Consider the following 110,187-nt stretch of genomic DNA (forward strand, 5'->3'; position numbering starts at 1 on the left):
GTCCGAGGACGGAATCGGATTGGTCATCCAGGGTGGTGGCTTCTTGGAGGAACTGGTCGTACTGCGAATCTGCCATGGTTGGCTCATTTCCGCTGGGTGCGTTTTTGTGCCGCCGAGGGCTACAGCAGCTGATACTCGAACGCCATGCACGGGGCGTCAAGCGGGGTCCCGGATGCTGCAGCACTGCCGCTCCGGGGATGAACTGTTGAGGGGCTTGGATCCTGACGCGCCGCCGTTGCCGGGGCCCTGCCACGATCCGGAAGTCGCGCCGCTACTAAATCCGGGGCGCTTTTCGGGAGTTTTTCGGGGTGTGGGCGGTGTGGGCCGTCATGGGGATCTCCTGGGCTTAGCGTGAGGGGCCGGAAGGGCCGTGTGCACCAGGGTCCCGCTTCTGAAACTGGTGATAACAACGTCTCTACAATGTAGACTCTAGGCGTAGACTACAAAATAAGCAAGCCTGCTTACCGACTCCCTGATAACGGCCTCTCCGGTGGGACTGACCGACACCGCGGCCGGAACGGAACCCATGTCCCCCGCAGAAAAGACCGCCCCTGCCTCGGGCCCCGCCAAGAAGAAGCGACTCAGCCGGGAGATTGTGCTGTCCGCGGCCCTGGCCCTGGTAGACGCCGAAGGACTCGACGCCCTCACCATGCGCCGGCTCGGGCAGGAACTCGGCCGGGATCCCATGGGCCTCTACCGCTACGCCGAAAACCGCGCGCCACTGCTGGACGGCGTTTCTGAGCTCGTGCTGAACGAACTGGTCATCCTGCCCAGTGACCCGGACTGGCAGGCCCAGCTCCGGCGCATCGCCCACGATCTGCGCGACCTTGCGCTCCGGCACCCCAACGTCGTACCCCTGCTCGTGACCCGCCCCCTGTCAACACCCCTGGGCCTTCGCCCACTGGGCACGCTGCGGCCGCTGGAGCAAATCCTGTCCCTGCTGATCGACGCCGGGTTCGCCCCGGCCGATGCCCTCCATGTCTACCGCGCCTACTACGGATACCTGTACGGGCATATCCTCAACGAACTGCAGGAATTCATCGTGGACCCGGAGGAAAACGAAGCCCTCCTCCGCCTGGGCCTGCGCCGGCTGCCGGCCAAGGACTTCCCCCGCCTCCGCGCCCTCGCCCCGGTCCTCGCCGACTACGACGGAATGGCCGAACTCGACGAAGGCATCACCATCCTGCTCACCGGCCTCGCCACCCGGCTCTCCCCCACGGCGTGATCAGCACCCTTTTCGAAAGGAGTCACCGATGATTCTCCTCTTCGGCCTCAACACGGTCCTGAAAGACCTGCCCGGACGGACCGCAACCTGCCAATACTGCGGCCAGCTGGTCCACCACCACCTGCAGGAACGCGCCACCAAGTTCACGCTCTTCTTCATCCCCGTCTTGACCACGTCCAGGACCTACCGGATCGCCTGCTCGCACTGCGGCCAGAGCACGGCCATCCAGTCCCGTCAGAGAAAGGCCCTGGCCTGGTAAAGCAGACGGACGCCCACCCGACCATGTGCCGGTAAACCCACACCCGGGCGCGCGGCACCGTGCCCTGGCCGCTCTCCCCTGCGGCCTAGTCGCGGCCCAACTGCGTGCTTGACGCACCAGCGCAGCCGGACCCCCCGTTCCGCCCGTGCGGTCAACTTACAATCAGCCGGCCCCGGGCATCCGGGGGCGCCGCCCCGATGTTCGCATGCACCGACCCGGCGGAACTCCAGCCCGCGCACGAAGACCACAGCCCCTCTGTGCCGCAAGACGCGGCTGGGCGTGCACGGCGACAACTTTCGATACGGGGTGCGGTATGCAGGATGTCCTCCGGCGCAGAGGGGAGGCAGTCCTCGACGCCCCTCGCCCCCGGCCCACGTCCCGGACGACTGTCTGCTTCTGGTCACAGCGGGCCGCCTGGTTCAGCGCAGCCTTGGCGATGCACCCTCACCGCTGCGCCTCAGCCGGGCCGCAGTCATAGCCCTCAAGCCCTGTTAACGCGCCCCCCAAACCTGGAACAACTCGAGAGTAGTGATCCACGTTCAAAGCCAGACCCTCGACCGGGCCCCGGCCCCGCTGGATCAGGAGGCCTGGCCGCGAGGAACCGAAACGCCCGTGACCGCCGCCTGCTCAACGTTAAGTAACCGACGCGGGGAAGCGAAGTAACCGACGCGGGAAGCGGCTGTCGATCCGGTTGAGGTGAGGGCCTCTTACAGTGACGGCATCCTGGAAATCCGTGTCCCATCGTCCGGACCTGGACGCGTCCGGGCCTAGACGCGGACCCCTCGTCCGCGGCGGCCTGCACCGCCGTTCGTTCCCGCAGTCCCTGGGCTGGCGGCACTGGCCGAAGTGCTCTTCGCCCGGTGCTCCCGCGCCCGGGCCGCTGCGAGTTCGCTTTCGAGGCGCCTGTTGGCCGCTTCAAGTTCAAGGACGAGGCGGATGCCGGCCAGGTTCAGGCCGTCATCGAGCAGGGCGCCGATCCTGCGCAGGATCGCCAGGTCCTGCTCGCTGTACCGGCGTGTTCCGCCGACCGTCCGGCCCGGTTCCAGCAGGCCCCGGCGCTCATACAGCCGCAGGTTCTGCTGCCCGGTCCCGACCAGCTCCGCCGCCACGGAAATGGCATAAACCGCCGCGCTTCTCCCCGGGTTCCGCTCCATCCCGGCCTCCTCAAAAAACCCAAAAAACGTCTTGCACCAGTTTCGCACCGGTGCTATAAAAAATCTATACCAGCCACGACACATAAGTGGCTGGGTGGAATGAGAAGAAAATCGACTGCAAGGAGTGAGAAGACCATGCTGATGCGTACCGACCCGTTCCGCGAGCTTGACCGGCTCGCCCAGCAGGTCCTCGGCACCACGGCGCGGCCCGCGGCCATGCCCATGGACGCATGGCAGGAGGGCGAAGATTTCGTCGTCGCTTTCGACCTGCCCGGAGTCGCCGCGGACTCGGTGGACATCGACGTCGAACGCAACGTCCTCACGGTCAGGGCCGAGCGCAAGGACCCGAAAGGTGAAGACACCGAGTTGATCGCCGCCGAACGTCCCCGGGGTGTCTTCAGCCGCCAGCTCATCCTCGGCGACGCCCTGGACACCGACGCGGTGAAGGCCAGCTACGACGCCGGGGTCCTGACGCTGCGGATCCCCGTAGCCGAGAAGGCCAAGCCGCGCCGCATCGAGATCACCTCCCAGAAGAACGAGCCACAGGCAATCAACGCCGCCTGATCCACCCCTGGGAAGGACAGGCCCGCAGGACCGGGAGCAGCGGGACCGGCCACCAGTAAGTAAAGGGCGATGCAGAGCAGCCACGCCACCGCGCCAGTTGCGCAGCGAAAAGCGGCCCCCGACGGTGCCTCCCGCATGGTGGTCCCCTGTCTCCGGGCCGAGGACCACCCGCACACCCCCGCCCCCGCGACCCGCCGGGGCGCCGGGGCGCCGGGGTGGACCGGAACAAGCCGAGCAGACGGGAGTCGGACCATGAAGGGACGCAGCCCCGATCCCTACGAGGTTCTCCATCTGGGCCGTGCGGCGACGGCCCGCGAGGTTGGCCGCGCGTACCGGGCCTTGGTGCGGGCCCGTCATCCCGACACCCGTCCCGCGGGCGCCGTTCCCGCCGGCCCTGACTCCACAGCACAAGAGCGGCAGGAGCTGCAGGAGATCATGGATGCCTACGCCGTCCTCGGCGACCCGGCTAAGCGGGCGGCCTACGACCGGCACCGGCCGACGACGCCGCAGCCGGCGCTGCGGGATCCCGCGCCGCCGGCACGGGAGCCGGGACTGTCCGGCCCTGAGCTGATCATCGGTCCGCTGCGGTGGGAATGCCCCATTACACCGGGCACTCCGGCCCCGGGACGGCAGGTCCTGTGGTGGATCCGGTTCTGACCAGGACCCGGACGCCGCTGACTACACGAATGGAGAAGGAAAGCGCCATGAGTGCCTGGCACCCGTACGATGCCCAGCTGATGCCGGCGTTCTATGAACGCTTCGAACAACGCTGGGGCAAGGGCACGGCCCCGTTCCTGGACCCCGAAGTCCACGAACAGCCTTTGCCCCGGGCCCAATGGATCAATCCGGACACCGGCGCCGCGGTCGCCGTCGTCCCTATCTGGGCCGAAGACTCCCGGCACCGCTCCTTCGGGGTCTTCTACCTCCCGCCCGCCGGGGACATCTGGGTGCTCCACCCCGGCCTCACCGCCTACATCGAACCGGGCACCACAGACACGGACGAACAGATCACCCTGCGCAACGATGCGTTCAGAAAGGCCGTCAGCCACGCAAAGGAATTCATCTACGGATCCCGGCCCTAGACCCACGAACCGCGGCACCCACAGGCACTCGCGTGGGGACGAAGGCCATCAAGTGGCTGTTCTTCCCTCCGCGGGCCGCCGAAGGTCGGCGACTGATGGGGCATCCACGCACGACCGCCCCAGGGGCGCCGGGTCCTTGCATACTACTAAGCATGCTGATTAAATCTTGATGTCGGTCGCATCCCCGGCCGGTCTACCGAAAGGAAGTGCAGTCATGGGGATTCTCGGATTTCTCCTTCTTGGGCTTATCGCAGGAGCCATCGCCAAGGCGGTCCTGCCCGGCCGGCAGGGCGGCGGCTGGGTGATCACACTCGTCCTGGGCGTCGTAGGCGCGATCCTCGGCGGCTGGATCGGCTCGTTGATCTTCGGCGGAGGCCTCGGTGACTTCTTCGATCTGCGGACCTGGCTCCTCTCCATCCTCGGCGCCGTCATAGTGCTCCTGATCTACGGCGCCGTCGCCGGCCGCAGGAGCAGGGTTTAGGCAGCCATCGGCCACGTACGGGATTCCCGGCGGCCGCCCGAATTCCGGCCGGCGGGGCCTTCCGTGAGTGTACGAAACGACGTTGCCACGAATCCGCACCGATAGGCGCCCCTAGGAGGGAATTGAACACCATGACCGAACCCGCATTCCCGCAGTCCTTCGTCGAGCACAAACTCCGTGAGGTCCTCGAAGGACAGATCCTGCGGCTGGCCGGTGCCAGCTTCGCCATCGTGGCAAAACACCGCCGACATCGGCTGGTCCACCTCGACCTGGAGGCAGACGACGGGACGCGCACCACGCTGATAGGCGTTCCCGGTGCCCGCTTCAGACTGCGCGAGGAAGCGGCGCCGACGCCGCACTAGACGTCGGGCTCCCACGCAGTCCCGGACGTCTAGTGCGGCCGGGACGACCGCGGCGGCCTCGCCGTCCCGGACATTCGCCGGATACCTGGGCAGCGGCCGCTTCAATACCGGCGCGACGCTCATGTCTGGAGGCCGGGCCACGGCGGACCGAGCACGAATTGCCCCCTGGCCCGGATGACACCCCCGAAGTTATAGTAAGCATGCTGATGATTGATTCCCTTCCCGCCAGTTCCCAAAAAAATCCCGTCGAAGGAGACACCGTGAGCACCAAGGTTGAAAAGCGAGTTCTGGTCAACGTTCCCGTGAGCGTGGCCTACAACCAATGGACCCAGTTCGAAGAATTTCCGCGCTTTATGGGCGGGGTGAAGAGCGTCAAACAGCTCAGTGACGACCAGCTCGAGTGGGTTGCGGAAATCGTCGGGGTGCGCAGGCAGTGGCAGGCCAGAATCCTCGAGCAGGTACCCGACCGAAAAGTCGCATGGGCCGCCACAGAGGGCGCAACGAACGCAGGGTCCGTGACGTTCGAAGACCTCGGCGGCGGGCAGACATCGGTACAGCTGTCCCTGGAATATGAGCCCGAAGGGATCGTGGAAAAGATCGGCGACAGGCTGAACATCGTAGAGAGGCAAGCCGAGAGTGACCTCAACCGGTTCAAGGCCTTCATTGAAGACGAGGGCTACGCGACCGGCGCCTGGCGCGGATCCGTCAGCGAGGGCGCCTCCGGAGGCACGCCCGGCATTGATGAGGCCGCGGGGTCGCGGGGGGACAGCGGCAAAGCCGGGGTGTCGGGCACGGTCGTTGCCGGAGTTGGGCTCGCCGCCGCTGCAGCGTCGGGCGTCGCTGCAGCGGCAGGCAGCAAGGCCACCGGCCCAGACGCGCCGGCTCAGGCCACGCCATACCCAGAGGTTGAAGCCGTTCCGCCCACCGGCACCGCGGGCAGCGTGTTTCCCGGTGAGGGAACCCCCCGGGACGCGACTCATACCGCGGAAGAGACTGCTGGCCGGTCCGAAGCGAAGCCTTTCGACCAGACCAACGGCCTCATTGACACCGACGGCGATTCGGACGGGACAGTCGTGAGCGACTCCTCCAGCGCGGCCGACCGGGACACAGGCACGGAACGCGGACCAGGCCCTGTCCCGCCCACCGGAGGAAGTCTGGGACAGCACTGACCGCGGACCAGCAGGATGGGATCCCCGGCCGTCATGCTGCCGATGCCAGTCCCGCTGCCTCATCAGGTGGCCCGTGAACACGGGAGAGCCTTTCCCGGCCCAGGAGGACGGAGCACACGCGCCGGCTACAACGAAGGAGACACTTTGATCGAGAAAATGATTCGCGGTGCCCTGGGCTGCTGATTCCTACGATCCGGCACGCTTCGGAATTGCCCATTCCCTGCTTCATCAGCTGATCATAGTGAGCGCGTGCAGCGTTCTTCGGAGGGGCGCCCCGGGATTTCCTCGGTCTTTTCATGTCTCCCAATTGCAACTCCTAAAGGCTCAGGTGTTGCAACGACCACTGGACGCCAAGCGGCGGCAAAATGGCTCACTTTTCGACCAGCGCTGACAGACAGCTGCCATAGCGCAGGGAGCGCCCCCGAGTCAGCACCGCCGACGGCGACCTCGACGCGCTGATTCACTACCGTCCTTCACCACTACCCCAGCCAGGAGTGGTCATGCTGGACGGGTCCGGAAACGGTACAGCCGATGGCTGGGGTGGTGCTGTTGATCTGCTTGTCCTGAGTGGAACTGTGGCCCTCACACACGACAAACCCGGCTGCGGAGACTGCCCCCGGTGACTGGGGAACTCAATCCCTGACTGCCCGCGCGGAGGGATTCCGTGCGGCGGCGCTGTTGAGATCCCACCCAGCTGTGACGGGCTCGGGGTGCGGCTTGTACGGAGTGAGTCAGGGCGCATGTGTGGCGCTGATTGCCGCCGCCCTCGATGCCCGGATCCAGTTTGTCACCTCCAACTCAGGGCCTTGTGAGTGACAAACGCGGGGTTATGGCCACGCCCCGTTCTGCCGCCTGGCAGCTTCTGATCAGGGATTTTCTGACAGTCTGGCCACGGCGGCAATATCTTGCGGGGTCGTTCGACAGCACCCGCCAATGAGCCGGGCACCAAGTTCACGCCAGACGGGCGTTCCCTGCGCAAGTCTTGTGGGCTGTTTACTGTCCGGGCCCGCCGGGCTGTCCCCTGCCGCGGCCGGCCCCCACGTCTTGGTGACTGCGTCGTAGCTTTCGCCCGAATTTGGGTATGCAATCAGGGGCGTATCGGTGGCTTTGCTCAAGGCGTCCAGGGATGGCGCGACCAGTTCCAGCGGCACACAGTTCACGCCGATCGCCACCGCGAGCGGCTGTGTGCTGCAAAGCTTTGCGATCTGGGCCAGCGGCGTGCCGTCGCTGATGTGCTTACCGTCCCGTAGCGTGAAGGAGAGCCAGGCTTCGACGTCGAACTCTTTCATGAGCGCCAGCAAGGCCTCGGCCTCGGCCAATGAAGGCAGCGTCTCACAGGCAAGAAAGTCCGCTCCGGCCTCCACCAGCGCTGCGATTCGAGGCCGGTGGAACTCCAAAAACTCGTGTTGGCTGAGGAAGTAGTCGCCCCGATATTCCGATCCGTCGGCAAGGTACGCGCCGTAGGGCCCGACCGATCCCGCAACCAACAGAGGGCGCGCATCCGGGTTTTCGGCCAGATACTCCCGACGCGCCTCGTCGGCCAGGCGCACACTCAGGGCCACCCGCTCCAAGGCTTCTTTCTGGCCGATGCCGCGCCGCGCAAATCCCAGCGGTGTGGCTTGATAGCTCGCCGTGATGGCCACCGCGGCTCCGGCGCGGAAGTAATCGTGGTGCACGCGCTTGACGAGTTGCGGTTGTTCCAGAAGGACTTTAGCCGACCACAAAGGGTCGTCCAGATCGCAGCCGTGCGCTTCAAGCTCGGTGGCGAGTGCGCCGTCTACTGTCAGGTTTGCTCCGGTATCGAGCAGGCGGGAGAGCTTGGTGTTTCTGGGCATCGTTCAGGGCTCCTAGCGGTTCGGTTCGGTCGTGCCTGCCAGGCGGAAGCGGTGCCTCATCGTCCGGCAGTGCCACGCAGCACAACGTGCAATGGCAAGGGCGCCACGGTCCCGGGCATTCACATGACGGTCAGCAGCCACTCCAGCTACCGGCGCGTCCCGGCTCAGTCCCCAAGCCGAGCGGAGGTGCCGAGTGAACGTGACCGCCTCACCCCATATGTGCGTAATAAGCATTTTTCGATGCTTGTAATGATCATCACTCTATGCCACCATGGCATTCAGTCACCCTTTGTGAACCGATCAGGAAGAGGATTCCGTTGAAGATTGAAATGAAATCAGTACGCAAGCTGCGTGTGCATTGGCCCGTAGCTTCGGAAACTTTTTCGCGGCTCGCCAAGGGCGATGTTGAAGCATTCAGGGATGAAGCGGGCGTCGTGGCCCTGCTCCAGGCCGTGTCCGAATCCCCCGATTTGGGGGATTTTGGCAACTACAGGCATGTCTTCGAATCCGGGTTGGGTTTCGAGGGATTCACCTGTACGGAAGGCGCTAACCCGACGTTGGGGCAGGTGGGCCAGCAGACGATTTCACCTACTTTTGTCTTCACGACGTATTTTGATGCGGCGCTCGATGATGCCGCTGTGGAACGCTTCCTGCAGAGCATCGTGGATATCCATCCCTGGGAGGTCCCTGTCATCGAACTGACAGGGCCAATCGGCGTCTCCAGCACTGCCCTTCCGGCAGTATTTGCGGGTGAGGCCGCATCATGATGGAAGCCACCTCGACCGGACTTTGGGACGGTCTGCGGCCGCTGCTTGCCGGCAGGTCATTTACCGACCTGACGCATGCCTTCCACCCTGGCCAGCCGCATTTTCCGGCATTCCCCGACGAAATTAGGGAGCCCGTCTTCGATCTGGAGAAAGGCGACGGTTTCACCGCTCACCGTTATTCGATCATCGGCCAATGGGGAACACACGTTGACCCTCCCTCGCATTTCATCCGGGGGGGACGGACCTTGGACCAGATTCCTGTGGAGGACATGGTCCTTCCGCTGGTCATCCTGGACATCACCGCGCGGGTCATCGCAAATGCGGACGCCACTCCCACGATGGAGGACGTTCAGGCATGGGAGCGTCGCAATGGTGCCATCGAACCGGGGTCCTTTGTGGCGTTGCGGACCGGGTGGAGCCATCGTTGGCCCGACGCCGATGCCATGGCAAACAGGGACGGTGAGGGTGTCAGCCACACGCCGGGCTGGTCGCAGGAAGTCCTCTCCTTCCTGGTCGAGGAACGGTCGGTAACTGCCGTCGGCCATGAGCAGACGGACACAGACCCGGGGCGGGCTACGTCCCGCCAGGATTTCACTTTGGAGACCTATGTCCTGGCGCGGAACCGGTGGCAGATCGAGCTGATGGCGAACCTGGACGGACTTCCAGAAGCGGGCGCGGTCCTCATTGCGAGCTGGCCTAAGCCGCTGCAAGGCAGCGGCTTTCCAGCCCGGGTCTTCGCCATCCACTAAGACTTGTTCGTGCAGTGACTAGAATCGGATCCATGTCTAAGACAACCAGCATGGGCCGGGGAGTCATGGCTGTCCTCGCGGTGGGCTCCCGCAACGCAGAAGGCCTGTCTGGCGGAACGGTCGCTGATATAGCGGCCGATCTGGGCAGGGACCGCAGCCAGGTTTCGCGCAGCCTCCGGACCGCCGAGCAGGAGGGGTTTCTGGCACGCGGAGACCATCGGTCCTACACCCTGGACTGGTCGCTCCTGACAGACGCACAGCTGTTGACAGAGCAACGGCTGCAGACCGACGGCGTAACCGCCTTGGAAGGCTTGGCCGGTGAAACTGATGAAGGATGCTTCCTTGGCGTTCTGAGCGGAAACAGTACTGTCACCATCGGTGAGCGTGTTCCGGCAAGTAGCAATATGGTCGGTTCTTGGCTGGGCCGGCCCTACCCGGCGTTTTGTAGTGATGCCGGCCAGGCCCTGCTGTGGGAAGCGTCGGATGCCGAGGTACGAACCATTTTCTCGGGCGTTGCCTTCGTTCGCCATGGGCCCAATACACCGCTTGACGTCGAGGACTTCCTGTCCCGACTGCGCGGGGCGCGGGCACGGGGGTACTCCATAGTCGATGAGGAAGCCGAGCCAGGGCTGTATTCCCTGGCCGTTCCGATTCGGGACTTCAAGGGCGACGTGGTGGCAGCGTTGCAGGTCGTAGGCGCCAAGACTCGATTGGAGCCGCGGCAGGAGTTCTGCGCCACGGCTCTCGTGTCCTGGGGAAGGTGGCTTGAGTCATCGCTGGGCCGCCCTTTGCCGCAGAACGGGCTCTAGCTGGCCAGGCCCTTCCGGCCTGCGTCGTCCCGAGTGCGGGCCTCGCGGGACCCCAGGCGTTCGGCTGCTGCTATGAGGGCCTTTGCGATGTCATTGGTGCTGGATTGGATCTCGGCCCGGCTGCCCAGGACGCTTAGCGCGGCAAGAATGGATCCCTCAGCGCTGCGGACGGGAACGGCCAGTTCGTAGACGCCATGCTCGAATTCTTCCTCCGCGACGATGAAGCCCCGCGTCCTGTCCCGGTCCATCAGTTCGGCGACTTCTTGTGGCGAATGGGCCGCTCCCGGACCGCCGACTCCGATGAAGTTGACGTCCTGGAGGAGGGCTTGAACGGCGGGCTGCTGGTCGTCCCACAGCAGGGCCCGGCCGGACCCGGTACACCACACGGGCGTCACCATGCCGGGTTTCACGAAGCTGCCGGGAACCGCGTCATTGCTGGAGGCCCGCAGGAGGATGACGCGGAAGCCCTCGCGGACGGAAATTCTGGATCGAAGGCCGAAAGCGGCCACCAAAGCCTCAAGTTCGGATCTGGATTCCCGGACCCAGCCGGCATTCAATGCTGAGGCCAGGCTGAAAAAACGCGGCCCCGTTCGGAATGGTCCGCGTTCGACACGTTCCAGCAGTCCCAGCTCGCACAATTCCTGAGTCAGCCGGGAGACACGGCTTTGTTCCATGTCCAGCTCTGATGCGAGCTGGGAGACACCGAGAAGCCGCCTTCCCCATTTCTCCCGGTCTGCGACCAGCCGAACTATCCGCAGTCCCTGGGCCATGGACGACGCTTCCGAAGAAGAATCCATGCTCCATGCTCCTTCCGCCCGATAACTACGCCTATTCTCACATGTCTTCATTGTTGATCAGGACGCGGTTTCCTTGCGCCCACACTGTGTAGAGGTCCGCGAGTATTGCTGAATTCGCTGCTTCCAGTTCTGGGGGAGCGATTTCTGCGCTTCCTTGCCGCCCGAACAGTACGACTTCATCTCCAGGGCAGACTTCCGCCACGTCGGTGACGTCGACGACCATGGAATTCATCGAAACGATGTCGACAATGGCAGCGCGACGGCCGCGGACCAGCACGCCGCCTTGGCCGGCCAGCGCCCGTCGGTAGCCGTCTCCGTAACCTGCTGTCACTGACGCCAGCCTTGAGTCCCGCTCCAGGGTGTGGGTCAGCCCGTAGCCGACCTTGGTACCTGCTGCATAACTATTAATGGAAGCGATCCGGGCTTTGAAGGCCATGCACCGTTGGAAGTGCGCTGCTGTCGGACCCGAATCGCCGTAGAGGACTGCCCCGGCGCGGACCATGTCCAGCCACGATCCGTGCACGTGCAGGGCGGCGTATGAATTGGCGCAGTGGAGCAGCACTTCCTCCCGGGGAGTTCCGGTCAGTTGAAGCAGCGTCAACGCCTGGCTTTGGAAACGCAGAAGAGCCGTTTCAATATGGCCGTTGTCGTCGGTGGGAAAATGCGTCATGATCCCGGCCAGTTGAAGCCCCGGGTGGCTCACGATCCCTACCGCGGATGCCCGGCCAAGCGAGGACGAGACGTCGAGGCTGTGTCTGCTGATCCCGGAAGAGTTGATATCGAGGTGGATGCGGACCACCTTCCCGGCCACGGCAGCGATCTTCTGTATCTCCCACGCGCTCTGCGGGTCGGCAACAAGTTCTTCGATGTCGTGGCGCAGGCCGGCCTTGATCTCCTGTGGCGCCGCGGCACGGACACGCAGGATCCGGCCCACAAAACCGCAGCGGCGTGCAATGGCTGCCTCCTCGTTGCTTCCTACTCCGACGAATGGAACGCCTAGACGAACAAGGGACGGGAGTAAAAGGTCAGCTCCGTGTCCGTAGGCATGGGACTTGACCACTGCACACAAAAGCGCCCGGTCATCGATCATGGACAGGAGGTTCCGGACGTTTGACTCGAAAGCGGCGGCGTCAATCTCCAGCCAGCTGCCGGCGTCCTGGACCGAACTGCGCACGTGTTGCATCAGGTCTTGTGAGTTCATGGTTTAGCCCTTGGACAGCCTCGTGGCCGGGGAAGAAAGACCCCGGCCACGAAGCTGTGAAGACGGTGGTTGATGATGGCGTCAGGACAGCTGGTTTACGCGCGCCTTGCGCCCGTATTTGAAGTAGAAGAAGGCGTAGCAGGCCCCAACAAAAGAGAGTCCGAAATAGAGGGCTGCTACCTGGTTAGGGTCAAAGGCGATGCCGATGAGCGAAATGAGACAGAGCGAGAAGGCCAGGATCGGCACCAGCGGGAACAGCGGGGCCTTGTAGGGAAGGGCAGCGACATCGCCGCCGTTCCTGACGAAGGACCTCCTGTGGAAGAAGTGCGAGGCGGTGATGGACATCCAGACCCCGACGACGGCGAAACCTGCCACCGATACGAGAGCGAGGTATACCGTTTCGGGCGCAACGACGCTGCTGATGAGGGATGCCAGGCCACCAAGCATGCTGACGGAGAGCGCGATCATCGGGATACCGCGCCGGGTCAGCTTCTTCAGCGCCCGTGGGGCGTGGCCCTCGTCGGCAAGGGAGTAAAGCATCCGTGCGCAGGAGAAGAGTCCGCTGTTTCCGGCGGAGAGCAGTGCGGTGATGATGACGAAGTTCATGATGTCGGCGGCAAAAGGAATGCCGATGGATGAGAAGACTGTCACGAACGGGCTTTCATCCAGTCCGACGTGCTCGTAGGGGATGGTCGCGGCGATGACGGCGATTGCCCCGACGAAGAAGACCAGCAGACGGACGACGGTGCTGCGCATTGCCTTGGGGATGCTCGTGGCGGGGTCAGCTGTTTCGCCCGCTGCCACGCCGATGAGTTCAGAGCCGGAGAAGGCGTAGAACACTGCAAGTGCTGTGACGAGGACGCCGGTGAAGCCGTTGGGGAAGAGACCGCCGGAGGTGTTGAAGTTCTCAAACATTAAGGGGTGGTTGGCCCCCTCGCTGAGCGGGTGGACGCCGAACAGCGCCGCGCCACCGAGAACGATGAGGACCACGATGGCGCCGACCTTGACGATGGCAAACCAGAACTCGGATTCGCCGAAGAACTTCGAGGAAACTGCGTTTAATCCGAAGAGGACCGAGGCGAAGATGACGCACCAGGTCCAGACGTCAACACCCGGGAACCAGCGCTGCATCAGGAGACCGGAGGCAGTGAACTCCGATCCGATGGCGACTGCCCAGCAGAGCCAGTAGAGCCAGGCCGTGGTGAACCCGGTGGCCGGCCCGATCGACCTCGCCGCGTAGATATGGAAGGCGCCCGAGACCGGGTATGCGATGGCAAGTTCGCCGAGGCAGGCCATTACCAGGTACACAACAAAGGCGCCGATGAGATAGGCGATGACCGCCCCGAGTGGCCCGGCCTGGGAAATGGTGTAGCCCGAGCTCAGGAAAAGCCCGGAGCCGATCACCCCGCCCATGGCGATCATGACCAGATGCCGTGCCCCCATGGACCGCCGGAGCCCGGAATCGGTCGACGGGGGAATCGTGGGCTGCGGTTTTAGCTGGACAGGTGATGAGGATTCCATGGTTTCTCCCAGGTGAGTGGACAGGTCTGATGCGAAGAGTACGCACATCGCCCCGGCGTGTGGGACGGGCCGCCTCGAGCTGTGCAATAGCGATAGTGATGAAAGTAACACGAAAACGGTGCTTTGGTCATTAAAAACATTTCAACATGCCTATGTTGCACGTAGGTTACATGAGATGCCGATGTCGAATCGGCAGTCAGATGGTCAATTTGCCCTGTTTTTCGGTCAGAATCACATGCACTGACGGACATGGAATGCGGTCAGCATTGGAGGACCGATGTAACTGATTGAAGGAGCACCATGACCACCTACGACATTGCGCTGATCGGCTTCGGCGGCGTCAACAGGACGCTGGCCGAACTGATCGCTACACGCGGTGAGACACTTCGTTCCGAGCTGGGCTTCGGCCTGAGGGTCGTGGCCATCACCGACCTTCGCCTTGGATCCCTGGTCCAGCCTGAGGGCATCGACCTCTCCATCGCCCTCACATTGGGCGGTGGCGGCGAAACCTTCGCCGAGTACGGCGGATCCGCGGATACCAATAACGAATCAGTTATCCGCAACTGCACCGCCGACATCATCTGCGAGGCGACCTTCACGAATCCCGACGGCGGCGAGCCGGCAGTTTCACACGTGCGCTGGGCACTCGAATCCGGCAAGAGCGTCTGTACCACGAACAAGGGCCCGGTTGCCCTCCGCGGCGCCGAGCTGACCTCCCTGGCCAAACAGAATGGCGTGCACTTTGAGTTCGAGGGCGCCGTCATGAGCGGCACTCCCGTCATCCGCCTGGCCAAGAAGATGTTCGCGGGGCTGAAGCTGAACGGCTTCGAAGGCATCCTCAACGGCACCAGCAACTATGTGCTCGGGCGGATGGAAGCCAGCCTGGACTTCGAAGCGGCCATCAGCGAGGCGCAGGACCTCGGCTACGCCGAAGCAAACGCCGCAGCCGACATCGAGGGATACGACGTTCAGCTCAAGGTCCTCATCCTCGCCAACGAACTGCTCGACGCCGGCCTGGAACTCAAGGACGTTCAGCGCCAGGGAATTTCGACCCTGACGCCGGAGAACATCCAGAAGGCAGCCCGCGAGGGATGCCGCTGGAAGCTCGTCGGTGCAGCACGTCGGAACCTGGACGGGTCCGTGACAGCAGGCGTATCCCCCGTAGCGCTCCCCCTCGACCATGGTCTCGCCGGGGTTTCCGGTGCGACCAATGCCGTGTCGTTCGACACGGACCTTCTGGGCCAAGTCACCGTCTCAGGACCGGGAGCCGGCCGTGTGGAGACCGCCTACGCGCTGCTCTCTGACATCATCGCCATGCACGGAGCCAGGACCGGAGCAGCCGCACATGTCTGAATCCACGCTGTGTTCGACAGAAACGGCGCTGCCGCAGTTCCGTGACGTGACGAGCCCCTACGACGGCAGCGTGGTCGGCGCGGTTTCGCTGACTGAAGCCACCGCCGGCAATGCCGTGATCGAAACGGCCCGCGTCGGCGCCCGGAAGGCACGGGCGCTGTCCCGCAACGCCCGCGGGAAGATACTGGACGGCGCCGCAACAGAGATCGAGCAGCGCAGCGAGGAGTTCGCTCAAACGATTGTGTCCGAGGCCGGGAAAACGATCCGTCAGGCACGGAAGGAAGTACTGCGCGCGGTCAACACGCTGCGCCTCTCCGCTGCCGAAGGGCGCCGAAACGCGGGCGAAGTCATCCCCTTTGACTCGTATGAGGGCTCCGAGGACCGCACCGGATGGTACTCGCGCGAACCACTGGGCATCATTGCCGCAATCACTCCCTTCAACGACCCCCTCAACCTGGTGGCACACAAGATCGGCCCGGCAATCGCCGGAGGAAACGCCGTGATCCTCAAGCCCTCTGCGCTGACTCCCCTGTCGGCCCAGCTGCTCACGGACGCCCTGGTAAGCTCCGGGCTGCCGCCGGAGGCCCTCACGATCGTGCATGGCGACCGGGAAGTGGCCGAAACAATCATCAGGTCACGTGACGTGCGAATGGTGTCCTTCACCGGGGGGTTCGCCACGGGTGAGAGTATCGCCCGCACCGCAGGCCTGAAGAAGCTGTCCATGGATCTTGGCGGAAACGCGCCCGTGATCGTCCTGGAGGATGCCCACATCGAGAAGGCAGTGGAATCCTGCGTCTCCGGAGCGTTTTGGGCCGCCGGCCAGAACTGTGTAGGGGTGCAGCGGATCCTCGTGGCCGCCCCGGTCTACGGCGCGTTCCGCCAGCGCTTCCTGGAGGCAACCGCGCGGTTGATTGCCGGCGATCCATCCGATGAACGGACGGATATCGGGCCCATGATCAGCTCGGCTGCCTTGCATGAGCTCCAGACCAAGCTGGACGAGGCCCTCGACGCCGGCGCTGTCCTGCTCTCAGGCAATGTCACGGACGGCAATGTGCTTCACCCGACCGTTCTGGAAGCGGTCCCGGCCGATGGCCGGCTGTGGAAGGAGGAGGTCTTCGGGCCCGTGGTCATGTTCCGAAAATTCACTACCTTCGAAGAAGCCATCGAAGTCGCCAACGCCATCGAGTTCAGTCTTCATGCGGGCATCTTCACCGACTCCCTGGCCAAGGCAATGGACGCCGCCCAACAGCTCGAAGCAGGCGGCGTCATGATCAACGATTCCTCTGACTACCGGTTCGACGGCATGCCGTTCGGCGGGGCCAAATACGGAAGCATGGGCCGGGAGGGCGTCCACTTCGCGTACGAGGAGATGACCCAGCCAAAGGTCGTCTGCATCAAGAACTGATCGAACCGGAGGGGCGCGACCGGGCCCGGTGCCCCTCCGGTTCCTCCTGCCAAGCGGCGCACACCAATGCCACCACCCAAACTTTCACCCAGAGAAACTTCCCCAGAGGATGGAAAACCATGACCACCCGCATCGAGACGGATTCGCTCGGAAACATACCTGTACCGGCCGCGGCCTATTGGGGAGCGCACACCGCCCGGGCCCTGGAAAACTTCACCATCAGCGGGATTCCCGTCTCCCGGCACCCGCACCTGGTGCGTGCCCTGGCCATGATCAAGAACGCTGCGGCGCAGGCCAACTGCGAACTGGGCATCCTCAACCCGCGGCAGGCTTCAGCGATCCGCGAAGCATGCCGGGAGATCCAGGACGGACATCACCACGAACAATTCTGCGTGGACGTCATCCAGGGCGGTGCGGGCACCAGCACAAACATGAACGCCAACGAGGTAATCGCGAACCTTGCGCTGGAAAAACTGGGCCACCGCCGCGGGGAATACCAGCATCTGCACCCCATTGACCACATCAACCGGTGCCAGTCCACCAATGACACGTATCCGACAGCGATCAAGCTGGCACTGATCTTCGCCACCGCAGAACTAAACCACGAACTGGGCGAACTTGCCGCATCCGCCCGTGACAAGGGCGCTGAATTCGCCGGCATCGTGAAGATGGGCCGAACACAGCTTCAGGACGCCGTCCCGATGACACTTGGGCAGGAGTTCAACGCATTCGCCGCGACGCTGGAAGAAGACCGCTCCAGGCTGATGGAATCCACGGCGCTGATGCTTGAGTGCAGCCTGGGCGCCACCGCCATCGGGACCGGCATCACCGCCGAACCCGGGTACCAGCAACTCGTCCTCCGGGCGCTGTCCGAGGTCTCCGGCGTCCAGGTCGTTCCGGCCGCTGATCTCATCGAAGCGACGTCCGACGTCGGCGTTTTCATGCACCTGTCCGGCATGCTGAAACGCACCGCCATAAAGCTCTCCAAAATCAGCAGCGACCTCCGGCTGCTGTCGAGCGGACCGCAGAACGGCTTTGGCGAGATTATGCTTCCCCCGCGCCAGGCCGGATCATCAATCATGCCGGGAAAGGTCAACCCCGTCATCCCGGAGGCCATGAATCAGATTGCCTTCGCGGTGGCCGGAGCTGACACCACAGTGACGATGGCTGCAGAGAACGGGCAGCTCCAGCTCAATGCCTTCGAACCAGTCATTGCCCATGTCCTTCTTCAGAGCATTTCATGGCTCGAACAAGGATCACGCGCCCTTCGTCGATACTGCACGGAAGGCATTGAAGCGAACACCGGACGCCTCGCCCGCCAGACGGAAGCCTCGGTGGGTCTTGCCACGGCCCTAATACCGGCCATTGGGTATACCGCCGCGGCAGGAGTGGCCAAGGAAGCCCTCCAGGACGGATCAACCATTCTGGACATCGTCACCAGAAAGAACCTCTTGGACCGGGACGCAACCAGGTCACTGCTGGAATCCGCCGTGCTGCCTGTCAGAAATCCAACCATGACCGGAGTCTGATCAATTTCACTCCGTGGCGCGGGCACCTCCGGCGCCCCGCCTGATGAAACTGGAAAGCGTCATGGCCGTCACCGTGTCCGTGACTCCGGGGATAGCAGCGATCTGCTCCCAGATCTCCTGAACCCTCTCCAGCGACCGGGCCTCGACCCTCACCAGAAGATCAAAGTCACCACTCACGACATCGCACAGAACCACTTCCGGAATCGACCGCAACACGGAGATGACGTCCGCCCCCCGCACCCGGTCCTTCCTGTAAACCATCAGGAAGGCGGACACCGGGCCCTGGCCCGGGGGGCCGGCAACAATCGTGTACCCCTGGATATACCCCTGCCGCTCCATCCGATCGATCCGCTGGCGCACAGCATTCCTCGAAAGAAGGACCTTGGTCGCCAGCTCTGCATGGCTCATCCGAGCGTTCTTCGTAAGCTCCGCAAGAATCCTCTGATCTATCTGATCAAGACTCACTCGATCCATGCCTACCCTTCACAGCAATAATCCCCCGGACCCGACCGGAACGGAACCAACTTCAAGACCGAAAGCCCTCGAAAAAAATGACACACCTGCACCAGGCCCGCCCATCTCTCACTGGCATCAGCTGCATCTTGTTCGACATGGACGGAACGCTCCTGGATTCAGCACCCGGCGTTACAGCAAGTGCCGCCCAGGCCCTGGCAGCTGTCGGGGCGCCAGTCCCCTCGATGGACAAACTGCGCCGATTCGTCGGGCCACCGATGATCGACTCCTTCAGAACAGTCTCAAAACTGGACGAAAAAACCGCCCAAAAGGCCCTCCAACACTACCGCAAAGCGTACGCCGATCATGGAGCCGAACAGTCCAGCCCATACGACGGAATCATGGACCTGCTCAAACACCTGCACTCGGCCGGGATTCCAATGGCTGTCGCCACATCCAAGGTGGAAGACCAAGCAATCAGGCTCGCTCGAAAGTTTGGAATTGAAAGGCAGTTCATTGACGTATGCGGAGCGTCGGACCGCGAGGGAAGAGCGAGCAAAGCAGACGTCATCGCCGAAGTGCTGCGCCGGCTCCAATCCAAAGGCGTAGACATATCCACTCCCGCAATGGTCGGAGACCGAAGCTACGACATTGAGGGAGCAGCCAAACACGGAATCCCCACAATATTCGCACTCTGGGGATACGGGGAGGCCGAGGAAGCCTCGCAGGCCACCGCCGTTGCCCCCTCCCCTGCGGCCCTTCTGCCACTGATCCTGGATAACCGCCGCCGGTCAGCCTCGCAGCATCCCTCGTGCGATGAGTCCACGAATGCGACCAACAGGCATTCACAATCCACTGTTTGCTAGAAGCGGTGGTTTGGCCCCAGCACTGATCCGTGCCGGTTTCGCCTGCCGCATAAGCCGGTCCCCCACCGCGACATCCTCCGGCCGCACCGGCGTTGCGAGAAAATCCGATACAGCTACCGGAATCTTTGATGCCCATATACTCCGCCCGCAAAACTGTGCCACTCAGGTTGGGCGGTTTCTGAGGGTCGACGCAACAGATGCGTGTTTTCGGGTCGTTTTCCCGATGCTTTGAGGCTATCGCAGAGCGGCGGCAGGCGCGGTGCGTTCGGCTTTGAATCGTGCTGCCGGGGTGTCGTAGTCGAGGGTCTTCCGTGGCCGTTCGTTGAGCTCACGCATCACGTGAGAGACGTGCGCAGCGCTGTGAACCGCGAGGTTGGTGCCCTTGGGGAAATATTGGCGGGCCAGCCCGTTGAAGTTCTCGTTCGCGCCGCGCTGCCAGGGGCTGGAGCGTTCGGCAAAGTAGACCGGAACCCCGGTCCTCTTTGTTAGTTCCTCGTGCCAGGCCATTTCCACACCCTGGTCCCAAGTGAGCGTTCGTTTCAGGTGTGCCGGCAGCGTCGCGAACGCGCTGATTGCGGCCGCGTTGACACTCGCAGCGGTGTGATCCAGGGGCAGATTCACGATGACGCCGTACTGGGTTTTCCTTTCCCTGAGTGTCATCATCGCCGAGACTGACCCGACGCCGACGATGAGGTCCCCTTCCCAGTGGCCTGCTTCTAGCCGGGTTTCGACCTCCGCGGGCCGTTGGTCGATCATGGTCATGTTGCGGATCCGCGATCCCTGCCCGGTGCGCGTGCGCCAGCGCGTCTTGCGGACGCGGCGACCGGTGCGCAGCTTCGTGGCATACCGCTGGTGCAGGCCGTGGTCCTCACGCAGCAGCAATGCGCGGTAGATCGTTTCCGGGCACAACCGCATCGCCTGGTCATCGGGGTACGTCTTCTTCATCCATCCGCAGATTTCGTCCGGCGACCAGAAACGGTTGAGTTTGCGTTGCACGAGGGTGCGCAGCCGGGCGTTGGCGGCGAGCTTATGCACTTTTGGTCGGGCCCGTTGCAGCCGGGCGTCGTGATCGGCAGTACGGGGCAGGTAGAGGCCCTGAACGTCCCGATGACGGTCCAGTTCCCGTTTGATCGTGGAAGCGTGACGGCCCAGTTCCACCGCGATGCGTCGCATCGAGTGCCCCAGCCGCAGCAGGTCCGCGATCCGCATCCGTTCCCGCGCATCCAGGTAGCGGCCCGCGGTTACGGATGGAACTCTGATGGGTGGGATCTGGAAATTGCTGGCTCGACGCAGCTGCGTCCCCGTTCTTCTGTGCATACCAAGAAGTCTGCAGGCTTCTGCGTTGCTCACTCCGTTGCGCATCAGCTGCCAATACTTCTCGGCCCGCGCAGCACGGCGTTGCTGCGCCTCTGAGAGCACCGCACCGAGCATCTGGTCTGCATAACGTCCAGAGGAGAGAAAAGCGGCGTGCTGCGCCGCGGTCGCCGCATTTCGCTCTTTCGATAGTCGCGACAGTCGATCTTGTTCGAAGTTCAGGCTGAGACGATCCGTCAGGCGCAATTGGCCCTGGCACCGCCTTACGGTCACCTTGGACTGACGTAACTGATCGAAACGACCGTGCATCCACCGATACCCGGTCGAACGGCTCACTCCCGCTGCCTTAGCTGCCTCCCCAAGGCTTTTGCCGCGATCAAATGCCGCCCAAAACCTGGCCTCCTCGTCGACGTCGACTCGAAGATGATGGCGGTCTCTGACCTGGCCGACGTCCGCTTCCCACGCCACGAGCCGGGACGTAGTGAACCCAAGCTCCGCCGTCGTCTCGCTGGGAGTCTTGCCGCTGCGACGCAGGCGCAAGTATTCCTCGCGCAGCCAGCGGTAGCCGACCTCTTTATCGATGCCAGCATGACGGGCGGACGGTTTGAGACCGTGCCCGTGCTTTACCGAGGCAAGAAACCGGATGCCTGCTGCTGATGAGGAGCTGAGATACATGTCGAACCACCTTGAAAGAAGGTGTTGCTTCGATCGACAGAATCCCGCGTTGGACAGTCGGGACAGTTGCGCCTGTCCGCGGAGATCATTGGGCGTCCGGGCACCAACGAACAGGACCTGGCAGCGCCGCGCAAGGCGCTACGGGTCTGGGCGCCGCCGAGAACCTGATCAATGGTGACCATTGCGTGACCGGCAGGAACAGGAACGGCCGGGACAGAACGATGCCCTGACGGCTGTCCGGGAGGGCGGCACGCCGGTCGTCACCAAATCCGACCGGTTCGCCCGGCCCCGACCCGACCCGATGCTCGGGACATCATCGAGGTAATGACGAGAGTTTCCCAGGAGTTCCGGCTGCCGACAGGGATGACCATGAGGATTTGATACCCAAGTCAAAGGAAGTCATGCAGTTCCAGGCGCTCCCGGCCGTGAAGGAGTACTCAGCAACACCGCTGTCCACGTCAAGAGAAGGAGCCGCCAGACCGCAACTGCCACCAACAAAAATGGGCCCCACAGCGGCCCATCAGAGAAGATTTGTACACATTCAGTGGCCCACAAGCCCCTGAACAGGGACTTTGGTGCCAGAACAGCCGGACGGCTTCGCTGTCATAAGAGGCATACAGGTAGTCCTCGGCGAACGGTATGGTCGGTTCGACCTCGTTCGGCACCGCCCGGATGGCCATCTCGATGCCGAGCCGGTTCATGGCATCGAAGGTCTCACCATGGAATTCGGCCACCGGCTTCGGGCTGAGGTTAACGTTGGCGCTCATGCCGTTGCCGGTGCCTAGCCGCAGGACGTGCTCGGAGAATTCGAATTCCATGTCGAAGGCGTCATGGCGGTCGGGGATGGAAGACGTAGTCAAGCCGCGCGGGGTGAGGTACAGCGTCACCTGCCACCAGTGGTTCAGCATCGGAGTGTCCGCAATGCGGATCTTGCCGACAATCTGCGTCCACATGTGAGGACATCATGACATAGTTACGAGAATCACTCTGCCATCGCAAATCCAGGATTGCGCCGAAAATCCGTAACGGTACAGGTCAGGCGACTGCCTACCCGTTGAGACGTCTCGTACCTCAAGGGTTGCGAGACTGCCGGCCCTTTCATCGAAGGCTTTCAGGATCACACGCCGCACCTCAACAACGGCCTAAAACGGTCGACATACACGATCGGCTGAACCCAGTAGCAGAAGCAGTTTTACGGTTCCCACCTGTCGGACGTCCGCCGCCACTGGGGGTGTCTAACAGACACTGCCACTGCCGGGTCAGGTTGCGTAGCGTGGGGGATGTGGACCGAAGAGAAGACATCCGTGAGTTCCTGATCTCGCGCCGCGCGAAGATCAGCCCGGAGCGGGCCGGTGTCCCCAGCTATGGGGAACTGCGCCGGGTGCCGGGCCTGCGGCGAGAGGAAGTGGCGCAGCTTGCCGGCGTGAGCACCGACTACTACACCCGGCTGGAACGCGGCAGCCTCCGCGGTGTCTCCGACTCGGTCCTTGAGGCCGTGGCTTCGGCCCTTCAGCTGGATGAGGCCGAGCGGGCCCATCTGATGGACCTGGCCCGGACCGCCAACACACCTGCACGCCGGACGCCCAGGAAGCCATCCCAGCAGCGGGTTCGCCCCGGGGTGCTGCGCCTGCTGGACGGGATGAGCGGGGCAGCCGCGCTGGTGCAGAACGGCCGCTCGGACGTGCTCGCAGCCAACCTGCTGGGCAGGGCGCTGTATGCGGATGTGTTCAACTCCGGCGTGTCCTTCGGCCACGACCTTCCGGGCAGGCCGCCGAACCAGGCACGCTATCTCTTCCTCGATCCACGCGCCGGGGACCTGTACCCGGACTGGAACGCGGTTGCCGGCACCACGGTAGCCATGCTGCGCCTGGAAGCTGGCCGGAACCCGCACGACCGGGCATTGAACGAACTGATCGGGGAGCTCACTACCCGCAGCGGCCTGTTCGCCGCGCTCTGGGCCGGGCATGACGTACGGATCCACACCACGGGAACCAAGCGCTTCCATCACCCGGTGGCCGGGGCCCTGTCCCTGCAGTTCGAGACGCTGCACCTGCCCGGCGACGAAGGCCAGACCCTGTTCACCTTCACCGCCGAGCCCGGCTCGACCTCTGCAAGCGCGCTGGCGTTCCTCGCCAGCTGGGCGGCGGCGCCTTCCACCACCAAGGACGCAGAAGCGGGAACGGCCATAACTGCCCGTTCCCAGGCGCAGCCCCTCCAACCAGGCCCGGGGAAGACAGAACAACGACATAACTGACAAGACCCCGCCTTCACCGCAGTAGCAACCACTTAACGAGCATTCGGGCAACCCGCTAACAGTCTCCGTTGAACGGACTTTGCTGACGGCTGCCCAAATTCAGCCAAAACCCTATGAAAGAGAACAACCAATGACAAAAAAACTCATCGGAACTGTTGCCCTGGTAACCGGGGCCAGTAGCGGCATCGGTGACGCCACCGCCCGTGCCCTCGCCGAGCAGGGGGCGTCCGTCGCCGTCGTCGCCCGACGCAAGGACCGCCTCGACACACTCGTGGCCGAGATCGAGGCTGCCGGCGGCACCGCCTACGCCGTTCCTGCTGACATCACCGACCGAACCCAGGCTGAACAGGCCGTAGCAGAGGTTGTAAACCAATTCGGCCGCCTGGACATTCTCATCAACAACGCCGGGCTCATGCTCCTCGGACCGGTCGTCGATCAGGAGGTCGACGAGTGGGAACGGATGATCGCGGTCAACCAGAGCGGTCTGCTCTACATGACGAAGGCGGCACTCCCGCACCTGCTGGCTGCAGCGGAGGACGAACTGCGCGGCGTCGCGGACATCGTCAACATCTCCTCGATCGCCGGACGGCAGGCTTGGGCGAACTTCGCCGCGTACAACATGACGAAGTTCGGCGTGAACGGCTTCACCGAAGCGCTCCGCCAGGAGGTCACGAAGAAGCACGTCCGGGTCGGCGTACTCGAGCCCGGCGCAGTCGAAACAGAACTGATCTCACACAACAGCGACACCATCAAAGGCGACCTCGCCGTCTCCGACGCCGAGAACATCCCCGAGAAGCTGCAGCCGGAGGATATCGCCGAGAGCATCGCGTACATGGTGACCCGCCCGCGCCGATCCTCCATCGCTGAGCTGTGGGCCATGCCCACGTCCCAAGCCTGAGAACCCTACCGAAGGAGAACACAGCATGAAAAACGCACGTCTAAGGGACCTGGAAGTCTCCCGCATCGGCCTCGGCGCCATGACCATGGCCGGCACCTACACCAGCGAGGGCGCCCTGGATAACAGCGAATCGATCCGCACGATCCTCCGTGCACTCGAGCTCGGAGTCACCCACATCGACACAGCGGAGATCTACGGGCCGTTCCTGAGCGAGGAAATCGTGGGCCAGGCCATCAAGGGACGCCGTGACGAAGTGAAGATCGCCACCAAGTTCGGCCTCGTCTCCCATTCCGGTGGCGGCGCCGGTGTCACGGACAGCAGCGCAGCGAACATCCGCACGGCTGTCGAGGGATCCCTGAAGCGACTGGGCACCGACTATATCGACCTCTACTACCAGCACCGGGTTGACCGGAACACGCCCATCGAAGAGACCGCCGGGGCCGTTGCGGACCTGATCACCGAGGGTAAGGTACTGCATTTCGGTCTGTCCGAGGCCTCCCCGGACACAATCCGCCGGGCACACACCGTGCAGCCCGTCTCGGCCCTGCAAACTGAGTACTCCCTGTGGACCCGCGACGTCGAAGACGAGATCCTGCCGCTGCTGCGTGAACTGGGCATCGGCTTCGTCCCCTACTCGCCGCTCGGGCATGGTCTGCTCACCGGGCAGATCCGGACGGTGGAGGATTTCGCCGATGATGACTGGCGCAAAACCAACCCGCGCTTCACGGGGGAAAACTTCGTCCGGAACCTGCGCATCGTCGACGAAGTCCAGAGCATCGGCGCGGAGATTGACGCCACCCCAGCCCAGACAGCCCTCGCCTGGCTGCTGACCCGTGGGAACGACATCGCCCCGATCCCGGGCACCCGCCGCGTATCCCGTGTGGAGGAAAACACCGCAGCCGATACCGTCGAGCTCACCGCAGACCAGCTCGAGCGCCTGAATTCACTCCAGCCGGCAGCAGGGGCGCGGCACGACGACGCCAATATGGTCTCGATCGACCGCTGATCCCTGACCGCGGGGGTCCCTCACTGGGGACGTTCAGTGCTCCAGTTGGGGGGCCTTCTCTGGGCAAACACATTGGTCAGTTTCCGAAATCGTCTGCATCTATTGTCCGAAGCCGCCTGCATCGAGCCGCTGCGTCATTCTGGCGCTCGTATGGGCGGGTGCCGCAAGTTACTTGCGGGCGCGCGCACCTGTACCGGTTCGAGTTGCCGGTTAACCGGCGGTGTGGTCGGCGGGCAGGTCAACGGTATTGAGTTTGGCCTCGCTGCGGACTGTGGCGGCCCAGGTGGCGAGAAGGTTGAGTGCGTCGTGGCCCGGGGTGCCCGGTTCGGCGCTGTAGGCGATCAGGGTCAGGCCCTCATCGCCCGGGAGTTGCATGGCCTGGAAGGTCAGTTCGAAGTCCCCGACGATGGGGTGGCGGAAGGGTTTCACTCCGGTGCGGTGGAGCCGGACGTTCTGGGCGGCCCACATGGTCCGGAAGTCCTCGCTCTTGGTGGAGAGCTCTCCGATGAGGTCTGAGAGGTCGCGGTTGTGGGGATCGCGGGCGGCTTCCTGCCGGAGGATGGCCACGACGTCCTGGGCCATTGATCCCCACTCGGGCAACTGGTCCCGGGAACCCGTATCAAGGAAGACGAAACGTGCGAAATTCTGGGGCGGCTCCGGCTCGTCGCCGTTGGGGTGGTAGAGCGCCCGGGCCAGGGCGTTCATGCCGAGGACATCGAGCCGGCCATTCTGGACGAAGGCCGGGATGCCGGTCATGCCGTCGAGAAGATGTTGAATACTGGGGCTGAGCTTCTGCGGCACGCGCCGGCGCTGCCGGGGCCGTTTGAGGTTTGATGCGCGGGCGAGGTCGAAGAGGTAGGTGCGTTCGGCGTCGTCGAGTTTCAGGGCCCGGGCGAGGGATTCGAGGATGCTGTCGGAGACGCCGGTGAGGTTTCCGCGCTCGAGTCGGTTGTAGTAATCAATGCTCATCCCGGACACTGCTGCGAGTTCCTCGCGGCGGAGCCCGGGCACCCGGCGCAGGCCCCCGTACACGGGCAGCCCTGCCATTTCAGGGCTGATCCGGGCACGGCGCGACTTAAGGAAATCGCTCACTTCACTGTTGTTGCTCACCTTTTCCACGGTACGCGCGAACAAGCCGCTGGTGGGAGGTACGGCTATTACATGGAACACCAGCCACTACCTCGGGTTCGGGCATGGCGGTTGACTGGATGACGGAGGGACGCAAAAGCGCTTTCTCATCTCTCCCCCGCCACCAAGACTTCTTTGGAGAACCCTGAATGACTGACTTCTCTGCCGTGAAGGCAGCGGATCCCACGCGGAGACGCCGCTGGATAGCCTTGGTGTTCATCTCGATCGCCCAGCTGATGGTGGTCTTCGACGCCTCGATCATGAACATTGCCCTCCCGCAGGCCCAGACCGATCTTGCGTTCAGCGACGCGGACCGCCATTGGGTGATCACCGCCTACAGCCTCGCTTTCGGGGCGCTGCTCCTTCTTGGAGGGCGGGTCTCGGACCAGTGGGGCCGCCGGCGCGCCTTCATCGTGGCCCTCGTGGGCTTCAGCCTGGCCTCCGTCCTCGGCGGCATCGCCCCCAATATCGGGGTGCTTCTGGCGGCCCGCGTCCTGCAGGGCGTGTTCGCGGCGCTCCTCGCCCCGGCCGCGATGTCGCTGCTCTCGGTGACTTTCCCCACCGGCAGGGAACGGGCCACCGCATTCGGCGTTTTCAGCGCCATCGCCGGAGCCGGCGGCGCCATCGGTCTGCTCCTCGGTGGCGTGCTAACCGAGTTCGCGACCTGGCGGTGGACGCTGCTGGTCAACACGGTCTTCGGCGCGGTCGCCATCTTCGGTGCAATCACCTACATCCGCGAAGCCCGCGACGATTCTCCCCGCGAACGGCTCGATGTCCCGGGCACGCTGCTCGCATCTGCCGGTCTGGCAGCCCTGGTATTCGGACTCAACCGGGCCGAGACCGACGGCTGGGGCGCCGGTCTCACCGTCGCGTCATTCGTTGCCGCCGTCGTGCTGCTGGCCGCGTTCGTCGTCGTGGAGACCTGCGCCGCGGCTCCGTTGCTGCCGATGCGGGTGATCCTGGACCGGAACCGGGGAGGTGCCTACCTCAGCGCGGCCCTGGCCATGGCCGGGAACTTCACCCAGTTCCTCTTCCTGACCTATTACATGCAGGTCGTCCTCGGCTTTTCGCCGCTTCTGACCGGCGTCGCGTTCCTTCCCCTCGTGGCCTGCCTGATCTTTGGCTCAACCCAGATCGGGACCCGGCTGATCGGCAGGCTCCCGGCCCGCTGGCTCATGGGTGCCGGCTACCTGGTCGGCGCGGCCGGCATGTTCTGGCTGACCCGGCTCACCGTCGAGAGTGCCTACTGGCCCGTGGTGTTCCCCGCCAGCGTCGTCATGGGCCTGGGCCTGGGAACCGCCTTCATGTGCTCAATGGTGATCGCCACCAACGGCGTCGAGCCACTGGACACCGGAGTCGCCTCAGCCATGGTGAACACCTCCCAGCAGATCGGCGGCGCCGTCGGCACGGCCCTCATGAGCACCATCGCAGCCGCCGCGACCACGGCTTGGGCGGCCTCGAAGCCGGCAGGAAGAGGCGTCATGGATCAGGCCGCCGTGCACGGGTATGTGTCCGCGTTCTCGTGGGCGGCCGGAGCCATGGTCCTTGCCGCGGTTGCCGCGTTCGTTCTCATCCGCTCCGGCGGCCGGACAGGCTCGGCCCCGAACACCGCAGTCACACCGGCCGCGCCCGCACTCACACACTAGACACTTCAGCCAACACGGAAACTAAGGGAGATACTTCGATGGAATACACACGATTGGGCACGTCGGGCTTGAAAATCAGCCGCGTTGCGCTGGGCTGCATGAGCTTCGGCGACACGTCACGGATGCCCTGGGCCCTGGACCAGAAGGCAGCGGAACCCCTGTTCAGGCAGGCCCTGGATCTTGGGATCACGTTCTGGGACACCGCGAACATCTACGGGCACGGCAGCAGCGAGGAGATCGTCGGCCACGCCATCACCGAGTACAGCCGCCGCGAGGACATCGTCCTCGCCACCAAACTCTTCTCCAAAATGCACGAGGGCCCGGGCGGGAAGGGCCTGTCCCGCAAGGCCATCATGGAGCAGGTCGACGCGTCCCTGACCCGGCTCGGCACCGACTACATCGACCTCTACCAGATCCACCGTTTCGATCCCGAAACTCCGGTCAAGGAAACCATGGAAGCCCTGCACGACCTGGTGAAGGCCGGCAAAGTCCGCTACCTCGGCGCCTCGTCCATGTGGGCCTGGCAGTTCGCCGCGATGCAGCACGCCGCCGACCTGAACGGGTGGACACGCTTCGTGTCCATGCAGGACCAGTACAACCTCATCATGCGCGAAGAAGAACGCGAGATGTTCGGGCTCCTCGCACACCAGGGCGTCGGCAGCATCCCCTGGAGCCCCCTGGCCGCCGGCCGCGTCGCACGGCCCTGGGGTGAGCAAGGGACCAACCGGTCCGCCACCAACCCCGACACGGACTTCAACGGCCGCCCGCTCTACCTCGACAGCGACAAGAGCATCGTTGACGCCGTCCAGAAAATCGCAGAGAAACGCGGCCTCTCCATGGCCCAGGTCGCCCTGGCCTGGGTCCTGAAAAACCCCGTCGTCAGCGCACCCATCGTCGGCGCCACCAAGGAACACCACCTCACCGACGCCGCCGGTGCCCTCGACATCGACCTCACCGAGGACGAAGTGACGGCCCTCGAAAAGCACTACGCACCCCGGCAGCCGACCTACTACTGAGGAGGCCGGAAAGGATCACCATGCCACTTTCAGATGCGGCGCCAGGCCCGGACGCCGACGAAGCCGACATTCTTACCGCAGAGCGGAAACGGAACCAGTTGCTGGTGGAACAACGCACCGATGAACTCGATGAGTTGCTCAACCCCCACTTCGTGGCCGTGCACATCACCGGGTATGAACAGACCAAAGCCGAGTGGCTGGCTCAGATCCGGTCCGGGCAAATGCGCTATCACGACATCCAGGAGCTCTCCGCCACCGTCACCATCGACAAGGACTCAGGTGTCGCCGTCACACGGAACCTGATCGACGCGACCATCTACGGCTCCCGCGCGACCTGGCCGCTGGAGTCCACCACCACCTACGTCCGCGTCGGCGGTATGTGGAAAGCCAGCCACTCCCAGACACGAACCTTCTAACAACAACCCAAAAACCAAACGAAAGTTAAGAGGAAACAACCATGGCAGCAGAAGTAGCAGTCATCATCGGCTCGGGCAGCATCGGAGTAGCGATCGGTCGAGTCGCCGGCATCGGCCGGAAGGTCCTGCTCGCTGACTACAGCGAGGAAACCATGAACTCCGTCGCCGATCAGCTCCGCGGCGAAGGCTACGAGGTCACCACCCACCCGATCGACATCTCCAACCACGACGCCGTCGCGGCCCTGGCCGACGCCGCAGCAGCCCTGGGCGACGTCACCCGCGTCGTGCTCGCCGCCGGGGTGTCCCCGGTCCAGGCAACCACCGACCGGGTGATGCACGTCGACCTTCTCGGCACCGCCTACGTCCTCGAAGAATTCGGCCGGGTCATCGCCGCCGGCGGCTCCGGCATCGTCATCTCCAGCATGGCCGGCCACATGGGCGACGGCTATCCCCGCGAGATTGAACACGCACTGGCATATACACCGACGGCAGAACTTCTGGAGCTGCCGTTCCTCGCCGCCGAGAAAGTGGGCGACTCCGGCGCCGCCTACACCCTCGCCAAGCGCGGCAACGCCCTGCGCGTCCAGGCAGCAGCCACCACCTGGGGTGAGCGCGGGGCACGCATCAACTCCCTGAGCCCCGGCATCATCTCCACCCCGCTCGCCCAGGATGAGATGTCCGGACCGTTCGCCGAAGGCTACCGCACCATGATCCGGACCTCGGCCGCCGGGCGCATGGGCACCCCCGCCGAAGTGGCTACCACCGCGGCGTTCCTCCTCGGACCCGAAAGTGCCTTCATCACCGGCTCCGACCTCCTCATGGATGGCGGGGTCATCGCAGCCATGCGGGCCGGGCAGCTCTAGGATCTGACTCCGAGGCCAACACTCCAGCTGTCGACAGCTGGGGTCAATTCGGATTATCCACGGCTGGAATCGGGAGCCATTGGGGCAGCTCCCTAACAGCCGCAGCGGTGGATAACCCATGAGGACTGTCCCCGGTTGTGGGCAGCGGGACCGTGCTGAAACCCCAGATCTCCCTACGTGGTCCGTGGGCCTGCGAGCTCCCGTTCTGCCCTGTACCAGCTGCCGTGGATAGGTTCAGAACCGTGTTTGGGGCTAACCGCGATCAGCTGCCCGGGCGTTCCGAGCTTGCACTTCCTGCAGAATACGCTCGGCCAGGTTCAGCCAGCCAGTGACCGGCATGCGCCGTACCCCTGTCTTCAGTTAGGTGCGCTGGAGTCCGACGGCGCGGGTGATGAGGGCGTCGAACTGGCGGTCGCTGAGCAGGCCCCGGGCGGTGATCAGTGGCTTGGCACCGTATCCGACGGCGTAGCGGGTCTTGGGAGTTGCGGCGGTCACAGCCTTTCCGATTGCGTCGGCGATGACCGACGGCGGTGAGTTGCGGTTCCCGTTGGTCTCTGAGCGCAGCGACTTCGCGACGGCCTCCGCGTGTGGGGCGTAGGGGCCGTTACCGGAGGTGGCCTCCAGGTTGTCGGCGGCGATGCCGCCCCACTCGGTCGCAATGCCGCCGGGCTCTATGACGACGACGTTGATGCCGAAGGGCTTGACCTCCAGGCGGAGGCAGTCACTGAGTGCCTCGAGCGCGAACTTCGTGCCGTGGTACCAGCCGCCCAGCGGTGTGTAGATCTTTCCGCCCATCGAGGTGATGTTCACGATCGAGCCCGAACGCTGCGTGCGCATGTGCGGCAGCACCAGCTGCGCCAGCCGCATTGCTCCGAAGACGTTGACCTCGAACTGGCGCCGGCCCTCGTCGATGTCGACATCCTCGAGCGCACCGTAGGAGCCGTATCCAGCGTTGTTGACCAGGACGTCGATGCGGCCGGTTTCGGTGAGGATCTGGTCGATGCCTGCCTTCATGGACTCGTCGTCGGTGACATCCATCGCCAGCGGGCGGATGCCGTCGGCCGCAAGGCTCTTCAGGCGGTCGGTGCGCCGTGCCGCCCCGTAGACGGTGAAGCCGAGGCTCGCCAGTTTCCTGGCGGTCGCCTCCCCGATCCCGGAGGATGCGCCGGTGACAAGTGCGGTCTTGGTGGTCATGGTGGTGCTCCTGACGTAAGATGAATCGTGGTTCACTTAAATAATGAACCCGCATTCACCTTCGCGCAAGTCCTGGTAGGAGAACTTTTCGTGACCACACAGCAGCGGCCCATGCGAGCCGACGCGATACGCAACCGTGCAAAGATCCTCGACGCCGCCCGCGCGGAAATCGCCGCCCAGGGCCCTGACGTTGGCATGGAGGTCATCGCAGCCACCGCGGGGGTGGCAGTCGGAACTCTGTATCGTCACTTCCCGACGAAGACCGACCTGGTGGGCGCGGTTCTGGCCGAATACATCGGACAGATCACCACGGAAGCCGAAGCCGCCCTGGAGCGCGTCCGCGAAGGCGCATCCCCGCTGGCGGTGATCATCGCCTTCCTGCACGAGGTAATCCGCATTTCGGCGATAAACGAAGCGGCGAAGTCGGCAGCGCCGGCGTTGGGTGCCGCTGCGAACGTCGACGAGACACGTGCAGCGACGGCACTGTCCGCACTTATCGACCGGGGAATCGCGGCCGGGCAGATCCGGCCCGACCTCACCGTCGCCGATATCTACGTCCTCATCTCCTCCGCACCACTGGATCAGCCCGAGCCGGTCCGCGAACGGTGGGCCGGACTCGTCCTCCCCTGCCTCACCGCCGACGCCGCCCACATCAACGTCGACGAGGTTGCACGACGGTAAAGCAGCAACCGGGGCAAGGAACAGCGGTCACGATCCCGGTCCGCCCGAGCAGCGAATCGAGGAGAGAAATCGCCCAGAAATCCCAGCGGTCATGTCACCAGCACAACCCCGCGGCATGAATAGGTACAAGACCAATCACGGCCCCCAGGACAAGTCAGAAAGGGTACCCGGATGACCGCAGATCCCAGCAGGCGGAGGACTCATTGGCCGGGGCTCTGCTCCCGCCACCCACACAACAGAACAGGCCACGCGGCGGCCAGGCCAAAGACCGCAACAAGCGTCAGAGGGACCCGAGCAGGGTCAATGTACACACGTTAAAGCAAAAACCCCCTCTGACGAGGGGGAATGCTGTGCCCGAGGTGGGACTCGAACCGGGCTCCACACGCCGGAAACCCGCCGCTTCCCCCGAGAACCTCCCCAATCCGGCGCAGTCCGGCACCGGTACGGCCCGATCCGAAGCCCCAGGTGTGCACACTGTGCACACCCTCTTTATTGACCACTTCGCTGCACCGTCCGGATAAGAGCCGCGGCCTTAAGAACCGGAAAGTCTTGCCTGCTGCGCAACTTCATTCCGCCGCGTATCACCAACCCCAAGTGCCGTGGCCGGGTCCCGGCGAACGGCGTCCACCGATCACCGACGCCCGGCGCACGTCTCAGGCCCGGAATCAACAAGAATCATGACGCTTCACCTCCGTTCAGACATCTCATCGCCGAAAGAACGGAGACCTGCAAGACGACTCTGCCTAAGGAATATGGAGTGTCGGCAGCCAAGCTCAGCGCGACGAGGGTGTCCGAACTCTTCACGGCATCCAGTGTCACCGTCATAACCAGCTCATTCGTGCCAGGCACGACGCTTGGCATGTCGAACCGGATACACCGCTAATTCCACAGTCCCGACTTCACCAGGCAAGTAGCGGTCGCGAATCGGCGGGGAACTGCACCGCAGGCCCGGGTCCTGCTTTTCAACAAAGGCGCACGGGGGCTGTCAGCATCCAAGTTTGGACAGGATCGCCGTCATTGCAGCCCGGACGCCAGTGCTCAGGGTGGGTTCCAGGGCGGGGGCGAAATGTGGCGAGTGGTTGCCGGCGATGTGCCCGTCAGCCGTGAGCGTCTCGGCCGTATAGCCTCCGAAGGTCCAGTAAACCGAGGGAACAGAGATAGCTGTTGCGAGTGTCCCGAAGTCTTCACTGGCCATCATCGGCGGAATCTCGCGGACCTCTTCCTCTCCGATCACGACCCGAAATTCCTGGATAAGTTGATCTGCCGCCGCCGGATGGTTGTAGCACAGCGGAAAAGAATACAGCTCCTCAATCTCAGGGGGCGGCGCGGAGGAGGCTTCTGCCTCTGCGCGGATGATTCGGCGGATTGATGCCAGCACGGCCTCGCGCACTTTCTGGTCGAAGGTCCGTACGTTAATGGTGAACTCGGCAATGGCGGGAATGATGTTTTCCTTCAGGCCCCCGTGGAAGGTTCCGATTGTCACGACTGCGGACTGTCTGGGGTCCAGCTCACGCGAAACGATGGTCTGCAGCCGGACCAACATGTAGGCCCCGAGCACGATCGGGTCGATCGCTTCTTGGGGCTGGGAACCATGCGCCTGACGCCCGTGCACGGTGACCTTCCAGGAATCGGCCATGGCCATAGCGGTACCGCGGCTGATGCTTACCGTGCCCGCCAGACTCGGCACGACGTGCTGGCCATAGATTATCTCCGGTTTGGGAGCCCGGTTCCACAGACCATCGTCGACCATCGCCTGGGCTCCGGCGGCCGTCTCCTCCCCCGGCTGGAAGAGGAAGACGACTGTCCCGGTCCAGGCATCGGTGGCACCCGCGAGCAAGGCCGCCGCAGTCAGCGCTGCGGTGATGTGCGTGTCATGGCCGCAGCCGTGCATTACCGGAACCTGAGTCCCGTCGGCCAGGGCACCGGTGGCCTGACTGGCGTAATCAAGTCCTGTTTCCTCCTTGATCGGCAGACCGTCGATGTCGGCCCGGAAACCCACGACTGGTCCCTCGCCGTTGCGCAGTATGCCGACGACGCCCGTCCCGCCACAGCTAAAGGTCTCGGCTCCGGTGGCAGTGAGATGGTCGGTAATGAGCCTTGCGGTCCGATGTTCCTGCATGGACAGTTCGGGGTTCGCGTGCAGATGGCGGTACAACTTGTGCATCCGGACAGTCTCGTCGTCGGTGAGTTCCAGATCCCGCAATGGATTGCCAATCATGTGTTGTCCTTCTTCGATTGGGTATTTTTACTGTCCACAGAAGATTTAGTCGGGTCCGCCAGCCATCATGGGCCGGCTGTGGAACGATTGAGGGATGGCGGCAGTCCGCTGGGGGCGCTCCAACCGCTGGGAAGAGCCCGCGCAGCGGGGTCGGTGGAGGGCGATCCCAGGCTCCAATGCGGTTGCCTCGTCATAGCCTGGGCAGCTTCCTCGCTGATTTTGCCCGCCTTACGCCAGCGGCAGACATCAGCGTTGGTGGGCGATTTCTGCATGCTGCCGGGACGGACCGATCAGATCTTGATTCGCGGCCGCCTCCGTATCCTCCAGCACCCGGAGGACATTGCCGAAAGCGAGGCTGCGCAGATCAGCAGGGGACCAGCCCCGTTCGGCTAGTGCTTCAATGACCGTCGGGTAGCTTGATACCCCGGAAATTCCGCGGGGCAGGTGTTCGATGCCATCGAAGTCCCCTCCAATGCCGAGATGCCGGGGTCCTACTACTTCGCGTGCATGTTCCATGTGTCTAACGATGTCGGCGATGGTGGCCTGCGGAGCCTGGTTCTGCGACGTCCACCGGGCAAGTTCTGCGGCGGCCGCGATGTCCTCTTCCACCTGGCCTGCATGGAACCCTGTCCGAAGGCCGAGTCTCTGCCGGACTTCATCAGAACGTCGCTCATAGTCCGCGCAGGCCTCTGAGATGAAGGCGGGAACGAAGGTAAGCATGAGCACACCGTTGTTTCCAGGCAATCTCTCGAGCACGGCATCCGGCACGTTTCTGACGTGGTCGGTGACGCTGCGGCAAGATGAATGGGAGAAAATTACAGGAGCAGCGCTCGTATTCAGCGCGTCATGCATCGTCTGCTCGGCTACGTGAGATAGATCCACTATTAGACCGAGACGGTTCATTTCGCCGACCACGCGTCTGCCGAAGTCGGTGAGCCCATGGTCGACCTGTTCGCCCGTCGCCGAGCGCGCCCAGGGCGTGTTGTCGTTATGTGTGAGAGTCATGTAGCGGACGCCGACACGTCTCATCATCCGAAGCACGCCAAGGGACGCGTCGATGGAATGCCCTCCTTCTATGCCCATCAGCGAGGCAATTTTTCCCTCTGCGACGGCGGTTCTTACGCCGGCGGCAGAATCCACCAGACTGAAGGTTTCGGGATTCTTAGAGACGATCCGGTGTACGCAGTCGATCTGTTCGAGGGTCGCCACGACGGCGTCGGCCGGCAGCATGTTGGACGGGACGAAGACCGACCAGAATTGCGCACCGACCCGGCCTTCCCGGAGCCGCGGAATGTCTGTGTGCAGGCGGGGCTGGTGCTGCGATAAGTCGATCTCCTCGACGCGGGAATCGAATTTTTGCCGCAGAGCCCAAGGCAAGTCGTTATGGCCGTCAAATATCAGGGTGTCGGCCAGCGCGGAATGAGTCCGAAACGATGTCATCGGGCGGCGCTCAATTCCTCTAGGGCAACCCATGGCTCATGGAGTCCGAAAGCCTGGGGGCCAAAGACTTGCAGCGCTTCCGGGGTCCGCATGATCGCAGGAGTAGAGATTCCGTAGACGGCAACCCGCTGTCCGAACCGCAGGGCCTCGGAAGTGATGGGTGTGCCCAGGTCAACATCAACTATCGTAATAAGGTCCGGAACGATGGCGACCACCGCACCATTCTTGTGTGCAATGACGTTCTCGTTCCGGAACTGGATCCGCATCTCGTCGCCACCATCAAACGACTCCACAGTGGCAAACCCTTGGGTGAACCCGTCCCTAACGAACCTCTCAACGTCAACGATTTTTCCCCGCATGAGCACGGTTCCATGACCGTATATTGTGTCCTTCAGGAAGGCACTGAGTTCTGCCAGCGGATCAAGATGTTTGTCCTTGGCCTTACGCAAAGTCCGGCCGATATTGAGGGCCAGTGTGACGGTGTTGCGGATCGCAGTACGCTTGACGTCTGCTCCGCTCATTGGATACTCGGCGATGTATGCCGCGCCCCCCATCTTGATGGTGACCGCGCGGGCGAAAGTCTCCATCCTCTGGTTGTCCTGGCCGGTATCGACGATGCACGTGTGCCCGTTTTCGTCAGAAACAGCGAGCGGTGATCCGGACACTCCATAGACTCCGAACGTTTCCATTTGAAGCTCCGGGAAGGCTCGCCCCATTCCGTCGCCGTCCACCACCGGGATACCCGCTTCGGCGGCGACGACCAGAGGAATCATGGAATTCAGTCCGCCGCACTCCATGGGGATTGTTGCATCGGCTGTTTTTCCAAGGTGTTTCTCCAAGGCACGGAGCGACCGGACTGCCTCAGTGCCGGCGGGGACTTTCTCGACTACGACAGTCGGAGCGCCCATCATGGCCGTGGAAATGACAAAGTCATCGTCATCAAGTTCGGTCGGATCGAGGATTTCGATCTTCTTTCCGTTTTTGAGGCATTCCTCGACGAGGAGGCGGCCGATGAGCGGATCTCCGCCGCCGCCGGTACCCAGTATTGCTGCGCCCCGCGCCAGGTCAGGGACGTCGTCTAGTGACAGATAGAAACTCATGTTGTTCTTCCTTCTACTTCTTGCAGTCAGCGTCCCGTGTGGGGCTGTTTCGACGCCGGCAGGTCGCCGACCGCTTTGACGCGTACCCGGGACGCGTTTCCTGGCAGATAGGCCAGAGGCAGCTCATCGATCTCTACGATTTGGACAGTGCTGGCTTTGGCTCCGGCAGCTATGGCTTTGCTGATTGCTTCCTCCCTGGCTTGGTCGAGCACTTCTTCGCGTTTTCCTGCCGGGATAGCAAAGATACGGTCGACTTCGCCGCCGACTTGGGCAATTGCGGCGCCGATGGCATTCGCCACTCCGGAGTGCCCCGGACGGGCAACGTCACTGGCGCAGGCCATCTGTTCTGGTACTAGGAACGCACCGCCGCCAACTGCGACCACCGGGACTAGGTCGGAACTGGTGCGCATCCGGTCCACCGTCTCCGCGATCCTTCGGTGGATTTCGACTTTGGCCGCCTTCACCATGGAAGGATCCAGATGGCTGACACGGCCGGGGTCACCGATCTCCGCATCACCCGCCGCGACCATGATGTCGGTCGCCGTCAGAGTTTTGCCTCCGAAAACGAGCGCCTCCTCCGTGACCCTGTAGCCAACGCTGTCCGGCCCGACGGTCACACCGTTGTCGAACCTGATGCGGCTGCCGCCGCCGAGGCCGACGGACAACACATCCGGCATACGGAAGTTGGTTCGGATTCCCGCCACCTCGATTTCTGTTGCCGCCTCGCGGGGAAAGCCGGACTGGAGAACTCCGACGTCCGTCGTTGTTCCGCCAACGTCCACCACTATGCAGTCTTTGAGGCCGGAGAGGTAGGCGGCGCCGCGCATTGAGTTGGTCGGTCCTGAGGCAAAGGTGGCCACTGGGTATTTTCGGGCGAAATCGACATCCATCAATGTACCGTCGTTCTGGCTCAGGAACAGCGGGGCGTGGATGTTTAGCGCCACCAGGGATTGATCGAGTGAGGAACACACATCTGCTGAAAGCTCACGGAGGGCGGCATTGATGATTGTTGCATTTTCCCTCTCGAGGAGCCCCACCCTGCCGATTTCGTTGGAAAGGCTGACCGGAAGTTCCGGGAACTCGGCGTTTATGATTTCCGCTGCCCTCTGTTCAAACTCCGAGTTGACTGGGGAAAAAACGGACGAGATTGCGAAGCTGCGTGCCCCTTTGGCTACGGCGTCCTGGGCTGCCCTGCGTATCTCGTCAGGATCGATCGGAGAGATTTCCCGTCCGTCGAACTCATGACCGCCGTGGCACATGTAGGGCAAGGCGTGCAGCGCTTCAGTAATCCGTGCCGGCCAGCCGACGAACGGGGGCAGCCCGCCCGTTGCAGGAAGTCCGAGCCGGATTGCCGCCGTCGGTGCCAGCCGATCGGCTTCGACAAGTGCATTGATGAAATGGGTGGTGCCGATCATGACGGCGTCTATGTCGGCAGGATCAAAGGAGTACGCACTCTGTAGTCGGCGGAGGGACCCGGTAATCCCCTGTCCCACGTCACTCATTGTCGGACTTTTTACACCTGCGAGAACCTCGCTTCCGTCAATGAGTACCGCGTCCGTGTTGGTCCCGCCGACATCGATGCCTATCTTCACTTGTAGTCCTCCTGCAGTGCGCGTTCTTCAGTAATCGATCGGCGTGAGAGCGCCTCTTCGGATGTGCCTTTGATCAGGCCGAGTTTGCCCGCGATGACGTAGAGAATCAGCGAAGCGCCAAGCGAATTCAGGGACCCTACCCCCCAGGGCAGGAACGTTCCGATCAGCACCGAGGCGGCCCAAACCACCAGGGTCCCGATGACCCACGTTGGCTCTGTTGCCGGCAGGCCGGGGGCAGATGCGGATAAGACGCTTCGCCATTTCTTTACGATGTAGTATTCGGCGACCATGATGCCGGCGATGGGGGGAAACGTGACTCCGAGCAGGATCAGGAAACCCACAAAGTAGTTGAGAATTCCGGCAGCAGCGAGTGCGCTGCCCAGGATCCCGATAAAGATGGTGACGCTCGTGCGGCTCACTCGCTTCTTGAATACTGTCTCGACGAAGTTCACAATGCCCAGGGATGCCGAGTACAAGTTCCAGTCATTCATCTTAATCGTGCCGGCAACGATGATGATTGTGCCGACGAACCCGCTGCTGGAGGTGACAATTGCAATGATGTCGTTGGTCTTGAGTGCATGGGCAAGGAGAACACCGGCGATGGCCACCATGAATTCCCCCAGGGTGACGCCGAGCAGTGTCTGCTTGACGACATCGGAGGGTCTGCGGTTGAAACGCGTCATATCGGGGGTGATGACCATGCCGACAATGAATCCGCCTGCCACCAGTGTTGTCCCGGCGGCCAGGCTAAGGACCGGTCCCGGAGCCGGCTGGTTAACCAGATCGCCGAGGTTGTGCCTTTGCAGCTCAGAGACAATCGACCAACCGGCGAGCAGGAGGAACGCGGGGATCGTAATGTAAGCGGTCCAGGCCATGCTCTTGAAGCCGTAAATGACTATCGTCGTCACGGCACCGCCAACCACAAGGGCCCACGCCCACGCGGGAATAGCGGGCGCCAGCTTGGCAAGCCCTTCAGCGGCCACGCCGCTTTGGACACCAAACCATCCGACGAGGCTAAGTGAGATGAACAGGGCGATGATGCTGGATCCATGGCGTCCAAAGCCGGTCCATCTAGCGAGAATCGAAGTTGAGAGGCCTTCTTTTTGGCCAAGGATTCCCGTCATGATGGCAACCACCTCCAGGATCACTGATCCAAGGAAGATAGCGAGCAAGGCGGTGGGAAAGTCCATTCCAAATCCCAGGGCTGCCCCCAGAAGGAACTGAGAAAGCGCTGACATCTGGCCGAACCTTTGAACGGCCACCGACCACCAGCTGTAGCGGGCGTGCTCGGGAACACGCTCCAGGGCGTAGTCGTCCTCCCCCGCGTGTTTCTTATCGGTAGTTGTTGCCATCGGTGCTCCTTGGCTATGAGGTCCTACCCGGGAAGAGATTCGAGGATAGGAGGGAATGAAACGAAGGTACGGCCCGTAGCGGTCGTTATCAATGGTTGCTCTGACTACTAAACGCCCTCATCATGTGCATACTTAACACATTCGTCCCCCACGCACGCGCATTCGAAGGAGGCAGCCCATGTCTTGGCTTCTAACGGCCACGGACCTCGAAGCGTTGGAGTTTGGCGCCAGAATGCTGGGCTCGGGAGGGGCCGGTGACACTCACGCCATGTCTCTTTTGACGCGGAATCTGTTGGAACATTGCGGCGGCGTGACCGTATTTCCGCCAAGTAAAATCCTTCCCGGCGATGTTGTAGTGGCCGTTGGCCTGGCGGGGTCGGCGTTGGCCTTCAGCGAAAAGCCCAGCGGATCGGAGCCGTACGTAAGAGCCTTTGATGCGGTTGCCCAGAAATTTCCAGGGCAGCGAGCCCTTGTTTGTGCCTTCGAAATGGCTGGGATCAATGCCTACGCACCGATCCTTGTGGCCGCGGCCCTGGGCATCCCGCTGGTCGACATGGATGGCATGGGGCGAGGACTCTCAGGACTGCATCAGACAACTTTCAACGCGCATAGTGTCTCGATGACTCCTTGCGCCTTGGTCGACACTTCAGGGAGGTGCGTCGAAATTTCAGGATCAACTGCCGAGGAAGCCGAGCGTGCCCTGCGCGTTCTCATGGGATGGTTTGGCGGGTGGGTGGCGTTCGCGGGGTACCCCATGGATGCGCTACAGGCGAGGGAAGGCGGCATAAGCCGGACGCTTCGACGAGCATTGGAGCTTGGACGCCAGTTCCAGCAGTCCAGGAAACTAACGCAGTCCGTGAGTGATGCGATATCCCATTTTTGTTCCCACACTGCGGGATGTCTTTTTGTGGGCCGAGGGAGTGTTGTGGAAGTTCACTGGGAACCCGCCCCCCGTGATTCCCGTGCCGGGGCACAGGCCAAAGGAACGATGATTGTTCGGGCCGCAGGAAGATACCTTCGAATCGAGGCACAAAACGAATTCCTGCTGCTCCTAGACGAAGGCCGGCTGCTTGCTAAGGCCCCCCAGATTATCTGCCTCCTGGACAGCCATACCGGCATTCCCCTCCTCAGCGAGCGTATCCTGCCCGGTTACGGGGTAGACGTCGTTGTCTTTGAGGCCCCGGGCGAATGGAGCGAATCTGCTGCGCAGGCCTTGGTCGACATTTCCGGCTACGGGTACACAATCCCTTCCCTGGAAGACTCACTGTGACAGCCCGGCTGACCCTTCGTGAACTGCTGCGGTGTCCGATGCTGCTGAACAGCTCCGTGATCTTGGAACACCCCGTTTCGAGCTTTACGTTCATCTGCACTAACGAGATCAGCGCCAGCGGCGCCGCCACCACTGCCTATCTTGATCCACCAGACGAGGTGCAGATCAGCAATCTCGAAGGCATCTGGATATCCTCTTGGATTCCCTCCTATGCCCTGGAAATTCTGCTTCCACAGCTGAAGCGAAAGGGCGTGGGCGTAGTGATCCTGATACCAACCACGCCTCAGGACTTCCAACCACTCTCGGAGTTCGGCCTTTCTACCCTGGAACTTGCGCGAAAACTGAGAATGAACGTGGTTGCGCTCCACCAGCCCCAAGCGACTGTGGCCGTGGCCGCATCCCTCAGCAGGTTCATGGGATCGGATCTCTGGACACGGTCCATCAATATGACGGCCTTCACCCACGCCATCCACCAGATGGAGCCAAGCCCCGAGGGCGTCGTTTCTGAACTCGGAAAGTATGTCAACGCGCGGATAGCAGTGATCAATTCGCTCGGCCTGCCGCTCGCAGGCGCAGTGGACCGACCGCTCGCATTCGGCAACATCGCGGCGTCGCCCTTGTTTGACCCCAGCCAAACCCCAAACCTCATATCGGTTCCGTTGCCCCCGCTCATGGAGGACGACGATCCAGCGCTTTGGATACTCGCGGAATTCCAGCCCGACGCCCCGCCGTTCGAGCTGGAGGCGGCACAAGAACTCATGGAATTAGGGGCCCTTTCGCTGCTCAGGTGGCTCAGCCGTCAACGCTTCGCGAGCGAGCAGTTTCAATCCGCAAGATCAGCGATCGTTTCACAACTCGCTGTCGCTGGCGGGGCAATTCCGGATCACGTCATCTCTCAAGCTCTCAGCGTCGGCTGGAACTTAAACGGATGGCACACCCTCATAAGCGTTCGTGCCCCACGGAAATCCCTGGCCCACGACATCGGACGAATGCTTCCAGCCGCTTTGAGCCGGTATGACTACACAGTGGACTCGTCCGAATACATTGATCATTGGCTTATCTGGGAAACGCGGCAGGACCAACCAACGCGGGCAGACTACCGGGATTTCGTCGCCGCTCTGGATTCCCTACGACCACCGCCAGAAACAGGAATCGTTTTTGGCGTCGCCAGGCCACGACTTGGACCGGAAGGCTTCGCAAGAAGCATCGCCGAGGCTGAAGACTTCGCTCGACGAGCAAGCTCTAGCAAAGGCCGCCGGCAGATTGTGGACGCCCAGGAATCCGCCGCCACCCAGTTGATCCGCACTACGCTCCATGATCCCGCACTGGTTCGCCAAGCCACGAAGTTTCTAAAACGACTCTCCGAACCAGACGCCGACCATCTGAGGAAAACGCTGAACACGTACCTTCAAAGCGAATCTAACCTCGCGGAAACGTCGCGCGCCCTTGCAGTCCATCGAAACACGGTGGTCAAGAGAATCGAAAAAATCGAGGAACTACTGGATGCACCGCTCGAAAACCCTGACACCAAATTTGCCTTGCGCATCGCGCTGAGAATCCTGGAAATTTCTGCCACCGAGTAGGCGCACGTCCGGCAGCAGTGAGAGGGCTGCGCCTGGTCCTAGATAAAAGTTCGCGTCGCTGAAGCACATGGCCCTGTTGTTGTGGATGTTCTTGGCACATTCCTCAATATGGGGTTTCGATGCATGACAGTAAGGACAGCGCGATCAGGAGGTCCTCATGTCCTGCGCTGATGCCGCTTTGACTTCATGCCAACGTTTGCGCGTTGCGCGTTGCGCGGCTCACCATAGAAGACGGCTGGCCGGTTTCCAGGGCTGCGGAACAGTTCAACTGCTCCTAGCCGACGGCCAAACGTTGGGCGGCGCGCTACGCCGCGAAGGGTGAGGTGGGGTGCTCAGACGGGCCCTGCCCTAGTTAGCTGCCCGCGGCGTCATCGTCGAACGGGTCCTCTCCGACGACGCCGGGTAGCTTGACGAGAGGGTCCCTGTCGATCAGCAGGTGCTTCGGCGTCTCTTCATTCCCTCATGTAGTAGACGCCGCAGGTCACCATGAGCAGGCATCGAGGGAAAACCCTCGGACCAGAGACGAAAGGCGGTGAGCTTCGTGAACTGCACGTACGGCCATGTTGACTCCCCGGCGGGCATGCTACCCGCGCCAGAGCGGTTGTGCGTGTCAGGCGGCACCCATTCCCTGGAGATTGGACACAAGTCATGTCGCCCTCCCCCATGCCCACCATGAACATGCAGGACAGACACCACGAGTAGAGAAGGAGAACCCCGGTGAGCAAGCAACGACGCACAAAAGAAACCCACACCCGGTTCCTCTCAGGTCATTTTGCCCACGCCAAGGACGTCCATGAACAGGTAGGGAACGACAAACCGTCGCTCCAGGTATGGAAGGAGGCACCCGGCCACAGCAGCGGCCACCAATAAAAAAGCCCCCGAAGGGCCCACACAACAGAATTTGTGCACACTCAGAGGCTAACAAGCCCCTGAACAGGGAAAACACGTGCCCGAGGTGGGACTCGAACTGCATTCCCTCCCCCGCAAACACTGGGCTCCCGCGGAAACATGCGGAATCCGGCCCGGTCCGGCCCCAGTACGACCCGATCCGAAGGCCAAAGTGTGTACTTTGTACACACCGCCTTTTTGGCCTCTTCGGCCCCAACGGGCTCCGCGACCACCGAACGACTGGGACAAGTCACCAAGAGCCGGACCGCCTTGCACTCAACTAGACGGCGGACACAAGGTCCATTATCGGCGTTCCGGAATTAGCCGGTAAGAGCTGCTTCAAAGCGCGTAATTCGCCTCCCGCTCGAGCCAGGGTGGCCGTCCCACGGTGGCACCTGGTCATCCGCATTGCCCGCCACGTCGGGGACAATGGACAGCTGTCCGCGGTCTGCCTGGGCGGTGCGCAGATTTGCTCTGGATCCCAACGGCCGGATGCGGTGCGCATTGGTGCGCGGACGGTTCAGTCAGCTGCCGGCGTTTCCGGTTCCAGCCCGGTTAGGGGTGGTCTACCAGTCCCGATGTTCGCGGGTCAGTCCGAACGGGACGGCATCGCTGAGATCGACCGTGAAGGAAACGGGGTCATGTTGGGTGACCAGGATTCCCTGGCGCCCTTCGTGCAATGCCTGTGTCAAGGCGGCGTCCACGGCTTCGTCGAGCTGGCGTTCCATGCTTGCACGGTCGGTTGCGGTGACGGTCGTCGGGAGCTCAATGGTTGTTTTCATGTGGATCTGGCTTTCTTGTGCGGCGATTGTTAATGGGCCTTCAGAGGTGCCCCTGCCCCGGGCAGCTGACAGCATGTCAAACCAATTTAGTTGAAAGTTGAATTATCGAAGGAGGGGTTCCCCTTCATCAAGTGGCACGCGTTCGACCTGCGACACTGAACTCTAAAGTGAGCATGTCGAGACATTCTCACGTGTTGGAGCAACGAAGGTGCCTCAGGAGCCATCCACGGCTACTACGTCGTAGATTTCTCGGCCATGGTTCTGCGCGGAGTTGGACCCCGCGGGCTTAATCACGTTAATCCCGAAAGCTGGGAGCTTCGTGGGACTAAGCCGTGCGCCTCCTGCATGTTCGCTGACCAACAGGCATATCGAGGAAACGCCAGCGACTGAGCAAATGACCGGAGGCGTTGAGCCGCAGGGGTAAGGAAGCCACAGTTATGCAACGCACCGAACCAGTCGTGACGCTGGACGATGCAGTGATGCGAACAGTGACAGGTACGTTCTTTCGTGCCGTTGATCCTGCCTACCGGGACGCTGCACTTGAGGGGTCCCGGTCGGCGGCCCGGTATTCACCCCCGGACGTCCCAACGCTGTACCTGAGCTCCTCGCGTGACGGTGTCGCAGCCGCAACGATCGCTCACTCCAATGAACGCACCCCCGGGCTCGAAGTCTTGCAGTTCGACGTGGAGGCCGACCGAATCGTTGATCTTCGGGATCACGATGCATTGAAATCGATCGGGATTGCCCCAGGCACCCTTGGAGCATCTCCGCACCCTCCGACCGGGATGATTTCGCAAACGTCAGTCCCCGGGGTGTTTGCCCGAATCCTGGAGATGAGAGGTCTGATGGCCCTGAACCTCGCCGTCGCAGCGGCGACGGTCCTGGTGCTGGTGAACACCGTGGTCTACGCGCCGGACATGTTCGGCGGCTCCAACCCCGACGTCGCCATCGCCCTTGCCTGCTTCGGGGCGGGGTCCATGATCGTCGCACCCACGGCCCCGAAGATCCTGGACAGGATCCCGGACCGCCACTTCATGCGGACCGGTGGCGCCCAATACCTTGGGAACCGAGATCGGCTGGACCCCCGGGGCGACCCTCTGGGGAGCGACTCGCCGACCGCACCCCGGCACCCTGGCCGAACTGAACCAGTCCGGGCGGATGCCGGCCGGCTCAGTCCTCGACGAGGCTCAGCGCCCCGGACGGGCAGCCGGCGACGGCGTCGCGCACCCGTTCCCCCTGGGCCGCCGGGGGCGTGTCCGTGAGCAGCGTGACCAACGCGTCCTGATTCTGGTCGAAGACTTCAGGGCATCGCAGTACGCAGTTGCCCGAGGCGATGCAGACGGTGCGGTCGGCCTGAATTCGCATCGGCGCCCTTTCAGTCGTCAGTCCCCGTTGGCGGGCGGGTTGTCAGCCCAGGTGCACGGGAAGCGCGCGGTAGCGCGTCCAAAGCGGCAGCGCTTCGAGCGCGAGCCCGGAACGGTCCACGGCCAGGCGCAGGTTCGGATTGCGCTCGAACAGGATGCCCAGCGCAACCCGGGCCTCCAGCCGGGCCAGGTTCGAGCCGAGACAAAAGTGCACGCCGTGGCCGAACGCGAGGTGATTGTTGGGGTGACGGTCGATGTCGAAGCGGTCCGGGTCCTCGAAGGCCGCCGGGTCGCGGTTGGCCGAGTGCAGCAGCGGTATCACGGAGGCTCCGGCCGGAATCGCGGCGCCGTGCCAGCTGACGTCTGCAACCGCTGTGACCGGTTTGGTGCCGCCGACCGGGCTGTTGTAGCGCAGGATTTCCTCGACCGCGCTGCGCCAGAGGGGGTCATCGTCAGGCGCGGCGAGGAGCCGTGCAAGCTGGTCGGGGTGGTCCAGCAGCGTCACGACAGAGTTGGTGATCAGGTTGTAGGTGGTCTCGTAGCCGGCCGCGATGAGGAGGAACACCATCGCGACGAGCTCGTCGTCGTCGAGGCGGTCGCCTTCGTCTTCGGCATGGATCAGCCCGGTCAGGATGTCCTCGCCCGGCTCAGAGCGTTTGTGTCCGATCAGGGTGCGGACGAAGTCGGTCAGCGCGTTCATCTCGATGATCCAGGTGTCTTGGCCGAGTTCGGCCATCCCGGCGATGAGGGCATGGACGCCCTGCTCGAACCGGTCCCGGTCCGCCAGCGGGACACCGACCATTTCGTTGATCACGATGGTCGGGATGGGCAGTGCGAACCGCTCCCGCAGGTCGACCTCACCGGCTGGTTCCAGCCGGTCGAGCAGGCCGTGGGCGAGCTCGCCGACCCGGTCCCCAATACGGTCGATCGCGCGCGGGCTGAAAGACTTCGCGACCAGCCCACGCAGGCCCCGGTGGGCGGGGTCATCCATCATGATCATGCTCGATGTTGTGAGCAGCCGCATCGCGTCCCGGACGGCTTCCGGGAACTGCGCCAGAACGCCCGGGCCCTGCCCACCCGGGGAACGCTGGAACCGGTCGTCGCTAAGCAGTTCCCGGCAGTCGGCGTAACGGGAGACCAGCCACAAGTCCTGCTCGCCCAGATATTCCAGCCGTCCCCGGTACACCGGTGCGTTGTCCCGCAGCCACGCATAATGCACCTGCGGGTCGGCCAGGAACTCCGGGCTCCCGACCGCAATCGGATGGGTAATGGTGTTCCGGGCGGCGGTCATGACCCCAGCCCCGCTGGCAAGTCCGCGGTACGGCGTCGGACACCGTCCCGCCAGGGGCAGACAGGGTCTTCCGGGATGTCCGGGGTGCTGGCGGCGGGCATCTCCTCATGCGTGTGGGATCGGATCACGCCGGCAGTGTGCCCCGGGATCGTGGCGCTCTGTCCTTGGACGGCCCCGTACGGGACACGGATCATGGCCATGCCCCAGTCTCTCCGGCACGGGGCCGGAGGTCATAGAGTACAAAGTCCCGCGCCCCGGGCGGCCCACTAAATGCCCGCGCCGGCCCGAACCTCGGCCGAGAAATACCCTGTGGACAGGAAGCATCGATTTGTCGAGATGACCCCGAACATTCGCTGTGGTTCCAGCTGACCCTTGTGGCACTTGATAAGCGGCCTGAAGCAGTGCACGCCGGCGACAGACGTCAGAGCGTCCCGGAGCGGTACCGGAGCGGTACCGGAGCGCAAGGTGGCTCAGGCAGCCAGTCGGGCTGTCGGCGCAGGGTGGTGCCGTCGCGGAGCATGACCCAGAGGACGTTCAGCCGGCGGCGAGCCAGGGAGAGCATGGCCTGGATGTGGGTACCCTCGGCGCGTTTTCGGTCGTAGTAGATCCAGGAGGCTGGGGCAGCTTTTCAGCGCCGAGAGCCCGCAGAGGTAGAAAACCCGCAGGAGCCGGCGGTCGTTTCCGCTGCAGCACGGCCCAGCTGCTGCAGTACAACCCCTCCCTGGCCACGGACCGACCGATCCCGGCGGGCACCAGGGTGCGCCTGAAGCCCGGCGGGGTCAAGATTGACGGCGCCCCAGGCTCCTTCACCGCCGACGCGGCCGAGGTCCCGCTAACCTACACCACGGCGCCCGGGGACACCGAGAGCCAGGTCGCGTTCCGCTTCAGCGTTACGGATTTGAGAGGCGCGAACCCGCTCGCCAACGGCGCGAGGGCCTGGTACGAATTCACCGACCTGTCGCGGAATGAGCTCGCCCCCGGACAGACCATCAGCCTCGACCAGAATAGGCCCATCAACAAATAGTTCCTCCCGCCACAGGCAACTCTTCAACAGACAAGGAAAAATGACGGCGGAAACCATCACCGGGCGGGGTGGTGGCGCACCGGAAACGTATAGATGCCGTGTCGCCGGACGGTGTGGTGTCCTCCACGAGACCTGTCCTGACGAACACGCCTTCGCGCCTGACATCGACGACGGCGCCGACGAGCATGCTCCATTCCATGAAGGGATACGGGCGGTGGATTTCGGCTGCTTCCGGTTCGGGGTCGTTCACGGGCATGGGGGGATTCCCTTGCATCGGATCCGGCCCTTTCTGTCGGCTCGTGGCGACCTTGAGCTCGTCTTATCCATTTCGTCGTAATCCGGTTTAGGGGCGGACGGTTGGCTGCCACGCCAGACGCCCGCCCCGATGGCCGGATCAAGCGCCGGCGGTGCTCGGCTCCGGGGTGGGTTGGGTTTCCTGCAGCTCTCCGTTTTGGCGTGCTGCTTCCTTTCGACCCCAGCCTCCGGGCAGGAGCGCAACGGAGATGATGGAGATGGCCGAGACGATCAGGAGGTAGATGACAATGGAGTCGCTGCTCTTGGTTGCGGCGAAGAGTGCGGTGGCGATCGTGGGGGCGAAGGCGGATCCGCAGATCTGGGAGATGGTGTATCCGACTGATGCTCCGGTGTAGCGGACTTCGCGGGAGAACACCATGGAGAACAGGGAGCCGGTGACGCCGGCGGCGGGCGCCATGGCCACGCCGAAGACCAGCACCACTGCCAGGATGAAGTTGGCTGCCACTCCGGTGTTGATCAGCATGAACGCCGGTCCGATGACCATTCCCATGGCCACGGCCCCGATGAGGTACATGGTCTTGCGGCCGTATTTGTCGGAGAGGGAGCCGAAGACCGGGTAGAGGACGACGGCGACGAGTCCGGCGAGGAAGACGCCGAGCAGGACGCTGGTGCGGTCGATCCCGGCCACGGTGATGGAGTAGTTCACCAGGTAGGACATAGTGATGTACGCGAAGACGCCCTGGCTGAGGTAGGTGCCGGCGACGAGGAAGATTTCCTTGGGGTGGCGGCGGAAGGCTTCCTTGATGGGGAGCTTGACCAGTTCCTGCTTGTCGCGGGCTGCGGCGAAGGAGGGGCTTTCGGCGATGGTGAGGCGGATGACGAGGCCGACGATAACCAGGACGGCGCTGACGAGGAAGGGCAGTCGCCAGCCCCAGGTGGTGAACTGGTCCGCGGGGAGCTGGGTTGCTCCGAGGAACGCGACGGTGGCGAGGCTGGTGCCGGCCGGGGCTCCCATCTGGGGGAACGCTCCGTAGAAGCCCTTCTTGCCCTTGGGTGCGTGTTCGACGGCCATGAGTGTGGCGCCGCCCCATTCGCCGCCGACACAGAAGCCCTGGAAAATGCGCAGCACCGTCAGCAGGATGGGGGCGGCGATGCCGATCTGGGCGTAGCCGGGCAGGAGGCCCATCATGAAGGTTGCGGCGCCCATGCCGACGAGGGAGATGATGAGCATTTTCTTGCGGCCGACCCGGTCGCCGAAGTGTCCGAAGACGATGCCTCCCAGGGGCCGGGCGAGGAAGCCGACACCGAAGGTGGCGAAAGAGAGCAGGGTGCCCATGAGGGGGCTGGCCTCGGGGAAGAACAGCTTCGGGAAGATCAGGGCGGCTGCTGTTCCGTAGATGAAGAAGTCGTAGTACTCGACGCTGGTGCCGATGAAGCTTGCCATCGCAACCTTCATCGGACTCGTGGGGCCTGCGGCGGCCGGGGATGTCTTCGTTGACATGTGGGTTCCTTGGAAGAGGTGGAGCTAGCGGACGGGGACGGGGTGGGGGTGCTTGTTCGCGGCGCGTTGCAGGTCGAGGGCGACGTCGGTGATCATGTCTTCCTGCCCTCCGACGAGCTGGCGGCGGCCGACTTCGACGAGGATGTCGCGGGTGTCCAGGCCGTAGCGGGCTGAGGCGTGTTCTGCGTGGCGGAGGAAGCTGGAGTACACGCCGGCGTAGCCGAGGGTGAGGGTTTCCCGGTCGACCTGCACGGGACGGTCGTGCAGGGGACGGACGAGGTCTTCGGCTGCGTCCTGGAGGGCGAAGAGGTCGGCGTGGTGTTCCCACCCGTGCAGGGTTGCGACGGCGACGAAGGGTTCGACGGGTGTGTTTCCGGCTCCGGCGCCGTGTCCGGCGAGGGAGGCGTCCACCCGGTATGCGCCTTCTTCGACGGCGACGACGGAGTTGGCGACGGCAAGGGAGAGGTTTTGGTGGGCGTGGATACCGATTTCGGTTTCCGGGTTTAGGACCTCGCGGTAGGCACGGACCCGCTGGCGTACGCCGTCCATGGTCAGGCCGCCGCCGGAGTCGGTGACGTAGACGCAGTGGGCGCCGTAGGATTCCATGAGTTTGGCCTGGGCGGCGAGCTTTTGGGGTTCGGACATGTGGGACATCATGAGGAATCCGGAGACGTCCATGCCCAGTTCGCGGGCGTAGGCGATGTGCTGGGCGGAGACGTCGGCTTCGGTGCAGTGGGTGGCGACCCGGACGGAGCGGACGCCCAGGGCGTAGGCCTGGCGGAGTTCTTTCAGGGTGCCGATGCCGGGCAGCAGCAGGGTGGTGAGCCGGGCGTTCCTGACGACCGAGGCGGCAGCTTCGATCCATTCCCAGTCGGTGTGGCTTCCGGGGCCGTAGGTGAGGCTGCTGCCGGCGAGGCCGTCGCCGTGGGCGACTTCGATGGCGTCGACGCCGGCGGCGTCCAGTGCTGCGGCGATGCTGGCGACGTTTTCGGGGCTGATGCGGTGGCGGACGGCGTGCATGCCGTCGCGCAGGGTGACGTCCTGGATGAAGACGCGGGTTGGTGTCTGGCTCATGATGCTACTTCCTGTGTGGTGGTGACCAGACGTTCGGCGACGCGGAGCGCGGCGGAGGTCATGATGTCCAGGTTTCCGGCGTATTCCGGGAGGTAGTGGGCGGCGCCTTCGACTTCGAGGAATACGCTGACTCTCGTGTACTCCCCTGTTCCCCGGCCCTCAGGGATGAGTCCGCTGACCTCGGCTCCTTCGTCCTGGAACTGCACGGCCTGCTTGAGCCGGTAGCCAGGGACGTAGCTGGCGACTTCGGTGACGCGGTCCCGGATGGCGGCGGCGACCCGGTCCCGTTCGGCGTCGGTGAGCCGGTCCACCAGGCACAGGACAGTGTCGCGCATGATCATCGGCGGTTCTGCCGGGTTCAGGACGATGATGGCCTTGCCTCTGGCGGCCCCGCCGACGGCGACAATTGCGTCAGAGGTGGTTTCGGTGAATTCGTCGATGTTGGCGCGTGTGCCGGGGCCGGCGGACTTGGAGGAGATAGAGGCGACGATTTCTCCGTAGTGGACCGGTGTCTGGCTGTTGATGGCGGCGATGATCGGGATCGTGGCCTGCCCGCCGCAGGTGACCATGTTGACGTTGCCCGCGTCCAGGTGCTGCTCGAGATTGACTGAAGGCACGACGTAGGGCCCGATGGCGGCCGGGGTGAGGTCGACCAACTTCTTCCCGTAGCGTGCCAGGGCGGCCGCGTTGTGACGGTGTGCACCGGCGGAGGTGGCGTCGAAGATGACCTCTATGTCCTTGAATTCGGGCATCCCGATGAGGCCTTCGACCCCACCGGCTGTGGTGGCGATACCGAGCCGGGCGGCCCGGGCGAGGCCGTCGGAGGCGGGGTCGATGCCGACCATGACACCCATGTCCAGTTTGTCGGTCAGGCGCATGATCTTGAACATGAGGTCGGTGCCGATGTTTCCTGAGCCGATGATGGCTGCTTTTGCGCTCATGAGAGTTCCTTAGTGACTGTTGCTGAGACGGTGCCCAGCCCGCCGATGCGGGCTTCGATGATGTCCCCGGCGTTGAGCGGGGCCATGGGGCCGAGGGCGCCGGAGAGAACGATCTCCCCCGCCCGGAGGGGCCGGCCCAGGGCGGCGGCTGTTTCGGCGACCCAGAGCAGGGCGTTGATGGGATCTCCCAGGCAGTCCGCCCCGGTCCCCATCGAGGCCTGAACTCCGTTGATGGTCATGACCATTTCCGCTCCGGCCGGGACGTAGCCGTTGAGCGTCGCCTTGCCTTGGCCAAGGACGAAGTAGGCGCTGGAGGCGTTGTCGGCGACTGTGTCGACGATGCCGATGTCCCATTCGGCGATGCGGCTGTCCACGATTTCCAGGGCGGGTGCGACGTAGTCGACCGCGGCCAGAACCGAGTCGCGGTCGGTGGCGTCGACATCGCGTCCCATGATGAACGCGATTTCCGCTTCGATGCGCGGGGCGATAAGGGCATTATGGGGAATTTGCTCGTCTTCGCCCAGCTGCATGTCAGAGAGCAGGACGCCGAAGTCGGGCTGGTCGACGCCAAGCTGGCGCTGTACGGCGGGAGCGGTCAGGCCGACCTTGCGTCCAATGCGACGGTTCCGAAGGCTGGCCCTGCTCTGGATGATCAGTTCCTGGACCTCGTAGGCCGAGTCCAGGTCCCCTTGCAGGACTTCACGCACGGGTCCGCAGGGGCGTGCTGTCTTCAACGCCCCGAGAAGCGTGTTGGCGACGCTCCTGAGGTTCGTCGGCGACGTGCCCGTCGTGACCGCTCCGCCGTCGTTGGCGGTAGTGGGTTGGTGTGTCATGAGGTTGCTCTCTGTCGTGCAGTCCGAAGGCTGCGGCGAGAAGATGGAAGTCACCGCACGATCTAGCATGCTAGCCGCCTAGCCCGTGTGGCGGGAGGAGTTTAGTTGTCCAGGGTTGCCGTGGTGACGCCGAAGCCGGCGATGTATTCGCGGATCGGGCGGTAGTAGCTGTACTGGACGGTGTAGGGCCCGATGGCGCCGAGTGCTGCGTAGGCGGCGATCCAGGAGCGGACTTCGTGGGAGGAGTTCCCCGCGATCTCGGTCATTTCCTGGGGCGTCCAGGCGTCGATGGGTGACAGGTCGCCGGAGGCGAGGATCTTCATCAGTTGCTGGTCCCATTCCGGGGCGAGGTCTTGGATGTCCGCTTCACCGCGGGCGAAGGCGTCGGCGGTGTCGTAGACGCGCTGTTGCCGGGCGGCACGCGCTTCGGCCGTTTGGTGGCCATCTGCGCCGATCAGCATCCTGTGTTGCGCTTCGGTGGCGGTCGCCAGCCGGGGCACCGGAGGATCGTGGGAGAGGCCTCCGGAGGCGATCAGCAGGACTTTCGCGTCCAGTGTCTTCAGGTATTCGCCGATGGCTTCGCCGAGGAGGCGGACGCGTTTGAGCGGGGTGAAGGGCGGGGCGACGGAGTTGATGAAGACCGGCACGATGGGCTTGGCCGTGATGTCCCCGTACATGAGTTCCATGGGCTGGACGGCGCCGTGGTCGACCTCCATTTTCAGGGAGATGGCGATGTCGATGCCGCGGTCGATCACAAACTGGGCGAGGCCTTCCGCGATGTCTTTAGGGACGTTCAGCGGTCCTGCCTGGCTTCCGTAGTCGCCGATGCTGACGGCGTCGTAGCCGATGCAGAATGGCGGCATGAGTTGGTAGAAGAAGCCGTTGTAGTGGTCGGGTCCGAGGTTGATGACCACGTCCGGGTCGTAGTCGTGGACGAAGCTGCGGGCGGCTTCGAAGGCGGCCTCGACTTCGGCTTTGATTTCGGGTCCGGGATCCCCGTGTTCCAGCAGCGGGCTGTGGGACACGGCTAGCAGTGCAACAGTCATGGAGTTCTCCTAGCCGTTTGCGTGTTCGGGGGTCAGTTCCGTGCCGGCGCCGGCGTCGAGGCCGAGCAGGAAGTCCAGGTGGATTTTGTTGAAGATTTCGGGTTGTTCGTACTGGGGCCAGTGGCCGGCGTTTTCGATGACGGCGAGGCGGCCCTTGGGGATGAGGCCCGCGATGCGGCGGCCTTCATCGACCGGGCCTGAGGGGTCCTTGGTGGTCCAGACGACGAGGGCGGGTGCCTGGATAGAGCGCAGATCATCATCGGTGAGCATGTTCCTGCGGCGGGTTTCCGGGTCCTGCAGTGCCATGTTGGCTTCGCACGCGCGCAGCCAGTCGGGTTGCTGGAAGATGGCCTGGCGGGTGCGGATGAGGTCATCGGTCACCATGGCGGGGTCGGCCATGAGCCATTCGAGCCTCGTTTTCACGCGCTCCCAGGACGGGTCCTTCGCAGCTTCCATAGAGAGTGTGTAGAGCCGTTCCATCACGACGGGGTTGGCCATCGTGCCGCCCATGGTGTTCAGGACGATGCGTTCGACCCTTTCGGGGTACTCGATGGCGAAACGTGCCGTGACCCAGCCGCCGAGCGATTCGCCGGTGAAGTAGGCCTTTTCGACGCCGATGGCGTCGAGGAAGTGGTTGACCTGGTCGATGTAGTGCCGGATTTCCAGCGGGTGCTCGGGTTTGCTGCTGTAGCCGTGGCCGATGAAGTCGATGGCGTAGACGTTGAAGTGCTCGGCGTGGGCTTTGAGGTTGCGGACGTAGGCTTCGGCGTGGCCGGTGATGCCGTGGAGCATCAGCAGGGTGGGCTTGGAGCTGTCGCCGGCGTGCAGGTAGCGGGTGCGGTAGGGGCCGGCCTGGACGAAGCCCTGGCTGAATTCGACCTGGTTGAGGTCGGACCAGACGCTAGTGTACGGGCGTGAATTCACGGGTTTCTCCTACGTTTTCGGGGGTGGTCTGTTGGGTGTGGCCGAGGATGGCGTCCAATGCGGTCCGTAGTTCGGTGCGGGCTGTCTCCACATCCCACGCGGGGGCGCTTTGGCGCCAGGCGATGTAGCCGTCGGGGCGGACGAGCAGGGCGCCGGCCTCATGGATGCCGCGGACCTTGTGCCAGGCGCCGTAGGGGTCTTCTGCACCCTTTTCGCCGATGACGACTGTGCGCAGGAAGGGTTGGTTCAGCTCCGCGGCGGCGGCTTCCCAGGCCCTGCCGGCGAGTCCGGTGACGAGGCTGAATTTGCCGCGGCCGGTGACGTCAAGGGTGGAGGTGCGGCTGCCGTTGCGGTCCACAAGCCAGGCGTGCGGGATTTTCGCTCCCGGCCGGGTGGTCGGCTGGAGGTATAGCTGCGGGTCTTTGGCCCACTGTTCCTCCCCCGCTGTCGGGTCGGGGATGACGGCGGCGGATTCGTAGCGCTGGTTGAGTTCCACGCCGTGGGCGTTGAATTCGTAGTTCTTCAGTTCCAGGGCTTCCTGCAGTTTCTGGCGCAGTTCCACGCCTTCCGGGGTCGGAGCGTGCAGCCGTGCCAGCCCGGCCTCGATGCTGTGTTCCTGGCCCGGGACGCGGAAGGTCTCGTTCAGGGGGCCGTAGTCCTTCCGGGACTGGTTGGCGCGGGCGACGATCTGCCGGCCGACGGGCGCGCGTTCCAGGGAGTACGAGTCCAGCAGGCTCTCCCCGGCGTAGCCCTTGATGACGTAGGCAAGTTTCCAGGCGAGATTGAAGGCGTCCTGCATGCAGGTGTTGGAGCCCAGGCCGCTGCTCGGCGGATGGCGGTGCACGGCGTCCCCTCCGCAGAAGACCCGCCCGACGGAGAAGTGGTTCGCGTGCTGCTGGTTCACGAACCAGGTGGACTTTGTCTGGACATCAACTTCAAGGTCCGGGTCGCCCACGAGGGTGCGGATTTTCGCCAGCACGGTCTCCTGGGAGAGGTCGGGCTCGCCGTCGGCCATGTTGAATCCCCAGCCGGCGATCCATTCGTCCCACGGGCGCACGGCCCGGAGCAGACCCATGCCGATTTCGCCGAAGCCGGCGACCGGGTTCATGATCCAGTGCAGGATGCTGGGGCGGTGGGCGACATACTTGCTCAGGTCCGCCTTAAAAAGGACATACGCGGTGCCGGCGCGGGCCAGCTGACCTTCGAAGGGCAGGCCGATGTCTTCGGCGATCTGGGAGCGGGCACCGTCGGCGCCGATCAGGTACCGGGCCCGCAGCGTGTAGTCAGTGCCGGTCACGTGGTTCCGGAACGTCACGGTCACGCCCTCGCTGTCCTGGACGTGGGAGAGGTACTCGGTGTTGAAGGTGACCTGCGCCCCGCGTTCGCCGGCGTTCTTGAGCAGGATCGGTTCCATCAGCGGCTGTGGAACGTCGAGCATCGTGCACGGGCTGGCCTTCAGGTAATCCCCGTACCGCTCGTCCCCTGTCCCCCAGGTGCGGAGCCGGGCGATTTCCTGGCCCGCAAGGCTGGTGGTGAACAAGGTATCGCCCATGTCACCCCAGGGAACGGCGTACTTGGTGGCTTCTTCTTCCACACCCAGGTCCCGCAGTACCTCCACGGCCCGCTGGTTCGTGATGTGTGCGCGGGGAGTATTGGCGAGCCAGTTCCACCGCGAAAGCATGTGGACGCGCACGCCTTGGGTGGCCAGTGCCAGAGCCGCCGTGGCTCCGGTCGGGCCGGTGCCGACAATGAGCACATCCGTGTCGAATTCCAACTGAGTTTTCATCACACCTTCTAAGTCCAGGTTCCGGGACGGCATCATCCCGTCCGTGCACGGGCGGAGGTCATTCTCCGGCCGGGCCGAGTGCGTGGCCTCTACGCTTCCGCGGTGAAACATGAGGCCGATCACTTGGAGCAAGCGTACTAGCATGCTAGTTGCCTTGTAAAGGACCGTTGAAGGTTCAAAAAGTTTACTGGCATGCTTGCAGGCTTGCAGTCTTGAATGTAATGTGGCTCACGTACTTGTGACGCAGGTCATGCAGTGGTTGAGGCCGATGAGGGCCATCCAGACGCATCCTGACGGCGCTTTCTCCGATTCCCGAATGCAAGGAGCACAACGATGAGCTTGATGCAGGCCGCTCGGCTTCATGAAGTAGGTAAGCCTTTCCAGATCGACCGGGTTGAAGTTCCCGAGCCGGGGCCGCGGGATGTGATTGTGGAGGTCAAGGCGTGCAACGTCATACCCAACCTTCGGAACGTCATCACGTCCTACCCCGAGTGGTTCCCATACCTCCCCCTGCCTGCGCTGCCGGCTATCTACGGGCTGGATGCGGCCGGGATTGTGAGCAAGGTGGGATCCCAGGTCCGCAACGTCAAGCCCGGAGACCGCGTCTACGTCAACCCGGGACGCGATTCCGGCGACTCACACGCCTCGCGGCGCGGGGAACGGATCAATGACCCGGCCTACACCTTCCAGGGCTACTTCGGCTTCGGTGCCGGGTCGCAGGAAATCTTCGAGGACTACCCCCACGGCGGCTTCTGTGAATACATGAAAGCGCCCGCCGACGGGCTCGTCGTCCTGCCCGAATCGATCTCCTTCGAAGCGGCCTGCCGTTTCGGTTACCTCGGGACCTCCTACTCCGGCCTCCGCAAGGCCGGCGCCGGCGCGGGAACCTCCGTGCTGGTCAACGGCGGCACGGGAACCCTTGGGCTGGGCGCGGTACTGAACGCCCTGGCCATGGGTGCGACCAAGGTTTTCGCCATGGCCCGGGACCGTGAGCTTCTTGAACGGGTCCGCCTCCTCGATCCCAAGCGGGTCCACGTTCTCTCCCACGGTGACCAGCCGGTGGGCGAATGGGTCAGGGAAAACACAGGCGGCCTTGGAGTCGACATCTTCATCGACGCCGTGGGCCCTGGCGCTCCGCACGAGATCACCATCGCCGGCATCGAAGCCCTGCGCCGCGGCGGTCGCATGGTCGACATCGGGGGCATGTCAGAACCGCTCCCGCTGGAAATGTTCAAACTCATGTGCTTCCAGATCAGCGTCATCGGATCCCTCTGGTTCAGCGTCGCCGAAGGCCAGGACATGGCCGAAATGGTGGACGCCGGAACCTTGGACCTCTCCGTCTTTGAACACGAGGTCTACCCGCTCTCCGAAGTCAATGAAGCCCTCGACGCAGTGGACAAACGACGCGGCGGGTTCACCAACGTTGTAGTCGTCCCCGGCTCCTAGAACAAGCCGCCCGTGGCCGCGGACCATACCGTCCGCGGCCACACGCCTCCCCACCAGACAGAAACGGAAGACCTGAAAATGGAACTCAACCCAGAACGCACGGCCGTCATAGCCGTCCACTGCCAGGGAGACATCGTCTCGGGCGATGGAGCCTTCGCCCCGTTCTTCCACGACCAGGTCGTGAGTAGAAACGTCATCAGTAGGATCGGCGGCCTGCTTTGCTCCGCCCGGGAATCAGGGATGACCGTGATCTATACCCGCGTCGCGTTCAAGCCCGACTTCAGCGACCTCAACGCGAACTCGCCGCTGCTGAAGGTCGTCGAGCAGGCAGGTTGCCTGAAGGATGGCACCGCCCTGGCCGACATCGTCCCGGAACTGGCCCCGACCGCCACAGATACCGTTATCACTCACCAGCGCGTTGGCGGCTTCGTACCAGAACTCACCGCGGTCCTGGAGGGCCGGGGCATCGACACACTCGTGTTCGCAGGCGTCGCAACCAACGCCTCGGTGGAAAGCACGGCCCGCGTCGCCACAGACGCCGGCTACCGGGTCATCATCGCCGAGGACGCTTGCTCCGCCGCCACCCCCGAAGCCCACCGGGCCAGCATCGAATCCCTCGGCCTGCTCGCGGAGATTTCCAGCACCGCCGACCTCACCGCCGCTTCAGCTCCCCAGACCGTCTGAAAGACAGCACCCGGCAGCAGGTCGCAGCGATGCCTGCTGCCGGGCGCTGGTGTGCAACCAAAAGACTAAATGCTAGCGTGCCAGGGCCGCGGGAAAGGAATAATATGCGCGATACTAATTACATGGCACCTGTATCCGCTCCCCTGAATCAACGCTCGACAGGCACCGGCGGGCGCCTGCTCGGACGCATCTACGAAGCCATCCAGAACCGACTTCTCGAAGGCGAATACCCGGCCGGTACCAAGCTGTCCGTGGAAGCCATCCGTGCCGAATTCGGCGTGAGCAAACAGCCCGTCATGGAGGCCCTCCGCTTACTCTCTGCCGACGGGCTGGTTGAAATCTTCCCGCAAATAGGCTGCGTCGTCACCACCTACTCCCTGGAAGAGGTCGAGGACTTCTTCCGGATGTTCGCAGGATTCGAATCGGTGATCGCCGCCGCGGCCGCCCAACGGCGCACAGATGAGCAGCTGGACGAGCTCTACCTCGCAGCCCGCAGAATGGACAGGCTGACCAGCGAACCCGACGCCGCAGTCCGTGCCCGCCAATACCGCATTCAGAACCGGAACTTCCACGAGATCATCCACCAGATGGCGTCCTCACGCGTCATGACCAACATGAGCCGCCGCATGTGGGACCTCAGCGACTTCCTCATCAACACCACAGGAGCTCCCCAGCCGTTCGGCTCGGCCATTGCCGAACGCAACGAAGATCACACCCGCATCATCAGCGCACTCGACGCCGGCAACGCCGAAACCGCCAAGGCAGAGATGGAAAAACACATCCTCTCCACCGCAACGGGCAGCATCAGCGTCGTAGAAAAATGTCCGGCAACGGCCGCGAACGTAGGATCTACGGACCTGACGACAAAGTGGAGGCCAAGGCAATGATGGGCTATTTCGACTGAGCCCTCGCGCACACGGTCCAGGCCCGGCGCGGCCGCCATCCCCGACAGGCTCGGAGAGCGTCAAGGCTAGCGCATTAGGGACTCTTCTCGACTCGGCATGGGTCACGAATCAGACGCTGGCCTTCGACTCGTGTGTGAATGGAGGCAAGCCAGATTTTGGATATCTGGCGCCATCGGCCGACAAGTTGAGTAGCCAGCGCCCGTCACTTATCCATGTCCCATGCTGCATCCGTGATGCCCAACGTTGCCTGCGGGTGCCGCAAGTCCGCCACATGCCCGTTGCGCCCACCGAACGCCGGGATCTTGCCCCCGTTACCTTTTTCGTAGCCCGTTCCTGTTGCAGGATGTGGGTGTGCTGGCCTGCCGGCCCCGGCATGATTGCCGCCCCCAGTTATCAATGATCCGGGCGGGTGTTGTCACCGGGGTCCGGTAGGTGCCGGAGAGACCGCTAATAGAGGCAGGACAGTTTGGGACCGTCGTGCGTAACGTGGATGCCGGGCTCCGACACCGCGGACAGTCCAGCACTGGTATCAGCTGCTGCGACTGGGAGGTACAGGTGATCGGAAACCACGAAAGCATTGATGTCTTCGTCGGCCTGGACGTCGGCAAGGGCGAACACCACGCCGTTGCAATGGACCGGGCCGGGAAGAAGCACTTCGACAAGGCCTTGCCCAACGACGAGGCCAGGCTGCGCGAAATCCTGGGTTCCCTGGGCAACCACCAACGTATCCTGCTCGTCGTTGACCAGCCGGCCACGATCGGTGCACTCCCGGTCGCGGTTGCCCAGGCCGTCGGCGTCATGGTCGGATACCTGCCCGGGCTGGCGATGCGCCGGATCGCCGACCTGCACCCGGGCGAGGCTACAACCGACGCCAGGGCCGCGTTCATCATCGCCGAAGCGGCCCGGACCATGCCCCACACCCTGCGCTCCGTTAAGGTCGCCGACGAACAGCTCACCGAGCTGACCATGCTCTGCGGCTTCGACGACGATCTGGCCAAACAGGCCACGGCGACGTCGAACAGGATCCGCGGCCTGCTCACCCAGATCCACCCGGCCCTGGAGCGTGTCCTTGGCCCGCGCCTGGACCACCCGGCAGTGTTGGATCTGCTGCGGACCTGGCCGACCCCCGAAGCCTTGCGCCACGCGGGCCGGCGCCGGATCGAAACCCGGCTGACAAAGCTTGCACCCCGGATGGGTAAGCGCCTTGCCGGGGAGATCATCGAAGCCCTGGACCAGCAAACAGTCACCGTCGGGGGGACCAACGCGGCCACGATCGTACTGCCCCAACTGGCCGGCATGCTCGCGGACATCCGCGAGTCCCGGGACACCGTCTTCACCCAGGTCGAAGCCCTCGTGGAGGCCCACCCTCTTCACCCGGTCCTGACGTCACTGCCGGCGGTCGGCGTCAGGACCGCAGCGCGGATCCTCACCGAGATCGTCGGAAAAGACTTCGCCTCCGCAGGGCACCTCGCGTCCTACGCCGGCCTGGCACCGGTGACCCGGCGATCCGGGACATCAATCCGCGGTGACCACCCATCCCGGAAAGGAAACAGGATCCTCAAGCGGGCCCTGTTCCTCTCCGCGTTCGCCGCCCTGAAGGATCCTCTGTCGAGGGCCTACTACGATCGGAAACGAACCGAGGGCAAACGCCACAACCAGGCCCTCATCGCCCTCGCCCGCCGCCGATGCGACACCCTCTACGCCATGCTCAGGGACGGCACCTTCTACGAACCACGAAAACCCTCAGCCGCTTGACGAAAACCATAGAGGCACCCCCCCGACGAGGGCGTTGACGTCCACAGCCACGATGACCACCAGATCATCTTCGCGGAGTCCGGCGTGCTCGAAGTCATCACCGACGCCGGGACCTGGTTCGCCCCGGCGACCCGGGCGATCTGGATCCCGGCCGGCACCGTACATTCCTGGCGCGCCCAGGGAATGACGTTCCCGCAATGGCGGACCCAGGTGCGACTCTTCCACGCCCTGAAGATGCTCGCCGCCGGAACCTCGGTGACCATGACCGCGCATGCCTGCGGCTGGTCATCCACCGGCGCCTTCATCGACGTTTTCCGCAATGCGTTCGGCCACACACCTGGAACCCACAACCGGACACAGGGGGTACGCGAGAATTTCATCGACGACATGACGAGACTTTCCAGGAGTTCGGGCTGCCGGGGACAATCCTGAGGATTTTGATCCTAAGTCCCGGCAAGTCACGCAGTTCCAAGCGCTCCCGGCCATGAAGGAGTACACAGCAACACCGCTGTCCAAGCCAAGAGAAGGAGCGGCCAGACCGCAACGCCCACCAACAAAAATGGGCCCCGCGGGGGCCCATAAAAGGAGATTTGTACACACTCAGAGGCCCACAAGCCCCTGAGCAGGGAAAACACGTGCCCGAGGTGGGACTCGAACTGCATTCCCTCCCCCGCGAACACTGGACTTCCCCGGAAACATAAGGAATCCGGCCCGATCCGATCCACATACGACCGGGTCCGAAGGCCAAAATGTGTACTTTGTACACACCCAAATTGGCCGCTTCAAAGCGTATGACAGCCAGCTGTTGCCGGCATTCTACGACCGGTTTGAACAACGCTGGGGAAAGGCAACCGCGCCCTTCCTGGACCCCGAAGTGCACGAGCAGCCCCTGCCGCGGGCCCAGTGGATCAACCCGGACACCGGGGCTGCCCTCGCGGTGGTCCCCATCTGGACCGAGGACCCGCGGCACCGCTCCTTCGGAGTTCTTTATCTCCCTCCCGCCGGTGATATCTGGGTGCTGCGGCCCGGAATCACCGCCTACACAGAGGGCGGCAAGGAAAGCACCCAGGAACAGCTCTCCCTCCGCAACAACGCCTTCAGGAAAGCCGTCAGCCACGCGAAAGAATTCATCTACGGCAACCAGCCCTAGGCCGCGTCCGGTACCGGGCCCAAGGACCCCCTACACAACTCCTCAAGGCCCGGGGCTCCGGCATGGAACACGATATCAACGGCCGCCGAAGCAGACGCACCGACCGAGAACAACGGTATGAAAGGAACTGACATGACCTCCCCGCACCTCGACCGGTTCCTCAACGAAGCTCTCGCCACCGAGCGCGAATCCGACGCCGGTCTAAAAGTACGCACGTGCTAAGTGTGACCGACGAAAGCGACAGCGAAAGACCGCGCAAAGGCGGCGGAGGTCACCCGTCGGGCGGAAAACAAGAGTCCGGCGGCGCAATCGATATGCAGCCCGGTCTTAGTCCCGGGCGTCGATTTCCTTCACTTGGCCCTTCCGGGCGACGCGATATGCCGCGGAAAGTTTGACGATCTGATGCGGCTGTCGAGTGATTTCCCCGGCGCCGCACAGGCCTCCACGGCATTCCTACCGTCCACTGGACGTAGCCTTTTGGCGCTGGCGCCAGCGGAAGGAATCCATGTGCACTAGCCTCGGCGCGGCACAAGAAAACGCCAACGACACAGGCGCACAGTAAGAGCATGAAATCACTACTGAGCGATGAAGTCGTCGCCGTACGTGGCGTCCTCACCGATACACACCCGGTCGACTTCCATGCCCTCGGGGTAACCGGCGCAATTGACCGCTTGACTCTTCCACTCCGCGAACGCGGAACCGCGGTGCACCTGGACACTCCGCACCACAGGATGGAAGTAGACCGGCAATCCGCAACGCTTCTGTATCGGGCGGCACAGGAGCTCCTCAGCAACGTCTACAAATTCGCCCAGGCTTCAGCTGTGACGGTCCGGCTGGGCTGCGTTACCCAAGGCCTGAGCCACAGCGTCCAGCTCAAAGTGACCGACGACGGCGGGGGTTTCGACGTGCCCGCAGCCATGAGTGGTCGGCACACCGGCATGGGACTGCGCCTCATGCAAGCGGCGGTTGTCCTTGCTGGCGGAGAGATGACCATCGATTCGTCCGCCTCGGGAACCTGTGTGACGATAACGGTGCCTCTGGACTAGCATCCGCTGCACCGCTGTTCTGACAGGGAGCAGCAGCCCGGCTGGCGGGCTCACGACCAACCCCGGTGACGACCACAGCCCGGGACGGCCACACCCCTGTTCATGCCCTTCACGATCGGGATCCTAAATGCCAGATCCAAGAGCTGACCGAACACCACCAGAACCGTTGGCTGATTTTCTCCGATGCCGCCGAAGAACCGCCGCGCCTACATCGGCCCAGTGGGCGGCGGTGAAGATCCGCTGGGGTCTGCGGGTCGACAGCACAGAGAAGGCCGCACTGGTCCGCTACGCAGATTCCTGCCCTAACGTCACCCTCACGGTTACCCGCGCCGAATCAGGAGACCGCCCTTCTCGGCACTTCCCCGTCTCTACTCATGCCCACTCAACGGCACTAACTGGCCTGCTTCCAACGGTTATCCGCCTGCACACCGGCGGCCGATGCCGCCTAGCTGTCGGACCGCGGCTGGGCGGGCATACCGCTAAGGAGTGGGCGCCGTCGTTCGCGGCGCTGCCAGGATTGGAGCCCTGCGCAAGGTCCGGATACGGCTGCGGGCCCGCGAACGGTCCGCGGGCCCCGCAGTGCCGGCATGTGCCAGGCACAGGCCGACCGACACTGCCGAGGGCGCCTCCAGGGTCACGACCATGCCGATAATGCATCGGCTGTAGACATCGATCGCGACGGTCAGATACGGGCGGCCGGTCGGTTGCCGCTCCCGTTCGTCCACGACGATGACGTCGATGACCGTGTGATCGATCTGCACCTGTTCCAAAATTGTGCCGATCGCCGGCACCTCGTCCCCGGCAGACTGCATCGGCCGCACCGCATTGGGGCCACCCCTACGCCGGCCTCCCTCAACGGGATTCAGCGCCCGGATTCGCCGCTCCACCGTGTTCCGGGCCGGGACAGGGAGCTGTCGTGCGCGGCACGCCGCAGCGATGTCGCGATATACCGCAGCCAAGGTCCGTTTCTGCCGGGTCAGGAACTGCTTCCGCACGATCTCCCGGACGAGGTCTTCGACTTCGCCTGACAGACGCGCGGTTCCTTTCCCTCCGGCGGAGCGCCCCGGGGCCAAATGTCAGGGCGGCGTCTTTGCGGATGTTGATGTCATCGGTCAGGGTGGCCGGGTCGAGCATTTCGAGGGTGGGTGTGGTGTTCATGGTGTTGCTCCTATTGCAGAGGATTCCGGTGGGTGGGGCGGCTTAGGTGACCGGCCAGCGTCCCGTCTCCCCCCGTTGTTTTTGGTTGCTGGCAAGCTCGCTTGCTCGGCGGCCGACGGAGCCCTGTCTACCCGCAGGGCAAGGGGACGTGCAATCTGCGCAGAAAATAAGCGACGCAGGAGCGCCGGAGGGACATTTCCTGCACCGCAGGCCCCGACGAAGGAGGGGCTAGACGGGGTGAAGCGGGCGCCTAGAATCCGGAGGAATCTCAATGATGTTGTCAACGGATATTGGCGTGCCGCTCTCGTGCCCCGGCCGGTTGGCGGACAGGGCCCGAGGTGTGTTTTCTAGCTCGCCCAGCCCGAGTAGGGATTCCGGTCCTGATCCGGCAGTTTTCTCGCCGACCATTGGAGTACTGTTCGACCATGACGACATCTGGGCGGGAATCCGGTACTCCACAGCCCAACGTCAGGGTGACGGCGAACCGTGTGAGGTCGGAAGGCGATGACCTGTACTTCGAAGTGCGAGGTCACGGGCCGGCGGTTTTGTTGATCCCTGGAGCCGGTGGGGACGCGGACCTGTATGCCGCCGTCGCGGACCTCCTTTCAGATGAATTCAAGGTCATCACCTACGACCGCCGTGCGAACGCCCGCAGTACTTCCAACAGTCCCCAGAATTTCGAGATCAGCCAGCAAAGCCGGGATGCGGTAGCAGTCATCCATGCCGCCGGCGAGCAGGCGGCATTCATCTTCGGAAGCAGCAGTGGGGCTGTAATTGCCCTTGATGCGGCGAGGACCCAAGCCCATGCCGTGCTGGCCGCCATCGCTCACGAGCCGCCGTGTGCGAGGTTATCCCCGAACGATGCCAAGTGGCAGCGTTTCTTCGCCAACGTATACCGAATGGCCTACTACCTCGGCCCTTCGCTGGCAGGCCTTCGTTTCGTTTTCGGCATTCAGGTTCCCGTGAGGAAGCTTGTCAAAGGACATGCCCAAGCCGTGGAGTATGCTCGCGGCCAGAGAGAGTCCCGGCAACACGAGCCTCGCATCAGCTCGCTCGACGCGAACAATGTCCTGATGAAGCTCGAACTCCTACCGGTGACGAACTATCTCCCGGATGTTCAACTGATTCATCGCAACGGGGTGACGATCATCATGGCCGTGGGCAAGTGGACCCAGGATCGGAAGACCTGGCTTGGTGAGGTGTCACGCATCCTGGCAGAGCGGCTGGGCTGTGAGCTGATGACATTCCCCGGCCATCATGGCTCGTACACCGACATGCCCCACGAATGGGCGGCAACCCTGCGCAGGGTCTTGCGCAAAGCCGGCGGAACAGAGCAAACCGCCAGCTGACGAGATGACAGCCTGCTCAGACGCATCCGCGCCTTTGGACCGCCGCGTTGGCGCTCGAGGCTCGGCCGGTCCGCAGCGGTGCCTTCATGGCCTTTGCCTGAAGGTGATTGTCGGTGGAACCAGCTGTGAATTCCCGGTGCAGCCGGCTCTTGGCTCCATGCTCAATCAGCGTCGGAATGCTAGTCCTGCGACCGGTCCAGGGACTCTAATTCTTCCTCGAAGGTGCCTGCAATATGTGTCGGCGTGCCGCTCCGGTGACCCGGCGGGTTGTGGCCGGGACACCGGAGGAGCTTTTTGGCCGTCCAGTGAGTATGTCAACCTGAATCAGGACCAGTGGGGCGGCCTGAAATCAATCAATCTTATGAAATGGGCTTTGTTGGCCAGTTGCCACCCCCGGGCCTGGTTCCTCCTCAACCGGATCTCGCAGAGGAAGGCTGGAGGGATCATCCCCATGTGCGTTTTGCCGTTCCTCCTAAGCAGCCATCGGATTCGTCAGATTCCGGGCCCCGGGTCGAGATGCATCACTGTCTGACAAAACTACTGGCCGCGTCCCAGCCACTTGTTGCGATTCCGACCTCGTCGTGACAGGGGTCCCGATGAGACTGCAATTTACCGCCATCGTGGGCTCAAATCAGATTGACATTCTGACCCAGCCGCATGTTAGCGGCCATGTCATTCTGCCCGCTGGCGGGCACCTCGGATGCCCTTAGGTGGCCAGGAAATCTGGCCGCCCGCGGGCGCCCGAAGTTATCGAATCGGCCCCTCCGGCCGCCGCGGAAATTGTCTGATGCCGACTGAGGAACGCCACCGATACTTACTCTTGGGACTGTGGGGACGAACTCTTGAATTTCCAGCCTAGTCGCCGATGGATCCGTCCAGCAGCTCGCGCAGAATATCCAAATGGCCGCAGTGCCTGCCGGTTTCCTCGATCATGTGCACCAGGACCCACCGCACGCTCTGTCCGCCGTCGCCGCCGCGGCAGCGCTCCTCCATCTCATGCCGCCGCAGCACTTCGCGCGACTGGCGGCAGGCGGCCTCATAGTCTTCGATAATCTCCGACAGGCTGTCCTCTTCGCTCACACGGAACGCGCCGCCGGGATCCTCAGCGGACCACCGTGTGGGCACCCCTTGCTGCCCGTCGATGCGGTCCTGGAACCAGAACCGCTCAATGTCGGTCAGGTGCTGCACCAGCCCCGACACCGTTGTCAGCGAGGGCACGAGCCGCCTGACGCCGTCGGCGTCGCTGAGTCCACCGGCCTTCATCACCACGGTGGCCCGCAAGTAGTCCAGGAAGCCGGTCAGCGTCTCCCGCTCTCCGGCTGTCTCCGGTGGTTCTGTCCGGCCGTCATTTTCCATCCGTCCAACCTAGCCACGGGCGTCGTGCTGCAGCGCAGGCGCGCCGAACTTGACGAAACGGGACCTGCAGAAGGGCACGACGACGGGGCCAATTTCCTGACCGCCAGCGAGCAGTAGCTGTGGCCATACAGCACAAAACGAATAAAATCCTATTGGCCGCCAGTGGGCTGAGTAAATTGGCCGCCAACAGCCGCACTTCAACTCCTTGATTTGACGCCTATAGGAGCATCATGGGCACGGCAAAAGCCCAATCGCTGCGCTGCTTTTCCCGCACACATCTGGACGGCGGGACCCAGCTGACCGGCTGCACACAACCGCCAGGGAACCTCGGACTGGCACCTCATCACCGGGACCGGCGGCCGTGCACAACCTGTGTTGTGGCCGGTCACCATGGCAACGTTCCCCATGGACCAAGACTCGGCACCCCCGCCGCCGGCCCGGGCGTTTGGCCAGGTCTTTTCAGCCATAGACCACAGGCGGCTCCGGTGGGCAGACGCGAAGAAGGCCGGCATCCTTTTTAGGGGCCGGCCTTCTTCGCGTCAGTATCTGGTTTAGTCGTCCGCTGCCACGTCGTCTTCCCTGACCTGGCCCGCGGCGATGCGTTCGGCGGCCTTCGCGAACGCATCCTCGATGTACGCCATGAGGTCACTCTCGCGGACCCGCTACACGCCTCTTCCGCCGAACTGGCCGGCAGGGAGCTCGCCGCTGCGAACCAGCGAGTAGACGAGCGCCCCTTTGACGTTCAGAACCTCCTGGACCTGTTCCAGAGTCAGCATCCTGGGGAACGCTGGTCCCGTGGTCGGCGCAGAGTTCTCTTTCCCGTCCTCTGTCCGTTTCGGCATTCTCAACCCACCCCGTCCCGGTGTTGCAGCTCGTCCTTGGTGCGCTGTCCGCGGCGGAGGGATCCGGCCGCGTTCAACACCGCATTGCGCATCGTGATGCCTGATCGGGTCCTAGGTACGAGGAGGCGCGATGCGATGCCGGCGCCCCGTTGTAGCGGTCGGACGTGTTTGCGGTGCGTGTGTTCATAGCCGGCGAAAGCAGCGGTGTGGTCATCCGGGTGGGCGGCAATCGCGTCGGCGAGGGTCTTTGCACCGACGATCGCGCTGCTGGAGCCTTCACCGAACAGCGATATGCAACTCGCCGCGTCACCGAGCAGCACCACGCGGCCGGCAGTCCACTGCGGTACGTCCACGCGGGTGACGGCGTCGAAGTACCTATCGCCGGACGCGCCCCATTCCTCGAGCGCGAGCGTGGTGAGCCATCCGCCGCCGGCGTAGGTGGACTCGACGAGGCGTCTGCCTTGTTCCGCGTCGCGGTAGTCGAAATCCTGCTGCCCACGGAAGATGAATGCGAACCCGGGCTTCCCACCCGCCGGATGGATGGTCAAGGAGGTTCCCGGTTCGTTGTATAACAGCACGGTGCGCGGATCCTCGATCGGAGTAGGGGCCCGCACGGTGCCCACGAACATGCCGAATGGGCGGCAAAAACGTTCCTCGGGGCCGAATGCCAGACGCCGAACGGTGGAGTGGACTCCGTCGGCTCCAACTACCAGGTCGAAGCGACGGGAAGGGGTCCGCTGAAACTCGATGTCGACTCCACTGCCGTCCTGGTGCAAGGCGGTGATCGAGTCGTCCCGGATGATGAGGCTGCTCTCCCGGGCCTTCTCGAGCAACAGGCCGACGAGTTCATTGCGCCCGACCTCGACCTCCTCGTGGCGGTCGACGCGTTGGCGCGTGCGGATCGTGGCCTGTGGCCGCCCGTCGGCGTCGACAAAGACCAGGCGTTCGACACCGGTGGCTGTCTCCTCCAGGCGCGACCAGATACCCATTTGCCGTGCAACAGCGACCGCTCCTCCGCGTACGTCGACAGGGTTGCCACTAGATCGTGTGTCGGCCGCTCGTTCCACAATCGTGACCGACCAACCGGCCTTCGCCAGCCAGTACGCGACGGTCGAGCCGGCAATGCCGCCGCCGGAGACCAGTACGCTTCGATCCACCATGCCCCCATTCAAGCACTCAACACCAGAGGTAAGTCCGCTTCCCTGGGGATTCCACATCGGGAGGCGGAAGGGCCGGCGCTGTTGGGCGCCGGCCCTTCCTGGTTTCCCTTGGGCAAAGGAAATCTGTGGTTCAGCTTAGCTCAAGGGTTTGTGTGCTGCCGCCGGCTCGGTACCTCGTTGTTTCTCGTCCCGCGGGTGGTAGTCCGACGGTCGCTTCGTCGCGGTTAATGGCGGTCCGTCGCTGGTGAGTGGCTGCTGTGGTTCGCCCTGGGCGGCGGACCGCCCGCGTTACGGGAGGTTCCCGGACCTTCACGGGGTGAGTGGCCGGGCGGCTGCATTGGGGGATCAGCCGCCCGGCACACTTACAGATTACTCGGTGTCGGCGGTGTGCTTGTCGAGTATGACGCGCTCGACGTCGCTGGCCGTGTATCCCCAGGAGACGAGCTGGTTCAGGTAGTGGAAGTGCCGTTTTTCGGCGCTCCGCCATGAGTCTTTCTGGATGGTCTTTTCATACCCTGCGCAGATCAGGGCGATGAGGGAGAACTCGGGCCGTGCGGTGGTTTTGGCGGTGTGGTCCCGCAACGGATTCCAGCCCCACCGGTCGGTGTCTTCCCCGGTAAGGGAGCCGGCACCACGGAACTGATCCCCGAAAAGTCAGAGCAGCTATCAATCGGTGCCTATGAGGCTGCGTGAAGCAACTGGGTCCGGCGTTGCACCGGGCTCAGTGGTTAGGTGCGAGGACGATGTGGCAGCAAGTCGCTTCGCGGGTCCTCGCACCCTGGCACCGAGTAGGCGTTCTAGAACTGCGTGAAGGCGGCTGTGGCGGGGTCCGCGCCAATCCGTGCGCCCTCTTCCAGTGCGTTGACGGCCGCAAGTTCCGAGGCAGTCAGAATGATCGCGGCGGCCTCGAAGTTTTCCCGCATGCGGTCAGCCGAGGAGGTTTTCGGGATGGCGATGTTTCCGGTGCTAAGGTGCCACGCGAGCACGATCTGGGCGGGCGTGACCGCGTGCTTGGCGGCAAGGAACCTCACGGCGCCGGAGTCCAGATCCGCGCCCTGGCCCAGGGGGCTGTATGCCTCGACGGCGATGCCCCGGGACCGGCTCGTGGCGACGAGGTCGCGCTGCTGGAAGGTGGGGTGGATTTCGATCTGGTTGACGGCCGGGATGATGTCTGACGATGCGCGGAGGGTGTCCAAGTGTGGTTCCAGGAAGTTGGACACCCCGATAGCACGTGTCAGGCCATCGCCGTACAGTTTTTCCATGGCCTTCCAGGCCCCGGAGAAGAGCCCATGGGACGGGACCGGCCAGTGGATCAGATACAGATCCACGTAATCCAGGTCCAATGCGGTCAGGCTGTCGTGGAAGGCCTCGTAGACCAGCCCCTGCTCGCCGTTGCGGAGTTTGGTTGTGACGAAGATTTCCTCTCGAGGAATCCCCGATGCGGCGATCGCGGCGCCCACACCGGCTTCGTTCCGGTAAGCAGCCGCGGTGTCGATGTGGCGGTAGCCGGTTTCCAGGGCGTCCTCAACAATGCGCTGGGTGTCCTCTTCGGGGACCTGGAACACGCCGAAGCCGAGTTGCGGGATCTTGACGCCGTTGTTCAGGGTGACCGCGGGGATGGTTGTTTCTTGTGTCTGGGACATCGTCAGTTCTTTCGTAGGTGGGGCGGCACCGGGTACCCGGGCACCGCTGGTGCCCGGGTACCCGGGACGGGCGCGGCAGAGCCCATCCTTGATGTGACCGGGTAGTTGCACGCCGCTGTTTGCGGGTTTGTGCTCTGGAAGAATGCGCGGGTCTAGGCTTGGAGCGCTCCTGCCCAAAGGTTGATGTCGGATTCGATCGCGAATTCGTCGATCTTCTGAAGGTCTTCGCCGGTGAATTCCGGGCCCGAGACTGCCGCGAGGTTGTCCTCGAGTTGCCGGGCGCTGCTGGCTCCTATCAGGGCTGAGGTGACGGGTGTGCCCTTCCGCTGTGGGCGCAGGACCCATGCGATGGCCATTTGGGCGAGGGTCTGCCCGCGCTGGGCGGCTATCTCGTTCAGGCCGCGGATTCGGGCCAGGTTCTCCCGGGAGAGGTGCGTGTTGGCCAGCGACTTGCCCGCCGCTGCCCGGGAGTCTTCCGGGACACCGTCCAGGTAGCGTGTGGTCAGCAGACCCTGAGCCAGCGGTGAAAAGGCAATGGACCCGGCCCCGACTTGTTCGAGGGCCTGGAACAGGTTGGGGTCACCGTGTTCGGTCCACCGGTTGAGCATGGAGTACGAGGGCTGGTGAATGAGTAGCGGTGTGCCCAGATCGGCGAGGATTTCCGCGGCTTGGATGGTTTTTTCGGGTGAGTAGGAGGAGATGCCGGCGTACAGTGCCCGGCCCGAGCGGACCGCTGTGTCGAGCGCGCCCATGGTTTCCTCCAGCGGCATGTTCGGGTCCGGGCGGTGGCTGTAGAAGATATCGACGTAGTCCAGGCCCATGCGTTCCAGTGACTGGTCCAGGCTGGCCAGCAGGTACTTCCGGGATCCCCACTCTCCGTACGGTCCGGGCCACATGCGGTATCCGGCTTTGGTGGAGATGACGAGTTCGTCACGATACGGTTTGAAGTCATCCGCGAGCTGCCGGCCGAGATTCGTTTCCGCGCTGCCGCTCGGCGGGCCGTAGTTGTTGGCGAGATCGAAGTGCGTGACGCCAAGGTCGAAAGCCCGGCGAAGGATGGCCCTTTGTGTTTCGAAGGCCTTGTCATCGCCGAAGTTGTGCCAGAGGCCGAGCGAAACGGCCGGAAGTTTCAGTCCGCTGCGCCCGACCCTGCGGTAAGGCATGGAATCGTAGCGGTCCTGCGCTGGGGTATAGCTCATGTGTTCAGTTTCCTTGGCTGTTGTCCCGATTCCGGGGTTTGGATATTCGCAGTGTGGATGTGGGCGACCTTGGCTCTTTTCCTCGATGACGGTGAGGCCGATCCCGTCCTGGGCCTGCACGACGCGGCGCCCGCCTCCCTCCTCGAGCCAGATCCACGCGGTATTCCCATCTGCTGCCACTAGGTCCACCCAGCCCTTGGCAATTACGCGGCCCCGGCTGACGAGGCCGACGTAACTGCCCACCAGGAGCTGAACCAACAGTGACGAGCCGAGGACTTCGATCCCCCTAACTATCGGGATCTGAGCCTGCGACTGAACGGGGTTTGCGGGGTTCCGGGCATCCGCCGTCACCGGCTGCCTTGTCTGATGTCCCGTTGCCTGTCCTCGGCAAGGATGGGAGCCGTTCTCAAATATCCCGGACCGGTCACGGCCCGCGGGTCAGGCTCAATTGCCCAGGCGGCCTGGTGTAGTGCACCGGCCAGCCGCCCCTTCAGCGGAGCGAGCCGTCTGCGTGCGTAGGCGGCGCCTCGGCTTGGCCGCCTGGGGGGTGGCGGCGCCACAACAGGCGCGTCCGGTAATGCACTGCGGGCTTCGTGGTTCATTGTCCTGTTGGCGTAGGCCGCCATCACAAAGGAAAAGTCCATGGTTGTCTTCTTGTCTCATCTAACGTGCCCGGGTTTGTTAGCCGCCCGGGCACGATGGTTCGGCCGGAAAAGCCGTGGAGCGGATAGGTCCGGCGCGGCGCCGGGTTACCTGACCGGCTACGCAGTAAACGCTATGTGCCCGCGTCCGCCATGTCAGCAGGTACGCCACGCCCTGCTTTTCCTAGGACTGGCAGTCCTACCTTCGCCCATGGAAAGCGGAGGCACGGGCATGGAGAATGGGAGACATGGGTCAAAGTGCAGAGTTCGGGTCGTTCCTGAAGGCGATGCGGTCACGCCTCACGCCGGAGATGGCCGGGCTGCCCTCCGGTCCCGCATCCCGGCGGGTCCCAGGGCTGCGGCGTGAAGAGATCGCACAGCTGGCCGATGTCAGCACCGACTACTACACCAGGCTGGAACAGGGCCGCAACATCCACCCCTCCCGGGCCGTGCTCGGTTCAGTGGGCCGGGCACTGGACCTGGACCCCGGGGAACAGGCACACATGTTTGCCCTCCTGGAAAACTGCGCCAACTCCCGGCCCTCCAATCCGGCCCAGACCGTACGCCCCGCGCTGCACCAGCTGCTGGACGCCGTCGGGAACGTGCCCGCCCTGATCCTGGGGCGCCGCACCGATGTCCTGGCCGGAAACCGCCTGGCTTTTCTCCTGCTCGCCGACTTCTCCGCCATGCCCGCGGCCGAACGGAACCTCACCCGCTGGATCCACCTCGACCCGGGGGCAAAGGAAATCTTCAGGGACTGGAAAACAGTCGCGTCCGAAGCAGTTGGAGGCCTGCGCGCCGACATCGGACGACACCCCAACGATGCACAAGCCAACCAGCTCGTCGGCGAACTCGCAGTACACAGCGAACACTTCCGCCGCTGGTGGGCCGGACACCGCGTGGCCGCCGCATCCGCAGGCACTGTGCGACTCCACCACCCGGTCGTCGGAGACCTGGAACTGAACTTTGAAGATCTGGCCCTGCGTGAGGATCCCGACCAGGTGCTGCGGTTGTTCTCCGCCAAACCCGGCTCGCCCTCGGCCGATTCCCTGGCACTGCTTGGGAGCTACGGCGCGGAACAAGCCCCCGCCCCGGGACCTACGGCTGAATCCTCCCGGGCGGTTCTGGAGTAGGTGACTTAGGCGTTGCGCCGTCCGGGTTTCCTCTTATGAGTCTCCCCTGACCGGCGTCGCGGCGGCGCCGGCTCGGCGCCCCCGCCTCCAACAGGTCAGGCGCGACGCAGTGCCGGACCGCCTCAATCGGCGATGCTGCGGTCAAATAGCGTTTGACCGAAGCTTAGGTTCAGCATGCCTAGCTGAACCCAACGGTTCGCTGGGAACCCGCCCACACTACTGGGTTCTTCTAATGGCTCTCCAGCCTGCGAGTTTCGCTGACGTGACGCGTAGCCGGGTCGCGTTCTCCGGGTCCAGGGCATACGGTGCGACGCCGGCGATGGCACCGGCTCGCTGGTTGACCGTCCGGGCCGGCTGAGGCATGAGGTCGCCCTTTCGAGGTACCGGGGTATTGCGCTGCGGGGCGGATGTGATCTGGCCCCGCGATGGAATCTGGTGCGGCACCGGCCGGGTCTTAGCCGTTGAGCGTTCCCGTCATCCCGGGCGCGTAGCGGTCGCCGGTTGACCACGCCGTGCCAGTTCGGTCGCGGCGATGCTTTCCTCCAGGTAGCGGCGGCGCTTGGTGCCGGGGATCGCGACCGCTCCCTGGTGCTGGACCCAGGCAAGTGCCAGCTCGGAGGGCGTGACACCCTTCGCGGAGGCGATGCGGCGGACCTCGCGGACGGACGTCGGGGTTGCGGTTGCGGTTGCGGTTGCGGCACTGTTGCCCGCCGCGCCTGCTTTGACTCTGCAGACGTCCGGCGTCGATTGCTGGCGAGGCTGGGGATGGCGTTGAATGTTGCCTATGGTCGACTGGCTTCTACTCTCCAACCTCGGCACCGCTCTCGGTACGACGGTGCTCGCCATCGCGACGTTCATCTCCACCAGGTCAGCCAACCGGTCGGCGCGGCTGGCCGAGCGCGCACTGCTGAACGGTTTACGCCCCATCCTGCTGCCTTCCAACTGGTCGGATGCCCCGCAGAAGGTGCGGTTTATGGAGGGCAAGTGGATGGTCGTGCAGGGTGGCCACGCCGCCCTCGAGATCGCCGACAACACCGTGTACCTGGTGATGTCTGTGCGCAACGCCGGCGCAGGGGTGGCGATCCTGCACGGCTGGCACCTGCCACCGGACGCCAGGGCTCCGCTGGCACCAGTCGAGGAGTTCCACCGGCTGACACGCGACATCTACGTGCCGTCCAACGACGTCGGTTTCTGCCAGGTCGCCATCCGGGACCCGGAGTCGGCCGACTACCGTAACGCCATGAAGGGAGCCGCGGGCGACGGCTTCACCGTCGACGTGCTCTACGGAGACGCCGAAGGCTCGCAGCGCGTCGTCTCGCGGTTCTACATCACACCAGGACCCGCAGGCCTTGGCCACGACAAGGACGACACCGGGTGGCTACTGATGGTCTCGCGCCACTGGAACCTCGATCTGCCGGCGCCGCGCGGCTGAGCCCGCGAGGAGTCGCCGAGAACGGGCTTTGTCATGCCTGAATCAGACCACATCTGAATCGTGGCTCTCACAAACGAAGGATTTCGAGAAAGGGTTGAAGCGAGAAGCGCGGCCTACCCGTGTGAATCGCAGCGCTAATTGGCCGCGCCTGCGGGCCCGTTGCACGCCTCCCTAATCCGACTTCCTCGAGAGCAACGTGAGTCACACCAGCGCAGGCAGCCGAGCAAGGCTCTCCCCTGCCTGTCCTCAGCCGAACGTGCAGTCGACGATGACTTTTCTCAGAGCGGTCTCAAGAACGGCGAGTTCCTGATCGTCGAGCCGCTCGACGAACAGTTTCGACACACCCTGAAGGTGGACCGGCGCTGTTTCGGTCAAGCGTGCGACGCCGGCGTCGGTCAGGGTGACAAGCACGCCTCGACCGTCCCCGGCGGCATTCCCCCGGCGTACCAGGCCCTCATCAACCAACCTCGCGACGCGGCGGGTCAACCCCGAGCGTGAGAGGAGCGTGCGGGCGGCGAGCTCCGTCATCCGTAGCTCGCCGCCCGCGCCGGCGAGCTGGGCCAACACGTCGAAGTCGGCCAGGCGCAGGCCCGTTTCCTCCTTGAGACCGGTGTCCAGCTGGCGCATGAGCGTGGCGTGCGCGTGCAGCAAAGTGCGCCACGCCAACTCCCCGCGCCGATCCGGCAGCGACTCCCCGACAAGCCGGCCGAAGAGAGCAGCCACATCACCGTGTGAGGAATTTTCGTGCATACCCACCAGTTAACTGCATAGGTATTTGCAATCGCAAGTACATCGGAGCGGTGAGGAGGACCGTCTCATGAGTGAAGTCCAGCCCCTCGACAGCACACTCAGCCGTGAATTCTCGGCCCCAGCGGAGGAGGCGCGCGTGGTGCGAGCCTCCGCCGCGCTGGAAGCGAACGGGTTCACGGTCTTCCGCGCCGCGGACGGCGCCGAAGCGAAACGCATCGTCCTGGATCTCATTCCCGCGGGGTCGCAGGTGCATCACGGCGCGTCGCAGTCCTTGGAGGCCTCCGGTATCGCCGAAGAAATAGCGACGTCCGGTCGGTACGAGCCGCTCCGGCCACGAGTCCTCGGCATGGACCGGGCGACGCAGGCCGACGAGATCCGCCGCCTAACCGCCTCGCCCGACGTCATGCTCGGCAGTGTCCACGCCGTCACCGAGACCGGGTCACTGGTCACCGCGTCCGCGAGTGGAAGCCAACTCGGCCCGTACGCCTCCGGCGCCGGGAAGGTGATCCTCGTGGTTGGGACTCAGAAGATCGTGCCCGACCTCGAGGGAGCAATCCGGCGCATCGACGAATACGCCTTCCCGCTCGAGGACGCGCGCGCTCAGGCAGCGTACGGCGTGCACAGCGGCGTGAACAAAGTTCTCATCATCAATCGCGAGTGGACACCCGACCGCATCACCGTCGTCCTCTGCGATGAGGCACTGGGGTTCTAACCATGCCTGAATCGACGCTGGGTATCGGAATCACCGGAGTCAGCCCAGTCCGGGCACGGCATCAGGGGAGCGCGTGAAGGCCTCACCCCGGCCGAGCCGAACTATGACGACATTTCATGAAAGGAGTCGACCATGAGACTCAACCACATCCCTCTCCGCCTGACCACAGGAGCATTCATCCTCAATGCCGGCTGGGGCAAACGTAACCTGGACAAAGACAGCGCGGCCGGGATTCAGGCCATGGCGGCCAGGGTTATTCCGCCGGTCAGCAGAATCGACGCCGAGAAGTTCGGCAAGATGCTCAGCTATGCGGAAATGACCCTGGGCGCGGCACTGCTGACACCCTTCCTGCCCAGCCGCCTGGCCGGGATCGGTCTCGGGATCTTCTCCGGATCCCTGTTGACCATGTACCTAAGGACGCCCGGCATGACGCTGGAGGATGGCATCCGCCCCAGCCCGCAGGGAACCGCGCTGGCAAAGGACATCTGGATGCTCGGCATCGCCGCGGCCCTCGTGCTGGACCGCAAGCACAAGCCCGGGGCTGCAACCCAGCAACCCGCGGCCCTCCTGGGCCGAAAGCGCTGCAACAATGACTGAACACCCGGTGAACCACGAGGCAGTCCATCCGGCCATCACCCTCGGGCTCGATACCTTTGGTGACGTCCACACCGACAACTCCGGGAAGCGGCTTTCGGACGCCCAGACCATCCGGAATCTCATCGACGAGGGTGTCCTCGCCGAGGCAACCGGTGTGGACTACTTCGGGATCGGGGAACACCACACAGAAAGCTTTCCCCTCTCAGCCGGCGACGTCGTTCTCGCCGCGGTCGCGGCACGCACCTCACGCATTCACCTTGGGTCCGCCGTCACGGTCATCAGTTCCGATGACACCGTTAGAGTATTCCAGCGCTATTCAACCCTGGACTCGCTGTCCAACGGCAGCGCCGAAGTCATCCTCGGACGAGGATCAAGCACCGAGTCCTTCCCACTGTTCGGGTACGACCTCCGAAACTATGACGAACTGTTTGAAGAGAAAGTCAACCTGTTCGCCGAGCTCCTCAAGGAAAAACCCGTCACCTGGAGCGGCAACACCCGGGCCGCCCTGCACGGACAGACCGTATATCCCCGCACAGAATCTGGCCACCTCTCGACCTGGATCGGCGTCGGCGGCAGCCCGGAATCGGTCGTGCGCGCCGCACGGTACGGCTTCGCCCTCATGATTGCCATCATCGGCGGCGAAACAGAACGCTTCGCACCCTTCGCGGGACTGTTCCACCGGGCCCTCGCTGAGTTCGGCCAGCCCGAGCGCCCCGTCGGCGTGCATTCGCCCGGGCACATCGCCGCCACCGATGAACAAGCCGTCGAAGAGTTCTGGCCCCACTACGAAACCGCGTTTGCCGAAGCCGCCAAGGTGCGAGGATTCAGGCCCCCGACCATGCAAAACTTCCTCCGCGACGTCGGCCCGGGTGGAGCGCTCTATGTGGGCTCGCCCGAAACCGTAGCCCGAAAGATCACCGAGACACTCAAGACACTCGGGGCAAGCCGCTTCGACCTGAAGTACGGCATGCCCGGAGTACCCCAGAACAAGATAATGACAAGCATCGAACTCTTCGGGTCTAAGGTGGCTCCCCTAGTGCACGACATGGCGGCGTAGACGCCATGGCAGCGGACAAGTGCAACAGTTCACCAATCGGGGCCGGGGTCATGGACAGCACGTGTCCAGCCAAGAGACGTGCGTTGTCGAGAGCGGGCGGGCTGGGATACTCGAATCACGGTCCGCCCTGCCATGGGTCGCTCCAGCGCCGGCCCGAGGTGCTGTCAAATGGCATGCGCTGCCCCCGACAGCCCCCGGTGTCCGGACAGCGGAAGGACTTCCGATGAGACAGGTTGATGCTCCAGGCACCCACAACTGGTGGCCCAGGCTTCGGGTTGATGACTGGACACAGACCCGGGACACAGTGCACATGTGGACCCAGATCGTCGGTAAGATCCGCATGGCGCACGCCCCGATGCTGAACCACTGGTGGCACGTTACGCTGTACGTCACGGCGCGCGGATTGACGACATCAAATATCCCGTATGGCCACGGGGCCTTCGACATCGAATTCGATTTCCGTGCCCACCAGTTGCACATACGCACCAGCAACGGAACGGCCGGGAGCGTCGCCCTCGAAGCCAAATCGGTGGCCAAATTCCACGCCGAGGTGTTCGAGACCTTGGGCAGGCTCGGCATCGAGACGTCCATTCGTGCGGTCCCGAACGAAGTGGAACCGGCCATACCCTTCGCCCAGGACGACCAGCACGCCACCTACGACCCGGAGGCCATCCGGCTGTTCTGGCACCAACTAACCCAGGCGGACCGCGTACTGAACGAATTCAGGTCCCACTTCAGAGGCAAGACCAGTCCCGTCCACTTCTTCTGGGGAGGCATGGACCTGGCATACACCAGGTTCTCCGGCCGGGGCGCTCCCACCCACCCCGGAAGGGTCCCCAACTGCGCCGACTGGGTGATGGTGGAAAGCTACTCCCACGAACTCAGCAGCTGCGGGTTTTGGCCCGGCGGAGGAGACGAGGGAGCCTTCTATGCCTACGCCTATCCCGAGCCTGCAGGCTACGCCGAATATGTGAGCGACGCCGACGGAGCCGCCTACAGCAGGGACAGCAGGCTGTACCTCCTTCCCTATGAGAACGTCCGCAGGGCGCCGGACCCCGACAAGATGCTCTCGCGATTTCTGCATGCCACCTACGACGCGGCCGCGGAGACAGGACATTGGGACCGCGCCGGGCTGGAGGCGGACCCGGCCCGTTGGCGGCGGTAACGACGAGGCCAACAGCCGGAATCACCGGACGGCCCACCGCTCCGCCACCATTCCTTCGGCGCGGAATACCTGTGGGCGTATAGAAGTGGGTGGTCAAAGGGCACTCCAATCCGAGGGGAAGCCACAATGAAAGCCAAACCAGGAATCGACGTTTCGATTCCACCCAGCGGGACTGGTTGCATTGAATGCGAGGCCAGCGGAGGCCGGTGGCTGCTTCTGCGCCGGTGCGCCCAGTGCGGGCACATCGGCTGCTGCGACAACTCGCCGGCGCAACACGCCACAGCACATGCACAATCCACCGGCCACCCGATCATCCGCAGCTTCGAACCGGACGAGGACTGGTTCTTCAACTATCCCAGCTCCACCTTTTTCGCCGGACCGGAGCTTGAACCGCCGGCGCATCACCCGCTCGATCAAAGCGTTCCGGGCCCAGCCTCACGCGTCCCGGCTGACTGGCGGCGGCACCTGCGCTGATGGGGGTGCCAGGTCGGACCGCATCACACCAACAACATCCGCCCTGAACTGAGACAGCCTTGTTGCCGCTCCTCCCCCACGGCTCAAACAGCGAGACTCCGTGTGATCTGCGGTCTCATCAGTCGTTCCAAAAGTCTCGTCTCATTGGCGCGTACGGCCACAACTTTCGATGCGGTGCGTGCTGCGTCGGCGCTCTTACAAACGAAGGATTTTGAGAATAACCGGAATTGAGAACCACCGCGACAGCCGGGCTCCGACTGGGAATCTTGACACCCCTCCGACGACGTCCCGTTTCCTTGTAACCGGTGGATGACCCCGGTGGGACGCTCCCCCTTAAGGCTTTTTCTGGACATGATGGCTGAATGGCCACGAACCCCTCCCCGCTCAATAAGAAGCAAGTCGAAGTCCTGCAGTGGATCCGTAACGGTTGCCCGAGGGACGTCTTCACGAGCGGCTACGAACACAGGCTCACCGCGCGGGCACTCGAACGACGAGATCTGGTAGACATCAGCGGCGGTCCGCGGCCCTCTCGGCGAGCAGCAGCCCGGCCAGTTCATGCGGTGCCACCACCGCCGGCCAGGGGCTGAGGTCCCCGCCGCTCGCCCAGCGGAGGATGAACGATCCGCGTTCCTCCGGGGAGTCCCCGCCGTGTCCGCCGGCGTCCATGTGTCCGTGATCCGCGACCACCACCAGAAGCCATTCTTCACCATGAGCGGCCGCGCGGTTCCGGACGGCGTCCCGGATGCGGGCCACGTGCCGGTCCACCCTGGCCAGCGCCTCCTGGTACTGCGGGCTGAGCGCCCCGTAGACATGCCCGGCGTCGTCCACATCGCAGAAGTACACGAAGGACACGTCCGGCACCTTGTGCGAGTTCAGCGCGGCGAGGGTGAAGTCCGCGATCTCAGCGTCGATCCGGATGAAGCCGTGCGTCTCGCCGTCGCGGGCGACCACCGTGTGCAGTCCGGCCTTCTGCTGCTCCATCCGCTGGTGGATGACGGGCCCCAGCCCTTCCGGGGAGACCAGCGGCGGCCAGCCCGCCGCCGCGAACGTCCGGGTGGAGGTGTCCTGGTAAAAGGCCCGGGACAGCAGGTCCGGGTGCCCGAAGAGACGGTGCCCCACGAAGGTGTTGTCCCGGATGCCGTGCTGCGCGTGGGTGGTCCCGGTCAGCAGCGAGGACCAGCCCGGGCCGGACAGCGTGGGGACGTCCATGATCATGTCCCGGTGGTCACCCTCGGCGGTCAGGGACCTCAGGGTGGCGGCGGAGGCCGACTCCGCTGCCAGGTCCCAGCGGAGCCCGTCGATGCCCAGCAGGATGATGCGGGGCCGTGCGGACGCGCTCATCGTGCAGCCTCGCGGGCGTCCGTCAGGACGGCGAGCGTGACGTCCTCGAGCGAGCCGAGCAGCGTGCGGCCGGGCGCCGCCTCGATCGCGACGGTGGAGGGGACGACGACGACGGGGCACCCCGCCGCTTCCGCCGCGGCGAGACCGACGGGGGAGTCTTCCACTACCACGCACTCGGCGGGCTCGGCTCCCAACCGCCGGGCCGCTTCCAGATATGGGTCAGGGGCCGGCTTGGACGCGGGGGTGTCCTCGACGGCCACCACGAGCGTGAACAGCTCACGGCCCAGCCGGTCCCGGACCAGTTCCACCACGCGGCGCGGCGAGGCGGAGACGATGGCGGTAGGGATCCGCTCCGCGGCCAGGAGCCGAAGGAGATCCATGGCCCCGGGGCGGGGCACCACCTCCTGGGCCACCAGCTCGGTGAAGGCCTCATCGAGCCGGGCGGAGAGCTCCTCCGCGCTCAGGACGCATGCGGAGGGCATGGTGGCCAGGAGGTGGGTGGCCGTGTGCCCGGAGGGGCGGCCCAGGACGTCGGGTCCGTCTTCAGGGCCCAGTTCCCGGCCCAGGCCGAACGCCACGTCGGCCACGGCATCCCACCAGAGGCGCTCGGTGTCCACGAGGGTCCCGTCCATGTCGAAAAGTACGGCTGCGGGCATCATGCGGTGGTTTCCTCGTTCCGGGCCTGGTCGATCAGGACGGGGCGGTCCGGCAGGCCCAGCCGGATGCGCGCCCCGGTGGGGAGGGTGGATGCGTGAGTGGTCGGGACGTCCGCCACCGCCTCGCGGCCGCCGTCCAGGCGGAAAGTGAGCCGCGTCGTCGCGCCCAGAAAGGACGCCGCCACCAGCTGCGCCGGGCCGTCCGGGTCCGCGCTGACGGTGAGTGCCTCGGGACGGACCAGGACGTCGACGCCGGCCGTGCCGTCCCGGCCGGGCAGGCTCCCCTGGACGGGGCGGCTGACGCCCAGGACGTCCACCAGGGCGCCGTCGCCGCTGAGCCGGCCCGGGAGCCGGTTCATCGTCCCCACGAATCCCGCCACGAAGGGCGTGGCGGGATTGCTGTAGAGCTCCTCCGGGGTGGCGCACTGCTCCAGGCGCCCGTCCCGCATGACGGCCACGCGGTCCGCCATGGACAGGGCCTCCTCCTGGTCATGGGTGACGAAGAGGGTGGTGATGCCCAGTTCCAGCTGGAGGCGGCGGATCTCCTCGCGCAGGGACTGGCGGACCTTGGCGTCCAGGGCGGACAGCGGCTCGTCCAGGAGCAGCACCCGCGGTTCCAGGGCCAGCGCCCGGGCGAGGGCCACGCGCTGCTGCTGGCCCCCGGAGAGCTGGCGGGGGTAGCGCCCGCCCTGGGTGGGCAGTCCCACCAGCTCCAGGAGTTCCTGGGCCCGGGCCCGTCGCTTGGCCGCCGGAGCGCCCTGCATGCGCATCCCGAAGGCGACGTTGTCCGCGGCGCTGAGATGCGGGAAGAGGCTGTAGGACTGGAACACCATGCCGATGTCGCGGCGGTGCGTGGGCGTGCCGGTCACGTCCACGTCGTCCACCAGGACCTGTCCGGAATCCGGGGTCTCGAAGCCGGCCACCATGCGCAGCGCGGTGGTCTTCCCGCAGCCGGAGGGACCCAGGAGGGCCAGCAGCTCCCCGGGGTTCAGTGTCAGATCCAGCCCGTCCAGGGCCGTGGTGGTGCCGAAGGAACGCCGCAGCCCGCGGAATTCCAGGGTGGCACCGGGGGTTCCGGCGGAGGCTGGGCGCGGATCGAGGACGGAGGCGGTCATGAGGTCTCCTTGGAGGCTTTGGAACGGCCGAGTTTCGCGACCGCGAGAAGGATGAGCCAGGTACCGATCAGGCCGACCATGGAGACGGCGACGGACAGCTGGGCGTGGGAGCCGCTGATGGCGACGGTCCAGACCGCGAAGGGCTGGAAGCCCAGCAAAGCGGACACGGCGTATTCGCCGAGCACCAGGGCGATGGTCAGGAACGCGGTGTTCAGCAGGGCTTCCCGGAGGTTGGGCAGCAGGACCAGGAACAGGGTCCGGAACCAGGAGGCCCTGCACGAGCGGGCAGCTTCCACCAGGACCTTCACCTCGATGGCGTTCAGGCCCGATTCCAGGGTGGTGTAAGCCAGGGGCAGCGCCATGAGGGTGTAGGCGAGCACCAGGATGACCGGGAAGCCGGGCTGCTGCAGGGCCGCGAGCACCGGGAAGCCCGGGGTGTCGTAGAGCCAGTCGGTGGCCCAGCGCAGCACGGTGGTGATGCCGGCGCCCAGCGCCACGGCCGGGACCACGAGCGGGAGCATGCAGACGACGGCGACCAGGGCTTTCGCGCGCGGGGCGGCCAGGCGCACGGCCAGGAGGGCGGGCAGCAGGAGGCAGAAGACCAGGACGATCGTGGCGCCAGCCAGAAGCAGGGTCAGCCCGAGGCTCTGGGCCAGGCCGTCGGCGGTGAAGATGCCGGCATAGGCGTCCAGGCCCGGCTTCTGGCGGGGGTCTCCGAGGCCGACCGTGAAGGCCAAGGCGCAGAGGATGGGCACCAGGAAGTAGACCCCCGCCGCGGTGAGGGCGACAGAGCGTCCCAGCCGCGATTCACGGGCGGAGCCGCGGGACCGGGGCGGGCGTGCGGTGTTCAGGAGAGCCATGCCGAGGTCCTTCGCTGCAGCAGGAGCTGGATGCCCATCACCAGGGCGGCCACGACGATCATGTCCATGCCGAGGGCCAGGGCGATGTTCGCCTGTCCTACCAGGACGTCGCCCGTCAGGGCGGAGGCGATCTTCACGGTCACCAGGGGGATGGAGCTGCCCACCATGGCGGCCGCCGTGGCGTAGGCGCTGAAGGCGCTGCCGAACAGCAGGACGAAGCCGCTGAGCAGGGTGGGGAGCAGGATGGGGAGGGCCACATGCCGCCAGTACTGGAAACCGGTGGCGCGGTTGTTCCGTGCGGCTTCCCGCCACTGGGGTTTGAGGCCGTCCAGCGCCGGGGTGAGGGTGAGCACCATGAGGGGCACCAGGAAGTACAGGTAGACGATGGACAGGCCCCAGAAGTTGTAGAGGCTCCAGCCTTTGTCCGTGAGTCCGAAGAAGCCTGTCAGGACGCCGGCGTTGCCGAGGGTGGCCACGAAGGCGAAGGCCAGGGGTACGCCGCCGAAGTTAGCGATCACGCCGGAGGCGGACAGCACGGCTTCCCGCAGGCCGCGGAACCTGGAGGTGACGATAGCGTAGGCGATCGGCAGGCTGACCACCGTGGCAGCAAAGGCCGTGAGCGCGGACAGGCGGACGCTGCCCAACAGGCTCTCCAGGTACGGGCCGTCGAAACTGGCGGCGAAGTTGGCGCCCGTGACGGACGTGGCGCCGGCGCCGTCGGTGGTGGTGACGGATCCGACGGCCATGGCGGCCACGGGGAGACCGAGCGCGACGGCGGCGAAGGCCAGCAGCGGGAGGACCCCGAGCCAGCCGCCGGACGGGCGGGCGGCCCGGCGGCCGGGAGCATGAGGCTCCCGTCGCCGGGTTTGGGCACCCACATCGGCGACGACGGCGCGGTGCGCAACGACGTCAGGTGCGGCGGAGGTCATCAGGATACGGCCTTCGTCCAGCCGTCGGACACGGTGGACTTGGCTTTCTGGCCCTGCTCCTCCGAGGGGTAGCTGGTGTTGTCCTTCGCCACCTTGGGCAGGCGGGCCAGGGAGTCCTTGTCCACGGTGCCGTCGGCGATCATGGTGGGCAGGAGCACGGGGCGGGCGTAGCCCTTCAGCCAGAGATTCTGGCCCTCGGTGCTGTAGAGGAACTCCTGCCAGAGGCGGGCAGCGGCCGGGTGCGGGGCCCATTTCACGATGGCCTGGGAGTAATAGAGGGAGAACACGCCGTCCTCCGGGATGGCGACCTTCCACTCGATGCCCTTGGCCTTCAGCTCATCGGCGTAGGCAGCGTTCCGGTAGTCCCAGACGATGGCGATGGGCGTCTCGCCCTTCTCCATGGTGGCCGGGGTGGCTTCCACGGGGTTGAAGTTGCCGATCAGCTTCAGCCTGGCGAAGAAGTCGAGGCCCGGCTGGACATTGTCGAAGGAGCCCCCATTGGCGAGGGCGGCAGCGAACACGGCGCTGTAGGCGGAGGAGGACTTGGCCGGGTTGCCGGTGAGGGCCACCTTGCCCTTGTACTGCGGATCGCTCAGCTCGGAGAACCTGGTGGGGCACTTGGCCACCCGGCCGGCGTCGCAGCCGATGGAAACGTAGCCGCCCATGTCGTTGTACCAGAGGCCGGTGGCCTCCTTCTGGGAGTCCGCGATCTTGCCGAACGAGGCCACCTTGTACGGGGCCAGCAGGTCCTGCTTGGCGGCCTGGGCGTCGAAGTCGTGCCCCACGTCGATGACGTCCGGGGAGCGGTCCTGACCCTTCCGGGAGGACACAGCGTTGAGCTCGTCCGCGCTGGAGGCGTCCGGGTTCTCTACCTCTACCTTGATGCCGTACTTCTTCTCGAAGGTGGAGATGACTTCGCCGTAGTTTGCCCAGTCGTTCGGGAGGGCGATGGCGTTGAGTTTGCCTTCCTTCTTGGCGGCTGCGATCAGGGCGTCCATGCCGTCTCCGGCTTCGGCCGAGGTGGCAGTCTTCCAGTCCGTGGCGCCCTTGGATTCGGTGGGGGCGGCGTTGCCGGAGGAGCAGGCGGCCAGGCCGCCCAGAAGGAGTGCCGCGACGCCCATGGCGCTGAAGCGGCGGAGTGTGGTGTTCATGATGTTTCCTAAAAGTTGGCTATACAACTTGTCAAAACCACTATCAGCGCCGCAGGTGTACGCCGGGTGAACGGGGAGGGGTGGGTGGACGAACTGTCGGAGCACTGTCGGCGCAAAGGTATTGATTTACAGGGGATTTCGCCGAATCGCTGTACCGTGGAGGGATGGTTGACGAGGCATCAAATCAGGGTGGCGGGCGCGTGAAGACCGACGGCGCCCAGTATCGGAAGTTGGCAGCCAACATGCGCCGCGAGATCGAGGCCGGGGACTTCGGAAACAACGGACGGCTCCCCAGCGAGGAGAGCCTGGCGGAACAGTACGGAGTGTCCCGGGGTACGGTGCGCAACGCGCTGGCACTGCTGCGGGCCAACGGCCTGGTGACCTCCCGGCGCGGAACCCGGCGCGTGGTCCTGGGAACGGCGCGGACCCAGAGCTTTCAGGAACTGTTGAGTTTCACGGCCTGGGCCCGGGCCCAGGGGGAGGAGCCCGGTGCGCGCACCATCCACAGCCGCGTCCGCCCGGCGACCGTCGCCGAAAGGGAGGTTCTCCAGCTCGCCGCCGGCGACGAGGTCACCGAGGTGCTGCGGCTGAGGCTCCTGGGCCGGGCCCCCGTGATGCTGGAACGCACCGTGTACCCGTCCCGGATTGGCTCGGTGATCGAGCGGCTGGCCCCGGACTCCCTCTCTCACACCGAGGCCCTCGACGCATCCGGCGTCGTGTTCGCGGACAGTGAGCACGTGATCGACGTCGTGGCCGCCGACCAGACCGACGCCCAGGCCCTGGGCTGCGCCGAAGGCACTGGCCTGCTCCGGGAGATCCGCCGCGCCACCGATCCGGCTGGCGTGCCCCTGCTCTGGTCGGAGGACAGGTTCCTCCCCGGAAGGGTCTCCTTCGCCGTGCACAATGCGGCGTCGATCAGTTCGCTCGCCCGGCGACGGGGAATCCGCTGAGGCAGGAACGCTGATAGCCCGTGCGCCGTCCATCGTCTCTAAATTACGTGCCAACAAAATAGGTACCAACAACGCGGGAGGTCTGTGGCCGCGATGCCCGGCCTCAGCTGTTCTGGGCATCGCGGTCCGGCCTTCGATATCCCATCTCCACTTGGCAGGACGTGAGGTTGATGTGTCCAGGTCTGTGGCCGCGATGTTTCGCAGCGGGCGCAGACCGTCCGGGGTGACTGCACTGAATGCGTAGGGGCCGAGCAGGTTGATGTGTGCATCTGCCAACGGTGACAATCTCGCTGCGCCGGCATCAGAGATTCCTGCCCGTTTTCTCGCAGGGCTGTGACGGCGGCGTCGGTGTAGCGGGCGTTCCACAGTACGACTGCGTTGAGCACCAGGCCGAGCGCGCCGAGCTGGTCTTCCTGGCCCTCGCGGTAACGCTGATAGATCTGCCCGCGCCTGCCGCGGAAAATTGCCCTGGCCAGGCGGTGGCGTGACTCCTGCACGGTGAGCCGGGTATTGATGGCACGGCGGTAAGTCTCATCGGTCGGGTCGATGAGGGCCAGCAGGTGCACGGTCTTAGCAATGCATCCGTAATCAACGATCGCTTGGTGTCGGCCTATCCTAAGGCGACGCATTCGCGACTGGTTCAGCCCTTCTTGTCCGGCAATGAAAACAGCGAATGCTCGTTGACCGCCACATACACGTTGTGGCGCGAAACCTCGAGGTGATCGCGGAACTCTGCGCGAACTTGCAGCCATGAACCCAGCATTACTCGGAAGGCAGTCGAATCCACGTGCTGCCACTTGTCATGATCAGAATGGAGTAGCCGGCCATTGAGGTACCGGTCCAGCATGACCCGGTCTGATACTGCCTCAGCTCCAATGATTCCGTACTGAACGCCCCTCTCCATTATGTTTTTGAGCGCGGTGCTAAGTCCGTACATATATGCCCGCAGGTCCTTTGCCAAGTTGGCCTGGATCTGTTCCTTGTAGTCGTCGAGCAAGCATTCGAAGACGCGGGGGATGTACACGCTCTCACCCTTGGTAATGAATTTCCTCATAAGCATGTGGGCAAGCAAGCCTTCGCGCAGGGACATAAGAGCTTCAGTGCTGCCCTCCGTGAAATATGCAGGGCTCTCCCGTCGGAGGGGCACCAGAAGAAGGTACTCGTCCGAGAGATCAAGGAACTGTCGCACTCTGGCCTCGGCGCTCGGGGGCTGGTTGACGTTGAAGGAGTCTGCCTGCATGGCCCGATCCTATGGCCCATCACGTGGGTGTCCCACTTCCTTGGAACCGGGACACGCGAAATGGGACATGCCCCCAACTGCCCGAGGCCGCGGACGACCACGTAATCTGGCCATCCGCTAAGTTGTCCCAAAAGTATGGCGCCAATTGTCCGTCGCACGGGCAGCTTTTGGCACGTTGCACAGATGAAAAGGCTATGCCTGCGTATTACAGCCAAGGCGTAGATAGAAGGCTGGGGCCATCCCGGACCGACCAGACAGAACGCTTTCTCTTGCCTTTGCCGTCGGAAGCCGGCCCAGGCGTACAGCGGCCTACCCAGGCATCGACAAGCTGTAGGTTCCCCCCTCGACCTCAGCGGGCGGCGGCCGCGTGGTCCCCCACCGTCACCCTCAAGACCTTCGCCTTCACGATCGCCGAAGCCTGACCGTACCTGCCGGCAAGAGCCGGCTCGCGGGGGTTCGGGGTGTCAGTCGGGTATTTCCATCTGGAACCCGCAGCCGCAGCGCAGCACCCTGGTGCGCAGGTACACCTCCAAGGGCCCTTCACCGGCCAGTTCCGTTGAGAGCGTGGCGTGGACGCTGCGCTGCAGGGATCCGACCATCATCATCGGCTCCCCGCCGTGCCGATAGTTGCCGCCGAACTGAAGCACCCCGGATCCTTGGCCCGGCCGGTTCAGGACCTCGGCAACGCGAGCCACCGAGGCGGTGTGGGCGTAGAAGAAGTCGCATTCCACGCAGGTGTATGCGACATCGACCAGCCCGGTGCGCGGCGGCCTGAGGGTGTCAATGGATTCGATGATCAGGTATTCATCGGTCTGGCATTGAGTGCACCAGAGTCGCTGTCCCTGGGAGCCGCTGGGCGGCCCGTGTTTGCGCGGATGGGAAACAGTCGACATTGACAGACTCCTTAGTCCGGGAAAGGTGGCCCGCATGCATCGGGTCCCGCTTCCCTCATCGTGTCCCCCCGTGGATCAGGCTAACTCCCGGTCCGGGCCCTGACAAGGAACCGGCCAGCGCAGTACCGCTCCCCCGACCCGGTTCCCGTCCCTCGCAGATCCGCAGCGTCAGGGCTGCTGGTCCCAGAAATATGAACGTCTCGATACCCTGCACGAACCCGCTGGCCGGTCCCATGATGCGCACCGAAATCAAGGCGGATGTCCCGGTTGACAGTCTCAGTCCGGCATTTTAAATTTTCTATGTTCCGGCCAGGCCGGGATGGTTTGCTTCACCCCTTGATAGCTGTGCCAGATACGCGGCTACGCCGCCGGACGCAGGAGGCCAAGATGTTGAAGTCACCGCTAGACGAATTCGTGAATGACTGCATCGCCCGGATCCAGGAGGCTGACGGGCTGACCCAGGAAGAGCTGTACGGTCTTTACCTCAGCTGGTGCTCCCTCCGGGGATCCACGCCCGCCCCGCCCAGAACTTTCAGAGCGGGGCTGCGCGCGGCGAACATCCAGCCCGACCGCCACGGCGGCCTGTGCGCAGGGCTGGCGATGACGGGCCCGGCTGCCTGCGACTACATCGTCCACCGGGAACTCCCCCTCGCCTCGCTCCCCCAGGAAATCCACACCCAGGGCGCCGACGACGACGGGACCACCCCGATCGACCGGAAACCCGCGGGAGGAAACGGCCCGATAGCGGCCCCGGCCGCCTAGACCCCGGGCCGATTCCTCGATCCGTCAGGAAACGCCGGCGTCTCTGGGACGTTGCAAAATTGTGCCTTTTGCCCCGAAAGATCGTGTGCGACGATGCGGTCATGAGCGAACACACCGAACCCGGGGCGGCACAACGTGCCGCCCCGGGGACGCGCCGCGAGGATCTGACCACACACCAGCTGCGCACCATCGGGCAACGGCGCGCGGCCGCTGAAGAAAAACTCGCACGCCATCTCAAGGAAGCACACCACCTGGCCGGAGAACACCCCCCGGCCACGGAAAAATCCCCTGACGTCTAACCGGCCACGCCAGCCCAGCCCTACGCCGCACCGGAGCGGGCCGGCGCCGCGTGCGGGCCGCACGGGGACCCGGACCGAACCTGCGCGAGCCCCTTGCAGGGAACGCCGCGCGCCAAAATATGCAGACCGGCAGGGCGCAGAATCAGCATTTTCATCCGCAGACAAACAAGGGAGAACCTCGTGTTGCTTTGAACAGCCGTCATTATCGCTGTTCTCTGGCTTCTTGGCATGCTCGGAAGCATCGGCGGAGGGCTCATTCACCTGCTGCTGGTAATTGCCGTGGTCGTCCTAATCTTTCCACTTCCTCCGAGGCAGGTCCCGCGTGTAAATAGGGAACGATGTTCACTCCGCCGCCGAATTGTTGGACGGTCGGCAGGTGCCGGAAGAGCATCCATGATGCCCAGCCAAAAGGGCCCCGTGTCCTATTCATTCCAGGTGCCTTTTGACTGCGCATGAGGGAGACGTGATGCCCGGCCGCACGCCGATTGAGGAGAGCGTGCGGCCGGAGTCTATGGATCGACGGCCCAGCCGGGGTCGGCCTTTCGGGGCTTTTCTCAATGTCTCTCTTCGCGCTGAGAGCAGTCTGAGAGCTGTCCCTCGGCGGTCCCGCATCCCACCGGCCGGACGGGAGCTGCAGCCCACCCCGTTAGGTGGGTGGCGGCCCGGGCGAGTTCCAACGCCGCACCCGGGCCAACCACCGCCGCGCGGCCCGCCCCACTGCGGGCGGACGGCCACGGCATGCAAAAACCTACCTGGGCACCCGCCGCGCGGCAAGAGCCCTGGGCCCACAGGATCAGAGTGCCCGCGCTGCATCTACGCCGGGGAGAGCCCCGCAGCTAGTGTTGACGAGAACGAGGCAATAGAATCGGGCTGGGGGTCACTGCTGCATGAGCGAACCTTCAACGTTGAGTTTTACGCTGACGTACGCCGCCACACTTGGGGTGGCGCTGCTGTTCTTCCTGGCGCAGGTCATCGCCATGAGCGTACTTCTGGCCTTGGCCGGAATCAGCGCTGCACTGACCGGGTCATTCCAGTCCATGGCTCGGCTCCTGTCACGGTTCTGATCCCCGCCCTCCCACTTAATCCCAGTCGTGGCGCTTCAAAGCCGGAGCGCCGGCGCTCAGGGGCTTGTGGGCGCTCCGTAATTCACCAGTAAGCGAAAGGCCGGCCGGCGTTTTCCGGACGACTCGCGTCGCCGCCATTGCGCAAGGTGTCAGCTTCGGGACCCAGCGGGAACTTAGGCTTCCGTGCGGATTGTTCCGTGGTGTCCCACAACCCCCCGATCACCCGTCACAGATGCAACTTTCGGTACTGTGCCGCTCCTTTTACGGAACCCTTACCGGGGCGGCGTTCACGGCCTCGTAGGGCTAAAAATGGTTGGGTCCACTGATTTCTTGCCACCGACATGCCAGCGCGCCGGGAAAATACCCGTGCGCTGGGCGAGGATTGGCCCATGACAACGCCCGTCCCCGCCGTACTGGCGGAAGCCCTCGAAGGCGAAGCCCGGCCTCAGAGCCCATTCCTTTGGACGAAGCAGCCGTGGCTCGACCAAATGCACGACCTTCCGGACGTTCTATCGCTCCTGGACCGTCTTCCCGAGAGGGTGAGCCGGCAGTCAACCCTTGACGCGGTCTCAGCAGAGCTGAATGCAGGCAGAGTCCTCCCCGCATTCATCGCGGCGATGGTGTGGGGATGGGGCACCACCGCTGGCATGGGCGCACTTCGGACACGGTGGATACTCACCCAGACCAAGGCCAAGAGCACAGACGCGATCTCGGAACCGATGGATCCCTTCGTCGCAGACCGGCTGGAAGCAGGAGCCAGGTCTGTGCGCGCCAACGGGGCTCTTGAGGCTTTCAGACTGATGAACAACGACGGCCGCATCCTCCACCTCAGGTCCTCCTACTTCACCAAGTGGCTGTACTTCACTTCAGCCGTCGACGGCCCTGATGACCCGAACGCAGCCCCGATCTTCGACGACCGGATCGTCGGCTGGCTCGAGGACGCAGCCGAAGTGCCCCTTGAGAAGAACAGCACGGTTTCCTACGGCGAATACTTGGATCTGCTCGCAGGCTGGGGAGAATCTCACGGACGAACGAGAGCGCAGGTCGAAACCGAAATCTTCAGGCTGGCGACAGGACGCGGCTGAGCCGTCGGAGTACCCAGTCGACCACTGAAGCAACCACGACTATCCACAAGCCGATCCTTTACCGGGCGCCACCGCGAGTGAGCGTGACCAGTAACGGTCGTATTCGTGCGCTGGCCACACCGCATCGTCCGCGGCTCCTGACGCCGCGCCAATTCGCGGAACGCCGACACTGACCTTTGCACGAAACACTGCACGTGTGGAGTTGGTCGCTCTGTGGCGGCGTTTTTTGGTCGCTCCGTGTCGCAACAGTGCCCGTAAGGCGAGCACCTATTCCCAATACATCGCAGCCGCACGTGAGCAGAGGCTCATCTCATGACCGCCGACACGAAACGCCGAGGCTAGTCGACGCACCGGATCGCGTCGCAGACGTTCACGGCTGGGCGTGACGCTCCAACGCGTCCAGAGTCGTCTCGGGCGATGTGTTGAAGCAGAAGGTGATTCCGGGCGATTCCGCATTGCACACGTTGATGATCCGTTCAAAGAGCTCGGTGTACTCCGGGATCATCCTGATGCCGCCCCCGATCATCACGAGGCCGAAACGATCACGACCGAACGCCGAGCGAATCTCTGCTTCGGCCTCGTCCGGGGAGGTGCCGATCAGGCAGTTGACGGCGTCGAAGCCGGCGGCCGTAGTGGCCCCGAACCCCGCTTCGATCCGTTCGGTCATCGTGGCCTCGTCGAGGCCAGGAGGCAGCTTGCTATAGTCGAGGGCTCGCGCGTGGATGCCGATCATGAGGATTCGAGTCATGGGCCTCATTGTGGCATGCACGCCTCACCAACGAATTAGCCAAACCGCACCACCAATCTGGCGGGCCCGCTGGATCCTTGCTCGACCCGCCCCGGAATATCCCTCCGCCGGGACCAGCGCCCGGCGTTTGACGGCAGCCTTGCGGAACGATGGCTTGTCCAGGATCGACTCGCTGCGGGCGTTGATCAGCCTCGACCCGATCTTGATGTCCTTGGCCCAGGACGGAACCAGACCCCAGCGGGCGATCAATAGCCGCCGGTCCACGGAGCCCTCGTCCAGGCGCTCAGCGATGATGGGCACGTCCTGGGTAGGGGCGACGTTCCAGCTGGGCGGCGGCGGGCTGCCTTCGATCTCCTTCGCCTCGAACTGGCTCAGGAGATCCCCGGTGGCCTTGGACATCACGTATCTGCCGCACATGGATTCATTGTGCCCCACGTCGCATTCAACGGAAGGCGGTCCCGGGTGCGGCAAGACACGCCGCACCGCGGCTGGACGATCCGCGGATCATTTTATTAAAGTCTTGCGGTATCGAATCCACGCAGACGGACATGACGTCCGGGAAGGGGGCGCACATCACCGCTGACCAACACCACCAACCCACTGTTTCATCCGCGAAAGCCCCTCCGTCGAGGGGCTTTCCTATGTGCCGGGAATCCCCCGTCGGGCGGCGTACACAGGCCCCAGCAGTGGGCCCATGCAGCCCCGGCGACCCTCCTGGAGCCCACTGCCCTCCGCTGACTAACGTTTGTCTCGGTTTCCGAACTCTTCATCGAGCTCATAGTGCCGGAACTCGGTCTCCGGGTTCGGCTCGCCCTCAGAAATGACCTCATGATCGAGTTGGCGCTGGACCTGGCTGTCCAGGACCTGCAGCTGCCGATCTCCGACCTCAGTCAGGTCCTCGGGAAATATTCCTCCGGGGTGAGATGCAATTTCTCGGTCATCGTGTCCTTCATAACGCCATGCCGGTTCAACTCCGGGCTCCTGTAATATTCAAATTCTATGGGCATCGGGGCGGAACGGATCCCGCCTGTCCGTGACGCTCCGCGGCGGTGTCATGGCAGAGGCGATTATCTGTCCGGGACCTCGTTGGCCGAGGAAGGCCAAGGAAACATGCAGGTCGGGCGCCTACTTTTATGCCGTGGCACAGCAGCCCGGTTAGGGGCACGCCACGGCGTCATTTCTCCCTCGGAATGACGAGTAGCACCCCAGAGACCGGCTCCGTCGTCCCTTGAAGATGGAGCCGGCCTGAGCAGACTGCGCCAAAACGCAACGCCTCACAGGATGCAGAAAATCCCCCGCGCTCGATCCTGGGGGAGAGCGCGGGGGCCTTCACTGAGGCTTCCATCCGCTATTGGGGGACGCGGAGGAACCTGTTGAACATAATTGACCCGAAGCCGCAAGTCAAACCGCGCGGCGCGCTCCGACAACAGCATTCTGGCGGCCTAGGCGGCTAAAAAGACGGGAGCGGGCGCTGGGCCATCTTGAGCTGTTCTGCTGTTCAACTGTTGCCGGTGTAAACGAGGCTGTCGGGGTCAGTTTCGCTCGCCGGAGCGTCCGCGAGCCCTTGCGGGGTCAGGTCAAGGTCGCTCAAGCCGAAGCCGGGGCGTTCCCCAGGTGATGCCGGGTGCGCGGTTTGGTGTGCGCTGTCGTTGCTGGTCACGATGGCTCCGTGTTCTTGGGTGACTGCAGAGCCGAAAAGGAGGCTGCCTGTCATTAGTCGGGTATTTCCATCTGGAATCCGCACCGGCACCGCAGAACCCGGGTCCGGAGATAGGCGCCCAGGAACTCCGTAGCCCCGGGTTGAGTGGAAACCGGCCACTGCACGCCCCGAAGCTCAGGGTCCGCGGGTGACATGGGTTCCTGGCAGTGGACGTACGCGGCGTCCCGGTGCACGACGTCGTCGTTGTCCCCGCTCCGCCCCGGGACGGTCGCGACGAAGGCCGCGGTGGTCGCCAGGACACGTGAGCCGCCGCACTGCATGCAGGTGATGGCGGCGGCCAGTGTTTCCTGCTGCGCGTTCAGGGTGGTGACGGAGTCCACGAGGAGGTGCCGGTCGGTGTCGCATTCCGCGCACCAGAGGCGTCGGCCCCGCGGCTGGTGGGAATCCCGCGGCACGTACGTGTGCGAAGTCGTCGACATCCGGGTCAGACCACGCCCGGGTAGCTGGCCAGGATGTAATCCGCTGCGGCCGGGCCTTTCATGCGGAGGCCGGTGCGCTCGGGATGGATCTGCTTCTCTTTCATGGCCGCCCAGAAGGCATCTTCGGGTTGCGGCGTGGTCTGATTCAGGAAGCACCAGCTGATGTAGAGGCCGTAGAGGCAGTCCCTGCCCAGGCCGCGGTCGGATGCAGGGTCCTGTGTAGTGGCTTCCTGCAGGAATTGGTCGTACTGAGAAGTTGCCATGAGTGGCTCGTTTCCTCGAGGTGCATTTCGTGCCGCCATGTGGCTACAGCAGCAAAGCGTTCAGGCCGTGCACGGGGCGCTGAAGCAGGTTTCCGGATGCGTGCAGCACTGCAGATCCGGGATAAGACGGTTTCGGGCTGAAAATCCTGGCGCTGCCCCTACCTGGGCGCCGCACCAGGATCCATCATCGTCTCGGCAGCACTGCAGCCGGACGCTGTGCAGACGTTATCCGTGGTTGCGGTTGCCGGCCTTGGCCAGGCCGCGGGCCACCATGAGACCGATGGTCAGCCAGGTGATGAGCTGCATGGCGTCGTGGGCATTGAAGACATCCACACCGTTTTCGCTGGCGTTGTCCCCCACGACGGCCGAGGTAATGATCGTGGCGAGCACGGCGGCGACATAGACGGCGAACTCAAGGGTCCTGGTCGAGATCTTGATGTCGTTGGTGTTGCGAATGGTCTCCGCGTGCGTGGTCTGGGTGTTGTGCGCAGTCATGGGATCTCCTGTGGTTGGTGTGAGGGGTCGGTACGGCCGTGCAACCAGGGTCCCGCTTCTGAAACCGGTGATAACAACTTCTCTACAATGTAGACTGTAGGCGTAGACTACGAAATAAGCAAGCACCCTTACTTTCCTAAGAGGGCGGTTTGTCGGCATCCACGAGAATGGAAGACCATGTCACCCGAAGAGAATCCGGTGCCCGGCGCGGCTCCTGGCAGGAAAAAACGGCTCAGCCGGGAGATTGTTCTGTCCGCGGCGCTGGCCCTGGTGGACGCCGAGGGACTCGATGCCCTCACCATGCGCCGGCTCGGGCAGGAACTCGGGCGGGATCCCATGGGCCTGTACCGTTACGCCGAAAACCGCGCGGCGCTGCTGGACGGCGTATCGGAGCTCGTCCTGAATGAGCTGGCCATCTTCCCCGATGATCCCGACTGGCAGGCCCAGCTCCGGCGCATCGCCCACGATCTGCGCGAGATCGCGCTCCGGCACCCCAACGTTGTACCGCTGCTCGTGACCCGCCCGCTGTCCACTCCCCTGGGCCTTCGGCCGCTGGGCACGCTGCGGCCCCTGGAACAGATTCTCTCCCTGCTGATCGACGCCGGGTTCGCACCCGAAGACGCCCTGCACGTCTACCGCGCGTACTACGGCTACCTCTACGGGCACATCCTCAACGAGCTGCAGGAGTTCGTCGTGGACCCCGACGAGAACGAGGCCCTTCTCCGCCTGGGCCTGCACCGGTTGCCGGCGAAGGACTTCCCCCGCCTCCGCGCCCTTGCCCCAGTCCTCGCCGACTACGACGGAATGGCCGAACTGGACGAAGGCATTACCATCCTGCTCTCGGGCCTCGCCGCCGGACTCCACCCACGAGAAGCGCCAGCGCTGCCCTGACGGGAAACCTCATTTGAAAGGCACACACAATGTTTCTACTCTTCGGCCTCAAAACTGCCTTGAAGAACCTGCCCGGACGGATGGCGACGTGCCAGTACTGCGGCCAATTCGTCCAGCACTATCTGCAGGAGCGGGCCACCAAACTCACCCTCTTCTTCATCCCCGTCTTCACCACATCCAGGGCCTACACCATCACCTGCACCAGCTGCGGGCAGCGCTCAACGATCAAGTCCCGCCAAAAGAACGCTCTGGCGGTTTAGGAGCACAGGCAGCGGGCGTGGCCGCAGGCTGACCGGCCGCAACCCTGGCAGGAGGACCAACCCGTCCGGCCCGTGACCGCCGAAAGGGAATGCAGAGCCGGACACTCGGTGGGGTCCCTGCTGCGCCGGCTGTTTGCAGTCCCGGTTGCCGGACCTATGCTGGTGGCTCAGGGACAGTTTTTCGTGCGGCAGCATGTTTACCCAAGAGATACAGAGGCGACGTAATGGGCGATGAGTCCGAGCAGAAGAAGTTTGAGGAAAAAATCGATGCCCTTGAGGAGGCGCAGCCGACCCAGGAGTTCGAGCGCCAGGTCAGCGGCGAAGAGTGGCACGGTGATTCCGCCGACCAGGCCAACGACCTGCGCGAATACGAAGAGGAACTGGAAATCCGCGAGCAGTCCCGCCGCCCCGGAGACCAGGAGAAGTAACGCGTCCCGCCGGATCTGAAGCCGACGAGAGGTCACGGGCACCGAAGGCCCCGGTCACGGCGACCAAGCCACGACGAACCGCCAGCCGATCAGCTATCAGACGTTGCAGCCCCTGCCGGCAAGCTTCAACGCGCGTCCCGGCCCCGGCGCCAAGCGGCTCGTTCGACCTCATCCCACACATCATGGCTCGCCTCACCGGAAACGAATTCTCCTGGCGCATCTCCGACCACTACCCGCTCTGGGCCGAATTTCAGCTGAAGTAAAGGCTGGGGCAAAACCTGGTCCGCCGGCCGAAGAACGCTGTCAGACTCTATGAATCTGAAGGAAAAGTGTCAGTCAGTAGCACAAGCGACTGTAGCCTGACTCGGATGCCGGCCCCTTCCTGACGTCAGGTTGGGAATACCCCAACCTGACAGTTGATAACTTCGACCACTAACGCGGGGAGTTCCCGGAGCCCGCGCGTTTCCGCAGCGGTACGGACCGTGTAACGCAACTCACAAAAAATTTGGTTGCCTGCAGCCATCAAAGGTATTCTTGGGGTGGGGTCCTGCAGACGGCCTCTTCGTGTTTCGTAGAGAGCTTTGTTTCTATGACCACCAAACTCGCCGTCACTGTCTCCGTTGACATGGACGCCAGCTCCGTCATTGTCCGGCCTTCCGGCAGACTCACCTCCGACAACGTACGCGGTCTACTTGCTGTGGTGCGACGCGCCGAACGGATCTTGCCGGGATTCGCTGTTCAGCTGGACCTAAATCAGCTTCATTGCGATTCCCACGAAGCGCTCCGGGCACTCAGCGGTTCCGGGGCGGAAACTCTCGCCCCACGTCCGAGCACCCGTCACAGGGGCCGGTCCGACGTCGCAGCGAGACTCGCCGCATGACCGATCCAGTCGGCCCGGAGCACCCCGAACGGGTATTCCACAGATACGGAGGCTGGCCCCTGGTGCCAGCTGATGACCTCCTGAAGTTGCGCCAGTCGCTACGCCAGGTCCAGAACGCCGACGCACCAAATGCGTCCACCGAGCTCCTGTCCCTGGTTGATCACGAAGTTCATCGGCGCAGGTTTGCTGCGCAAGGAGGACGCCCTTCCGGGCACCACGCCGGGACGGACTGACCGCCACGGATATGGCCCAGCCAAAGGATTTGGGGGTGGGCCATATCTGTGGTTTCACACCCCGTCCGCTCCGGCCTGGCCAACACCGGGTGGAGTTCCGGTGCCGTCGAAGTGGAGGCGCTGGAGGTCCTGTAGGTTCGGGCGGGACCTATCCATGGGCGTGGCTGAGGTCAGGCGAGGGCTTTGGGCCGCGGAAATCGGTCGCCGAGGGGTCCAGAGAAGAGTACGAGTCAGTATGCGGATGTCTTTATGTCCGGGATATTCCGCGCGCGGCATCACGAATGACCGGATCTGGGACGCGGAAGATCTCCAGTTGGGCCATGTCCAGCAGCCGGCGTCCGCCCGTAAGGTCGTCAGTGATCCAGAACAGCCCGTGGTCGGGCGCCCTCTCTGTGACCCGTCCCCGGTGAACGAGGGCGCCCTTGTACCGGGCGACGATTTCATCCCCGGTTGCCAGGTCATGGCAGGAGCTGACATTGGCCTTTTTGTCTGTGGTCATGATCGCGTCCCTTCCGCGGCGTCTCAGTTTACAGAGTGCACGGCGGAGGTTGCAGGGAAGTTTCCGTCGCGTGATTTCTTGGTGTTTCGCCTTCTCTTCGTTCGCCACACCTCTGGCGGCTCGCTACGCGCGATCTGTGTGACTCGCTGGCGGTGTCCCCTGAACGATCTCTGCTAGCCGCGCCCCGCCGCCGCTTCCTTGATCAGTGAAGCCACCGCCTGCGGCTGGGAGACGTACACGGAGTGGCTTGCGGCGACCTCGGTGACCGCCGAACCGGGGCGCCGCCGGCGGTCAGTGGTGCTTTCGGATCGGTGGGGAGCGGAATTGCCTGGATGCCGTCGAGCTCGGCGGGTCCTGTCCGGACGCGGTACGGCGGCCGGGCTGCTTACAATCGGGATTCCTTCTACATCGCCAAGGCGACAGACCTGTCATTGACGTTGTAAAGTTTTGTCACGGCCTTTCTGCTCCAGCGTCAGGGAACCCGGAATGCGGGAGCGGGCGGCCGGCTGTCCGTTCCGGGCTCAGCCGGAACGGGGACCAAAGGAATAGCCAATGCCGGTAGAGCCATCGTCTTTTCCGCCACCCGAGAATGCGGTGCGTCCCGACGACACGACCGACGCCACGCCCGGTGGCGGCCGGGTGCCGGAGATACGCCAACAGGCAGCCGAGATCATCGATGCGGTGCTGTCTGCGTCAGCGCCGGAGCAGGCCGCCGCCCGGGATCCGCTGCGTCAGTGTCTTGCCGCCCATCCTGACCGGCCGGAAGCAGCGCTCGTGGAGCACCTTATCGCCCTCGGTGCCCTGACCGAATTTCCTCCGGGTTGCCGGAGCGATGCGCCCGAGGACAGCCGCCGAGCCACGTCTTCTGGCCCGGGCGGGAGCGTCCGTTCGCGGATCGAGGCTGTCCTGCAGGACAGGATGTTGTTGACGGCCTTCCAGCCGATCCGTGACCTCTCCAGCGGGGAAGTCGTCGGTGCGCAGGCCCTCACGCGGTTCCTTGGCGATACCGGCGACCAGCCGGCGGACTGGTTCGCCGAAGCCAGGGATGCGCGGCTGGGAAGTGATCTTGAATTCGCGGCAATGGAATCGGCCCTCGCCGCAGCGAGGATCCTCCCGGCCCACCTGTACGTGGCACTGAAACTGTCCCCGTCCACCTGCCTGGACCCTCTCCTGTCGGGGTTCCTGGAGGAATCGGCACTCGCCCCTGCGCGCCTGGTCCTGGAACTCACCGAGGCCCTGACCAGGGAGCAACCCGCCGCGCTGCTCACGGCTTTGGCTCCACTGCGCAGGAGCGGAGTCCGTCTTGCCATTGATCATGCCGGCTCGTACTTCACGTCGATCCGGCATATCAGGCAGCTCCGGCCGGACATCATCAAACTGGACCGCAACCTTGTTGCCGGCATTGCTACGGACCCGATTCATTCCTCCCTGTGTGAGGCAATGATCGGTTTCGCCGAGCACATCGGTGCCGTCGTGATCGCCCAGGGCATCGAAACCAGCGCGGAACTGGCAGCCGTCACGGGTCTGGGCACGACCGCCGGGCAGGGCTATTTGCTGGGCGCGCCCACCACCCGGCCGGAGGACTGGACCGGGTGGACACCCGCCGCACAGGAAGCACGGTCCTGCGGATTCTTAGGAGCTCCCGAGGGCAGAACCCCGTGTCCGGGCCTCCGCCAGACAATTAGCGGCGCATGATGGTTAGCCTCGAGCCAAGGCGGCGCCCGGCGCCGTGTTATCCGGGAAGGGACCCTGGTGGTGTCATGCCTGCAGCGAGACGGCGGGAAATTTTTCCCATTCGCGGTGGAGGCGGGCCCGCCTCAGCGAGTCCCGGCCCGGGGACGGTGACGTTGTTGCCTGTGACGGTTATTCCTGTACGGGGAGGATCGGGGTCGTGCGGGCGCGCTCTTTCATGCGTTCCCTGAATTTTGCCGTGATGCCGTGACCCTCGCCGTGGCCCATTTGCGAGATGATGACGGCGGCTGGCCCAGCCCCTATCCGTAGGGTTTCGCCGCTGCTTTTCTTGCCCAGGACGAGCGCGCCGATCGAGTCGAGGGGAGCGTCGAGGCGCGCAGTGCCGAGGACCTCATTCTTCACGAAGAGAAGACGCTGGTCCGTCAGTGCCACGATGCCCGCTTCGGAGGCCAACTTTCCTTGGCCGACAGCGAGCACCCATTCGTCGCTGCCAAGGTTGCGGACCACGTTGCGGAACGCCTGTCGTCCCTCGAGGACGAGACCTGATGCCGCGGAAGCTTCGTCCATCCCGTGGTAGTACATTTTTCCATCCGGCAGGGCTTCTTCAACGCCGAGCAGGTGTTCATGTGCTCGTTGCGTGTCCTCTCCGCAGCTCCAGTGGATTTCGGTGCCCCGTTCCGTCTCCGTCACGGCTCCGGGCAGGCGCCACGCCGGCCTCCGCTTGCGCAGCGACCTCGGAATCTCGAGGAGGATGCCAGGCGTTTCGTGTAAGAGCCTGAAGCCGTTCTTCCGTGCGGCGGCGCCCAGGAGGGCCAGTGCCTCATCTTTGCCGGCCAGGAGCGTCCAACGGACTGTGCCGGGAGCCGCGTCAGTCATCGATTTTTTGATCCTTCTTCTCCAGCCAGTGTTGCCGGGTCTAGTTGAACCGGCCGGAAGGAGCCCATGTCTGCAACCGCCAGTTCTCCCATTCGTGTTCATCGACCGTCGGCCGTCCGAGGAGGTAGCCCTGTCCGGCTGTCATCCCTAGTTCGGTGACAGCAGCTAGTTCCGCCTCGGTTTCGATGCCCTCCGCGACAAGGGTGGCGCCGAGCCGGCGTGCAAACTCTGCCATGGCGGCGCCGAATGCCTGTCGGCCCTCGTCGTCATGGATGCCTGTAATGAGGGTGCGGTCCAGTTTGATGATGTCGGGACGGATGTGCAGTACATGCCGCATGGAGGCGAAGCCCGAGCCGGCGTCGTCGATGGCGATACGCAGGCCGCGGCGGCGCAGCGGTTCCAGCGCCGAGATGAGGGGGCGATATTCCTCCACTTCGAGCCTCTCCGTCAGTTCCAGGACGATCCGATGCAGGGCGAGGCCGGACCGTTCCAGAATTCCCGGCAGTCTTGGGTCCAGGCAGGTGGACGGGGAGACATTCAACGCCACGTACATGCTTGGCGGCAACCCCGGCGCCGCCTTTAGAGCAGTCTCCAGCGCTGCGATTTCGAGGTCCTCCGAAAGTCCCACCGAGGCGGCTTCCTCGAACCAGCATTCGGGCCCGGTCCGGTCTTCGCTGAGGAACCGGGTCAGTGCTTCGGCGCCGATGATGTGCCCTGCGGCCAGGTTGTGGATCGGCTGGTACGCCGTTAGCAGCTTGTTCCCGTCGATCATGGCCCGGATCCGGGTCCGGCTGAGAGCGGCGGCTGCTTCCCGGGCTGTCTCCACGGGTACCCTCCGGCTGGTTCCCTCCAGACCGGCGGGCTGCCCGGCCCTTACGGGGCGGTTGTGTGTGGAGGATTCGATCCAGACCGTGCTCCCGTCCCGGTGCCGGCAACGGACGATGCCGCGCGCGCGCCCCTCAACCGCAGGCGCGTGGAGCAGTGACCTGATCGCCTCCGGGACATTCTCAACATCGACAACGATGCTGAAGTGTTTCCCGACCAGCTCCGAGGGGTTATAGCCGATCAAATTGGTACTGGTGGGGCTGGAGAAGGTGAAATTTCCCTGGGCGTCCAGCGCCCACAACCATTCGTGGCTGGTGGCCAGGACGGTGTCCATCAGCTGGGCGGCATCGCGGGCGCTGGCTCTCTCTGCGCGGTGGCACCTGTGGAACCGCAGGGCCAAGAAGCCGGCCATGAGAATGGGCATCACGATCAGCGAGCCCAGCAACAACTGGAGGCCTGGATCGGCCGTGACCACCGGGTCCAGAATAAGGACCGCACCCGCTGTCATGGCGAATACCGCCTGGACGGCCAGAAAGCACACCAGTACATCCCGGCCCCGCGCCCGCGGCGTACCGCTCTTCCCTTCAACCACGGCCATCCCCCTCTTTGGTTGGTAAACATACTCCGGCAGCCAGCGCTTTCGCGCGGACCGCGACCCGGTCCCGTCCGTCCCCGGCAATAGATGACTGCTTCGACACCAGCCTCCATCCTGCGGGGAGCCAGCGAAGACCAGACCGGCGGCAGTCCCGGCAGCCGCCAGCGCAGGCCTGGCCTCTCACGGAAGAATCGCTGTCCCGAGCCCGTCCCCACGTCTTGATCCAAGCTAGCAAGGAACGTCCCTCGTAATCGAAAACTGCGCTAAAGCTGCAGCACACCTACGCTGCGATCCAAATGGAAATAGTGGCCACCTGTAGAGGGATAGTCCAGCGCAGAGGAATTAATTGCTGTGGTCAGGGCAAAGCATGCAAGGAGCAGTCGACGCGCACCTCAGGCAGAGTCCATTTATCCGGCAATGCCTCGATGGCTGAGAAGCGTTGTCTGGGCCGCCGGATCGAGCATGCATTCGGCCCCGGAGGTGTTGCGCCGAAGGACCTGGGAACCCCCGGAGGTGAGACCCACACACTTGGGAACGGTTTGAAGGTGATTTCTTCCAGCACTGGCCGCTGCGGCGCGGCTGCCCTATCCTGCCCGGTCGATGAGTTCAGCCCGGTGCCTGACAGCAGCAACGTAGTTCTGGAGGGCGCTGTCCGTCTCCGGCAACATCCTGGCGAGAACCCGGTTCAGAGGCCCGTCGAAGGAGACGGTCACCTTCGCGTGCGTCTTTACGCCCTCAGGGGTGACGATCACGGGCCGGACTTCCCTGTACAGCGCCGCCGGCCCACGAGCGGAGCTGCGCGCGGTGAACATCCGCCCGACCACCACGGTGGCCCGTGCACCGGGCTGGCGATGACGGGCCCGGCTGCCTGCGTCTACATCGTTCATCGGGAACCCCCGCTTGCATCGCTCCCCGAAGAGAGACAAAGGGATGTCGACGACGACGGAGCCGTCCCGATCGGCCGAAAAAACCGGCTGAAGGAAACGGCCCGGCGTCGACTCCAACCGTCTGGAGCCCGGGCCGATTCCTCGATCCGCCAGGGAATGCTGGCGCTCCCTGGCGGTTGCAAAATTGTGCCTTTTGCCCAGGAAGATCATGTGCGACGATGCGGTCATGAGCGAACACACCGAATCCGGGCCGGGACAACGTGCCGGGCCCGCCAAACGCCGGGAGGATCTGACGACACACCAGATGCGCACCGTCGGGCAACGGCGCGCAGACGCTGAAGAAAAGCTCGCACGCCATCTCAAAGAGGCACGCCACCCGGCCGAAGAACATCCCCCGGGTACGGAAAAATCTCCCGACATGTAACCGGCCGCACTCCGCCCGGCCTACGGCGCACCGAACCGGGGCCGGCACTGAGTTCGGGGCCTTACGGAACCCGGGCCGAATCTGCGCGTGCCCCTTCCAGGGCATTACGGGTGGGACGAAACCGCCGGTCAGCGGTGGGTAGCGCGGAACCTTTCCGGGGCGCTGGTGCGGCAATCGCCGCAGTTGTAGCATCAGGATCGGGAGACATCCCGGCCCTAAATACTAGGAAGGTGGGCAGAGTTATGAGCACGCTTCTCTGGATTGTCATTGCCGTCGCCATCATCTTTCTCATCATTGGAGGAACCGTCAAAGCGGTCAGCTTTCTGCTCTGGGTCGCCCCGATCCTGCTGATCGTCGCCGTCGTCATGTTCCTGATGAACCGTTCCCGCGGACGGCGCGGGGTCTGACCCCCACAGCTCGGTTCACCCGTCGCTGATCTGCCGCTGCGCGTCCGGCAGGGCACGGCCCCGGACGGATCGATTCCGGCACCCGGCCGATACCCCTTGGGGCCGGCCGCACAGCGCCCACACCGAGGATCAGAAACGCAGCTCAGTTAGGAGATGGCCATGGACAACTTGTTCCGCCGTACCGGCTTCGACGTGCCCGAGCCTGTCCGCCGCTTCCTGCAGGGTGAGTCAGATACGTGGCTGAGAGTCGAGGAATACCGGGACGGGAACACCATAGTGGTCAGAACCGATATCCCCGGCATCGATCCCGACAACGACATCGATATCACGGTCACCGACGACACCCTGCACATCGTTGCCAGGCGAGGAGAGCCCACCCACAAGGATCAGCCGGGATACCGGAGCGAAGTGCGCTACGGCGAATACTCACGCAGCATCCCGCTGCCCCGGGCAGCGAACCCCGACACCGTCGAGGCCAGCTACATCGACGGCGTCCTCGAAATCCGCGCCCAGATACCTGAGCAGTCCGGAACCTCCGGCACCAAAGTCCACGTCTCCCGGGGCGGACACCAGTCACCGGAAGCACCGGAGAACTTCGTGACCTGACCGGCGTCCCGTCGCTTAGGGCCGAGAAGACGTCATGTCCTTGCCCCTCTGGCCCTCTGGCCCCGGGGGCTGTGCAGCCCCCGTCCGGTCCCCGACCCGAATCGTCCGACAGAGCGGAAGCCATCCATGACAATCAGAATCAATGACGCCGCCCTGCGCCATGCCCGTCAGCTGATCAAGGACGCCAGAATCGCCCGGGACGCCCGTGAGGACTGGAGCGAACACGCCCCCGACACCGAGAAGGAAAACGCGTTCATCGCCAAACACGGCTACACGGAGTACGGCACCTGGCATCTGGGCGAAGACACCGAGAAAACCCACGACACCAAGGGACGCTACAGCTTTCCCCTTGGCGATTTCCGGCGGCTGCACCGCTGCGCCATTCTTGCCATCGAGAGCCGGGCCGCCCAGAACGACCACGACGACATCGCCAAGGCAGCGAAGTCCCTCCTCGACGAACTCGACAAGGACTAGTTATCGCCGCCGCTCTCGATGACGGCCGGGTTGCCTTGTTGGGCCGAGGCTTGGGTTAGCTGATGCATTTGCTCTCGGCTCAGTGTGCGCCCTGGCGCGGATGCACCGCGGCTTTGCCTAGACTCGATGGATGTCTGAGACTGCAAACCTGAAGGACGGCGCCGAGCACCGCTGGCCGGCCGTCATCGGGCTGCTCATCGCGCTGGGCCTCTATGCCGCCCTTCCCAGCGCCTTCCTGCCGGCCATGCGCTACGCGGTGGTGGGAATCGGCCTCGTGATGCTGATTCCCCTGCTGATCCTCAACCCCCGCCGCCTGCACAAGGAGACACGCTGGTCCAAACGATTAGCCACTGGCCAGGCCCTTCTCCTCGTCGCCGCGAACGGCGTCGCCCTGGTGCAGTTGATCATTCTGCTGACGGACTCCGGCAGCGGTGACGGGCGCACGCTCCTTCTGGCAGCAGTTCAGATCTGGGTAACAAATGTCATCGCCTTCGCCCTGGTCTTCTGGGAACTGGACCGCGGTGGACCGGTCGCACGGCGGAACACCCACCGGAACAACCTGCCGGCTGCCGACTTCCGGTTTCCCCAGGACGAAGACCACGACGCCGTCACGGAAGTTGCGACGCGGTCCTCAGTCAAGAGCGGCTGGGTCGCATCCTTCGTCGACTACACCTACTTCTCCTTGTCCAACTCCATGGCCTTCAGCCCCACCGACACCATGCCCCTGTCACCGCGGGCCAAGATGATGATGGGACTCGAAGCCGCCGGAGGATTCGTCCTCCTGGCCCTCGTAATCGCCCACGCCGTCTCCCTGCTGGGCTAAGCCTCCTCGACCCAAGGGGCTTCCCTCCTCTGCGCGCTGGACCCCGGCGGCCGGCCGCGCCAGCGGACGGCCCTAAGGCAGTGCCCGTGGTTCCGGGAGGAACTGGCTGAAACTGCAGCGCCGGGAAACTGGAAGTCGTCTGCGGTGCAATCATCGGACCGGTGACCCGGCTCTCCGAAGTCGTGGCCGGCCTGGTCCTGGACCGTGAACTACGGATCGCCCGCCGGTCCACGCCGCCAAAAACAGCGGCCGCCCGAAGGCCCGCACGCTGGCTGGAGCCGCCCCTGCCGGTGAATCCAATAACGGGGTCCTGTTCCGGGACAAGGAGCGGGGGGAATCCGCCTTGCCAGACGCGGGACCGCGAACGTACCGGGCTCGCTCGAGCTCTTCTCTTTCAAGAGATCGCCCGCGTCGCTAGTAAGACGCGGGGGTCAAGGACGCCGCACGGCCGCCGTCACACTCGGCGGGAATGCGTGGCGGGCAGCCTGCCTGGACAGGCCACCTACCGCGCCAGTGACAGAACGAAGTCCGCAATGCATAGGGTCCCATGAGGGGCCCCTACGAGTGGCGCTGGACCAAGCCCGCTCGCCGGCATCGACTATTCCCCGGCCACGCATCCCCACCGAATGACGGCAGTTAGCCTGGACAACCGCTTATCCGACGTGGATGCGTGGCCTGCGGGCGGGATCGGGTTCGTGTTTCCGCAGGATCTCGCGCACCACGGGCGGCGTGTCGCCGCGGCCCAGGAGGAGGTAGCGCATCAGGTGGGCCAAAGGGCTGCCTTCCGACCACTCGAAATAGGCGTGCGGAATGACCCCTGTGGTGTCCCGTAGTGCCAGGAGGATGGCGGCGATGGCGTTGGGCGCTGCCGGGCTTTCGGCGCGCAATATCCGGAAGCCGTTCACTTCGACCCCTTTGACGTCGAGCGCGCCGCCGAAGTTGGACGGATCGATGATGTCGATCTCGACAAAGATGATGTCCGCGGTTCCGGGGACTGCGTTCTGGCCGCGCTGGTCCTGTTCCTTCTCCGCGTATTCCTGAACGTCCCCGGCCTGGCGGCGGTTGGCGATCAGGTCCAGCGCGCCGTCATAGTCCAGAGAGTCCGCGATGAAGCGTCGGGCATTGTCGTCGAACCGGATCACGTCGGCCCGGAGCTCGGTCGTCCGTGCGACGCGGGAGACCAAGGAAATAGCCACAATGCCGAGGATGAAAAAGGTGGAGATGGTGAGTCCGTCCGGCTTTTCAATGATGTTGGCGACCAACGCGTAGAGCAGGATCAGGCAAAGCAGCGCGAAGGCGAGGGTTGCCCGGCGTTGCCGGCGCCGGTGGGCGGAGATGGTCACTGCGACTGAGCCGGAGACCATCATGGCCAGGACCCCGGTGGCGTATGCACCGGCCTGCGCGTTGACGTCGGCGTGGAAGGCAATGGTGATCAGGATGCAGACGGCCGTGTAGACGAGCACCACGGGCCGGACCGCCCGGCCCCATTCGGGGGCCATACCGTAAGAGGGAAGGTAACGCGGAACGATGTTGATCAGCCCTGCCATGGCGGAGGCACCGGCGAACCAGAGGATCAGGATGCTGCTGACGTCATAGACGGTCCCGAAGGTGCTGCCCAGCATCTCGTGGGCGAGATACGCCAGGGCGCGTCCGTTGGCCTGGCCTCCGGGCTCAAACTCTTGTGCGGGGATCAGCACCGTGGTGACGAAACTGCTGCCAAGGAGGTACACGCTCATGATGGCCGCCGCTGCCGTCAGCAGCTTACGGGTGTTCTTGATCCGGGAGGCGAGGCGTTCCTCAGGGGTCTTGCCTTGGGCCGCGACCAGCGGCATCATGCTGACGCCGGTCTCGAAGCCGGACAGCCCAAGGACGAGCAGCGGGAAGGCAATCAACGCCGGTCCCAGGATGGCTCCGGGGCCACCCAGTGCGGACAGGTCCCCGGTCCAGGCCGCCAGGGCGGCAGGGTCATTGACCACCCTGATCAATCCGGCACCGATGACAACGGCGTTCAGGAACAGGAACACGGCCACCAGGGGGATGGCAACTACTACGGCCTCGCTGAAGCCGAGAAGGAAGACACCGCCCAAAATCAACAGCAGCGCCACCGTGATTGGCACGGCCTGACCGTGCAGAAAACCGGGCAGGTACGGATTTTCCAGCATGTGCACCGTGGCATCCGCCGAAGAGAGGGTGATGGTGATGATCCAGGAGGTGGCCACGAACCCGAGCAGGATCAGGACGAAAATTTTTCCGCGCCAGAACGGCAGGAGATGTTCCAGCATCGCCACCGACCCCTGGCCGTGCGGGCTCTCTTCGGCGACCCTGCGATACATCGGCAGCATACCCAGGAGAGTGAGGGCCACAATCAGCAGCGTGGCGAGCGGTGACAACGCCCCGGCCGCCAAGGCAGCTATCGCCGGAAGGTAAGACAGCGTGGAGAAGTAATCCACCCCTGTCAGGCACATGACCTTCCACCAGGCCTGGGGGCGGCCCTGGTCCTCATGCGCTTCGGGTCCGACGACGGGCTGGACCCGGTCCTCCAGCAGCCATTTAGTCAACCTGCTACTGGTCCGCGTCTCCGGTCCCTGCCTCCTGACTTCCGCCGGAATGGCGTCACGACCTGTACCGCTCATGTGCCTCTTCCCCATTCCACTACTGGGTCCACGGCTCCAACATCCCACAAACGCCGTCCGCAACATAGCTGCCGCCGTACAACCAGGAGCCCAAGGACCGCGGCGGTGGGCCAGTGGCAAGGACCTCGAAGTCCCGTTTCCCGCAGCCGGCGGCAATCCAGATCGTCGGGTAGA

At 64.0% G+C, this 110,187-nt stretch carries 113 protein-coding genes and 5 pseudogenes (1 of these 118 cut by a window edge); 61 read left to right on the forward strand and 57 right to left on the reverse strand.

Going from position 1 to position 110,187, the window contains the following annotated elements:
* A protein-coding gene (locus AC1DDO_RS14135) for a hypothetical protein (RefSeq protein ID WP_476868297.1) crosses the window boundary here: on the reverse strand, positions 1-76 show its start. Its footprint begins 182 nt before the window's first position; only the first 76 of its 258 coding nucleotides appear in the window; the start codon lies at positions 74-76; its stop codon lies off the left edge, out of view.
* Between the two features lie 450 nt (positions 77-526).
* On the opposite strand from AC1DDO_RS14135, the gene AC1DDO_RS14140 reads away from it, so the two are divergent.
* Positions 527-1,225, forward strand: coding sequence for a TetR/AcrR family transcriptional regulator C-terminal domain-containing protein (locus tag AC1DDO_RS14140; protein ID WP_476972095.1), 699 nt, complete (start codon positions 527-529; stop codon positions 1,223-1,225).
* Positions 1,226-1,253: 28 nt separating this feature from the next.
* Positions 1,254-1,484, forward strand: a complete 231-nt coding sequence (locus AC1DDO_RS14145; protein WP_476972096.1) for a zinc-ribbon domain-containing protein — start codon at positions 1,254-1,256, stop codon at positions 1,482-1,484.
* A gap of 767 nt (positions 1,485-2,251) precedes the next feature.
* On the opposite strand, the gene AC1DDO_RS14150 is transcribed toward AC1DDO_RS14145, so the two are convergent.
* Entirely contained in the window at positions 2,252-2,638 is a 387-nt protein-coding gene (locus AC1DDO_RS14150; RefSeq protein ID WP_476972097.1) for a MerR family transcriptional regulator, read from the reverse strand.
* A gap of 135 nt (positions 2,639-2,773) precedes the next feature.
* Here AC1DDO_RS14150 and AC1DDO_RS14155 point away from each other — a divergent pair, with 135 nt between their 5' ends.
* From AC1DDO_RS14155 to AC1DDO_RS14185, 7 genes are all read left to right on the forward strand, one after another.
* Positions 2,774-3,202: an Hsp20/alpha crystallin family protein gene (locus AC1DDO_RS14155; RefSeq protein ID WP_476868293.1), complete on the forward strand. Its 429-nt coding sequence runs from the start codon at positions 2,774-2,776 to the stop codon at positions 3,200-3,202.
* Positions 3,203-3,454: 252 nt separating this feature from the next.
* Complete coding sequence (locus tag AC1DDO_RS14160) at positions 3,455-3,859, forward strand: J domain-containing protein (RefSeq protein WP_476868292.1); 405 nt, start codon at positions 3,455-3,457, stop codon at positions 3,857-3,859.
* Positions 3,860-3,906: 47 nt separating this feature from the next.
* The gene (locus AC1DDO_RS14165) at positions 3,907-4,284 is read left to right on the forward strand and encodes a hypothetical protein (protein WP_476868291.1); all 378 of its coding nucleotides are present in this window, start codon (positions 3,907-3,909) and stop codon (positions 4,282-4,284) included.
* A gap of 214 nt (positions 4,285-4,498) precedes the next feature.
* The gene (locus tag AC1DDO_RS14170) at positions 4,499-4,765 is read left to right on the forward strand and encodes a GlsB/YeaQ/YmgE family stress response membrane protein (RefSeq protein ID WP_476868290.1); all 267 of its coding nucleotides are present in this window, start codon (positions 4,499-4,501) and stop codon (positions 4,763-4,765) included.
* Positions 4,766-4,896: 131 nt separating this feature from the next.
* Entirely contained in the window at positions 4,897-5,127 is a 231-nt protein-coding gene (locus AC1DDO_RS14175; RefSeq protein ID WP_476868289.1) for a hypothetical protein, read from the forward strand.
* Between the two features lie 260 nt (positions 5,128-5,387).
* Positions 5,388-6,296, forward strand: a complete 909-nt coding sequence (locus AC1DDO_RS14180) for an SRPBCC family protein (protein ID WP_476868288.1) — start codon at positions 5,388-5,390, stop codon at positions 6,294-6,296.
* Between the two features lie 567 nt (positions 6,297-6,863).
* On the forward strand, positions 6,864-7,112 hold the full coding sequence (locus AC1DDO_RS14185) for an acyl-CoA thioester hydrolase/BAAT C-terminal domain-containing protein (RefSeq protein ID WP_476868287.1): 249 nt from the start codon (positions 6,864-6,866) through the stop codon (positions 7,110-7,112).
* 50 nt (positions 7,113-7,162) lie between these two features.
* Here AC1DDO_RS14185 and mmuM read toward each other — a convergent pair whose 3' ends face one another.
* On the reverse strand, positions 7,163-8,131 hold the full coding sequence (gene mmuM / locus AC1DDO_RS14190) for a homocysteine S-methyltransferase (RefSeq protein WP_476868286.1): 969 nt from the start codon (positions 8,129-8,131) through the stop codon (positions 7,163-7,165).
* A gap of 317 nt (positions 8,132-8,448) precedes the next feature.
* On the opposite strand from mmuM, the gene AC1DDO_RS14195 reads away from it, so the two are divergent.
* Genes AC1DDO_RS14195 through AC1DDO_RS14205 form a run of 3 tightly spaced genes read left to right on the forward strand, consistent with a single transcriptional unit; the run spans position 8,449 to position 10,456 of the window.
* Complete coding sequence (locus tag AC1DDO_RS14195; RefSeq protein WP_476868285.1) at positions 8,449-8,898, forward strand: hypothetical protein; 450 nt, start codon at positions 8,449-8,451, stop codon at positions 8,896-8,898.
* Positions 8,895-9,647, forward strand: a complete 753-nt coding sequence (locus AC1DDO_RS14200) for a cyclase family protein (protein WP_476868284.1) — start codon at positions 8,895-8,897, stop codon at positions 9,645-9,647. The genes AC1DDO_RS14195 and AC1DDO_RS14200 overlap by 4 nt, the downstream gene beginning before the upstream one ends.
* Positions 9,648-9,679: 32 nt before the next feature.
* A complete protein-coding gene (locus AC1DDO_RS14205) occupies positions 9,680-10,456 on the forward strand; it encodes an IclR family transcriptional regulator (protein ID WP_476868283.1) in 777 nt (258 codons plus the stop codon).
* Here AC1DDO_RS14205 and AC1DDO_RS14210 read toward each other — a convergent pair.
* From AC1DDO_RS14210 to AC1DDO_RS14220, 3 genes are all read right to left on the reverse strand, one after another.
* On the reverse strand, positions 10,453-11,253 hold the full coding sequence (locus tag AC1DDO_RS14210; protein ID WP_476972098.1) for an IclR family transcriptional regulator: 801 nt from the start codon (positions 11,251-11,253) through the stop codon (positions 10,453-10,455). The two genes, AC1DDO_RS14205 and AC1DDO_RS14210, sit on opposite strands and share 4 nt — an antisense overlap.
* Positions 11,254-11,290: 37 nt before the next feature.
* A complete protein-coding gene (gene alr, locus AC1DDO_RS14215; RefSeq protein WP_476972099.1) occupies positions 11,291-12,454 on the reverse strand; it encodes an alanine racemase in 1,164 nt (387 codons plus the stop codon).
* An 81-nt stretch (positions 12,455-12,535) separates the two neighbouring features.
* Positions 12,536-13,975, reverse strand: a complete 1,440-nt coding sequence (locus tag AC1DDO_RS14220; protein WP_476972100.1) for an amino acid permease — start codon at positions 13,973-13,975, stop codon at positions 12,536-12,538.
* Positions 13,976-14,275: 300 nt separating this feature from the next.
* Between AC1DDO_RS14220 and AC1DDO_RS14225 the strand changes: the two genes are divergently transcribed.
* The 3 genes from AC1DDO_RS14225 (at position 14,276) to AC1DDO_RS14235 (ending at position 18,262) form a co-directional block, all read left to right on the forward strand.
* Positions 14,276-15,328 (forward strand): homoserine dehydrogenase, encoded by a 1,053-nt coding sequence (locus AC1DDO_RS14225; protein WP_476972101.1) that lies wholly within the window; start codon positions 14,276-14,278, stop codon positions 15,326-15,328.
* The gene (locus AC1DDO_RS14230; RefSeq protein ID WP_476972102.1) at positions 15,321-16,733 is read left to right on the forward strand and encodes an aldehyde dehydrogenase family protein; all 1,413 of its coding nucleotides are present in this window, start codon (positions 15,321-15,323) and stop codon (positions 16,731-16,733) included. The genes AC1DDO_RS14225 and AC1DDO_RS14230 overlap by 8 nt, the downstream gene beginning before the upstream one ends.
* Positions 16,734-16,852: 119 nt before the next feature.
* Positions 16,853-18,262, forward strand: a complete 1,410-nt coding sequence (locus AC1DDO_RS14235) for an aspartate ammonia-lyase (RefSeq protein ID WP_476972103.1) — start codon at positions 16,853-16,855, stop codon at positions 18,260-18,262.
* A gap of 6 nt (positions 18,263-18,268) precedes the next feature.
* Here AC1DDO_RS14235 and AC1DDO_RS14240 read toward each other — a convergent pair whose 3' ends face one another.
* Positions 18,269-18,736 carry an Lrp/AsnC family transcriptional regulator gene (locus tag AC1DDO_RS14240; protein WP_476972104.1) on the reverse strand — a complete coding sequence of 156 codons (468 nt, stop codon included), beginning with the start codon at positions 18,734-18,736 and terminating at the stop codon, positions 18,269-18,271.
* A gap of 77 nt (positions 18,737-18,813) precedes the next feature.
* Between AC1DDO_RS14240 and AC1DDO_RS14245 the strand changes: the two genes are divergently transcribed.
* Positions 18,814-19,581, forward strand: coding sequence for an HAD hydrolase-like protein (locus AC1DDO_RS14245; RefSeq protein ID WP_476972105.1), 768 nt, complete (start codon positions 18,814-18,816; stop codon positions 19,579-19,581).
* 234 nt (positions 19,582-19,815) lie between these two features.
* Here the strand turns inward: AC1DDO_RS14245 and AC1DDO_RS14250 are convergent, their stop codons facing one another.
* Positions 19,816-21,570, reverse strand: a complete 1,755-nt coding sequence (locus AC1DDO_RS14250) for an IS30 family transposase (RefSeq protein WP_476972106.1) — start codon at positions 21,568-21,570, stop codon at positions 19,816-19,818.
* Positions 21,571-22,028: 458 nt separating this feature from the next.
* A complete protein-coding gene (locus tag AC1DDO_RS14255; RefSeq protein WP_476972107.1) occupies positions 22,029-22,523 on the reverse strand; it encodes a DUF5996 family protein in 495 nt (164 codons plus the stop codon).
* Positions 22,524-22,852: 329 nt separating this feature from the next.
* Between AC1DDO_RS14255 and AC1DDO_RS14260 the strand changes: the two genes are divergently transcribed.
* The 3 genes from AC1DDO_RS14260 to AC1DDO_RS14270 all read left to right on the forward strand — a co-directional run bounded on the left by AC1DDO_RS14260 (position 22,853) and on the right by AC1DDO_RS14270 (position 25,728).
* Entirely contained in the window at positions 22,853-23,824 is a 972-nt protein-coding gene (locus AC1DDO_RS14260; protein WP_476972108.1) for a helix-turn-helix transcriptional regulator, read from the forward strand.
* Positions 23,825-23,954: 130 nt separating this feature from the next.
* Positions 23,955-24,722: an SDR family NAD(P)-dependent oxidoreductase gene (locus tag AC1DDO_RS14265; protein ID WP_476972109.1), complete on the forward strand. Its 768-nt coding sequence runs from the start codon at positions 23,955-23,957 to the stop codon at positions 24,720-24,722.
* A 25-nt stretch (positions 24,723-24,747) separates the two neighbouring features.
* Complete coding sequence (locus tag AC1DDO_RS14270) at positions 24,748-25,728, forward strand: aldo/keto reductase (RefSeq protein WP_476972110.1); 981 nt, start codon at positions 24,748-24,750, stop codon at positions 25,726-25,728.
* A 210-nt stretch (positions 25,729-25,938) separates the two neighbouring features.
* Here AC1DDO_RS14270 and AC1DDO_RS14275 read toward each other — a convergent pair whose 3' ends face one another.
* A complete protein-coding gene (locus tag AC1DDO_RS14275; RefSeq protein WP_476972111.1) occupies positions 25,939-26,838 on the reverse strand; it encodes a helix-turn-helix transcriptional regulator in 900 nt (299 codons plus the stop codon).
* Between the two features lie 167 nt (positions 26,839-27,005).
* Between AC1DDO_RS14275 and AC1DDO_RS14280 the strand changes: the two genes are divergently transcribed.
* From AC1DDO_RS14280 to AC1DDO_RS14295, 4 genes are read left to right on the forward strand one after another with little or no spacing between them, the layout of a single operon-like run.
* Positions 27,006-28,502, forward strand: coding sequence for an MFS transporter (locus AC1DDO_RS14280; RefSeq protein ID WP_476972112.1), 1,497 nt, complete (start codon positions 27,006-27,008; stop codon positions 28,500-28,502).
* Positions 28,503-28,540: 38 nt separating this feature from the next.
* Positions 28,541-29,518, forward strand: a complete 978-nt coding sequence (locus AC1DDO_RS14285; protein ID WP_476972113.1) for an aldo/keto reductase — start codon at positions 28,541-28,543, stop codon at positions 29,516-29,518.
* 20 nt (positions 29,519-29,538) lie between these two features.
* Positions 29,539-29,934, forward strand: a complete 396-nt coding sequence (locus AC1DDO_RS14290) for a nuclear transport factor 2 family protein (RefSeq protein ID WP_476972114.1) — start codon at positions 29,539-29,541, stop codon at positions 29,932-29,934.
* Positions 29,935-29,975: 41 nt separating this feature from the next.
* Positions 29,976-30,797, forward strand: coding sequence for an SDR family oxidoreductase (locus AC1DDO_RS14295; protein ID WP_476972115.1), 822 nt, complete (start codon positions 29,976-29,978; stop codon positions 30,795-30,797).
* Positions 30,798-31,157: 360 nt separating this feature from the next.
* On the opposite strand, the gene AC1DDO_RS14300 is transcribed toward AC1DDO_RS14295, so the two are convergent.
* Complete coding sequence (locus AC1DDO_RS14300) at positions 31,158-31,991, reverse strand: oxidoreductase (protein WP_476972116.1); 834 nt, start codon at positions 31,989-31,991, stop codon at positions 31,158-31,160.
* A 90-nt stretch (positions 31,992-32,081) separates the two neighbouring features.
* On the opposite strand from AC1DDO_RS14300, the gene AC1DDO_RS14305 reads away from it, so the two are divergent.
* Entirely contained in the window at positions 32,082-32,672 is a 591-nt protein-coding gene (locus tag AC1DDO_RS14305) for a TetR/AcrR family transcriptional regulator (RefSeq protein ID WP_476972117.1), read from the forward strand.
* A 985-nt stretch (positions 32,673-33,657) separates the two neighbouring features.
* On the opposite strand, the gene AC1DDO_RS14310 is transcribed toward AC1DDO_RS14305, so the two are convergent.
* The 5 genes from AC1DDO_RS14310 to AC1DDO_RS14330 all read right to left on the reverse strand — a co-directional run bounded on the left by AC1DDO_RS14310 (position 33,658) and on the right by AC1DDO_RS14330 (position 40,374).
* Positions 33,658-34,890: an amidohydrolase gene (locus AC1DDO_RS14310; protein WP_476972118.1), complete on the reverse strand. Its 1,233-nt coding sequence runs from the start codon at positions 34,888-34,890 to the stop codon at positions 33,658-33,660.
* A 246-nt stretch (positions 34,891-35,136) separates the two neighbouring features.
* Positions 35,137-36,330: a dipeptidase gene (locus AC1DDO_RS14315; protein ID WP_476972119.1), complete on the reverse strand. Its 1,194-nt coding sequence runs from the start codon at positions 36,328-36,330 to the stop codon at positions 35,137-35,139.
* Positions 36,327-37,430, reverse strand: coding sequence for a DUF917 domain-containing protein (locus AC1DDO_RS14320; RefSeq protein ID WP_476972120.1), 1,104 nt, complete (start codon positions 37,428-37,430; stop codon positions 36,327-36,329). The genes AC1DDO_RS14315 and AC1DDO_RS14320 overlap by 4 nt, the downstream gene beginning before the upstream one ends.
* Positions 37,431-37,456: 26 nt before the next feature.
* Entirely contained in the window at positions 37,457-39,022 is a 1,566-nt protein-coding gene (locus tag AC1DDO_RS14325) for a hydantoinase/oxoprolinase N-terminal domain-containing protein (RefSeq protein ID WP_476972121.1), read from the reverse strand.
* On the reverse strand, positions 39,019-40,374 hold the full coding sequence (locus tag AC1DDO_RS14330; protein WP_476972122.1) for a purine-cytosine permease family protein: 1,356 nt from the start codon (positions 40,372-40,374) through the stop codon (positions 39,019-39,021). The genes AC1DDO_RS14325 and AC1DDO_RS14330 overlap by 4 nt, the downstream gene beginning before the upstream one ends.
* A gap of 178 nt (positions 40,375-40,552) precedes the next feature.
* On the opposite strand from AC1DDO_RS14330, the gene AC1DDO_RS14335 reads away from it, so the two are divergent.
* The 3 genes from AC1DDO_RS14335 (at position 40,553) to AC1DDO_RS14345 (ending at position 44,097) form a co-directional block, all read left to right on the forward strand.
* A complete protein-coding gene (locus AC1DDO_RS14335) occupies positions 40,553-41,644 on the forward strand; it encodes a DUF917 domain-containing protein (protein ID WP_476972123.1) in 1,092 nt (363 codons plus the stop codon).
* Between the two features lie 38 nt (positions 41,645-41,682).
* Positions 41,683-43,227: a PucR family transcriptional regulator gene (locus AC1DDO_RS14340; RefSeq protein ID WP_476972124.1), complete on the forward strand. Its 1,545-nt coding sequence runs from the start codon at positions 41,683-41,685 to the stop codon at positions 43,225-43,227.
* Between the two features lie 717 nt (positions 43,228-43,944).
* On the forward strand, positions 43,945-44,097 hold the full coding sequence (locus tag AC1DDO_RS14345; protein ID WP_476972125.1) for a hypothetical protein: 153 nt from the start codon (positions 43,945-43,947) through the stop codon (positions 44,095-44,097).
* 584 nt (positions 44,098-44,681) lie between these two features.
* Here AC1DDO_RS14345 and AC1DDO_RS14350 read toward each other — a convergent pair.
* Positions 44,682-44,897, reverse strand: a complete 216-nt coding sequence (locus tag AC1DDO_RS14350) for a hypothetical protein (protein WP_476972126.1) — start codon at positions 44,895-44,897, stop codon at positions 44,682-44,684.
* Between the two features lie 479 nt (positions 44,898-45,376).
* Between AC1DDO_RS14350 and AC1DDO_RS14355 the strand changes: the two genes are divergently transcribed.
* Positions 45,377-46,159: an RES domain-containing protein gene (locus tag AC1DDO_RS14355; RefSeq protein ID WP_476972171.1), complete on the forward strand. Its 783-nt coding sequence runs from the start codon at positions 45,377-45,379 to the stop codon at positions 46,157-46,159.
* Here the strand turns inward: AC1DDO_RS14355 and AC1DDO_RS14360 are convergent.
* The 3 genes and pseudogenes from AC1DDO_RS14360 to AC1DDO_RS14370 form a co-directional block, all read right to left on the reverse strand.
* The gene (locus AC1DDO_RS14360) at positions 46,068-46,262 is read right to left on the reverse strand and encodes a ferredoxin (RefSeq protein ID WP_476972127.1); all 195 of its coding nucleotides are present in this window, start codon (positions 46,260-46,262) and stop codon (positions 46,068-46,070) included. The two genes, AC1DDO_RS14355 and AC1DDO_RS14360, sit on opposite strands and share 92 nt — an antisense overlap.
* Positions 46,263-46,304: 42 nt before the next feature.
* Positions 46,305-47,552: a cytochrome P450 family protein gene (locus tag AC1DDO_RS14365; protein ID WP_476972128.1), complete on the reverse strand. Its 1,248-nt coding sequence runs from the start codon at positions 47,550-47,552 to the stop codon at positions 46,305-46,307.
* Between the two features lie 421 nt (positions 47,553-47,973).
* Positions 47,974-48,229: pseudogene (locus tag AC1DDO_RS14370) on the reverse strand (hypothetical protein); the annotation flags it as partial.
* 80 nt (positions 48,230-48,309) lie between these two features.
* Here AC1DDO_RS14370 and AC1DDO_RS14375 point away from each other — a divergent pair.
* Positions 48,310-48,576, forward strand: coding sequence for a hypothetical protein (locus tag AC1DDO_RS14375; RefSeq protein ID WP_476972129.1), 267 nt, complete (start codon positions 48,310-48,312; stop codon positions 48,574-48,576).
* On the opposite strand, the gene AC1DDO_RS14380 is transcribed toward AC1DDO_RS14375, so the two are convergent.
* From AC1DDO_RS14380 to AC1DDO_RS14415, 8 genes are all read right to left on the reverse strand, one after another.
* A complete protein-coding gene (locus AC1DDO_RS14380) occupies positions 48,566-48,826 on the reverse strand; it encodes a hypothetical protein (protein ID WP_476972130.1) in 261 nt (86 codons plus the stop codon). The genes AC1DDO_RS14375 and AC1DDO_RS14380 overlap by 11 nt on opposite strands.
* A 144-nt stretch (positions 48,827-48,970) precedes the next feature.
* Positions 48,971-50,332 (reverse strand): MFS transporter, encoded by a 1,362-nt coding sequence (locus tag AC1DDO_RS14385; RefSeq protein WP_476972131.1) that lies wholly within the window; start codon positions 50,330-50,332, stop codon positions 48,971-48,973.
* Positions 50,333-50,356: 24 nt separating this feature from the next.
* Positions 50,357-51,406, reverse strand: a complete 1,050-nt coding sequence (gene dmpG, locus AC1DDO_RS14390) for a 4-hydroxy-2-oxovalerate aldolase (protein WP_476972132.1) — start codon at positions 51,404-51,406, stop codon at positions 50,357-50,359.
* Positions 51,403-52,347: an acetaldehyde dehydrogenase (acetylating) gene (locus AC1DDO_RS14395; protein ID WP_476972133.1), complete on the reverse strand. Its 945-nt coding sequence runs from the start codon at positions 52,345-52,347 to the stop codon at positions 51,403-51,405. The genes dmpG and AC1DDO_RS14395 overlap by 4 nt, the downstream gene beginning before the upstream one ends.
* Positions 52,344-53,180 (reverse strand): 2-keto-4-pentenoate hydratase, encoded by an 837-nt coding sequence (locus AC1DDO_RS14400; protein ID WP_476972134.1) that lies wholly within the window; start codon positions 53,178-53,180, stop codon positions 52,344-52,346. The genes AC1DDO_RS14395 and AC1DDO_RS14400 overlap by 4 nt, the downstream gene beginning before the upstream one ends.
* 101 nt (positions 53,181-53,281) lie before the next feature.
* Positions 53,282-54,226: a 3-carboxyethylcatechol 2,3-dioxygenase gene (locus AC1DDO_RS14405; RefSeq protein ID WP_476972135.1), complete on the reverse strand. Its 945-nt coding sequence runs from the start codon at positions 54,224-54,226 to the stop codon at positions 53,282-53,284.
* Positions 54,227-54,235: 9 nt separating this feature from the next.
* Positions 54,236-55,150, reverse strand: a complete 915-nt coding sequence (locus AC1DDO_RS14410) for an alpha/beta fold hydrolase (RefSeq protein WP_476972136.1) — start codon at positions 55,148-55,150, stop codon at positions 54,236-54,238.
* Positions 55,128-56,936: an FAD-dependent oxidoreductase gene (locus tag AC1DDO_RS14415; RefSeq protein WP_476972137.1), complete on the reverse strand. Its 1,809-nt coding sequence runs from the start codon at positions 56,934-56,936 to the stop codon at positions 55,128-55,130. The genes AC1DDO_RS14410 and AC1DDO_RS14415 overlap by 23 nt, the downstream gene beginning before the upstream one ends.
* A gap of 333 nt (positions 56,937-57,269) precedes the next feature.
* On the opposite strand from AC1DDO_RS14415, the gene AC1DDO_RS14420 reads away from it, so the two are divergent.
* The 7 genes and pseudogenes from AC1DDO_RS14420 (at position 57,270) to AC1DDO_RS14450 (ending at position 63,922) form a co-directional block, all read left to right on the forward strand.
* A complete protein-coding gene (locus AC1DDO_RS14420; RefSeq protein WP_476972138.1) occupies positions 57,270-58,382 on the forward strand; it encodes an alcohol dehydrogenase catalytic domain-containing protein in 1,113 nt (370 codons plus the stop codon).
* 78 nt (positions 58,383-58,460) lie between these two features.
* Positions 58,461-59,066: a cysteine hydrolase family protein gene (locus AC1DDO_RS14425; protein WP_476972139.1), complete on the forward strand. Its 606-nt coding sequence runs from the start codon at positions 58,461-58,463 to the stop codon at positions 59,064-59,066.
* A gap of 122 nt (positions 59,067-59,188) precedes the next feature.
* Positions 59,189-59,953, forward strand: a complete 765-nt coding sequence (locus AC1DDO_RS14430) for a GntR family transcriptional regulator (RefSeq protein WP_476972140.1) — start codon at positions 59,189-59,191, stop codon at positions 59,951-59,953.
* A 508-nt stretch (positions 59,954-60,461) separates the two neighbouring features.
* Positions 60,462-61,726 (forward strand): annotated as a pseudogene (locus AC1DDO_RS14435) (IS110 family RNA-guided transposase).
* A 27-nt stretch (positions 61,727-61,753) separates the two neighbouring features.
* Positions 61,754-62,158: pseudogene (locus AC1DDO_RS14440) on the forward strand (helix-turn-helix domain-containing protein); the annotation flags it as partial.
* A gap of 373 nt (positions 62,159-62,531) precedes the next feature.
* A complete protein-coding gene (locus AC1DDO_RS14445; protein WP_476972141.1) occupies positions 62,532-62,876 on the forward strand; it encodes a hypothetical protein in 345 nt (114 codons plus the stop codon).
* Between the two features lie 566 nt (positions 62,877-63,442).
* Positions 63,443-63,922 (forward strand): sensor histidine kinase, encoded by a 480-nt coding sequence (locus tag AC1DDO_RS14450; RefSeq protein ID WP_476972142.1) that lies wholly within the window; start codon positions 63,443-63,445, stop codon positions 63,920-63,922.
* A gap of 479 nt (positions 63,923-64,401) precedes the next feature.
* Here the strand turns inward: AC1DDO_RS14450 and AC1DDO_RS14455 are convergent, their stop codons facing one another.
* Positions 64,402-64,734 carry a hypothetical protein gene (locus AC1DDO_RS14455; protein ID WP_476972143.1) on the reverse strand — a complete coding sequence of 111 codons (333 nt, stop codon included), beginning with the start codon at positions 64,732-64,734 and terminating at the stop codon, positions 64,402-64,404.
* Between the two features lie 771 nt (positions 64,735-65,505).
* Between AC1DDO_RS14455 and AC1DDO_RS14460 the strand changes: the two genes are divergently transcribed.
* On the forward strand, positions 65,506-66,429 hold the full coding sequence (locus AC1DDO_RS14460; RefSeq protein WP_476972144.1) for an alpha/beta fold hydrolase: 924 nt from the start codon (positions 65,506-65,508) through the stop codon (positions 66,427-66,429).
* 855 nt (positions 66,430-67,284) lie between these two features.
* Here AC1DDO_RS14460 and AC1DDO_RS14465 read toward each other — a convergent pair.
* From AC1DDO_RS14465 to mgrA, 6 genes and pseudogenes are all read right to left on the reverse strand, one after another.
* Entirely contained in the window at positions 67,285-67,785 is a 501-nt protein-coding gene (locus tag AC1DDO_RS14465) for a DinB family protein (protein WP_476972145.1), read from the reverse strand.
* A 662-nt stretch (positions 67,786-68,447) separates the two neighbouring features.
* Complete coding sequence (locus AC1DDO_RS14470; protein WP_476972146.1) at positions 68,448-68,561, reverse strand: helix-turn-helix domain-containing protein; 114 nt, start codon at positions 68,559-68,561, stop codon at positions 68,448-68,450.
* A gap of 68 nt (positions 68,562-68,629) precedes the next feature.
* Complete coding sequence (locus AC1DDO_RS14475) at positions 68,630-69,787, reverse strand: FAD-dependent oxidoreductase (protein ID WP_476972147.1); 1,158 nt, start codon at positions 69,785-69,787, stop codon at positions 68,630-68,632.
* Positions 69,788-70,156: 369 nt separating this feature from the next.
* Positions 70,157-70,384: pseudogene (locus tag AC1DDO_RS14480) on the reverse strand (ParB/RepB/Spo0J family partition protein); the annotation flags it as partial.
* A gap of 200 nt (positions 70,385-70,584) precedes the next feature.
* Positions 70,585-71,430, reverse strand: a complete 846-nt coding sequence (locus AC1DDO_RS14485) for an aldo/keto reductase (protein ID WP_476972148.1) — start codon at positions 71,428-71,430, stop codon at positions 70,585-70,587.
* A gap of 152 nt (positions 71,431-71,582) precedes the next feature.
* On the reverse strand, positions 71,583-72,629 hold the full coding sequence (mgrA, locus tag AC1DDO_RS14490) for an L-glyceraldehyde 3-phosphate reductase (RefSeq protein ID WP_476972149.1): 1,047 nt from the start codon (positions 72,627-72,629) through the stop codon (positions 71,583-71,585).
* An 889-nt stretch (positions 72,630-73,518) separates the two neighbouring features.
* Between mgrA and AC1DDO_RS14495 the strand changes: the two genes are divergently transcribed.
* Positions 73,519-74,403, forward strand: coding sequence for a helix-turn-helix transcriptional regulator (locus tag AC1DDO_RS14495; protein WP_476972150.1), 885 nt, complete (start codon positions 73,519-73,521; stop codon positions 74,401-74,403).
* 474 nt (positions 74,404-74,877) lie between these two features.
* On the opposite strand, the gene AC1DDO_RS14500 is transcribed toward AC1DDO_RS14495, so the two are convergent.
* On the reverse strand, positions 74,878-75,261 hold the full coding sequence (locus AC1DDO_RS14500; RefSeq protein WP_476972172.1) for an aldo/keto reductase: 384 nt from the start codon (positions 75,259-75,261) through the stop codon (positions 74,878-74,880).
* Here AC1DDO_RS14500 and AC1DDO_RS14505 point away from each other — a divergent pair.
* Positions 75,188-75,835 carry a hypothetical protein gene (locus AC1DDO_RS14505; protein ID WP_476972177.1) on the forward strand — a complete coding sequence of 216 codons (648 nt, stop codon included), beginning with the start codon at positions 75,188-75,190 and terminating at the stop codon, positions 75,833-75,835. The genes AC1DDO_RS14500 and AC1DDO_RS14505 overlap by 74 nt on opposite strands.
* Before the next feature lie 246 nt (positions 75,836-76,081).
* Here the strand turns inward: AC1DDO_RS14505 and AC1DDO_RS14510 are convergent, their stop codons facing one another.
* Positions 76,082-76,585 carry a MarR family winged helix-turn-helix transcriptional regulator gene (locus tag AC1DDO_RS14510; RefSeq protein ID WP_476972173.1) on the reverse strand — a complete coding sequence of 168 codons (504 nt, stop codon included), beginning with the start codon at positions 76,583-76,585 and terminating at the stop codon, positions 76,082-76,084.
* A gap of 67 nt (positions 76,586-76,652) precedes the next feature.
* On the opposite strand from AC1DDO_RS14510, the gene AC1DDO_RS14515 reads away from it, so the two are divergent.
* The 5 genes from AC1DDO_RS14515 to AC1DDO_RS14535 all read left to right on the forward strand — a co-directional run bounded on the left by AC1DDO_RS14515 (position 76,653) and on the right by AC1DDO_RS14535 (position 80,590).
* On the forward strand, positions 76,653-77,297 hold the full coding sequence (locus AC1DDO_RS14515; RefSeq protein WP_476972151.1) for an LUD domain-containing protein: 645 nt from the start codon (positions 76,653-76,655) through the stop codon (positions 77,295-77,297).
* A gap of 132 nt (positions 77,298-77,429) precedes the next feature.
* On the forward strand, positions 77,430-77,894 hold the full coding sequence (locus AC1DDO_RS14520) for a hypothetical protein (protein ID WP_476972152.1): 465 nt from the start codon (positions 77,430-77,432) through the stop codon (positions 77,892-77,894).
* On the forward strand, positions 77,887-78,951 hold the full coding sequence (locus AC1DDO_RS14525; protein ID WP_476972153.1) for an LLM class flavin-dependent oxidoreductase: 1,065 nt from the start codon (positions 77,887-77,889) through the stop codon (positions 78,949-78,951). Before AC1DDO_RS14520 ends, AC1DDO_RS14525 begins: the two co-directional genes overlap by 8 nt.
* A gap of 223 nt (positions 78,952-79,174) precedes the next feature.
* Positions 79,175-80,116, forward strand: a complete 942-nt coding sequence (locus tag AC1DDO_RS14530) for a DUF5996 family protein (protein ID WP_476972154.1) — start codon at positions 79,175-79,177, stop codon at positions 80,114-80,116.
* A 126-nt stretch (positions 80,117-80,242) separates the two neighbouring features.
* Positions 80,243-80,590 (forward strand): UBP-type zinc finger domain-containing protein, encoded by a 348-nt coding sequence (locus AC1DDO_RS14535; protein ID WP_476972155.1) that lies wholly within the window; start codon positions 80,243-80,245, stop codon positions 80,588-80,590.
* A 507-nt stretch (positions 80,591-81,097) separates the two neighbouring features.
* Here AC1DDO_RS14535 and AC1DDO_RS14540 read toward each other — a convergent pair.
* Genes AC1DDO_RS14540 through AC1DDO_RS14565 form a run of 6 tightly spaced genes read right to left on the reverse strand, consistent with a single transcriptional unit; the run spans position 81,098 to position 86,642 of the window.
* Complete coding sequence (locus AC1DDO_RS14540) at positions 81,098-81,931, reverse strand: alkaline phosphatase family protein (protein ID WP_476972156.1); 834 nt, start codon at positions 81,929-81,931, stop codon at positions 81,098-81,100.
* Positions 81,928-82,590: an HAD family hydrolase gene (locus tag AC1DDO_RS14545; RefSeq protein WP_476972157.1), complete on the reverse strand. Its 663-nt coding sequence runs from the start codon at positions 82,588-82,590 to the stop codon at positions 81,928-81,930. The genes AC1DDO_RS14540 and AC1DDO_RS14545 overlap by 4 nt, the downstream gene beginning before the upstream one ends.
* Positions 82,587-83,702: an ABC transporter ATP-binding protein gene (locus tag AC1DDO_RS14550; protein ID WP_476972158.1), complete on the reverse strand. Its 1,116-nt coding sequence runs from the start codon at positions 83,700-83,702 to the stop codon at positions 82,587-82,589. Before AC1DDO_RS14550 ends, AC1DDO_RS14545 begins: the two co-directional genes overlap by 4 nt.
* Positions 83,699-84,562 carry an ABC transporter permease subunit gene (locus AC1DDO_RS14555; RefSeq protein WP_476972159.1) on the reverse strand — a complete coding sequence of 288 codons (864 nt, stop codon included), beginning with the start codon at positions 84,560-84,562 and terminating at the stop codon, positions 83,699-83,701. The genes AC1DDO_RS14550 and AC1DDO_RS14555 overlap by 4 nt, the downstream gene beginning before the upstream one ends.
* The gene (locus AC1DDO_RS14560; RefSeq protein WP_476972160.1) at positions 84,550-85,491 is read right to left on the reverse strand and encodes an ABC transporter permease; all 942 of its coding nucleotides are present in this window, start codon (positions 85,489-85,491) and stop codon (positions 84,550-84,552) included. Before AC1DDO_RS14560 ends, AC1DDO_RS14555 begins: the two co-directional genes overlap by 13 nt.
* Positions 85,491-86,642: an ABC transporter substrate-binding protein gene (locus tag AC1DDO_RS14565; RefSeq protein WP_476972161.1), complete on the reverse strand. Its 1,152-nt coding sequence runs from the start codon at positions 86,640-86,642 to the stop codon at positions 85,491-85,493. The genes AC1DDO_RS14560 and AC1DDO_RS14565 overlap by 1 nt, the downstream gene beginning before the upstream one ends.
* 164 nt (positions 86,643-86,806) lie before the next feature.
* Between AC1DDO_RS14565 and AC1DDO_RS14570 the strand changes: the two genes are divergently transcribed.
* Positions 86,807-87,592 (forward strand): GntR family transcriptional regulator, encoded by a 786-nt coding sequence (locus AC1DDO_RS14570; RefSeq protein ID WP_476972162.1) that lies wholly within the window; start codon positions 86,807-86,809, stop codon positions 87,590-87,592.
* Between the two features lie 174 nt (positions 87,593-87,766).
* Here AC1DDO_RS14570 and AC1DDO_RS14575 read toward each other — a convergent pair.
* The 3 genes and pseudogenes from AC1DDO_RS14575 to AC1DDO_RS14585 form a co-directional block, all read right to left on the reverse strand.
* Positions 87,767-88,191 (reverse strand): annotated as a pseudogene (locus AC1DDO_RS14575) (Tn3 family transposase); the annotation flags it as partial.
* A 41-nt stretch (positions 88,192-88,232) separates the two neighbouring features.
* Positions 88,233-88,832, reverse strand: coding sequence for a hypothetical protein (locus AC1DDO_RS14580; RefSeq protein WP_476972163.1), 600 nt, complete (start codon positions 88,830-88,832; stop codon positions 88,233-88,235).
* Between the two features lie 464 nt (positions 88,833-89,296).
* Positions 89,297-89,725: a hypothetical protein gene (locus AC1DDO_RS14585; protein WP_476868271.1), complete on the reverse strand. Its 429-nt coding sequence runs from the start codon at positions 89,723-89,725 to the stop codon at positions 89,297-89,299.
* Between the two features lie 387 nt (positions 89,726-90,112).
* Between AC1DDO_RS14585 and AC1DDO_RS14590 the strand changes: the two genes are divergently transcribed.
* The 5 genes from AC1DDO_RS14590 to AC1DDO_RS14610 all read left to right on the forward strand — a co-directional run bounded on the left by AC1DDO_RS14590 (position 90,113) and on the right by AC1DDO_RS14610 (position 92,935).
* Entirely contained in the window at positions 90,113-90,487 is a 375-nt protein-coding gene (locus tag AC1DDO_RS14590) for a hypothetical protein (protein ID WP_476868270.1), read from the forward strand.
* Between the two features lie 101 nt (positions 90,488-90,588).
* Positions 90,589-90,786 carry a hypothetical protein gene (locus tag AC1DDO_RS14595; RefSeq protein WP_476868269.1) on the forward strand — a complete coding sequence of 66 codons (198 nt, stop codon included), beginning with the start codon at positions 90,589-90,591 and terminating at the stop codon, positions 90,784-90,786.
* A 228-nt stretch (positions 90,787-91,014) separates the two neighbouring features.
* Positions 91,015-91,242, forward strand: a complete 228-nt coding sequence (locus AC1DDO_RS14600; RefSeq protein ID WP_476868268.1) for a DUF5670 family protein — start codon at positions 91,015-91,017, stop codon at positions 91,240-91,242.
* 431 nt (positions 91,243-91,673) lie between these two features.
* A complete protein-coding gene (locus AC1DDO_RS14605) occupies positions 91,674-91,850 on the forward strand; it encodes a hypothetical protein (RefSeq protein WP_476868267.1) in 177 nt (58 codons plus the stop codon).
* 389 nt (positions 91,851-92,239) lie between these two features.
* The gene (locus tag AC1DDO_RS14610; RefSeq protein ID WP_476868266.1) at positions 92,240-92,935 is read left to right on the forward strand and encodes an 8-oxoguanine DNA glycosylase OGG fold protein; all 696 of its coding nucleotides are present in this window, start codon (positions 92,240-92,242) and stop codon (positions 92,933-92,935) included.
* Between the two features lie 370 nt (positions 92,936-93,305).
* Here AC1DDO_RS14610 and AC1DDO_RS14615 read toward each other — a convergent pair whose 3' ends face one another.
* Both AC1DDO_RS14615 and AC1DDO_RS14620 read right to left on the reverse strand, forming a co-directional pair.
* A complete protein-coding gene (locus AC1DDO_RS14615) occupies positions 93,306-93,683 on the reverse strand; it encodes a hypothetical protein (RefSeq protein ID WP_028275079.1) in 378 nt (125 codons plus the stop codon).
* A gap of 24 nt (positions 93,684-93,707) precedes the next feature.
* Complete coding sequence (locus AC1DDO_RS14620) at positions 93,708-94,100, reverse strand: SOS response-associated peptidase (protein ID WP_476868265.1); 393 nt, start codon at positions 94,098-94,100, stop codon at positions 93,708-93,710.
* Between the two features lie 411 nt (positions 94,101-94,511).
* Between AC1DDO_RS14620 and AC1DDO_RS14625 the strand changes: the two genes are divergently transcribed.
* The gene (locus AC1DDO_RS14625) at positions 94,512-94,670 is read left to right on the forward strand and encodes a hypothetical protein (RefSeq protein ID WP_476868264.1); all 159 of its coding nucleotides are present in this window, start codon (positions 94,512-94,514) and stop codon (positions 94,668-94,670) included.
* Between the two features lie 511 nt (positions 94,671-95,181).
* On the opposite strand, the gene AC1DDO_RS14630 is transcribed toward AC1DDO_RS14625, so the two are convergent.
* From AC1DDO_RS14630 to AC1DDO_RS14645, 4 genes are all read right to left on the reverse strand, one after another.
* The gene (locus AC1DDO_RS14630; RefSeq protein ID WP_476868263.1) at positions 95,182-95,343 is read right to left on the reverse strand and encodes a hypothetical protein; all 162 of its coding nucleotides are present in this window, start codon (positions 95,341-95,343) and stop codon (positions 95,182-95,184) included.
* 53 nt (positions 95,344-95,396) lie between these two features.
* Positions 95,397-95,822: a hypothetical protein gene (locus AC1DDO_RS14635; protein ID WP_476868262.1), complete on the reverse strand. Its 426-nt coding sequence runs from the start codon at positions 95,820-95,822 to the stop codon at positions 95,397-95,399.
* A 5-nt stretch (positions 95,823-95,827) separates the two neighbouring features.
* On the reverse strand, positions 95,828-96,085 hold the full coding sequence (locus AC1DDO_RS14640; protein ID WP_476868261.1) for a hypothetical protein: 258 nt from the start codon (positions 96,083-96,085) through the stop codon (positions 95,828-95,830).
* A 225-nt stretch (positions 96,086-96,310) separates the two neighbouring features.
* On the reverse strand, positions 96,311-96,580 hold the full coding sequence (locus tag AC1DDO_RS14645) for a hypothetical protein (RefSeq protein ID WP_476868260.1): 270 nt from the start codon (positions 96,578-96,580) through the stop codon (positions 96,311-96,313).
* Positions 96,581-96,757: 177 nt separating this feature from the next.
* Between AC1DDO_RS14645 and AC1DDO_RS14650 the strand changes: the two genes are divergently transcribed.
* The 4 genes from AC1DDO_RS14650 (at position 96,758) to AC1DDO_RS14665 (ending at position 99,272) form a co-directional block, all read left to right on the forward strand.
* Positions 96,758-97,471 carry a TetR/AcrR family transcriptional regulator C-terminal domain-containing protein gene (locus tag AC1DDO_RS14650; RefSeq protein ID WP_476868259.1) on the forward strand — a complete coding sequence of 238 codons (714 nt, stop codon included), beginning with the start codon at positions 96,758-96,760 and terminating at the stop codon, positions 97,469-97,471.
* Between the two features lie 29 nt (positions 97,472-97,500).
* Entirely contained in the window at positions 97,501-97,731 is a 231-nt protein-coding gene (locus AC1DDO_RS14655) for a zinc-ribbon domain-containing protein (protein ID WP_476868258.1), read from the forward strand.
* Between the two features lie 224 nt (positions 97,732-97,955).
* Positions 97,956-98,159: a hypothetical protein gene (locus tag AC1DDO_RS14660; RefSeq protein WP_476868257.1), complete on the forward strand. Its 204-nt coding sequence runs from the start codon at positions 97,956-97,958 to the stop codon at positions 98,157-98,159.
* Positions 98,160-99,035: 876 nt separating this feature from the next.
* Positions 99,036-99,272 carry a hypothetical protein gene (locus tag AC1DDO_RS14665; protein WP_476972164.1) on the forward strand — a complete coding sequence of 79 codons (237 nt, stop codon included), beginning with the start codon at positions 99,036-99,038 and terminating at the stop codon, positions 99,270-99,272.
* Between the two features lie 247 nt (positions 99,273-99,519).
* Here AC1DDO_RS14665 and AC1DDO_RS14670 read toward each other — a convergent pair whose 3' ends face one another.
* Positions 99,520-99,771 carry a hypothetical protein gene (locus AC1DDO_RS14670; RefSeq protein ID WP_476868256.1) on the reverse strand — a complete coding sequence of 84 codons (252 nt, stop codon included), beginning with the start codon at positions 99,769-99,771 and terminating at the stop codon, positions 99,520-99,522.
* Positions 99,772-100,323: 552 nt separating this feature from the next.
* Here AC1DDO_RS14670 and AC1DDO_RS14675 point away from each other — a divergent pair.
* Positions 100,324-101,466, forward strand: a complete 1,143-nt coding sequence (locus tag AC1DDO_RS14675) for an EAL domain-containing protein (protein ID WP_476868255.1) — start codon at positions 100,324-100,326, stop codon at positions 101,464-101,466.
* Positions 101,467-101,634: 168 nt separating this feature from the next.
* Here AC1DDO_RS14675 and AC1DDO_RS14680 read toward each other — a convergent pair whose 3' ends face one another.
* The 3 genes from AC1DDO_RS14680 to AC1DDO_RS14690 all read right to left on the reverse strand — a co-directional run bounded on the left by AC1DDO_RS14680 (position 101,635) and on the right by AC1DDO_RS14690 (position 104,646).
* Positions 101,635-102,339, reverse strand: coding sequence for a hypothetical protein (locus tag AC1DDO_RS14680; RefSeq protein WP_476868254.1), 705 nt, complete (start codon positions 102,337-102,339; stop codon positions 101,635-101,637).
* Positions 102,340-102,379: 40 nt separating this feature from the next.
* A complete protein-coding gene (locus tag AC1DDO_RS14685; protein WP_476972165.1) occupies positions 102,380-103,672 on the reverse strand; it encodes a sensor domain-containing phosphodiesterase in 1,293 nt (430 codons plus the stop codon).
* Between the two features lie 671 nt (positions 103,673-104,343).
* The gene (locus AC1DDO_RS14690) at positions 104,344-104,646 is read right to left on the reverse strand and encodes a hypothetical protein (RefSeq protein WP_476868252.1); all 303 of its coding nucleotides are present in this window, start codon (positions 104,644-104,646) and stop codon (positions 104,344-104,346) included.
* A gap of 226 nt (positions 104,647-104,872) precedes the next feature.
* On the opposite strand from AC1DDO_RS14690, the gene AC1DDO_RS14695 reads away from it, so the two are divergent.
* The 5 genes from AC1DDO_RS14695 to AC1DDO_RS14715 all read left to right on the forward strand — a co-directional run bounded on the left by AC1DDO_RS14695 (position 104,873) and on the right by AC1DDO_RS14715 (position 107,380).
* The gene (locus AC1DDO_RS14695; RefSeq protein WP_476868251.1) at positions 104,873-105,070 is read left to right on the forward strand and encodes a hypothetical protein; all 198 of its coding nucleotides are present in this window, start codon (positions 104,873-104,875) and stop codon (positions 105,068-105,070) included.
* 242 nt (positions 105,071-105,312) lie between these two features.
* Positions 105,313-105,477 (forward strand): hypothetical protein, encoded by a 165-nt coding sequence (locus AC1DDO_RS14700; protein ID WP_476868250.1) that lies wholly within the window; start codon positions 105,313-105,315, stop codon positions 105,475-105,477.
* A gap of 159 nt (positions 105,478-105,636) precedes the next feature.
* Entirely contained in the window at positions 105,637-106,083 is a 447-nt protein-coding gene (locus AC1DDO_RS14705; protein ID WP_476868249.1) for an Hsp20/alpha crystallin family protein, read from the forward strand.
* A gap of 126 nt (positions 106,084-106,209) precedes the next feature.
* Complete coding sequence (locus tag AC1DDO_RS14710; RefSeq protein WP_476868248.1) at positions 106,210-106,557, forward strand: hypothetical protein; 348 nt, start codon at positions 106,210-106,212, stop codon at positions 106,555-106,557.
* 130 nt (positions 106,558-106,687) lie between these two features.
* A complete protein-coding gene (locus AC1DDO_RS14715; protein ID WP_476868247.1) occupies positions 106,688-107,380 on the forward strand; it encodes a hypothetical protein in 693 nt (230 codons plus the stop codon).
* 653 nt (positions 107,381-108,033) lie between these two features.
* Here the strand turns inward: AC1DDO_RS14715 and AC1DDO_RS14720 are convergent.
* Positions 108,034-110,013, reverse strand: a complete 1,980-nt coding sequence (locus AC1DDO_RS14720) for an APC family permease (protein ID WP_476868246.1) — start codon at positions 110,011-110,013, stop codon at positions 108,034-108,036.
* Positions 110,014-110,187: the final 174 nt, after the last annotated feature.

It is taken from the genome of Arthrobacter sp. 10N43, assembly GCF_056394525.1.

Bases quoted from the DNA above. Each gene is read 5' to 3' on its own strand.
- AC1DDO_RS14140 (WP_476972095.1), top strand. From the start codon at position 527: ATGTCCCCCGCAGAAAAGACCGCCCCTGCCTCGGGCCCCGCCAAGAAG.
- AC1DDO_RS14145 (WP_476972096.1), top strand. From the start codon at position 1,254: ATGATTCTCCTCTTCGGCCTCAACACGGTCCTGAAAGACCTGCCCGGA.
- AC1DDO_RS14150 (WP_476972097.1), bottom strand. From the start codon at position 2,638: ATGGAGCGGAACCCGGGGAGAAGCGCGGCGGTTTATGCCATTTCCGTG.
- AC1DDO_RS14155 (WP_476868293.1), top strand. From the start codon at position 2,774: ATGCTGATGCGTACCGACCCGTTCCGCGAGCTTGACCGGCTCGCCCAG.
- AC1DDO_RS14160 (WP_476868292.1), top strand. From the start codon at position 3,455: ATGAAGGGACGCAGCCCCGATCCCTACGAGGTTCTCCATCTGGGCCGT.
- AC1DDO_RS14165 (WP_476868291.1), top strand. From the start codon at position 3,907: ATGAGTGCCTGGCACCCGTACGATGCCCAGCTGATGCCGGCGTTCTAT.
- AC1DDO_RS14170 (WP_476868290.1), top strand. From the start codon at position 4,499: ATGGGGATTCTCGGATTTCTCCTTCTTGGGCTTATCGCAGGAGCCATC.
- AC1DDO_RS14175 (WP_476868289.1), top strand. From the start codon at position 4,897: ATGACCGAACCCGCATTCCCGCAGTCCTTCGTCGAGCACAAACTCCGT.
- mmuM (WP_476868286.1), bottom strand. From the start codon at position 8,131: ATGCCCAGAAACACCAAGCTCTCCCGCCTGCTCGATACCGGAGCAAAC.
- AC1DDO_RS14200 (WP_476868284.1), top strand. From the start codon at position 8,895: ATGATGGAAGCCACCTCGACCGGACTTTGGGACGGTCTGCGGCCGCTG.
- AC1DDO_RS14205 (WP_476868283.1), top strand. From the start codon at position 9,680: ATGTCTAAGACAACCAGCATGGGCCGGGGAGTCATGGCTGTCCTCGCG.
- AC1DDO_RS14210 (WP_476972098.1), bottom strand. From the start codon at position 11,253: ATGGATTCTTCTTCGGAAGCGTCGTCCATGGCCCAGGGACTGCGGATA.
- alr (WP_476972099.1), bottom strand. From the start codon at position 12,454: ATGAACTCACAAGACCTGATGCAACACGTGCGCAGTTCGGTCCAGGAC.
- AC1DDO_RS14220 (WP_476972100.1), bottom strand. From the start codon at position 13,975: ATGGAATCCTCATCACCTGTCCAGCTAAAACCGCAGCCCACGATTCCC.
- AC1DDO_RS14225 (WP_476972101.1), top strand. From the start codon at position 14,276: ATGACCACCTACGACATTGCGCTGATCGGCTTCGGCGGCGTCAACAGG.
- AC1DDO_RS14230 (WP_476972102.1), top strand. From the start codon at position 15,321: ATGTCTGAATCCACGCTGTGTTCGACAGAAACGGCGCTGCCGCAGTTC.
- AC1DDO_RS14235 (WP_476972103.1), top strand. From the start codon at position 16,853: ATGACCACCCGCATCGAGACGGATTCGCTCGGAAACATACCTGTACCG.
- AC1DDO_RS14240 (WP_476972104.1), bottom strand. From the start codon at position 18,736: ATGGATCGAGTGAGTCTTGATCAGATAGATCAGAGGATTCTTGCGGAG.
- AC1DDO_RS14245 (WP_476972105.1), top strand. From the start codon at position 18,814: ATGACACACCTGCACCAGGCCCGCCCATCTCTCACTGGCATCAGCTGC.
- AC1DDO_RS14250 (WP_476972106.1), bottom strand. From the start codon at position 21,570: ATGTATCTCAGCTCCTCATCAGCAGCAGGCATCCGGTTTCTTGCCTCG.
- AC1DDO_RS14255 (WP_476972107.1), bottom strand. From the start codon at position 22,523: ATGTGGACGCAGATTGTCGGCAAGATCCGCATTGCGGACACTCCGATG.
- AC1DDO_RS14265 (WP_476972109.1), top strand. From the start codon at position 23,955: ATGACAAAAAAACTCATCGGAACTGTTGCCCTGGTAACCGGGGCCAGT.
- AC1DDO_RS14270 (WP_476972110.1), top strand. From the start codon at position 24,748: ATGAAAAACGCACGTCTAAGGGACCTGGAAGTCTCCCGCATCGGCCTC.
- AC1DDO_RS14280 (WP_476972112.1), top strand. From the start codon at position 27,006: ATGACTGACTTCTCTGCCGTGAAGGCAGCGGATCCCACGCGGAGACGC.
- AC1DDO_RS14285 (WP_476972113.1), top strand. From the start codon at position 28,541: ATGGAATACACACGATTGGGCACGTCGGGCTTGAAAATCAGCCGCGTT.
- AC1DDO_RS14290 (WP_476972114.1), top strand. From the start codon at position 29,539: ATGCCACTTTCAGATGCGGCGCCAGGCCCGGACGCCGACGAAGCCGAC.
- AC1DDO_RS14295 (WP_476972115.1), top strand. From the start codon at position 29,976: ATGGCAGCAGAAGTAGCAGTCATCATCGGCTCGGGCAGCATCGGAGTA.
- AC1DDO_RS14300 (WP_476972116.1), bottom strand. From the start codon at position 31,991: ATGACCACCAAGACCGCACTTGTCACCGGCGCATCCTCCGGGATCGGG.
- AC1DDO_RS14310 (WP_476972118.1), bottom strand. From the start codon at position 34,890: ATGATTGGCAATCCATTGCGGGATCTGGAACTCACCGACGACGAGACT.
- AC1DDO_RS14315 (WP_476972119.1), bottom strand. From the start codon at position 36,330: ATGACATCGTTTCGGACTCATTCCGCGCTGGCCGACACCCTGATATTT.
- AC1DDO_RS14320 (WP_476972120.1), bottom strand. From the start codon at position 37,430: ATGAGTTTCTATCTGTCACTAGACGACGTCCCTGACCTGGCGCGGGGC.
- AC1DDO_RS14330 (WP_476972122.1), bottom strand. From the start codon at position 40,374: ATGGCAACAACTACCGATAAGAAACACGCGGGGGAGGACGACTACGCC.
- AC1DDO_RS14335 (WP_476972123.1), top strand. From the start codon at position 40,553: ATGTCTTGGCTTCTAACGGCCACGGACCTCGAAGCGTTGGAGTTTGGC.
- AC1DDO_RS14340 (WP_476972124.1), top strand. From the start codon at position 41,683: ATGCTGCTGAACAGCTCCGTGATCTTGGAACACCCCGTTTCGAGCTTT.
- AC1DDO_RS14350 (WP_476972126.1), bottom strand. From the start codon at position 44,897: ATGAAAACAACCATTGAGCTCCCGACGACCGTCACCGCAACCGACCGT.
- AC1DDO_RS14355 (WP_476972171.1), top strand. From the start codon at position 45,377: ATGCGAACAGTGACAGGTACGTTCTTTCGTGCCGTTGATCCTGCCTAC.
- AC1DDO_RS14360 (WP_476972127.1), bottom strand. From the start codon at position 46,262: ATGCGAATTCAGGCCGACCGCACCGTCTGCATCGCCTCGGGCAACTGC.
- AC1DDO_RS14365 (WP_476972128.1), bottom strand. From the start codon at position 47,552: ATGACCGCCGCCCGGAACACCATTACCCATCCGATTGCGGTCGGGAGC.
- AC1DDO_RS14385 (WP_476972131.1), bottom strand. From the start codon at position 50,332: ATGTCAACGAAGACATCCCCGGCCGCCGCAGGCCCCACGAGTCCGATG.
- dmpG (WP_476972132.1), bottom strand. From the start codon at position 51,406: ATGAGCCAGACACCAACCCGCGTCTTCATCCAGGACGTCACCCTGCGC.
- AC1DDO_RS14395 (WP_476972133.1), bottom strand. From the start codon at position 52,347: ATGAGCGCAAAAGCAGCCATCATCGGCTCAGGAAACATCGGCACCGAC.
- AC1DDO_RS14400 (WP_476972134.1), bottom strand. From the start codon at position 53,180: ATGACACACCAACCCACTACCGCCAACGACGGCGGAGCGGTCACGACG.
- AC1DDO_RS14405 (WP_476972135.1), bottom strand. From the start codon at position 54,226: ATGACTGTTGCACTGCTAGCCGTGTCCCACAGCCCGCTGCTGGAACAC.
- AC1DDO_RS14415 (WP_476972137.1), bottom strand. From the start codon at position 56,936: ATGAAAACTCAGTTGGAATTCGACACGGATGTGCTCATTGTCGGCACC.
- AC1DDO_RS14420 (WP_476972138.1), top strand. From the start codon at position 57,270: ATGAGCTTGATGCAGGCCGCTCGGCTTCATGAAGTAGGTAAGCCTTTC.
- AC1DDO_RS14425 (WP_476972139.1), top strand. From the start codon at position 58,461: ATGGAACTCAACCCAGAACGCACGGCCGTCATAGCCGTCCACTGCCAG.
- AC1DDO_RS14430 (WP_476972140.1), top strand. From the start codon at position 59,189: ATGGCACCTGTATCCGCTCCCCTGAATCAACGCTCGACAGGCACCGGC.
- AC1DDO_RS14450 (WP_476972142.1), top strand. From the start codon at position 63,443: ATGAAATCACTACTGAGCGATGAAGTCGTCGCCGTACGTGGCGTCCTC.
- AC1DDO_RS14455 (WP_476972143.1), bottom strand. From the start codon at position 64,734: ATGCAGTCTGCCGGGGACGAGGTGCCGGCGATCGGCACAATTTTGGAA.
- AC1DDO_RS14460 (WP_476972144.1), top strand. From the start codon at position 65,506: ATGACGACATCTGGGCGGGAATCCGGTACTCCACAGCCCAACGTCAGG.
- AC1DDO_RS14465 (WP_476972145.1), bottom strand. From the start codon at position 67,785: ATGGAAAATGACGGCCGGACAGAACCACCGGAGACAGCCGGAGAGCGG.
- AC1DDO_RS14470 (WP_476972146.1), bottom strand. From the start codon at position 68,561: ATGCTGACTCTGGAACAGGTCCAGGAGGTTCTGAACGTCAAAGGGGCG.
- AC1DDO_RS14475 (WP_476972147.1), bottom strand. From the start codon at position 69,787: ATGGTGGATCGAAGCGTACTGGTCTCCGGCGGCGGCATTGCCGGCTCG.
- AC1DDO_RS14485 (WP_476972148.1), bottom strand. From the start codon at position 71,430: ATGTCCCAGACACAAGAAACAACCATCCCCGCGGTCACCCTGAACAAC.
- mgrA (WP_476972149.1), bottom strand. From the start codon at position 72,629: ATGAGCTATACCCCAGCGCAGGACCGCTACGATTCCATGCCTTACCGC.
- AC1DDO_RS14495 (WP_476972150.1), top strand. From the start codon at position 73,519: ATGGGTCAAAGTGCAGAGTTCGGGTCGTTCCTGAAGGCGATGCGGTCA.
- AC1DDO_RS14505 (WP_476972177.1), top strand. From the start codon at position 75,188: ATGGTCGACTGGCTTCTACTCTCCAACCTCGGCACCGCTCTCGGTACG.
- AC1DDO_RS14500 (WP_476972172.1), bottom strand. From the start codon at position 75,261: ATGAACGTCGCGATGGCGAGCACCGTCGTACCGAGAGCGGTGCCGAGG.
- AC1DDO_RS14510 (WP_476972173.1), bottom strand. From the start codon at position 76,585: ATGCACGAAAATTCCTCACACGGTGATGTGGCTGCTCTCTTCGGCCGG.
- AC1DDO_RS14515 (WP_476972151.1), top strand. From the start codon at position 76,653: ATGAGTGAAGTCCAGCCCCTCGACAGCACACTCAGCCGTGAATTCTCG.
- AC1DDO_RS14520 (WP_476972152.1), top strand. From the start codon at position 77,430: ATGAGACTCAACCACATCCCTCTCCGCCTGACCACAGGAGCATTCATC.
- AC1DDO_RS14525 (WP_476972153.1), top strand. From the start codon at position 77,887: ATGACTGAACACCCGGTGAACCACGAGGCAGTCCATCCGGCCATCACC.
- AC1DDO_RS14530 (WP_476972154.1), top strand. From the start codon at position 79,175: ATGAGACAGGTTGATGCTCCAGGCACCCACAACTGGTGGCCCAGGCTT.
- AC1DDO_RS14535 (WP_476972155.1), top strand. From the start codon at position 80,243: ATGAAAGCCAAACCAGGAATCGACGTTTCGATTCCACCCAGCGGGACT.
- AC1DDO_RS14540 (WP_476972156.1), bottom strand. From the start codon at position 81,931: ATGAGCGCGTCCGCACGGCCCCGCATCATCCTGCTGGGCATCGACGGG.
- AC1DDO_RS14545 (WP_476972157.1), bottom strand. From the start codon at position 82,590: ATGATGCCCGCAGCCGTACTTTTCGACATGGACGGGACCCTCGTGGAC.
- AC1DDO_RS14550 (WP_476972158.1), bottom strand. From the start codon at position 83,702: ATGACCGCCTCCGTCCTCGATCCGCGCCCAGCCTCCGCCGGAACCCCC.
- AC1DDO_RS14555 (WP_476972159.1), bottom strand. From the start codon at position 84,562: ATGGCTCTCCTGAACACCGCACGCCCGCCCCGGTCCCGCGGCTCCGCC.
- AC1DDO_RS14560 (WP_476972160.1), bottom strand. From the start codon at position 85,491: ATGACCTCCGCCGCACCTGACGTCGTTGCGCACCGCGCCGTCGTCGCC.
- AC1DDO_RS14565 (WP_476972161.1), bottom strand. From the start codon at position 86,642: ATGAACACCACACTCCGCCGCTTCAGCGCCATGGGCGTCGCGGCACTC.
- AC1DDO_RS14570 (WP_476972162.1), top strand. From the start codon at position 86,807: ATGGTTGACGAGGCATCAAATCAGGGTGGCGGGCGCGTGAAGACCGAC.
- AC1DDO_RS14580 (WP_476972163.1), bottom strand. From the start codon at position 88,832: ATGCAGGCAGACTCCTTCAACGTCAACCAGCCCCCGAGCGCCGAGGCC.
- AC1DDO_RS14585 (WP_476868271.1), bottom strand. From the start codon at position 89,725: ATGTCGACTGTTTCCCATCCGCGCAAACACGGGCCGCCCAGCGGCTCC.
- AC1DDO_RS14590 (WP_476868270.1), top strand. From the start codon at position 90,113: ATGTTGAAGTCACCGCTAGACGAATTCGTGAATGACTGCATCGCCCGG.
- AC1DDO_RS14595 (WP_476868269.1), top strand. From the start codon at position 90,589: ATGAGCGAACACACCGAACCCGGGGCGGCACAACGTGCCGCCCCGGGG.
- AC1DDO_RS14600 (WP_476868268.1), top strand. From the start codon at position 91,015: ATGCTCGGAAGCATCGGCGGAGGGCTCATTCACCTGCTGCTGGTAATT.
- AC1DDO_RS14605 (WP_476868267.1), top strand. From the start codon at position 91,674: ATGAGCGAACCTTCAACGTTGAGTTTTACGCTGACGTACGCCGCCACA.
- AC1DDO_RS14610 (WP_476868266.1), top strand. From the start codon at position 92,240: ATGACAACGCCCGTCCCCGCCGTACTGGCGGAAGCCCTCGAAGGCGAA.
- AC1DDO_RS14615 (WP_028275079.1), bottom strand. From the start codon at position 93,683: ATGACTCGAATCCTCATGATCGGCATCCACGCGCGAGCCCTCGACTAT.
- AC1DDO_RS14620 (WP_476868265.1), bottom strand. From the start codon at position 94,100: ATGTGCGGCAGATACGTGATGTCCAAGGCCACCGGGGATCTCCTGAGC.
- AC1DDO_RS14625 (WP_476868264.1), top strand. From the start codon at position 94,512: ATGATCGAGTTGGCGCTGGACCTGGCTGTCCAGGACCTGCAGCTGCCG.
- AC1DDO_RS14635 (WP_476868262.1), bottom strand. From the start codon at position 95,822: ATGTCGACGACTTCGCACACGTACGTGCCGCGGGATTCCCACCAGCCG.
- AC1DDO_RS14640 (WP_476868261.1), bottom strand. From the start codon at position 96,085: ATGGCAACTTCTCAGTACGACCAATTCCTGCAGGAAGCCACTACACAG.
- AC1DDO_RS14645 (WP_476868260.1), bottom strand. From the start codon at position 96,580: ATGACTGCGCACAACACCCAGACCACGCACGCGGAGACCATTCGCAAC.
- AC1DDO_RS14650 (WP_476868259.1), top strand. From the start codon at position 96,758: ATGTCACCCGAAGAGAATCCGGTGCCCGGCGCGGCTCCTGGCAGGAAA.
- AC1DDO_RS14655 (WP_476868258.1), top strand. From the start codon at position 97,501: ATGTTTCTACTCTTCGGCCTCAAAACTGCCTTGAAGAACCTGCCCGGA.
- AC1DDO_RS14660 (WP_476868257.1), top strand. From the start codon at position 97,956: ATGGGCGATGAGTCCGAGCAGAAGAAGTTTGAGGAAAAAATCGATGCC.
- AC1DDO_RS14665 (WP_476972164.1), top strand. From the start codon at position 99,036: ATGACCGATCCAGTCGGCCCGGAGCACCCCGAACGGGTATTCCACAGA.
- AC1DDO_RS14670 (WP_476868256.1), bottom strand. From the start codon at position 99,771: ATGACCACAGACAAAAAGGCCAATGTCAGCTCCTGCCATGACCTGGCA.
- AC1DDO_RS14675 (WP_476868255.1), top strand. From the start codon at position 100,324: ATGCCGGTAGAGCCATCGTCTTTTCCGCCACCCGAGAATGCGGTGCGT.
- AC1DDO_RS14680 (WP_476868254.1), bottom strand. From the start codon at position 102,339: ATGACTGACGCGGCTCCCGGCACAGTCCGTTGGACGCTCCTGGCCGGC.
- AC1DDO_RS14685 (WP_476972165.1), bottom strand. From the start codon at position 103,672: ATGACAGCGGGTGCGGTCCTTATTCTGGACCCGGTGGTCACGGCCGAT.
- AC1DDO_RS14690 (WP_476868252.1), bottom strand. From the start codon at position 104,646: ATGAACGATGTAGACGCAGGCAGCCGGGCCCGTCATCGCCAGCCCGGT.
- AC1DDO_RS14695 (WP_476868251.1), top strand. From the start codon at position 104,873: ATGAGCGAACACACCGAATCCGGGCCGGGACAACGTGCCGGGCCCGCC.
- AC1DDO_RS14700 (WP_476868250.1), top strand. From the start codon at position 105,313: ATGAGCACGCTTCTCTGGATTGTCATTGCCGTCGCCATCATCTTTCTC.
- AC1DDO_RS14705 (WP_476868249.1), top strand. From the start codon at position 105,637: ATGGACAACTTGTTCCGCCGTACCGGCTTCGACGTGCCCGAGCCTGTC.
- AC1DDO_RS14710 (WP_476868248.1), top strand. From the start codon at position 106,210: ATGACAATCAGAATCAATGACGCCGCCCTGCGCCATGCCCGTCAGCTG.
- AC1DDO_RS14715 (WP_476868247.1), top strand. From the start codon at position 106,688: ATGTCTGAGACTGCAAACCTGAAGGACGGCGCCGAGCACCGCTGGCCG.
- AC1DDO_RS14720 (WP_476868246.1), bottom strand. From the start codon at position 110,013: ATGAGCGGTACAGGTCGTGACGCCATTCCGGCGGAAGTCAGGAGGCAG.